The sequence below is a fragment of the Klebsiella sp. TF21-TM genome (genome assembly GCF_019753495.1).
Lineage (GTDB): Bacteria > Pseudomonadota > Gammaproteobacteria > Enterobacterales > Enterobacteriaceae > Klebsiella > Klebsiella quasipneumoniae.
Genome location: NZ_JAIJYL010000026.1, coordinates 1 through 83,420, shown reverse-complemented (window position 1 = coordinate 83,420; position 83,420 = coordinate 1). Strand labels below are relative to the sequence as shown.

79 protein-coding genes, 5 tRNA genes and 3 pseudogenes are annotated in these 83,420 nt (G+C 58.7%); 48 read left to right on the top strand and 39 right to left on the bottom strand.

All coding sequences use genetic code 11. The features are described 5' to 3' along the window. Positions 1–583: 583 nt before the first annotated feature. Together K5R89_RS21305 and K5R89_RS21300 are read right to left on the bottom strand one after the other, a co-directional pair. The gene (locus tag K5R89_RS21305) at positions 584–859 is read right to left on the bottom strand and encodes a hypothetical protein (protein ID WP_087827208.1); all 276 of its coding nucleotides are present in this window, start codon (positions 857–859) and stop codon (positions 584–586) included. Positions 860–996: 137 nt separating this feature from the next. After that, positions 997–1,200: an AlpA family transcriptional regulator gene (locus K5R89_RS21300; RefSeq protein WP_049242244.1), complete on the bottom strand. Its 204-nt coding sequence runs from the start codon at positions 1,198–1,200 to the stop codon at positions 997–999. 696 nt (positions 1,201–1,896) lie between these two features. Between K5R89_RS21300 and K5R89_RS27550 the strand changes: the two are divergent. From K5R89_RS27550 to K5R89_RS21285, 4 genes and pseudogenes are all read left to right on the top strand, one after another. Continuing rightward, positions 1,897–2,058: pseudogene (locus K5R89_RS27550) on the top strand (integrase arm-type DNA-binding domain-containing protein); the annotation flags it as partial. 120 nt (positions 2,059–2,178) lie between these two features. Beyond that, positions 2,179–2,919 carry an SDR family oxidoreductase gene (locus K5R89_RS21295; protein ID WP_064155074.1) on the top strand — a complete coding sequence of 247 codons (741 nt, stop codon included), beginning with the start codon at positions 2,179–2,181 and terminating at the stop codon, positions 2,917–2,919. Positions 2,920–3,320: 401 nt separating this feature from the next. Next, entirely contained in the window at positions 3,321–3,887 is a 567-nt protein-coding gene (locus K5R89_RS21290; RefSeq protein WP_048298702.1) for a helix-turn-helix domain-containing protein, read from the top strand. Positions 3,888–4,335: 448 nt separating this feature from the next. Continuing rightward, a complete protein-coding gene (locus K5R89_RS21285; RefSeq protein WP_060591865.1) occupies positions 4,336–4,698 on the top strand; it encodes a cupin domain-containing protein in 363 nt (120 codons plus the stop codon). A 143-nt stretch (positions 4,699–4,841) separates the two neighbouring features. On the opposite strand, the gene K5R89_RS21280 is transcribed toward K5R89_RS21285, so the two are convergent. Further along, positions 4,842–5,642: a hypothetical protein gene (locus K5R89_RS21280; protein ID WP_087827206.1), complete on the bottom strand. Its 801-nt coding sequence runs from the start codon at positions 5,640–5,642 to the stop codon at positions 4,842–4,844. A 134-nt stretch (positions 5,643–5,776) separates the two neighbouring features. Further along, on the bottom strand, positions 5,777–6,661 hold the full coding sequence (locus tag K5R89_RS21275; protein WP_087827205.1) for a LysR family transcriptional regulator: 885 nt from the start codon (positions 6,659–6,661) through the stop codon (positions 5,777–5,779). A gap of 211 nt (positions 6,662–6,872) precedes the next feature. On the opposite strand from K5R89_RS21275, the gene K5R89_RS21270 reads away from it, so the two are divergent. Continuing rightward, the gene (locus K5R89_RS21270) at positions 6,873–7,445 is read left to right on the top strand and encodes a flavin reductase family protein (protein ID WP_044524415.1); all 573 of its coding nucleotides are present in this window, start codon (positions 6,873–6,875) and stop codon (positions 7,443–7,445) included. 19 nt (positions 7,446–7,464) lie between these two features. On the opposite strand, the gene K5R89_RS21265 is transcribed toward K5R89_RS21270, so the two are convergent. Continuing rightward, positions 7,465–7,818, bottom strand: coding sequence for a helix-turn-helix domain-containing protein (locus tag K5R89_RS21265; protein WP_032429203.1), 354 nt, complete (start codon positions 7,816–7,818; stop codon positions 7,465–7,467). Positions 7,819–8,151: 333 nt separating this feature from the next. Between K5R89_RS21265 and oqxA the strand changes: the two genes are divergently transcribed. Together oqxA and oqxB are read left to right on the top strand one after the other, a co-directional pair. Beyond that, positions 8,152–9,327, top strand: coding sequence for a multidrug efflux RND transporter periplasmic adaptor subunit OqxA (oqxA, locus tag K5R89_RS21260; RefSeq protein ID WP_044524416.1), 1,176 nt, complete (start codon positions 8,152–8,154; stop codon positions 9,325–9,327). 23 nt (positions 9,328–9,350) lie between these two features. Further along, positions 9,351–12,503 (top strand): multidrug efflux RND transporter permease subunit OqxB, encoded by a 3,153-nt coding sequence (gene oqxB / locus K5R89_RS21255; RefSeq protein ID WP_217259564.1) that lies wholly within the window; start codon positions 9,351–9,353, stop codon positions 12,501–12,503. A 64-nt stretch (positions 12,504–12,567) separates the two neighbouring features. On the opposite strand, the gene K5R89_RS21250 is transcribed toward oqxB, so the two are convergent. Together K5R89_RS21250 and K5R89_RS21245 are read right to left on the bottom strand one after the other, a co-directional pair. Continuing rightward, positions 12,568–13,047 carry an Rrf2 family transcriptional regulator gene (locus tag K5R89_RS21250; protein WP_023290703.1) on the bottom strand — a complete coding sequence of 160 codons (480 nt, stop codon included), beginning with the start codon at positions 13,045–13,047 and terminating at the stop codon, positions 12,568–12,570. 411 nt (positions 13,048–13,458) lie between these two features. Continuing rightward, positions 13,459–14,370, bottom strand: coding sequence for a LysR family transcriptional regulator (locus tag K5R89_RS21245; protein WP_002914199.1), 912 nt, complete (start codon positions 14,368–14,370; stop codon positions 13,459–13,461). A gap of 115 nt (positions 14,371–14,485) precedes the next feature. Here K5R89_RS21245 and speB point away from each other — a divergent pair, with 115 nt between their 5' ends. The 9 genes from speB (at position 14,486) to K5R89_RS21200 (ending at position 23,047) form a co-directional block, all read left to right on the top strand. Then, positions 14,486–15,436, top strand: a complete 951-nt coding sequence (gene speB, locus K5R89_RS21240) for an agmatinase (protein WP_004145693.1) — start codon at positions 14,486–14,488, stop codon at positions 15,434–15,436. 10 nt (positions 15,437–15,446) lie between these two features. Further along, on the top strand, positions 15,447–16,310 hold the full coding sequence (locus tag K5R89_RS21235) for a sugar phosphate isomerase/epimerase (RefSeq protein WP_217259565.1): 864 nt from the start codon (positions 15,447–15,449) through the stop codon (positions 16,308–16,310). Then, a complete protein-coding gene (locus K5R89_RS21230) occupies positions 16,307–17,374 on the top strand; it encodes an isopenicillin N synthase family oxygenase (RefSeq protein WP_023290725.1) in 1,068 nt (355 codons plus the stop codon). The genes K5R89_RS21235 and K5R89_RS21230 overlap by 4 nt, the downstream gene beginning before the upstream one ends. A gap of 19 nt (positions 17,375–17,393) precedes the next feature. Further along, positions 17,394–18,197, top strand: coding sequence for an ABC transporter substrate-binding protein (locus K5R89_RS21225; protein WP_032453782.1), 804 nt, complete (start codon positions 17,394–17,396; stop codon positions 18,195–18,197). Between the two features lie 30 nt (positions 18,198–18,227). After that, positions 18,228–19,748, top strand: a complete 1,521-nt coding sequence (locus tag K5R89_RS21220; RefSeq protein WP_217259566.1) for an amino acid ABC transporter permease/ATP-binding protein — start codon at positions 18,228–18,230, stop codon at positions 19,746–19,748. Beyond that, positions 19,749–20,477 (top strand): class II aldolase/adducin family protein, encoded by a 729-nt coding sequence (locus K5R89_RS21215; protein WP_217259567.1) that lies wholly within the window; start codon positions 19,749–19,751, stop codon positions 20,475–20,477. It abuts the gene before it with no gap. A gap of 5 nt (positions 20,478–20,482) precedes the next feature. Next, positions 20,483–21,415: a glyoxylate/hydroxypyruvate reductase A gene (locus K5R89_RS21210; protein WP_044524446.1), complete on the top strand. Its 933-nt coding sequence runs from the start codon at positions 20,483–20,485 to the stop codon at positions 21,413–21,415. 60 nt (positions 21,416–21,475) lie between these two features. Continuing rightward, entirely contained in the window at positions 21,476–22,270 is a 795-nt protein-coding gene (locus tag K5R89_RS21205) for an SDR family NAD(P)-dependent oxidoreductase (RefSeq protein WP_048335058.1), read from the top strand. Positions 22,271–22,426: 156 nt separating this feature from the next. Beyond that, complete coding sequence (locus tag K5R89_RS21200; protein WP_023290731.1) at positions 22,427–23,047, top strand: hypothetical protein; 621 nt, start codon at positions 22,427–22,429, stop codon at positions 23,045–23,047. Between the two features lie 55 nt (positions 23,048–23,102). On the opposite strand, the pseudogene K5R89_RS21195 reads toward K5R89_RS21200, so the two are convergent. Continuing rightward, a pseudogene (locus K5R89_RS21195) lies at positions 23,103–23,955 on the bottom strand (transporter substrate-binding domain-containing protein). A 464-nt stretch (positions 23,956–24,419) separates the two neighbouring features. Here K5R89_RS21195 and K5R89_RS21190 point away from each other — a divergent pair. Together K5R89_RS21190 and K5R89_RS21185 are read left to right on the top strand one after the other, a co-directional pair. Then, entirely contained in the window at positions 24,420–24,971 is a 552-nt protein-coding gene (locus K5R89_RS21190; RefSeq protein ID WP_049013836.1) for a fimbrial protein, read from the top strand. A 36-nt stretch (positions 24,972–25,007) separates the two neighbouring features. Then, positions 25,008–25,697, top strand: a complete 690-nt coding sequence (locus tag K5R89_RS21185) for a molecular chaperone (protein ID WP_112201289.1) — start codon at positions 25,008–25,010, stop codon at positions 25,695–25,697. Here K5R89_RS21185 and K5R89_RS21180 read toward each other — a convergent pair. From K5R89_RS21180 to K5R89_RS21160, 5 genes are all read right to left on the bottom strand, one after another. Next, positions 25,694–26,788 carry a fimbrial protein gene (locus K5R89_RS21180; protein WP_048298080.1) on the bottom strand — a complete coding sequence of 365 codons (1,095 nt, stop codon included), beginning with the start codon at positions 26,786–26,788 and terminating at the stop codon, positions 25,694–25,696. The two genes, K5R89_RS21185 and K5R89_RS21180, sit on opposite strands and share 4 nt — an antisense overlap. 7 nt (positions 26,789–26,795) lie before the next feature. Then, positions 26,796–29,351, bottom strand: a complete 2,556-nt coding sequence (locus tag K5R89_RS21175; RefSeq protein WP_064157709.1) for a fimbria/pilus outer membrane usher protein — start codon at positions 29,349–29,351, stop codon at positions 26,796–26,798. Between the two features lie 36 nt (positions 29,352–29,387). After that, on the bottom strand, positions 29,388–30,050 hold the full coding sequence (locus tag K5R89_RS21170; protein WP_087827200.1) for a molecular chaperone: 663 nt from the start codon (positions 30,048–30,050) through the stop codon (positions 29,388–29,390). A gap of 194 nt (positions 30,051–30,244) precedes the next feature. Then, entirely contained in the window at positions 30,245–30,826 is a 582-nt protein-coding gene (locus K5R89_RS21165) for a fimbrial protein (RefSeq protein WP_087827199.1), read from the bottom strand. Between the two features lie 699 nt (positions 30,827–31,525). Beyond that, positions 31,526–33,046, bottom strand: coding sequence for an aldehyde dehydrogenase family protein (locus K5R89_RS21160; RefSeq protein WP_032453792.1), 1,521 nt, complete (start codon positions 33,044–33,046; stop codon positions 31,526–31,528). 263 nt (positions 33,047–33,309) lie between these two features. Between K5R89_RS21160 and K5R89_RS21155 the strand changes: the two genes are divergently transcribed. Beyond that, complete coding sequence (locus K5R89_RS21155; protein ID WP_217259568.1) at positions 33,310–35,097, top strand: sigma-54-dependent Fis family transcriptional regulator; 1,788 nt, start codon at positions 33,310–33,312, stop codon at positions 35,095–35,097. Between the two features lie 32 nt (positions 35,098–35,129). Here K5R89_RS21155 and K5R89_RS21150 read toward each other — a convergent pair whose 3' ends face one another. After that, positions 35,130–36,026 (bottom strand): LysR family transcriptional regulator, encoded by an 897-nt coding sequence (locus tag K5R89_RS21150; protein WP_048298081.1) that lies wholly within the window; start codon positions 36,024–36,026, stop codon positions 35,130–35,132. A gap of 103 nt (positions 36,027–36,129) precedes the next feature. On the opposite strand from K5R89_RS21150, the gene K5R89_RS21145 reads away from it, so the two are divergent. The 3 genes and pseudogenes from K5R89_RS21145 to K5R89_RS21135 all read left to right on the top strand — a co-directional run bounded on the left by K5R89_RS21145 (position 36,130) and on the right by K5R89_RS21135 (position 37,665). After that, positions 36,130–36,735: an FMN-dependent NADH-azoreductase gene (locus K5R89_RS21145; RefSeq protein ID WP_048298082.1), complete on the top strand. Its 606-nt coding sequence runs from the start codon at positions 36,130–36,132 to the stop codon at positions 36,733–36,735. Between the two features lie 76 nt (positions 36,736–36,811). Continuing rightward, positions 36,812–37,111 (top strand): helix-turn-helix transcriptional regulator, encoded by a 300-nt coding sequence (locus K5R89_RS21140; protein WP_002914277.1) that lies wholly within the window; start codon positions 36,812–36,814, stop codon positions 37,109–37,111. Positions 37,112–37,118: 7 nt separating this feature from the next. Continuing rightward, positions 37,119–37,665 (top strand): annotated as a pseudogene (locus K5R89_RS21135) (rhodanese family protein). Here the strand turns inward: K5R89_RS21135 and lpxO are convergent. Then, positions 37,646–38,548 carry a lipid A hydroxylase LpxO gene (lpxO, locus tag K5R89_RS21130; RefSeq protein ID WP_032453800.1) on the bottom strand — a complete coding sequence of 301 codons (903 nt, stop codon included), beginning with the start codon at positions 38,546–38,548 and terminating at the stop codon, positions 37,646–37,648. The pseudogene K5R89_RS21135 and the gene lpxO sit on opposite strands and share 20 nt — an antisense overlap. Before the next feature lie 204 nt (positions 38,549–38,752). Between lpxO and K5R89_RS21125 the strand changes: the two genes are divergently transcribed. Further along, positions 38,753–38,932, top strand: coding sequence for a hypothetical protein (locus K5R89_RS21125; RefSeq protein WP_023290745.1), 180 nt, complete (start codon positions 38,753–38,755; stop codon positions 38,930–38,932). A gap of 75 nt (positions 38,933–39,007) precedes the next feature. Here the strand turns inward: K5R89_RS21125 and stpA are convergent, their stop codons facing one another. Continuing rightward, positions 39,008–39,409 carry a DNA-binding protein StpA gene (gene stpA / locus K5R89_RS21120; protein ID WP_023290746.1) on the bottom strand — a complete coding sequence of 134 codons (402 nt, stop codon included), beginning with the start codon at positions 39,407–39,409 and terminating at the stop codon, positions 39,008–39,010. Positions 39,410–40,137: 728 nt separating this feature from the next. Here stpA and alaE point away from each other — a divergent pair. Further along, complete coding sequence (alaE, locus tag K5R89_RS21115) at positions 40,138–40,587, top strand: L-alanine exporter AlaE (protein ID WP_004205719.1); 450 nt, start codon at positions 40,138–40,140, stop codon at positions 40,585–40,587. A 78-nt stretch (positions 40,588–40,665) separates the two neighbouring features. On the opposite strand, the gene K5R89_RS21110 is transcribed toward alaE, so the two are convergent. Next, positions 40,666–41,028, bottom strand: a complete 363-nt coding sequence (locus tag K5R89_RS21110; protein WP_002914291.1) for a DUF2002 family protein — start codon at positions 41,026–41,028, stop codon at positions 40,666–40,668. 149 nt (positions 41,029–41,177) lie between these two features. On the opposite strand from K5R89_RS21110, the gene K5R89_RS21105 reads away from it, so the two are divergent. Next, a complete protein-coding gene (locus K5R89_RS21105; protein WP_032432206.1) occupies positions 41,178–41,525 on the top strand; it encodes a DUF883 family protein in 348 nt (115 codons plus the stop codon). Between the two features lie 119 nt (positions 41,526–41,644). Here K5R89_RS21105 and K5R89_RS21100 read toward each other — a convergent pair whose 3' ends face one another. Beyond that, positions 41,645–43,021 carry a PLP-dependent aminotransferase family protein gene (locus tag K5R89_RS21100; RefSeq protein WP_072413484.1) on the bottom strand — a complete coding sequence of 459 codons (1,377 nt, stop codon included), beginning with the start codon at positions 43,019–43,021 and terminating at the stop codon, positions 41,645–41,647. 88 nt (positions 43,022–43,109) lie between these two features. Here K5R89_RS21100 and K5R89_RS21095 point away from each other — a divergent pair, with 88 nt between their 5' ends. The 14 genes from K5R89_RS21095 to leuA all read left to right on the top strand — a co-directional run bounded on the left by K5R89_RS21095 (position 43,110) and on the right by leuA (position 57,703). Beyond that, on the top strand, positions 43,110–43,541 hold the full coding sequence (locus K5R89_RS21095; RefSeq protein ID WP_023290749.1) for a carboxymuconolactone decarboxylase family protein: 432 nt from the start codon (positions 43,110–43,112) through the stop codon (positions 43,539–43,541). Positions 43,542–43,724: 183 nt separating this feature from the next. Continuing rightward, on the top strand, positions 43,725–43,970 hold the full coding sequence (gene nrdH / locus K5R89_RS21090; RefSeq protein ID WP_048298086.1) for a glutaredoxin-like protein NrdH: 246 nt from the start codon (positions 43,725–43,727) through the stop codon (positions 43,968–43,970). Next, positions 43,967–44,377 carry a class Ib ribonucleoside-diphosphate reductase assembly flavoprotein NrdI gene (gene nrdI / locus K5R89_RS21085; RefSeq protein ID WP_023290751.1) on the top strand — a complete coding sequence of 137 codons (411 nt, stop codon included), beginning with the start codon at positions 43,967–43,969 and terminating at the stop codon, positions 44,375–44,377. The genes nrdH and nrdI overlap by 4 nt, the downstream gene beginning before the upstream one ends. Continuing rightward, the gene (nrdE, locus tag K5R89_RS21080; protein WP_217259569.1) at positions 44,350–46,491 is read left to right on the top strand and encodes a class 1b ribonucleoside-diphosphate reductase subunit alpha; all 2,142 of its coding nucleotides are present in this window, start codon (positions 44,350–44,352) and stop codon (positions 46,489–46,491) included. The genes nrdI and nrdE overlap by 28 nt, the downstream gene beginning before the upstream one ends. A 10-nt stretch (positions 46,492–46,501) precedes the next feature. Beyond that, positions 46,502–47,464 carry a class 1b ribonucleoside-diphosphate reductase subunit beta gene (gene nrdF / locus K5R89_RS21075; RefSeq protein ID WP_032453806.1) on the top strand — a complete coding sequence of 321 codons (963 nt, stop codon included), beginning with the start codon at positions 46,502–46,504 and terminating at the stop codon, positions 47,462–47,464. A 356-nt stretch (positions 47,465–47,820) separates the two neighbouring features. Continuing rightward, a complete protein-coding gene (gene proV / locus K5R89_RS21070) occupies positions 47,821–49,023 on the top strand; it encodes a glycine betaine/L-proline ABC transporter ATP-binding protein ProV (protein WP_002914328.1) in 1,203 nt (400 codons plus the stop codon). Further along, a complete protein-coding gene (gene proW / locus K5R89_RS21065) occupies positions 49,016–50,083 on the top strand; it encodes a glycine betaine/L-proline ABC transporter permease ProW (RefSeq protein ID WP_023290754.1) in 1,068 nt (355 codons plus the stop codon). Before proV ends, proW begins: the two co-directional genes overlap by 8 nt. Positions 50,084–50,160: 77 nt before the next feature. Next, positions 50,161–51,159, top strand: a complete 999-nt coding sequence (proX, locus tag K5R89_RS21060) for a glycine betaine/L-proline ABC transporter substrate-binding protein ProX (protein ID WP_023290755.1) — start codon at positions 50,161–50,163, stop codon at positions 51,157–51,159. Between the two features lie 180 nt (positions 51,160–51,339). Further along, on the top strand, positions 51,340–52,086 hold the full coding sequence (locus tag K5R89_RS21055; RefSeq protein ID WP_023290756.1) for an AzlC family ABC transporter permease: 747 nt from the start codon (positions 51,340–51,342) through the stop codon (positions 52,084–52,086). Beyond that, complete coding sequence (gene ygaH / locus K5R89_RS21050; protein ID WP_004205699.1) at positions 52,076–52,411, top strand: L-valine transporter subunit YgaH; 336 nt, start codon at positions 52,076–52,078, stop codon at positions 52,409–52,411. The genes K5R89_RS21055 and ygaH overlap by 11 nt, the downstream gene beginning before the upstream one ends. Positions 52,412–52,501: 90 nt before the next feature. Beyond that, positions 52,502–53,032, top strand: a complete 531-nt coding sequence (mprA, locus tag K5R89_RS21045) for a transcriptional repressor MprA (protein ID WP_002914337.1) — start codon at positions 52,502–52,504, stop codon at positions 53,030–53,032. Positions 53,033–53,157: 125 nt separating this feature from the next. Further along, the gene (emrA, locus tag K5R89_RS21040) at positions 53,158–54,330 is read left to right on the top strand and encodes a multidrug efflux MFS transporter periplasmic adaptor subunit EmrA (RefSeq protein ID WP_004205697.1); all 1,173 of its coding nucleotides are present in this window, start codon (positions 53,158–53,160) and stop codon (positions 54,328–54,330) included. Positions 54,331–54,345: 15 nt separating this feature from the next. Continuing rightward, positions 54,346–55,890, top strand: coding sequence for a multidrug efflux MFS transporter permease subunit EmrB (gene emrB / locus K5R89_RS21035; protein ID WP_048288765.1), 1,545 nt, complete (start codon positions 54,346–54,348; stop codon positions 55,888–55,890). A gap of 136 nt (positions 55,891–56,026) precedes the next feature. Further along, entirely contained in the window at positions 56,027–57,703 is a 1,677-nt protein-coding gene (leuA, locus tag K5R89_RS21030) for a 2-isopropylmalate synthase (RefSeq protein WP_087824398.1), read from the top strand. Here leuA and K5R89_RS21025 read toward each other — a convergent pair. The 20 genes from K5R89_RS21025 to mltB form a co-directional block, all read right to left on the bottom strand. Then, positions 57,682–58,449, bottom strand: coding sequence for a helix-turn-helix transcriptional regulator (locus K5R89_RS21025; RefSeq protein WP_087827190.1), 768 nt, complete (start codon positions 58,447–58,449; stop codon positions 57,682–57,684). The genes leuA and K5R89_RS21025 overlap by 22 nt on opposite strands. Positions 58,450–58,501: 52 nt before the next feature. Beyond that, entirely contained in the window at positions 58,502–59,017 is a 516-nt protein-coding gene (luxS, locus tag K5R89_RS21020) for an S-ribosylhomocysteine lyase (protein ID WP_023290759.1), read from the bottom strand. A gap of 165 nt (positions 59,018–59,182) precedes the next feature. Next, positions 59,183–60,739: a glutamate--cysteine ligase gene (gene gshA / locus K5R89_RS21015; protein ID WP_049013824.1), complete on the bottom strand. Its 1,557-nt coding sequence runs from the start codon at positions 60,737–60,739 to the stop codon at positions 59,183–59,185. Positions 60,740–60,805: 66 nt separating this feature from the next. Beyond that, entirely contained in the window at positions 60,806–61,234 is a 429-nt protein-coding gene (locus K5R89_RS21010; RefSeq protein ID WP_023290761.1) for a YqaA family protein, read from the bottom strand. Next, on the bottom strand, positions 61,231–61,797 hold the full coding sequence (gene yqaB, locus K5R89_RS21005) for a fructose-1-phosphate/6-phosphogluconate phosphatase (RefSeq protein ID WP_004205690.1): 567 nt from the start codon (positions 61,795–61,797) through the stop codon (positions 61,231–61,233). Before yqaB ends, K5R89_RS21010 begins: the two co-directional genes overlap by 4 nt. Before the next feature lie 125 nt (positions 61,798–61,922). After that, positions 61,923–62,237, bottom strand: a complete 315-nt coding sequence (locus K5R89_RS21000; protein ID WP_023290762.1) for a BON domain-containing protein — start codon at positions 62,235–62,237, stop codon at positions 61,923–61,925. Between the two features lie 389 nt (positions 62,238–62,626). After that, positions 62,627–62,703 (bottom strand) — tRNA-Arg (locus tag K5R89_RS20995). A gap of 96 nt (positions 62,704–62,799) precedes the next feature. Then, positions 62,800–62,876: transfer RNA gene (locus K5R89_RS20990), tRNA-Arg, on the bottom strand. Between the two features lie 188 nt (positions 62,877–63,064). Next, positions 63,065–63,141, bottom strand: a tRNA-Arg gene (locus tag K5R89_RS20985). 151 nt (positions 63,142–63,292) lie between these two features. Then, positions 63,293–63,369, bottom strand: a tRNA-Arg gene (locus K5R89_RS20980). 4 nt (positions 63,370–63,373) lie between these two features. Further along, a tRNA-Ser gene (locus tag K5R89_RS20975) sits at positions 63,374–63,466 on the bottom strand. 329 nt (positions 63,467–63,795) lie between these two features. Further along, positions 63,796–63,981 (bottom strand): carbon storage regulator CsrA, encoded by a 186-nt coding sequence (gene csrA / locus K5R89_RS20970; protein WP_000906486.1) that lies wholly within the window; start codon positions 63,979–63,981, stop codon positions 63,796–63,798. Positions 63,982–64,344: 363 nt separating this feature from the next. Continuing rightward, positions 64,345–66,972 carry an alanine--tRNA ligase gene (gene alaS / locus K5R89_RS20965; RefSeq protein WP_032453813.1) on the bottom strand — a complete coding sequence of 876 codons (2,628 nt, stop codon included), beginning with the start codon at positions 66,970–66,972 and terminating at the stop codon, positions 64,345–64,347. Positions 66,973–67,222: 250 nt separating this feature from the next. Next, positions 67,223–67,723: a recombination regulator RecX gene (gene recX / locus K5R89_RS20960; RefSeq protein WP_023290764.1), complete on the bottom strand. Its 501-nt coding sequence runs from the start codon at positions 67,721–67,723 to the stop codon at positions 67,223–67,225. Positions 67,724–67,793: 70 nt separating this feature from the next. Then, a complete protein-coding gene (gene recA / locus K5R89_RS20955; protein WP_004205686.1) occupies positions 67,794–68,852 on the bottom strand; it encodes a recombinase RecA in 1,059 nt (352 codons plus the stop codon). Between the two features lie 90 nt (positions 68,853–68,942). After that, the gene (pncC, locus tag K5R89_RS20950; protein WP_032453814.1) at positions 68,943–69,440 is read right to left on the bottom strand and encodes a nicotinamide-nucleotide amidase; all 498 of its coding nucleotides are present in this window, start codon (positions 69,438–69,440) and stop codon (positions 68,943–68,945) included. Between the two features lie 138 nt (positions 69,441–69,578). After that, positions 69,579–70,457 (bottom strand): metal ABC transporter substrate-binding protein, encoded by an 879-nt coding sequence (locus tag K5R89_RS20945; protein ID WP_032453816.1) that lies wholly within the window; start codon positions 70,455–70,457, stop codon positions 69,579–69,581. 7 nt (positions 70,458–70,464) lie between these two features. Next, positions 70,465–71,328 carry a metal ABC transporter permease gene (locus K5R89_RS20940; protein WP_023290767.1) on the bottom strand — a complete coding sequence of 288 codons (864 nt, stop codon included), beginning with the start codon at positions 71,326–71,328 and terminating at the stop codon, positions 70,465–70,467. Further along, complete coding sequence (locus K5R89_RS20935) at positions 71,325–72,035, bottom strand: metal ABC transporter ATP-binding protein (protein ID WP_072413489.1); 711 nt, start codon at positions 72,033–72,035, stop codon at positions 71,325–71,327. The genes K5R89_RS20940 and K5R89_RS20935 overlap by 4 nt, the downstream gene beginning before the upstream one ends. A 324-nt stretch (positions 72,036–72,359) precedes the next feature. Beyond that, complete coding sequence (gene mltB / locus K5R89_RS20930; RefSeq protein ID WP_023290770.1) at positions 72,360–73,439, bottom strand: lytic murein transglycosylase B; 1,080 nt, start codon at positions 73,437–73,439, stop codon at positions 72,360–72,362. A gap of 277 nt (positions 73,440–73,716) precedes the next feature. Between mltB and K5R89_RS20925 the strand changes: the two genes are divergently transcribed. The 7 genes from K5R89_RS20925 to gutQ all read left to right on the top strand — a co-directional run bounded on the left by K5R89_RS20925 (position 73,717) and on the right by gutQ (position 78,740). Then, positions 73,717–74,280: a PTS glucitol/sorbitol transporter subunit IIC gene (locus tag K5R89_RS20925; RefSeq protein ID WP_004205677.1), complete on the top strand. Its 564-nt coding sequence runs from the start codon at positions 73,717–73,719 to the stop codon at positions 74,278–74,280. Further along, positions 74,277–75,257, top strand: coding sequence for a PTS glucitol/sorbitol transporter subunit IIB (locus K5R89_RS20920; RefSeq protein ID WP_044524467.1), 981 nt, complete (start codon positions 74,277–74,279; stop codon positions 75,255–75,257). The genes K5R89_RS20925 and K5R89_RS20920 overlap by 4 nt, the downstream gene beginning before the upstream one ends. Positions 75,258–75,270: 13 nt before the next feature. Next, positions 75,271–75,633: a PTS glucitol/sorbitol transporter subunit IIA gene (gene srlB, locus K5R89_RS20915; RefSeq protein ID WP_087826518.1), complete on the top strand. Its 363-nt coding sequence runs from the start codon at positions 75,271–75,273 to the stop codon at positions 75,631–75,633. A 12-nt stretch (positions 75,634–75,645) separates the two neighbouring features. Further along, on the top strand, positions 75,646–76,425 hold the full coding sequence (gene srlD / locus K5R89_RS20910; protein ID WP_002914815.1) for a sorbitol-6-phosphate dehydrogenase: 780 nt from the start codon (positions 75,646–75,648) through the stop codon (positions 76,423–76,425). A gap of 157 nt (positions 76,426–76,582) precedes the next feature. Continuing rightward, a complete protein-coding gene (gene gutM, locus K5R89_RS20905; RefSeq protein WP_023290773.1) occupies positions 76,583–76,942 on the top strand; it encodes a transcriptional regulator GutM in 360 nt (119 codons plus the stop codon). A gap of 66 nt (positions 76,943–77,008) precedes the next feature. Then, complete coding sequence (locus K5R89_RS20900; protein ID WP_004205671.1) at positions 77,009–77,782, top strand: DNA-binding transcriptional repressor; 774 nt, start codon at positions 77,009–77,011, stop codon at positions 77,780–77,782. Continuing rightward, positions 77,775–78,740 carry an arabinose-5-phosphate isomerase GutQ gene (gene gutQ / locus K5R89_RS20895; RefSeq protein WP_032453823.1) on the top strand — a complete coding sequence of 322 codons (966 nt, stop codon included), beginning with the start codon at positions 77,775–77,777 and terminating at the stop codon, positions 78,738–78,740. The genes K5R89_RS20900 and gutQ overlap by 8 nt, the downstream gene beginning before the upstream one ends. On the opposite strand, the gene norR is transcribed toward gutQ, so the two are convergent. After that, positions 78,703–80,253, bottom strand: coding sequence for a nitric oxide reductase transcriptional regulator NorR (gene norR / locus K5R89_RS20890; protein ID WP_048335079.1), 1,551 nt, complete (start codon positions 80,251–80,253; stop codon positions 78,703–78,705). The genes gutQ and norR overlap by 38 nt on opposite strands. A gap of 187 nt (positions 80,254–80,440) precedes the next feature. On the opposite strand from norR, the gene norV reads away from it, so the two are divergent. Beyond that, a complete protein-coding gene (gene norV / locus K5R89_RS20885; protein WP_023290776.1) occupies positions 80,441–81,889 on the top strand; it encodes an anaerobic nitric oxide reductase flavorubredoxin in 1,449 nt (482 codons plus the stop codon). Next, a complete protein-coding gene (gene norW, locus K5R89_RS20880; protein WP_217259444.1) occupies positions 81,886–83,022 on the top strand; it encodes an NADH:flavorubredoxin reductase NorW in 1,137 nt (378 codons plus the stop codon). Before norV ends, norW begins: the two co-directional genes overlap by 4 nt. Positions 83,023–83,420: the final 398 nt, after the last annotated feature.

Genomic DNA, 83,420 nt, shown 5'->3' with positions numbered 1-83,420 from the left:
GCCGGAAGAATACCGGCTGATGGCTGAAACCCCGGAAATCTCAAAAAGTGCGTGGAACTAAAACGGGTGCGCTTACAATTCAGGCTGACAACATCGCTCCCGGTTAACCGCTGTCGCAATAACTATAAGATTCACCATCACTTGAGGAACCTTCGTATTCTTATACCTGATACAACAGGTTTTAACGTTATTGCTTTTGAGGATTAAAAAGGATTCTGGAAAGGGTATTTAAAAGACTTGTAAAAAGTTGGGATTTAGATTTGACAAATATAAGTTGATTAGATAATACTTTATTTATATTTGTAATCACGTTCTCGTATAACTGATTACAAGACTTAAAAAAGTCAGCGAAAACTTTTTAAGTCCTTTAAAAGTCAGATTTAATATCTGGCTTTTTTTGTATCTTTTCTTTTTATAGATCTTCTATCTAATTAGTCAATAGTAATATAAAAATATTTTACACAATCATTCTTGATTCTGAAATAAATGAAGGCCAGATATACATCTGACCTTTAGTTTGATATGAACTCATTTTTCATAAATGGCCCTAAACGCCCCACAAATCAAATCGAGCTGCTTTATTTTACATATAGGACATCATAATAACTTGTGTGTGCATGCACATTATATCCATTCTAACTTTTTCAAAATCAATGTACTTATGTTGGCTTTTATCAATACTCTTCTTTGTTTTCTTAATAATGTCATCATAAACTGTTTCCATATAATATTTATCAGTAAATAAATCAAAAACTTCGCTGGAAGGCTTTGTTAGAGTTCTCTTCGTAAAACGAGAATATTCCAGTAATGCAGCTAAATCCGCTGAAGTCTGACTTGCATGTTTATTTTCTTTTTCCATCTTTTTTTCCTTATTTATTTTTTAAGTAAATATCCCCCTACACTTTCATGTATTATTATTAAAGGGATCGTTATTTTTAAACATCGGTCTATATTTTTATTACTTATAACCTCCTAACTTCATTTATAAAAATATTATCATGCTGCTCTATTACGAGATGCGTAAATCATTTGGTCGATCCATTCATCGACTTCGCTTTCTACGAACCTTATTGCTCGATCACCTAGTTTTATAGGTGCAGGGAATTGACCACGACTAATCAACCGATAAATCCAAGCTTTACAAAATCCGGTTCTTTCCAACACTTCAGGCATACGGATAAATCTCTTTCTTTCTGTCATACATTTCTCCATTGTTGTTTTGATGGATGCAGTATCTTCAGATCGCTTATGGCGATCAACTATCAAAAAGCACGAATTGATCAAGGGATGGTGTTTTTTTAGTCAGATTTATGAAGGGTGTTTTGAAAGCAAGCCAGCATAGGCTTAGGAGGGCTTTTACAAAAAGTGCTATTTTTTTGGTCTATGTAAGATTTTTTAATAAATACTTAATTATCAATTAGTTAAGTTATTTGTGATTTAATTCCGCACTATCCCCCTTTATAATTCTTGTTTAGCACTTTGAGAAGTCTAAGTTAGAGGTAAGATCTTGCATATGGGAAATAGCCTCCGGATCAGCAAGGCTATGTTTCGTGAGTTCAACTCCTCAACGTTAGTAGTATCTAAGATTTTGGCTCTGGAATAAGTAAAATCTGTGCTGCCGTTTTTTAGGACCCTTTATTGAACCCTTAATGAATAAAGTAACAAAAATAACAATAAAAATCATATCATTGAGATATAAAACACAGGGAAGCCAGCCCAAAATTCTCCATCGGTGATTACCAGAGTCATCCGATGAAGTCCTAAGAGCCCGCACGGCGCAAGCCCTGCGGGCTTTTTTGTTACCTGTGCGGTCATATTCTCTGTATAAATCTCGAGCATCATCTATGCTTGTTTTGCACCACGATGCCATATCGTAAAAAACCATGGTGCAAAAAGATACCTAACCAATTGAAATACCAAACTAATACCGAGTAGCAACTACGCGATGGCGACGGGCTGGCGTTGTTGATTAAGCCATTCGGCAGAAAGATCTGGTTCTTCAAATACACTCCCCCGGCGCTGAAAAAAAGGGCCACCATCAGCATTGGACCCCACCCCGCTTGGTGCCAAATGCCAACGCTGCAGCCATAATCTCACCATGGCGTGATGTAACAGATGACGACTGATGGTTATCTTCGTCAGGTACGTGATGTTTCTAAAGACAAAGAAAGGCGAATCATGGGCAGATTTCAAGGTAAACGCATCCTTATCACTGGCGGTACCAGCGGTATGGGATTTGCAGGCGCACTGCGCATTGTTAGTGAGGGCGGCAATGTTGCCATTACGGGCCTCAATGATGAAAGGCTGAAGCGCGCCCGTAGTCTACTGCCTGAATCATCTCTCATTCTGAAAAACGATGCAGCCAGCGAAGCAGATATAAGCGTTCTTCAGGCAGCGATAAGCGACTGGGGTTCACTCGACGGACTATGGCTTAATGCTGGCTTCGCAGAAGTAGGTGCTCCGGAATCGGTGACAGCGGATGCTTTTAACCGCATGATGAATGCTAACGTCCGCGGCCCGATGCTGCAGCTTGCCGCTCTTTCTGGATCCCTCAATTCAGGCGCATCTGTTCTTGTCACCTCATCTTCATCTGTATATGAAGGTGCGGCAATGACCAGCCTCTATGCAGCAACGAAAGGCGCAGTTGTCGCAATGGTTAAAAGCTGGGCCTCTGCGCTGGCTGTGCGGGGTATTCGCGCCAATACGCTGGTACCGGGTCCGATCGAAACGAACTTTAGACATTTCATGCCGGAAGAGTCGCGTCAGCAGTTTGAGGATTTTGTTGTCAGCCAGGTCCCCCTCGGCCGGGCAGGAACCCCGGAAGAAGCCTCTGCTGTCGCACTTTTTCTGCTTTCTGATGACGCATCCTATGTCACCGGCAGTCAGTACGCGGTAGATGGCGGGCTGGTGCATTACTAGATATGGCAACAGCGGCATCATTTCCTGATACAGATCCTCAAAGCCCCACTGTAGAAGTGGTGAAAATAACGGCCCCTGCTTTCATCAATAAACAATCCGTTACTCCAGAATCATCCATTTTTCGCTTAAAACAGCCCGACAACATCCGAACGCAACGAACAGATTCAATGTGCAATATCTCCCGTTACCCAGACTATCCATCAAACCGGTAAACACCAAAATGGTTCATTTGAAAGGATAAACGTGGTATTCAGGCATGTCGGGCGCGTGAAGAATCACTGACTGTTGATGCAGCGATGACATATCAGGCCAGCGACAGCAGTGTTATGTCCCTACCGCAATCTCAACTGGGCGGGGCGTTTATTCGGATGAGAAGGACTCACTCGGGGAGGGAGGCAATAATGGCAGATTCAGAACGCGATAAACCAGCTGCGTTGTCATTAAATATCGGCAGTAAAATAAGACGACTACGGCAGTCCCGGGGGATTTCGTTAAACGATCTGTCTAAATTGTCAGGGGTTTCAAAGGGAGCGTTATCCAAGCTGGAATCAGGATCTTCCAGTCCCCGAGTTGATACGCTGGACGCTATCGCCACCGCGTTACGTTTACCGGTCGGCGATTTGCTAAGCGGCAGCAGGATGTATCCCCGCTTTGAAAAATATCGCCCTGTGCCGGGCGATTATTCGCAAATGATGAAATTCCGCATCGGCCCCGGCAATACCTCCGAGATATGGTTGCTGCAAATGGAACCGCGGGTCACCATCCACAGCCCCGGACATTCAGAGGGGGCGCATGAACATATTCTGGTACACAGCGGAACTCTGCGCCTGCGCTTGAGCCAGTATGAAGTCATCACCCTGGAGCCCGGGGATTTTTATGCCTTCTCTGCAGAGATTGCGCACACGTACAGCGCAACGGAAACGGCGGTTAGCGCGACGGTGGTGATGACTCACCTCGAGCCCGGTTAACTCCGCCGCGCCATTATCGGACCTGGAGACCTGAGATATGGCGCCGGCGTTTCGGGCATCTGTTCACTTAAAGAAACAAAAACGGTCCGCTGAATGCCTGAGGGAAAATTATTTTAAAAATAAAATTAATTAAATTCAGTCGATTGATTGCGAACTGATAAATATCTTCCCCCGTCATCGGGAAACCCGTTGTTCAGTTTGCGGGTTAACTGTATTGTTATTTCGAACAGCAGAGCCGGCCTGCTTGCGCTGTATTTTTCCACAAAGCAAAGCAGGCGTAATAGCCGGAAAGCTGGCCATAATACAGTCACTTTCCTGATGATCCTGGCGTCTTTTTATTAGCGATCAATATCGCCTAACCCGGCTGTGCGCCGTGCGGCCCAATGCCTGCTCTTTTTTATGACGAAATCAACCCACCCGCATTAAATATGTGTGACGGAGAAGATGAATGCGTAAAGTTAATTTAAAAGACAGTTTTGCTCTGTTCAGCGATTACTGGAGCCCGAAAATTGTCGGCGAAATGAATAACGAATATGTCAAACTGGCTAAATTATCCGGAAAATTTGACTGGCATCATCATGAACAGGAGGACGAGCTTTTTCTTGTGATCAGCGGCCGCTTGCGAATGGGCTTAAGAACAGGCGATATCATTCTTGATGCCGGTGAGTTTATTATTGTGCCGAAAGGAACTGAGCATTGTCCTGAAGCGTTAACCGAAGAGTGCTGCGTCGTTTTACTGGAGCCAAAATCGACCCTGAATACGGGTAATATCGTCAATGAACGTACGGTGCGTGAACTGGATAAACTCTAATTGTCTGGCGGTGCGGAACAAACCGGGCCAGGGGAAGTTTTAGCGTTACCGGTTACCCGGCCCCCCTCTAAGGATAAAACCACCCATAACATCTCGCGCAACCCTTACACACTCCGGCCGCGTCAGCGGCCGGAGGGATAGATTTACTCCTTGTCAGAATAGGCGTCCAGCATGGCAAAGACCGCCCACCGCGCCGCATCGTCTGCAATATTGTCAGGCAGCGCATCAGCCCGCAGATTGACATAAGCGTCGGCAGCCCTTCGGATGGCAATCCCGACAGAGTGACGATCGTGCGTTGCCAGAGTGGAAGTCAGCAGGCCATCGGGATCAATGCCGAGGGCTTCTATTCGGCGAACCCCGCGTTGCGGTAGATTGGCGCGACGGAACAGCATCGGTCCCAGCACTTGTTCGCGGAAGAAGGACAGCATCCCCAGCGCTTCGAAGAGTTCGCCCCTGCCCAGTTTAACCCCGGCATAATGCAGCCAGATCCAGGCTCGGGACTCAAACCACTCCGGCGTCATGTTCGGCCAGTGCGCGCTAAATTTTGCCAGCTGGCGCTCGAGAGCATCGCTATCACGGGTAAATAGCACGGCAGGCTCCTCAACGCGCTGAGTGAGCATGTCCAGGGTGATAAATTTGAGATCGACATGTAGAAGTTGCGGGCCAAACAGACAGATCAGCAGCCGAGGCTCGCCGACGTGTTCCCCGGTGAAAGCATGTAGCAGATGGCCGAGGGTTCCGGCGAACGCCATACGCTGAGCCATGATTTCGTCATAATAGAGAGGGTCGACCACCACCACGAAATCGAGATCGGAGTATTGATCAAACCCGCCATGGATAAACGATCCGCCGGCGAGAAGGGCGTGGATCCGCGGGTCAGACTGTAATTTAAGCTTCAGTTGCTCTGCAAAACTTCTGTGTAAATCGGGGAGCGTATTAAACATACTTTTTCCTGTTCACAAAAAAGACAAAGCATTACAGAATATCGAGTGATTGATCGGCAGACCAGATATTTCTGCAGGAGCCCTCCCCTCCCTGGCGGGGCTCCCGACGCGCTATATCGGAAGCAATACCTCCCTCAAACCACCTCGCTCATCCACTCAGCAAACGCCCGCACGGCGGGAGAGAGAAAGCGCTGGTGCGGATAGAGCAACGTGACGGGTACCGGGGGCGGCTGCCAGTCCGCCAGCACTTCCACCAGCCTCCCCTCCCGCAGGTGGTCAGCCACGATATTCTCCGCCAGCTGCGCCAGCCCAAATCCTGCCAGGCACATTTTTATATAAAGCCCCGTTTCATTCACCGCGGCGGTGCCGCTGACGGGTACAGAAAAAGTCTCGCCGTGGCGAAGGAAGCGGAACTCATCGGCCCGCCTCGCCTGGCCGGAGAAATAATGCACGGCCCGGTGCTGAGAGAGCGCCTCCGGTGATGGCGGCACGCCATATTCCCTGAGATAGTCCGGTGACCCGCAGGTGACCCAGCGAAAGCGGCCCATAGGCCGGGCCACCAGGCTGGAGTTGTTCAGCTCTCCCGTGCGTATCACGCAGTCGACGCCTTCCTGAATGAGATCGACCTGCCGATCGCTGACCCCAATCATCAGGTAGATATCAGGGTAGCGTCGGTAAAAGTCTTGCAGATGGGGCATGACGATGAAATGCGCGATGCCCGCGGGCATATCAACCCGCAGGCGCCCCTGAGGCCGCGCGACAGACTCGCTCAGGCTGGATTCGCTATGTTCGATGAGGGCGAGAATTTCCCGGCACTGCGCCAGATACTGCATCCCTTCCGGAGTCAGGCTCACCCGCCTTGTGGTCCGGTTCAGCAGCCGCACCTTCAGGTATTTCTCAAGGTTTTTAATGGTACTGGTGACAGTGGAGGCCGGCAGGGAAAGGGTTTCCGCAGCACGCACGAAGCTCCCTGCCTCCGCGACGCGCATAAACATCTGCATAGCCTGGATACGATCCACCTTCTTTCTCCCCTGTAGCAAGCAGCCTACCGACAGGCGGCATGATTATTCGTTGATTATGAATAATGAAAACAATTTACGCATCTTTTTGCGCTTAATCGCCTGGCGTATCGTTGCGCTGTGGATATCGCGTGAGGGGCCAAAAATGACCATGCCCTCAATAAATATCCAGAGAATCACCACGTTAAATAACACGCATAAAGGAAAAATAATGTCCGTTCAGCCTGTCGAATTACGTAAGGCGTATCGTTTATTGCAGGTCGGGTCCACCACCATGATTTCCGCAAAATATGATGGCGTCGAAAATGTCATGTCAGCCGCCTGGGTTGGGCTGGCAGGCGAGCGAAAAGTGGTGGCCTATATCGGCCCCCAGGCCTTCACTCGTCAGCTGGTGGAAAAGAGCGGCTATTTCGTCGTGCAGATCCCCGTAGTCAGCCAGATGGCAACCGTCCTCTACGCTGGCGGGCGCAGCTATGCCGACGCGCCGGATAAAAACGACACCATCCCCTTCTTTTATCAGCCGGGGTTCGATCTCCCCCTTGTCGCCGGCTGCGCGGGCTGGCTGGTGTGCAAAGTGATGCCTTACCCGGACATCCAGCAACAGCACAATCTGTTTATGGGTGACATCGTCGCCGCCTGGAGCGATGACCGGGTATTCCGCAACGGACACTGGATCTTTGATGATGCGCCGGACGAGCTGCGGACCGTTCACTATGTCGCAGGCGGGCAGTTCTATGCCATCGGCAAAGGCAGCAAATTCGATCATGGACCGGGTAAGGACTGACCCTCCCCGGTCATGAGCATCACTGACGAGATGTCTGCGCGGCAGAGCGGCTGATACTCCGGCGCCAGACGCCGGGCGCCTGGCCAAACTGGCGCTTGAAGCTGCGGTTGAAGGACTGCTGGGAGTCAAAGCCGAGGGCGATCGCCACGTTGAGGATCGGCTCGTTGCTGTGGGCTAAGCGTTCGACCGATTTTTGCAGCTTTTGCGCCCGGATATACTCCCCGAGGGGGTGCCCGGTATGTTCTTTGAAGATCCGCTGCAGGTGCCACTTCGAATAGCCGGCTCGCCGGGCAACGGTATCAATATCCAGACGGCTATCAAGATGGTTGTCGATCCAGTCGATCAGATCCTGAATGATGGCGCCAGTGTTCATCATATTTCCCCCTCGCGGCCGGTTAAAAGCATCTTTAGCAGTTGCATTAAAAGGTGGCCTGGTTTTACACAAAATGCAAGTTTTATTGTTGCATTTAAAACCCTGCCAGGATCGCGCCTTTTTTCTCCGGTGAGGATCGCACATAAAGTGCAACAATTATTCTTGCACTTAGTTAAGCGCCTTCCTACAATCGCCGCGATAGTGTATTCGAAATTGTTACAATTTTGTGGCGATGATCGACACAAATGGCCTTAAGCCAGCCCGGACAAAGGAAGTGGCGCAGCCTCTCAGGCTGCGTCTTGCCCGGCGGCTACAATGACTGGAATAAAAATAATGAGCCTGCAAAAAACCTGGGGAAACATTCACCTGACCGCGCTCGGCGCGATGATGCTCTCCTTTCTGCTCGTCGGCTGCGACGACAGCGTCGCGCAAAACGCCGCGCCGCCCGCGCCTGCCGTCAGCGCCGCTAAGGTGTTGGTGAAGTCGATCAGTCAGTGGGATAGTTTCAACGGTCGCATTGAAGCGGTGGAGAGCGTTCAGCTCCGCCCCCGCGTCTCGGGATATATTGATAAAGTGAATTACACCGACGGCCAGGAGGTGAAAAAGGGCCAGGTGCTGTTCACGATAGACGACAGAACCTATCGCGCCGCGCTGGAGCAGGCGCAGGCGACGCTGGCGAGAGCCAAAACGCAGGCCAGCCTGGCGCAAAGCGAGGCGAACCGCACCGATAAATTAGTTCATACCAACCTCGTCTCCCGTGAAGAGTGGGAGCAGCGCCGGTCAGCCGCGGTACAGGCGCAGGCCGATATTCGCGCCGCGCAGGCGGCGGTGGATGCCGCGCAGCTTAACCTCGACTTCACCAAAGTGACCGCCCCTATCGACGGCCGCGCCAGCCGCGCGCTGATCACCAGCGGCAACCTGGTCACGGCGGGCGACACCGCCAGCGTGCTCACTACCCTGGTCTCGCAGAAGACGGTGTACGTCTACTTTGACGTCGACGAGTCAACCTACCTCCACTATCAAAATCTCGCCCGCCGCGGGCAAGGCGCGTCCAGCGATAATCAGGCGCTCCCGGTGGAGATTGGCCTGGTTGGCGAGGAAGGCTATCCCCATCAAGGCAAAGTGGATTTTCTCGATAATCAGTTAACGCCGAGCACCGGCACCATCCGCATGCGCGCCCTGCTGGATAACTCGCAGCGGCTGTTCACGCCGGGTCTGTTTGCCCGCGTGCGTCTGCCGGGCAGCGCGGCGTTCCAGGCTACGCTTATCGACGACAAAGCGGTGCTCACCGATCAGGATCGTAAATATGTCTATATCGTTGATAAAGATGGCAAAGCGCAGCGACGTGATATCACGCCGGGGCGGCTGGCCGACGGTTTACGCGTCGTGAAGCAGGGTCTGAAGCCTGGGGATAGCGTCATCGTCGACGGCTTACAAAAAGTGTTTATGCCGGGTATGCCGGTTAACGCCAAAACCGTTGCCATGACCCCCAGCGCCGCCCTCAACTGATCCCTAATCAGAGAATCCAAGACATGGACTTTTCCCGCTTTTTTATCGACAGGCCAATTTTCGCCGCGGTGCTGTCGATTTTAATTTTTATCACCGGGTTAATCGCCATCCCGCTGCTGCCGGTGAGCGAATATCCTGACGTCGTGCCCCCCAGCGTGCAGGTGCGCGCGGAGTATCCCGGCGCCAACCCGAAAGTGATTGCCGAGACCGTGGCGACGCCGCTGGAGGAAGCGATCAACGGCGTTGAAAACATGATGTACATGAAATCGGTCGCCGGCTCCGACGGCGTGCTGGTGACCACCGTGACCTTCCGCCCGGGTACCGACCCGGATCAGGCGCAGGTTCAGGTGCAGAACCGGGTCGCGCAGGCGGAGGAGCGTCTGCCGGAGGATGTGCGCCGTCTGGGGATCACCACCCAGAAACAGTCCCCGACGCTGACCCTGGTGGTGCATCTGTTTTCGCCAAACGGTAAGTACGACTCGCTGTATATGCGCAACTACGCCACGCTGAAGGTGAAGGATGAGCTGGCGCGCCTGCCCGGCGTCGGCCAGATCCAGATATTTGGTTCCGGCGAATATGCGATGCGCGTCTGGTTGGATCCCAATAAGGTGGCGGCGCGCGGGCTGACCGCCTCGGACGTGGTCACGGCGATGCAGGAGCAAAACGTCCAGGTCTCCGCCGGGCAGCTTGGCGCCGAGCCGCTGCCGCAGGAGAGCGACTTCCTGATCTCCATTAACGCCCAGGGCCGTCTGCATACCGAAGAAGAGTTTGGCAATATCATTCTGAAAACAGCGCAGGACGGCTCGCTGGTCCGCCTGCGCGACGTGGCGCGCATCGAGATGGGTTCCGGTAGCTATGCGCTGCGCTCCCAGCTCAACAACAAGGACGCGGTCGGGATCGGTATCTTCCAGTCCCCGGGGGCTAACGCCATCGATTTGTCGAACGCCGTGCGCGCCAAAATGGCCGAGCTGGCCACCCGCTTCCCGGAAGATATGAAATGGGCGGCGCCGTACGACCCAACGGTGTTCGTGCGCGACTCCATCCGCGCGGTGGTGCAGACGCTGCTGGAGGCGGTGGTGCTGGTGGTGCTGGTGGTGATCCTGTTCCTGCAGACCTGGCGCGCGTCGATTATCCCGCTGATCGCGGTGCCGGTATCGGTGGTCGGTACCTTCAGCATTCTCTATCTGCTGGGCTTCTCGCTGAATACCCTGAGCCTGTTCGGGCTGGTACTGGCGATTGGTATCGTGGTGGATGACGCCATCGTGGTGGTGGAAAACGTCGAGCGCAATATCGAAGAGGGGCTTGCGCCGCTTGCCGCGGCGCATCAGGCGATGCGAGAGGTCTCCGGGCCGATTATCGCTATTGCGCTGGTGCTGTGCGCGGTGTTCGTGCCGATGGCGTTTCTCTCGGGCGTGACCGGTCAGTTCTACAAGCAGTTTGCGGTGACCATCGCCATCTCCACGGTGATCTCGGCCATCAACTCGCTGACGCTCTCCCCGGCGCTGGCGGCCCTGCTGTTAAAGCCGCACGGCGCGAAAAAAGACCTCCCTACCCGGCTGATCGATCGTCTGTTCGGCTGGATTTTCCGTCCGTTTAACCGCTTTTTCCTGCGCAGTTCGAACGGCTATCAGGGGCTGGTGAGTAAAACCCTCGGCCGCCGTGGCGCGGTGTTTGTGGTGTACCTGCTGCTGCTCTGCGCCGCAGGGGTGATGTTTAAAGTCGTCCCCGGCGGGTTTATTCCCACCCAGGACAAACTGTACCTGATTGGCGGCGTGAAGATGCCGGAAGGTTCGTCGCTGGCGCGCACCGATGCAGTGATCCGCAAAATGAGCGAGATCGGGATGAATACCGAAGGGGTCGATTATGCGGTCGCCTTCCCCGGTCTTAACGCGCTGCAGTTCACCAACACGCCGAATACCGGGACGGTCTTTTTTGGCCTAAAACCGTTCGACCAGCGCAAACACTCGGCGGCGGAAATCAACGCGGAGATCAACGCCAAAATTGCGCAAATCCAGCAGGGATTTGGCTTCTCCATCCTGCCGCCGCCGATTTTAGGATTGGGTCAGGGCTCCGGCTACTCCCTTTACATCCAGGATCGCGGTGGGCTGGGCTATGGCGCGCTGCAAAGCGCGGTGAATGCCATGTCCGGGACGATTATGCAGACGCCGGGGATGCACTTCCCGATCTCGACCTACCAGGCTAACGTGCCGCAGCTGGATGTCCAGGTCGATCGCGATAAGGCGAAAGCGCAGGGGGTATCGCTGACCGATCTGTTCGGCACGCTGCAGACCTATCTCGGCTCGTCTTATGTCAATGACTTTAACCAGTTCGGGCGTACCTGGCGCGTGATGGCCCAGGCTGACGGGCCGTACCGCGAGAGCGTGGAAGATATCGCCAATCTGCGCACCCGCAATAATCAGGGCGAAATGGTGCCGATCGGCAGTATGGTGAATATCAGTACCACCTACGGGCCGGATCCAGTGATCCGCTACAACGGTTATCCGGCGGCGGACCTGATTGGCGATGCCGATCCGCGCGTCCTCTCCTCCTCGCAGGCGATGACGCTGCTGGATGCCATGTCTAAACAGGTGTTGCCGAATGGGATGAATATTGAGTGGACGGATCTGAGCTTCCAGCAAGCCACCCAGGGCAATACGGCGCTGATCGTCTTCCCGGTGGCGGTGCTGCTGGCGTTCCTCGTGCTGGCGGCGCTGTATGAAAGCTGGACCCTGCCGCTGGCGGTGATCCTTATCGTGCCGATGACGATGCTCTCCGCGCTGTTTGGCGTCTGGCTGACCGGGGGCGATAACAACGTCTTCGTGCAGGTGGGGCTGGTGGTCCTGATGGGCCTGGCCTGTAAAAACGCCATTCTGATCGTCGAGTTTGCCCGCGAGCTGGAGATTCAGGGCAAAGGCATCATGGAAGCCGCGCTGGAGGCGTGCCGCCTGCGACTGCGCCCGATTGTCATGACCTCCATCGCCTTTATCGCCGGGACCATTCCGCTGATCCTCGGCCACGGCGCAGGGGCGGAAGTCCGCGGCGTCACCGGGATCACGGTGTTCTCCGGGATGCTGGGGGTGACGCTGTTCGGTCTGTTCCTGACGCCGGTGTTTTACGTGACGCTACGGAAACTGGTGACCCGCAGTAAGCCGGTCGAGGAGGATCTGCCCGCCTAGCCTGCGGCAAATAACAAAAAACCGTCTTCAAGCTGAAGGCGGTTTTTTTTCGTCAGGACCAGGATTAATGCGCTTTTTTAAAGCGGGCGATCATTTCCGGTACCGGGTCGCAGCCGCTGGTATCGGCGTTTTTAAGCGCCTCCAGCGCGCTGGCCACGGTATGGCGAGCGAGGACGTTTAGCGAAGCCTGCTCCGCTTCGTCAGCGACCGATTTGAAGTACCAGCAGGCGTTGGCGCTGACCACGCAGCGGGCCGGGACGTCAGGGCGCGACGCCCACAGTTTTTTATCTTCGATAACGGAAAGATAGATATCACGCAGAGTGATTTTGTCCGCCGGGCGGCCAAGATGAATAGAGCCGTTGCGGCCAAGCGTGGAGACAATGATGCCGTCACGGGTGAGCGGAACCATTAATTTGCGGATAAAGCTCGGGTTGGCTTCCAGGCCGTAGGCCAGAATCGCACTCGTCGAACGTTCACCCATCTGCTCCGCCATTGCTACGCTGAGAACCATCTGCAAAGCTGTCGGGAAGCGGTAATCTAACATGGTATTGTCCTGGGTTGCGGTGAATCTTGTTCTTTTTGGCACCGCAGAGGTGAGTAATCAATGAACAACAATATAACAAATACGGGAATTTTTTTGAAGCAATCTGCGGTTAGCCTGCGAAGTAAATTTTCTGATTTCACGGTCAAAAGCGGGGCAAACACAGATTCCCTTTCGTACCGTTTTATTAAACGCAAACGCCATCGTTTATTCCGCTAGCCGCGCCCACCGCCCGGCGACCTGTCCACATCAGCGGTCCCTAACCCTGTGGATAACCTGGAGGCAGTTGCCCGGCAGCCCCAGCACAAGCGGGCTACCGGCCGCCGTTCGTTTTTTGAACGGGAAAACACCCCCGCCGGACCGCGCGCTGAGCGCGAACCCCGCCACCACGGCGGAGGGAAGCGTCCGCCCCGCTTAATAATTCCACTTCGGCCGCGCCACCGTGTTTTTCTTCAGCAGATCGCGGAACGCTTTCAGATAGGGTTCATTACTGCGCCCGCGCTTACAGATGGCCGAGAACGGCGACTGAAAGCCAAACTCGTTGGGCAACAGCACCCGCAGGCGGTTCTCTTTGATCCACGGCCAGGCGTAATGCTCCGGCAGATAGCCAATATATTTCCCCGAGAGGATCAGCAACAGCTGGGCGTCGACGGTCTCAACAGTGGCGCTGCCTTTGCTGAAGCCCCGACGGCGGAGATCGCTGGTGTTCCAGTAGCTGCGGGTCACCAGCGGACACTGGCTGATCTGCTCTTTATCGAGCTGGCGGCTGAAGAACATCGGGTGCAGATCGCTGCAATAGAGCCAGTGCTGCTCGCGGTACAGCGGCTCGCTGATGATGTTATGCACCTGCGAGTTGTAGCTGCCGATGGCCAGGTCGATATGGTTGTTCAGCACCCCGTTCAGTTGCTCCGCCGGGGTGCGAATAATCAGTTTGATATGCACATGGGGAAATTTGTCGCTGAAGCTGCGCAAGACCACCGGCAGCGAGAGCGCCGTTTCGGTCTCGATGGAGTCGAGCGTCGAAATGCACAGGGTGCCGCTGTGCTCCCCTTTGAGCAGGGCCGACTGCCGCTCCAGCTCATTGAGTTCGCTCAGCACGCGGATCGCCTGCTGTAAAAACTGCTGTCCTTTTTCCGTTAAGGAAAAGCCGCCGCGCCCACGCTGACAGAGGGTGAAGCCGAGCTGCCCCTCCAGTTGCGACATCGCATTGCTGATGGCGGAGACCGAAATGCCCAGCTCCTGCTGGGCCCGGCTGTAGCTCTCCAGGCGGGCCACCGCCTCGAAAACCTGCAGCTGACGAATATTGAGGCTGGCGTCGTGATGCATCGTATTTAGTTCACCAATAAATGAACTGAGTATTTACGCCAGACGATGTAAAGTCCAGCGCGGGTTGCGCACTATCTCTCCTGTTACGTTTCATCCGTCAGATTCAGGAGCAGACATGGATAACCTCTTTCACCAACCGCAGGGTGGCAATGAGATGCCACGCTTCGCCGGCCGCGCCACGATGATGCGCCTGCCGTTTATCGAAGATTTACAGGGACTTGATGCGGCATTTGTCGGCATTCCGCTGGATATCGGCACCTCGCAGCGCTCAGGCACGCGCTACGGACCGCGCTATATTCGCGCCGAATCGGTGATGATCCGTCCGTACAATATGGCGACCGGCGCCGCGCCGTTCGACTCGCTGTCGGTAGCCGACATCGGCGATGTGCCGATCAATACCTACAGTTTGCTCAAATCGGTGCAAATTATTGAAGATTACTACACCGGTTTGAATAGTTATCCGCTGATCCCCCTCACCCTCGGCGGGGACCACACCATTACCCTGCCCATCCTGCGGGCGCTGACCAAAAAACATGGGCCGGTGGGGCTCATCCACGTCGACGCCCATACCGACACCAATGATGAGATGTTCGGTGAGAAAATCGCCCACGGCACCACCTTCCGCCGCGCCGTTGAGGAGGGACTACTCGACCTCAAGCGGGTGGTGCAGATTGGCCAGCGCGCCCAGGGCTATGCCGCCGGGGACTTCCAGTGGGGCGTCGACCAGGGCTTTCGCCTGGTGCAGGCGGAGCAGTGCTGGCATACCTCGCTGGCGCCGCTGATGGCCGAAGTCCGCCAGCAGATGGGCGACGGGCCGGTGTATCTCAGCTTTGATATCGACAGCCTCGATCCTATCTGGGCCCCGGGAACCGGGACGCCGGAAGTCGGCGGCCTGACCTCCATTCAGGCGCTGGAGATCGTCCGCGGCTGCCGCGGCCTGAACCTGATTGGCGCCGATCTGGTTGAAGTCTCGCCCCCCTATGACGTGAGCGGTAATACCTCCCAGCTGGCGGCCAACCTGCTGTACGAGATGCTCTGCGTCCTGCCCGGCGTGAAGTACGCCTGAGGAAGCCGCCATGGAGCTGAAATGCTTTCGCACCCTCTGGGGAGTGACGACCCCCTGGCCGCAAACGCTGGATGAACTGCAGCGCGTCGGCTGCTGCGGTATCGAAGCCCGCGTCCCGTTAACGGCGGAGGAGCGGCGGCAGCTCGCCGACCGCCTGCAGGCGTCGGGGCTAGAGTATATCGCCATTCTCTTCAGCGGCGGCGGGGTGCTCCCCGCTCAGCATGAAACGCCGGAGCAGCATCTGGCGCGCCTGCGGATCCGCTTCGCCGAGGCCAGCGGCCTCAACCCGCGCTTTGTCAATCTGCTGGCGGGCAACGATCGCTGGCCGCTGGCGCAGCAGGTCGATTTTCTCGGCAAGGCGCACGAGCTGGCCGCCGGGTTTGGGTTGACCTGCAGCTTTGAAACCCATCGCGCCACCTCGCTGTACAGCCCGTGGCTCACCCTGGAGATCATTCAGCAGCTCCCCCAGCTGCGCTTTACCGCCGACATCAGCCACTGGGTGGTGGTCAGCGAGCGCCTGCTGGATGACCCCTGCGATGACTTCAGCGCCTTTATCGACCGCGTGCATCACGTGCAGGCCCGGGTGGGCTACGACCAGGGGCCGCAGGTGCCGCACCCGGCGGCGCCGGAGTATCAGCCGGCGCTGGCCTTTGCCGAGCGCTTCTGGGAGCAAATCTGGCATTCGCAGCGCCGGCGCGGCTACCCGCAGACCACCCTGACGCCGGAGTTTGGCGCCGACGGCTATCTGCACCATCTGCCGTTCACCAACGTTCCGGTGGCCGACCTCTGGTCGCTCAACGCCTGGATGGCCGCGCGCCAGCAGGCCCACTTTCAGCAGTTTTTAACGCTCACTGAACAGGAACCGCTGCCATGACCGCCGTGAAGCACGCTTTTACTGAACTCCCGACCATCGATATCCGCGATCTGGCCGGCGACGATCTCGCCAGGCGCCAGGCGGTGGCCGACGCCATCGGCCGCGCGGCGCGCGAGGTGGGCTTTTTCTACATCACCGGCCACGGCATCGACCCGGCGCTGATCGCCGGCGTCCGCGAGGCGGCGAAGCAGATCTTCGCTCTGCCGATGGCGGAGAAGATGAACTATTACATCGGCCGCTCCAAAAGCCATAAGGGCTACGTCCCGGAAGGAGAAGAGATCTACGGCGCCGGCAAGCCGGACCATAAAGAGGCCTTCGATATTGGCTTCCAGGCGGCGGACGACCATCCGCTGGTGCTCGCCGGTACGCCGCTGATCGGCGCCAACGAGTGGCCCGACCTGCCGGATTTCCGCGCGCGGGTGCTGGCCTACTACGACGCGGTCTTCGCCCTCGGCCACCGCCTGTTCGACGCTTTCGCCCTCGCGCTCGGTCTGCCGGAAGGGTATTTCAAACCGATGGTGACCTGCCCGCCGGCCAAGCTGCGGCTCATCCATTACCCGTTCGACGCCAGCGTCGAAGATGTTCCCGGAATTGGTGCACACACCGACTATGAGTGCTTCACCCTGCTGCTCGCCGACCAGCCCGGGCTTGAAGTCCTCAATGAAGAAAGCGTGTGGATCGACGCGCCTCCCGTCACGAACGCCGCCGGAGAAGAGGCGTTCGTGATCAATATCGGCGACATGCTGGAAGTGCTCAGCGCTGGCACATTTGTTGCTACAGCCCACCGGGTGCGCAAAGTGCCGCAGGAGCGGTACTCCTTCCCGCTGTTTTTCGCCTGCGATTACCACACGCTGATCCGCCCGCTGCCGACCTTTCTCGCCGCCGGCGAAGCCAGCGAATATCAGGAGCTGAGCATCGGCGAGCATATGTGGAGCCAGGCGCTGCAAACCTATCGCTATCTGCGCGAGAAGGTCAATCGCGGCGAGCTCCAGCTGCCGGCGCGCGCGCGCGGCACCCATACCTTTGGCCATCTGAAAAAACAGGCACAGCAAAAAAAACCCTAACCACCCGTGAGGATCCATGATGACTAGCACCCTGAAAAAAATCTCGCGCCGCGTCGCGCTTACCCTCGCCGTCAGCGCCTGTTTCTCCTCTGTCACCCAGGCGGCGGAACTGCTGACCGAGGGCGTCTTTAAGGTGGGGATGGAGGTCACCTACCCGCCGTTTGAGTCCTATGACAGCAATAACAACATCGTCGGTCTCGACCCGGAGTTCGCGACGCTGATTGCCGAGCATCTGCAGGCCAAACCGCAGCTGATCGACACCAAGTTCACCAGCCTGATCCTCGGCATCGGCAAGAAATATGATGCGGTGATCTCCGGGATGTACGTGACGCCGGAGCGCCAGAAGCAGGCCGACGCCATCCCTTACGCCCTCTCCGGCGCGTCGATCATTGCCCTGAAGGGCGGCGCGGTGCAGCCGAAAACCGAAGATGAGCTGTGCGGCGTGAAGGTCGGCCTGCAGGCAGGCACCACCTGGGTGACCAGCCTGAAAAAACACTCCGATGAGTGGTGCCTGAAAAACGGCAAACCGGCCATCACTATTCAGGAGTTCCCGACGGCGCCGGAAGCCTCCCAGGCGCTGCTGTCGAAGAACATCGACGCCCAGCTTGAGATAGCCCCGGCGGCGCAGATTATCGTCGATAAGAGCCGCGGTCGCCTGGGGATAAGCTCGACGCGCCTCGTCTACCCGCTGCCGCTGGGGATCTATGTCGCCAAAGGCAACACCGAGCTGGCGGAGGCGATCAAGGCCACCCTCGCCACGCTCAAAGCCAACGGCAAATATGCCGCGCTGATCAAAAAATACAACTTAGAAAGCATCGATTAAGACAATAAGCACTGCGCAACAGGAGTCAGTATGGCGTTCGATTGGGGATACTTTTTTTCATTATTTAGCATTGGGGCATTCTGGCAGGCGTGCGTGACGGTTATCGTAATCAGCACCTTGTCCTGGGGGATCGGCCTGGTGGTCGGTTTTCTGCTAGCCTGCGCGAAGCTCTCGGCGCCGCGCTGGATCAAGATCCCCGTCGAACTCTATATCTGGTTTTTCCGCAGCGTGCCGCTGATGGTGCTGCTGGTGTTTGTCTACAACCTGCCGCAGCTGTTTCCGGTGACCCAGCCGCTGCTCGGGGTGCCGTTTATCGCCGGGCTGGTGTCGATGACCGTCACCGAAGCGGCCTATATGGCGGAGATCCACCGCGGCGGGCTGTTGTCGGTGGCCAAAGGGCAAAGCGAGGCGGGCCATGCGCTGAGCTTCAGCTTTATCGGCATCCAGCGGCTGATTGTTATTCCTCAGGCGTTTCGCATCTCGTTGCCGACGCTGATCAATGAATACATCACCATCATTAAGCTGAGCTCGATTTTATCGGTGGTCTCCTTACCCGAGCTGCTGCTCACCGGCCAGCGCTTGTATGCGCAAAATTTCCTCGTGATGGAGACGCTGCTGGCGGTGGCGGTGTACTACGTCATGGTGGTTACCGTCTTCACCTGGCTGTTCCGGGCGCTGGAGAATAGCCTCGATATTCAGCGCAAGCGTCCGCAAACGCTCAGCGAGGCGGAATGCCAGGCGCTGCGCCAGAGCCTGCCGGCGATGACGGAAGCGATCAACACCCCGGCCGTCAACGGCGCGCCGCCGGCGCTGGATCTGCGGGGCATCCGCAAATCCTGGGGCCAGCATGAGGTGCTGAAAGGCATCGACCTGCAGGTAGATAACGGGGAGGTGATCAGCATCATCGGCCCGTCCGGCTCCGGCAAAACAACCCTGATCCGCACCATCAACGCCCTCGAAAGCATTGATGACGGGGAGATCATTCTCTACGGCGAGGACTATCTGAAAGGCGGAGCCATCGTCGATAAGCGCCAGATGCGCGCCGGGGTGCGGCGCATCGGCATGGTCTTCCAGAGCTTCAACCTGTTCCCCCACCGCACGGTGCTCGACAACGTGATGCTGGCCCCGCGCTACCACCAGCTGCTGGATCAGCCGGTCGCCCGCGAGCAGGCCCTGGCGCTGCTCGACCGCGTCGGTCTGCTGGCCCATGCCCACAAGTACCCCGGACAGCTCTCCGGCGGCCAGCAGCAGCGCGTGGCGATCGCCCGGGCGCTGGCGCTGAAGCCGGACATCATGCTGTTTGACGAACCGACCTCGGCGTTGGATCCCGAGCTGGTGGGCGAGGTGCTGAAGGTTATTCAGTCGCTGGCCCGCGAAGGTATGACCATGCTGATTGTCACCCACGAGATGGACTTCGCCCTGTCGATTTCCGACCGCGTGGTGCTGATGGAGAACGGCGTGGTGCAGGCCGACATCGCCCCGCAGGTGATCCGCAGCCCGCTGGAGGCCCCTTCTCTGCAACGAATCCGTGAATTTATGGGAGTGCACTAAATGGCAACTGAGCAACACCTGCGCCAGCAGCTGGCCGCCGCCTACCGTCTGGCGGCGCTGTTCGGCTGGGAGGATACCCTCTACACCCACTTCTCCGTGCGCCTGCCCGGCGACGGCGAGCCGCGCTTTTTAATTAATCCCTTCGGCATGATGTTTGATGAGGTCACCGCCAGCAATCTGATCGTGGTGGATATGCAGGGCAAGGTCGTAGAGGGCGAGGCGCCGGCTAACTCGGCGGGCTTCACCATCCACAGCGCGGTGCATATGGCCCGGGAAGACGCCCACTGCGTGATCCACACCCACACCCTGCCGGGGATGGCGGTGGCCGCCTGCGAGGACGGCCTGCTGCAGCTCAACCAGATCAGCACCGAGTTTTACCAGCGCGTCGGCTACCACCCCTATGAAGGGGTGGCCTTTGACCTCGACGAACGGGCGCGCATTCAGCGCTCGCTGGGGAATAACATCGCCATGATCCTGCAGAGCCACGGCCTGCTGTCGGTGGGCCGTACCGTGGCTGACGCCTTTTACATCATGTTCTACCTCAATCGTGCCTGCGAGATCCAGATGGCCGCCGCCCAGCTGGCGGCCCTCAGCCCGATCCACACCATCGTCCCGCACCTCAGCCAGCACGCCTGCGAGCAGCTGATGGGCGTGGAGCATGAACGTCAACAGGTCTGGCAGGCGTGGTTGCGCCGTCTTGACCGTCTCGATACTTCTTACAAAGACTAACGCCTATGTCCGATATCACTATCGTGGTGGATTGTAACGACGCGGATTTCGCCCGCGATATCTGCGCCGCCCTGCAGCAGTTTCCCGACGTCACCGCGCTCCTGCCCCATCACCAGGCGGCGCGCGACGCGCAGTACGCCAGCTGCTGGTTCCCTAGCCCGCAGCTGTTGACCCGCTCGCCAGGGCTGAAGCTGATCCAGGCCGCGTCCGCCGGGGTCGATCATCTGCCGCCCGCGCTGTTCGCCAGCGATATCCCGCTGTGCCGGGTGATCGATGAGGACTTTCGTCACGGCATGTTCGAATATGCCCTGTGGGGCGTGCTGTGGTTCCAGCGTTATTTTGACCGGGCGCTGGCCCACCAGCGGACCCAAACCTGGAAGCTCTATCCCCAGCGCGCCGCCGCCGACTTCCATATCGGCATTATGGGACTCGGCGAAATTGGCGGCTATATCGCCGACCAGCTGGCCCGCCTTGGCTATCGGGTCTCCGGCTGGTCGCGCAGTGAAAAGCAGCTGGCTGGCGTCACCTGCTACCGCGGCGAGGAGGCGCTCGACAGCTTCCTCGGGTCGCTTGACGGGCTGATTAACCTCCTGCCGCTCACCGCGCAGACCCGGGGTATTCTCGCCGCGCCGCTCTTCAGCCGGCTTCCCGCCGGGGCGGTGTTAATCAACTGCGGGCGTGGAGAACATATGGTCAATGAGGATGTGCTGGCGGCGCTGGAGAGCGGCCAGCTCGCCGGAGCGGTGCTCGACGTCTTCCCGCAGGAGCCATTGCCGGCGGACGATCCGCTGTGGCGCCATCCGCAGGTGGTGATCACCCCGCATATGGCCTCTGCGGCCCCCGCCGAGGTGATCGCCCGTCAGCTGCTGGAGAACATTCAGCGCCAGCGTCGCGGGCTGCCGCTCAAAAACCTGGTCAATAAGCACGCCGGTTACTGATCCTCACCGATACCGCCGCTGCTACGCTTAATGGGAGATCCACAACCAGAAGGCAGGAACATGAAGATTGATTTATCGGGGAAAGTCGCGCTGGTCACCGCCTCCACGGCGGGTATTGGCTTTGCTATCGCCAAAGGCCTGGCGGAGAGCGGCGCAGAGATCATCCTTAACGGGCGCAGCGAGCAGAGTGTGAACGCCGCGATCGCCCGGTTGCAAAATGAGGTGCCGGGGGCGAAAGCGCGCCCCGCCGTCGCCGACCTCAGCGGCGCCGACGGCGCGGCACAGCTGCTGCAGGCCGTGACCGGCGTCGATATTCTGGTCAATAACGCCGGGATCTACGGTCCGCAGGATTTTTACGCCACCGATGACGCGACCTGGGAAAACTACTGGCAGACCAACGTCATGTCCGGCGTGCGCCTGTCGCGGGGGCTGCTGCCGGCGATGGTCAGTAAAGGCTGGGGGCGGGTGGTGTTTATCTCCTCGGAATCGGCGCGCAATATCCCGGCGGATATGATCCACTATGGCGTCACCAAGACCGCCCAGCTGTCGCTGGCCCGCGGCCTGGCGAAATATGTCGCCGGCAGCGGAGTGACCGTTAACAGCGTTCTGCCGGGGCCGACGATTTCCGACGGCTTTGCCGAAATGCTGAAAGACGAAGTGGCGAAAACCGGCCAGTCGCTGGAGGAACTGGCGAAAGCGTTTGTCATGACCCATCGTCCGAGTTCGGTGATCCAGCGGGCGGCCTCGGTGGAAGAGGTCGCCAATATGGTGGTTTACGTCTGCTCGCCGCAGGCGTCGGCCACCTCCGGCGCCGCGCTGCGCGTTGACGGCGGCGTGGTGGATGATATTCTCTGACGTCCTCTCATTCAGGGGAGTCCCCCTCCCCTGTCGTCTTTCCCGGTGCTAAAAAGCGCAAAACGTTAAAAAACCGCCGCAAAGTCGCACAAAGTGAACAGGAACATGTATTCCCAAAACTTATGATATTTGTTTTAAATATAAGTTGTGGTGTTAATGTCTCTGTTACGAAGCTTGCTTTTCTTTCTCGGCGCGGCGGTCGCGGCCGCCATCGCGGTACTCTGCCTGTGGGTGGATATTCGGGTATTTGGCAACGACATCCCGGAGGTGTCGCTCACCGAAGTGGTTCAGGAGAGCGTGCTGGCCGTCATCGTGCTGGTTCATCTTCTGCTGGCGCGCAAATATGCCCACCTGCGCTATAGCAATATCCTCATCGGCGGCTTCTTCCTCGCCATGCTGATCCGCGAACTGGATGGCCTGTTTGATTTACTCTCCCATGGCAGCTGGGTGTGGTTTGCCCTGCTGGCTACCGCAGGGTCCCTGCTGATGCCGCTGCGACATTTGCGCCAGACCCTGTCGCAGCTGGCGGATTATACCCGCACCCCGTATTACGGGATGATGATCAGCGGCCTGCTGGCGATTCTGGTCTTCTCGCGGCTGTTCGGTATGCACGGCCTGTGGTACGCCGTGCTGGATGAGAACTACGCACGGGTGGTGAAAAATACGGTGGAGGAAGGCAGCGAGTCGTTTGGCTATATGCTGTGCCTGACCGCCACCCTCGGCTACGCCTGCTACTTCCGCGACCTGGCGCGACAGACGCTGTCGCCGCAGCGCTGACCGCGGCCGACAACCACCGCCGGACGCGCCCGTCGGCGGTGGGGCGCCTCAGCGCTTAACCGCGAATTTTCCACTTCCGTTTGAGAACCTCTTTATCCTGGCTATCCAGCCACTGGTTCACTTTCTCCAGCAGCGCCGGATTATCTTTACTCATCATGTACACCTTGTCGCTGGCGGTGCCGGCGAACGGCGTCTCGTTGGCGACGCAGAACACGCCGGGCTCTTTGCTCTGGTAATAGTCGCCTTCGATCAGATCGGTCACCATCATATCGGCCGTTTTCTGCCGCAGAGCCTCCAGGTTATCGACGTTGTTCTTCACGCGAATGATCTGCGCCTGCTTAATATGCTCATCGACAAAGCTCTGGTTGGTGCCGCCAGGGTTGACGACAACCTTCACCTCCGGACGGTCTATCTTCGCCAGCGATCCAAGCCGGGGGGCGGCCTGACAGTTGGCTAAGGCGATTTTACCGTTCGCCACCACCGGGTGGCTGAGGGCGAACTCCTTCGCCCGCGCCGGGGTCTGCGTCACGCCGCCCATCGCAATATCAAACTTGTCCGCCTGCAGATCGGCGGCGAGCGCCGGCCAGCTGGTGTAGACGAAGCTCACCTTCAGCCCCAGCGTGCGCCCGAGATCGCGGGCCATGTCCACGTCATAGCCCTGCAGCTCGCCGGCGGCATTGCGAAACGCCAGCGGGGCGTAGTCGCCCGGCACGCCGACCTTCAGTTCACCGCTGCGCTCGATGGTTTGCATATCGCGCGCCTGGGCGCCGCAGGTCATTATCGCCAGCGTCAGCGCCAGCCCCACCGTCAGTTTCATCTCGCCATCCTTATTGTTATCGGGTTTTCGCGCCGGGGTGGCCGGCCGCTTCTCAGTCAACATCATCCGCAGCGCGTAACAGGGAATTCATCCTATTTTTAAACATCGGGACATACAACCCGACGATCGGGTTGCCGATCGCAAATCTGACAACGAAACAGGGCTATCGCCCGGTGAATGATTTCTCATCCGCCGGGCGTAGCTTTACGCCAGCGATCGTATTTTCCAGACTGAAACCGTGCCGAATTAAGCACAAAAAACAGCAGCAAGAGAGAAGCAACCAATTGAATTAATGAATAATTTATTTAAATGCACGATATTTCGCGTTCAGACACCGATAACTACCGTCTTATTTACTCCAGCATTCCTCCACAGTACTATCCCGGAAAACGCAGGTAATAAATAACAAGCATATATTAATTCCAGGCGACAATATATTTGCCAAATAAATGAATTAATAAAAAACATGCCCGATTAAAGTCATTTTGTGCCGTATCTGACCCGCAAAATAATGACCCTGGCGCCAGGTTTACCGGCACGACAGGAGGAATGAACATGAAAATAACCACCCTGGGTCTGGCGATGCTCTTCGTCGGACTGGCCGCCGGCCCGGTTTACGCGGCCGACGGCACGCTAAATTTCATCGGCAGGGTCGTGAACGGCGCCTGCAAACTCGAAGGGGCGGGCAATAACGGGGTCATCGACATCAGCATGGGCGATATTCCGCTGGCGAGACTGAAAAACAGCCAGTCGGGTACCGGGCCAGCGGTCAGCGTCGATATTCGCGTCAAAGATTGCGAGAAAGGCACCTACTACATTGTGGTGGATGGCCCCTCTCCCACCGCCACGCCTGAAAATCATGTGCTGGCCCTCAACGATAGCGGTAAGCCGGCCGGCAGCGTGGGTATTCTGCTCACCGACCGTACGGGGACGCCAATCGGCCTCGATGCACACCTCGATCCACAGCACGATCCCCGCATCGAGATCCCGGTGGACGGCGGCTCCGGCACCTTCAGTCTGAAAGCCTTCTATTACACCTGGGATAAAGCCCACGTACTCCCCGGCGACGGCAACGCAACGGCCCGGTTTACCATTATGCAGGAATAGCTTCCCGGTCAGGGAGGAGACGTAAAGGGAGCGAAGATGAAAATACGGCTGGCTGTGCTGTTGAGCGCCATGACCTTTCAGGCCTGCGCCGGGATCACCATCGATGCCACGCGGGTGGTCTACTCAGGAAAAGACAAAGCCGCCACCCTGAACATTCATAACCGCAGCCGCACACCTTATAAAGTGCAGATCTGGCTGGACGCCGGGCTCAACAGGTCGCGCGTCGGCCTGCCGATGGTGGCGACCCCGCCGCTGGTCTATTTATCCCCCCAGCAAACCGCCCAGCTGCGCTTTATCTATCTCGGCGGCGGGCTCCCCGCCGATCGGGAAAGCCTGTACTGGGTCAATATTCAGGAGAATCCGCCGCCGTCAGACGGTAACCATACGCTGCAGTTTATCGTCCGCACCCGCCTGAAGCTCTTTTATCGTCCTCCCGCCATCGCCACCACCCTCGCCAGAGAGGTGCGAAAGCTGCAGTGGCAGCAGAGCGGCAATAACCTGCGCTTAACTAACTCAGGCCCACTGCATATCACCCTGGTCAACGGGGCGCTGATCGATAATAAAGGCCACATTTCGCCGATGAGAAACGTGATGCTCCGGCCGTACAGCAGCTATACCGTGTCAACGACCGACAGCGCTCGCCTGTACAAGCTGAACTATATCGACGATGACGGCGCGGTGGTGGCGATCCCCCTTCAGGCGGCCTATGCTCCGGCCCCACGCTAGTTATACTCGAGGGCGAAGGTCACCATGCTGTCGGCTGTGCCCGCCGTCACCGTGGCGTCAGTTTGCACATACTGGGCGTTAAAATTAATGGCCTCAGCCGTGCCGGCGTTACTGCCGGTTACCCTTTTCAGGATCGGCAAGTTGCTGGCCTCATTGATTTTAACGCTGGCGCCATCGGACACTGCCGCGCCGGGGTTATTGCCGTAGGTCAGCTTCACGCCGACGCCGCTGGCGCTGTTGCTGGCCTTGCTTAGCGCCAGGGTATCACTCTCCACGCTGACGCCGAAAAAGCCGATGCGCACATCGGTCGGCGACGGACAGAACACCGGGATCGAAAAGCGCTTCGCCTGGCCGCCGGTGCTCCCTTTACCGTGAAACTCCGCCCGGTTTACCGTGCCCAGACTGACCTGGATCGTTGAGGTCGCCACCTGGCAGCTGCCGCTGCTGCCAATGTCCACGTTCAGGGCGGCGATATCAATGCTGACCGGCGCGCTGGCGACAAAGCCGGCGTTCCCGTTGGCCTGCTGTTCAATGGTCACCTCCCCCACCTGCGGCAGCGGCGACGAGTTGGTATGCGTCCCGTCCGCCAACTGTACCGTACCGGTCTTATAGAAGGTTACCGCGATCCTGACCGTCGTCTGCTGCTGCGTCATGAGCGCCGGGAGCATCGTGCTGTCGCAGACCACCACCGACTCGCCGCCAGCGGAGTGGCTGCCGTCGATAGCGCGCATCGGGCCGCCGGCGCACTGGAAGCTAAGCGAGTAGCCGATGCCGTCGATGGCGCTGGGGTAGACGTGCTGTCCGTTAATCACCACCGGCGAGCCGCCGGTTTTCAGCTGTTTGTAGACAATGCGTTTGGCGCTCGCCGTCGGCAGCTGCAGGTCGCAGGAAAAGGGGATCCCGCTGCCGTTATCCGCCATCGCGCTGGTCATCTGGGTATTGACCGGCAGCGTGGGCAAATACTTGATATTGGGAATATTGACGGTGGTCTGGCCGATATTCGCGCGGCAGTTTTCAGCCCGCGCGCCGGGAAGATAGCCGCTCAACGCCAGCAAAAAGAGAAAAGGAAGTAGACGAAAAACAGATTTCATAGCCGCCTCAGCGTGACTGGCACAGCCCGGAGACGGTTTTCACCGTATTCAGACTCTGCTGTGGGTTATCCGCAAGATGAAAATGCATCGTGCAACTCTGCGACTGGTTATTGACGACCCAGCTCACCGCCAGGGTTCCCTCCTGCGGCACGCCGCTGAGGTACACCTGACCGCCGTCGGCTACCATGCCGCCCGGCGCATTGCCGCTCTCCTCCGTCCCGACCAACCGTGCGCTGGCGCCAAAGGGTAACGGCCCCTGCGCGTTGCGCAGGGTAAATAGCACCCGGTTGCCTATGCGGGTCCGGTAGTTGGCCATCACCACCGCGCCGCCGCCGGGGATCACCGTCTGACCCTGCTGGTCGACGTCGGTATCATCCGCCATCGACTCCGTGTCGAGGGTAATGACATTTTTCCGGTAGGTGGTCAGAGACGGCACCACGGCATAGCCGCGCCAGTCGGTGTGCACATTGTTGCCGTTTTGCACCGCCACGCCGGCAGCCCCCGGCGCGCGGACGATGGCGAAGCTCTCGCCCACCGTCTGACCGAAGGTCACGCCGTGCGGATGCGCGACCACCGAGCCGGCGCCTCCCCAGGTCAGCTGATTACTGGCGGCGTCATGGCGATAGCCGAGCTGCGCGTTGCCGAAGCCGCCGTGGTAGTCCAGGGCGACGCTGCTGTTGGTGCCCCGCCCCTGGTTGCCGTAGCCCTGCTGAACCGAGTAGAACAGATTCGGCCGCGTCGGCACCGCGCCATACAGCGACACCTGCTGCGAGGTATAGCCATTGCTGTCCGAGGTGGTGTTGTAGCTCACCGCGCTGTCGGACAGCGGACCGCCCAGCGGAATATTGATATTGAAAGACCAGGAGCGGTCATTTTTTTGCTGGCCGCTGGCGCGGGTGTAGTAATAGCCCACGCCCCAGGAGATCCCTTTCCAGGCGCTGTAGAACCCGAGATGCACCGTCTCATCCCGACTCTGCCGGTGCCAGTATTCCTGCGACCAGGCGGAAACCGCCAGACTGCCCAGACCGCCGAGGCGTTGTGACACCGACACTTCCTCCCGGCGGCGCCGGTTGTCCACCTGCCCCTGCGCGCTTTCGAGGGCGCTGGCTTCGGCAAAATCGTAATAGCCGCTGGAGGAGTAGCGATAGCTGGCGAGGCTGAACGTGGTGCCCGAGCTGACGAAATCTTTCTGATACTGAGCGCGCAGCGAATGGCCCGCATAGCGCTTGCCCGACGGCGTACGGGTGACGGCCTGGGTGACGTCGCCTCCCAGCGAACCGAACTCGCCAAAGCCGCGGCCGAGGCCCAGCGCCCACGACTGATAGTCCTGGGCCAGCTGCGTGCCGCCGTAGAGGGTAAATCCCGCCGACAGACCATAGAACAGGGTGCCCTGCAGGAATTCCGGCGAGCGCACCGAATCCGCCCCGGAGTGGTAGCGACCGGCGCTGAGGCTGAATTTGCCGCGCCCTTCGCGCAGCATATACGGCACGGCGGAATAGGGCTGGGTAAAGGTGCGCACCGAACCATTGCTCTCGGTCACCTTCACCTCCAGATCGCCGCTCTGCGAGGTGGGATAAAGATCGCTGATGGCGAACGCCCCCGGCGACACGAAGGTTTCGTAGATCACATACCCGTGCTGGGAGACGGTCACTTTGGCATTGCTGTGCGCCACGCCGCGGATGGTAGGGGCAAAGCCGCGCTGGCTGTCCGGGAGCATCTCATCGTCAGACATCAGTTGGACGCCGCGAAACGGGATGCTGTCAAACACATCGCCGGTGGTGTAAGTATCGCCGATCCGCAGCAGACTCTTCAGCGAGCGGACGTCGCGCTGCAGCCAGGTGCTCTGTGAATCCCAGTGCCGGCGCTGCTGGTCGTACTGCATTGAGGAGATATTGCGCAGCCGCCAGGCGCCCAGGTTCACGCCGCTGCGTAAATTGAGATAGTTTGAGCGGCTGCTCTCCCCTTCATCGGCATTCTTTATCTGCGCGCCGGAAAAATAGTAATCGACAAACGCGGCCGGCACGCCATCGTCCCAGCGCGAGGGATCGACATAGCCGCGGCTTTGCACGTTCATCGCCGCCTGGGGAATGCTCAGCGTCAGGCGCTGGTTAGCGAAGGTGAAGCGGCTGCTGGCGTCGGGAATAAACTTCTCGATCCGGGTGAAGGTCTCACCTTCATGCAGCGTTTGAAAAGTCGGAAACGCGCTGACGTTGACCCCATAATCCGCCAGCTGCCCGGGCGTCAGCACCGGCTGCAGCTGCCCGCCATCGTCAACAAAGGTGATATTGGCCTGGCCCAGCTCCTGGTCGTTAACCACCACGGTGACAGGATAAGTCCCCGGCTGCTGCCCGCCGGGTTTGGCGAAGTAGTGCAGATCGGAGGTTTGCTGCTGCGGGTCGGCAAACTCCAGCGCCGCCGGATCAAAATAGTCGTCGGCCAGCGCCCGGCTCAGCGGGCTGAGACAGCACATCATCGTCGGCAGCGTCGCCAGCGCCAGCGCCCGTCCGGCGGTGACGGGCAACGCGGCATACTCCCGCACCCTGGCTGTTGTTATTCTTTTCATGCTGGCGCCGTCCGGTAAGCTCATCACAAAGGGGAATTACTGCTGGGCGTAATCGCTGACGCCGCCGTAGTCGTTAATCGCCCGCCATTTGACGGTGCCGTGCCCGCTCACCGGCCACGTTTTCTCGCCAAAGGGGGCCACCATGCCAGGCTCGTCGATTGCCTGCCCGCCCACCTCGACGGCGTAAAAAGAGACAAAATAGGGAGTGGGGTTTGCCACCGTCAGATGACCGCCGGACTGGCTAAACTTCAGCTGCTGCCAGGCTTTAGCCGGGTCGCCCGCCAGGCCGTTGGGGCGATAAAAGATTTTGAATTTCGACTTAATATTGACCTGCAGCTTGTTCACCTCGCCCTTGGGCGTCGGGGCGATACTCTTGACGTTCAGCCAGTAGACCGATTCACGGTCGCTGGGCAGCGAGGCGCCAATAAAGTTAATGCGCAGGACGTTATTTTGCTCCGGATCGAGACGGAATAAGGGCGGCGTAACAATAAAGGGCACCTTGGCCTTATCGTTTTCCGCATAATTTTCCACCCACGACTGCACCAGATAGGGCGTATGGGTATCGGCATTAGTGACTGAAATAGCGGCTTCACGCTTCCCTTCCTGATAAATCACACGGGTTCCACCCATGACAACACCGGCCTGCGCTGCCGTGGAGCACAGCAGAAAGGCCGCAACGGCAATTATTTTCTTCATCATGACTTACCATCAGGTAAAGGTTGAACAAACAGTAAAATAAAGCAGGGAATATCAGAGCCAGTACCCGTCGGGATAATTAGCAAAAACAACTATACCGTCACGAATATATTTCGTGACTTTATGACAATTATCACTTTAGCTATCTGCAATTAATCAGGACGCAGTGGACTGACTCTGAATAGCGCGCAATATGATTAGTTATAAATCATATTGAAATTAGCCGTACCGTTGGCATCGCCAGCCGTCACCGCACCGGTGGAGATATAGTCGGCGAAAAACTCGAGGTCGGCAGTGCCGGTGCCGGCAGTCGCGCCCGCAACGACATTTTTGGCTTTCGACACTTTGCCGAGGCTGACCGCCGTAGACTTGTCATCTTCATACAGCTTGATCGCCACGCCAGCGGCGCCGCCGGTGGTCGCCAACAGCGTGTTATCAGACGGATCGCGCGCGCCGTCAAACAGCACCGCGACATTTGTCACGCTGGCAGGGCAATCTTTTACTTTGATATGGAAAGGGGTTTTGGTGGTTTCAAAACCTGTGCTGGTAAAATAGGTGCTGGCCCATTTGCCCAGATCCACCGTCTGGCTGGTGGATGCGCTGTCGATATTGCAGGAGCTGTCGGTGATTGATCCATTGAAAATAACCTGTCCGCCGGTACCCTGGGTACCCGCGTTGGAGCCTGGGTTAACGTTAATGGTTGGCGTAGTAACAGAAATTGCAGCGCCAGAAACCAGCGCTCCCATGAGAATTGCCATAATACGAAGTTGCGTTTTCATTATTTATCTCATCGTTAACGAATATATTTTCCCGTCATCGACAATAGCCCCATGGCTATCGCGAAACGGCTCGTCCGTTCCTCCCTGTAAATGTTCATTGCGTTCCTTCCGCAGGATAATCGGCACACGTCCTTTAACTCCGCTTTATTTCGCCGAAAGGTGGCCATGAATAACAAGCAGAAGAAAAAGAGTTATTTTGATGTGCGAAATAAATATATTACCCGATGTAAAAAAAGGCAACCTGATGAAATGTTACATACAGGTTAATGACTATAATCGGCATAAAGTTATTTTTTGAAATGGCATTTCAATGTTAATTTACATATCTATACAAAAGAAAATTAAATACCTCTCAACAACAATACGTCCATTTTATTAACAAATTTAAAGGTAATTGCTCAAAAAAACGTCTTGTTTTATTGTGCTCAAACCCGGTGCCACTAAAAAATTAGGAATTTTCCTGGTATTAATCTTCATCATTTCTACACAAATTAAGGCAAAGCGCTCCTGAGCTGCGCTGTAATTTCTTGTTCTGGAAGTATTTTTATTTTCAAATGAAAGCCATTACTTCATTAACCCAAATGTATTGCCGTTATCCGCCACCGTAACCGCTCCCTTTCACAGGGTTATTTTGACGCAAAAAAAATCCGCAACCCGAACGGATTGCGGACTGAGGATCAATCAGTAATGAGATGGGCTTCAGAACAGGCCCAGCGGCGCGGTGCCGTAGCTCACCAGCAGGTTTTTGGTTTGCTGATAGGCATCCAGCGCCATCTTATGCGTTTCCCGCCCGACGCCGGACTGTTTATAGCCGCCGAACGCCGCATGTGCCGGGTAGACATGATAACAGTTGGTCCATACGCGACCGGCCTGAATACCGCGCCCCATGCGATAGGCGAGATTGGTATCGCGCGTCCACACCCCAGCGCCGAGGCCAAACTGGGTCTCATTGGCGATAGCCAGCGCTTCCGCTTCGTCCTTAAAGGTGGTCACTCCGATCACCGGCCCAAAGATCTCCTCCTGGAAGGAGCGCATATCGTTGCGACCTTTAATCAGCGTGGGCTGAATATAAAAACCATTATCCAGCGCCGGCGCGATCGCCGCCCGCTCGCCGCCGGTGAGGATTTGTCCGCCCTCTTCCCGGGCAATCTGAATATAAGAGAGGATCTTGTCGAACTGCTGGCGGGAAGCCTGGGCGCCGATCATGGTGTCGGTATCTAACGGATCGCCGCGACGGATCTGCGCCACCTTCTCCATGACCCGCGCCATAAAGGGCTCATAGATGGATTCATGGATCAGCGCCCGCGACGGGCAAGTACAGACCTCACCCTGGTTGAAGAAACCGAGCACCAGCCCCTCCACCGCCTTCTCAATAAACTCCTCTTCACCCTCCATCACGTCGGCGAAGTAAATATTGGGTGATTTGCCCCCCAGCTCGACGGTGCAGGGGATAATATTCTCCGCCGCGCAGGCGAGAATATGTCGCCCGACCGGCGTGGAGCCGGTAAACGCCAGCTTGGCGATACGCTTGCTGGTGGCCAGCGCCTCGCCCGCCTCTTTGCCGAAGCCCTGCACCACGTTCAGCACCCCCGCCGGGAACAGATCGCCGATCAGCTCCAGCAGCAGGGTAATACTCAGCGGCGTCTGTTCCGCCGGCTTGAGCACCACGCAGTTCCCCGCCGCCAGGGCCGGGGCCAGCTTCCACGCGGCCATCAGCAGCGGGAAGTTCCACGGGATAATCTGACCGACCACCCCCAGCGGTTCATGGAAATGGTAGGCCACCGTGGTTTCGTCAATTTCGGCAGTGCTTCCCTCCTGGGCGCGCAGGCAGCCGGCGAAGTAGCGAAAGTGATCCACCGCCAGCGGCAGGTCGGCATTCAGCGTTTCGCGGATCGGTTTTCCGTTGTCCCAGCTCTCCGCCACCGCCAGATATTCCAGATGCTGTTCAATACGGTCGGCGACCTGCAGCAGCAGCCTGGAGCGCTGTTGCACTGAGGTTTTGCCCCACGCCGGCGCCGCACGGTGGGCGGCGTCGAGGGCGAAGTCAATGTCTCTGGCATCCGACCGGGGAAACTGCGCAATGTTGCTGCCGTCTACCGGGGAGGTATTCATAAAGAATTCACCGCTCAGCGGCTCGACAAATTTACCGTCAATAAAGTTGCCGTAAGCGGATTTCAATGAAACCAGGGCGCCGGGCTGGCCAGGGTGTGCATAACGCATCGCAAATCTCCTTCTGTAGGGTTGAGACGCAGCGGCATATTGATTTTTTAAACTTGCCGCCGAACGCATCTCACTTTGCAGGGGTTATGCCAGTTTTTCATTTTCTCTAAATAGGTTTATTTATTAACAGGTTGCATTTACTAACTGGGCAGATGGTCAGCCACTGTCGCACGGGTTTCCACTTATGTGTTGCAAATCGCAACACCAAATAAACCAAATAGCTACAATATTGCAACACAGCAACATCGACCCAGAGGTGCCCTGTGCCAGGCAATCCCTTTCTTCTCGCCCCAGAGGTTAACGCCAATCCCCTGCTGAGCGATTCATGGTCTCGCTGCCAGCGCTACGGCCTGGATCCCGCCACCGAGGATTTTCCCCGCCTCGACGCCGGCGAGCTGGCGGACCGGCTCGCCAGCCACCGCAGCCTGCAGCAGCTGGCGCAGCCGGTGGTGGAAGCCCTGTCGCGCCAGGTAGCGGACCTGCAGTCGGTGGTGATCCTCTCCGACCCCGGTGGTCTGGTGCTCCATACCGTCGGCGATACCCAGGCGATGCAGAAGGCTCAGCGCGTCGCGCTGGCGCCGGGCAATCTGTGGAGCGAAAGCGGACGCGGGACCAACGCCATCGGCACCGCGCTGGCGATTGACGACGGCTGCGAAATCGATGGGCGTCAGCACTTTCTCACCCGCAACCAGAATTTGTACTGCGCGGCGATGCCGCTCCAGCGGCCGGACGGAAGCATCGCCGGCGTGCTGGATATCTCCGGCCCGGCGGATTTTCCCCACCAGCACACCTTTGGCTGGGTGAAAGCGGCGGCAAAGCAGATTGAGTATCTGTGGGTGAAGCAGAGCCTGCATCCTGAGCAGTGGCTGATGAGCCTCCACCGGCAGGTGGACAAACTCGACAGCGTGGAGGAACTGCTGCTGGTCTTTTCCGACAACGTCCTTACCGCCGGCAACCGGCTGGCGATGCGCGAGTTCGGCCTGAGCGCGGCGCAGTTTGGCCAGCTCACCTTTGCGTCGCTTTTTCCGACGCTGACGCAAACGGCGGTCAGCGTTCCCCTGCCCCTGACCACCCCGCAGGGCCGCTATCACTATCGCCTGCGCGAGCCCACCCGCCGCCGGGTGGCGGTGAGCGCCCCGCCGGCCATGCAGCTCCCCTTCACCAGCCCGCGGGAAGGCGAAAAGCTGCTCCGGCTGCTTAACGCCAGCATCGCGCTCTGTATTGAGGGGGAAACCGGCAGCGGCAAAGAGTATGTCAGCCGCACGCTGCACCAGCACAGCCGCTGGCGCAGCGGTAAATTCGTCGCCATTAACTGCGCCGCCATCCCGGAATCGCTGATCGAGTCCGAGCTTTTCGGCTACCAGCCAGGGGCGTTTACCGGCGCCAGCAAAAACGGCTATATCGGCAAAATCCGCGAGGCCGAGGGCGGGGTGCTGTTTCTTGATGAGATCGGCGATATGCCGCTGGCGCTGCAGACCCGCCTTCTGCGAGTACTGCAGGAGAAAGAGGTCGCCCCGCTCGGCGCCAGCCGCAGCGTGCCGGTGAACTTCGCCCTGATCTGCGCCACGCACCGCAACCTGACCCAGCGGGTCAGCGCCGGCGAATTCCGCGAAGATCTGCTGTGGCGCCTGCGGGAGTACGCCCTGGCGCTGCCTCCGCTACGCGAGTGGCCGGCGCTGGAAACCTTTATCGCCACCCTGTGGCGCGACCTGGGCGGCGCTTCGCGCCGGGTGACGCTGTCCACCGCGCTGCTGACCCACCTCAGCCAACTGCCGTGGCCGGGAAACGTGCGCCAGCTGCAGAGCGTCCTGAAGGTGATGCTGGCTCTGGCCGATGAGGGCGACACGCTGACGCCCGATGCGCTGCCGGACGCATACCGCGCTGCGCCTGCACCGCTGCCGCGCGGGGGGTTACAGGCCCATGACGAGCAGTTGATTGTCGATACCCTCGCCAGGGTCAACGGCAACGTCAGCCGGGCGGCGCAGATGCTGGGTATCGCCCGCAGCACGCTATACCGCCGCGCCGCCCGTGCCGGACGGCCACGCCGCTGAGGCGATGGCGTAAAGCGCGCCGGCCGCGGACGCTACGCCAGACCCAGCCCCGCCCGCAGGGCATCGATCGTCACCCGCGTTTTTTGCGGCAGCCACGGCCCTTCCGGCCACACCGCGTGGATGGCGAAACGCACACGGTCGCTGGGCGCCAGAACCTGCTGCAGCGTCCCGTCGGCGAGCGCCTGCGCCACCAGCCAGTCCGGCAGCCAGGCGATGCCCATTCCCTGCTGCGCCGCCGCGGCGATGGCGGCAAAGTCATCCTGCACCAGCCACGCCTCCGGGGTGAAGCGCACTTCGCCCTGCTGCGGGTCGTAAAGTTGCCATTTTTGCAGCTGACCGTTATGCAGATAGCCGAGGGTGCGGTGCTCGCTCAGCCCGGCGATGGTCTGCGGCGCCGGCTGGCGACGCAGGTACTCCGCCGCCGCGCACAGCACCATGCCATGCTCCCCCAGCGCCCGCGCCCGTAGCGACCCGGTGTCGGCCAGGCTCCCGATACGCACCGCGAGATCAAACCCCTCTTCCAGCAGATTGACCTGCCGGTCGCTGTAGTGGAGCTCGAGCTTCAGCAATGGATAGCGCTGGCTCAGGCGGAACAGCAGCGGCGCCACGCAGCGCTGGCCAAACAGCACCGGCAGCGAAATCCGCAGCCGTCCCTGCACCTCGCCTTTGCCGCGCTGCAGCGCTTCTTCGGCCTCGCGAATGCGTCCCAGCGCCTCCCGACACTGGTGATAAAATTGCTCTCCCTCTTCCGTCAGCAGTTGCCTGCGGGTGGTGCGCTGGAATAACGCCACGCCGAGACGCGCTTCCAGCCGGGCAATGGTTTTTCCCACCGCCGAACGCGTCACGTGGAGGATCGTCGCCGCGCTGGCAAAGTTACCGCTCTCGACCACAGTGACAAACACGGGGATCGCATTCAGATCGTCGCGCACAGATTGGTTCCTTACGGGATACAATAGAGGAAAATAATGTCACTCCAGAGAGAAAAAAGACAGTGTTAGTCTCTGCTTCTATCCTTCACTTGAGGCACTCATCATGGCTAACGTTCTGGTATTAAAGTCCAGTATTAATGGCGAAACTTCCCTGACCAATCAGCTGATTAACGAATTTCTCGCGGCGCGCCAGGCGGCGGGCCGCCACGATCGGATCCGCGAACACGATCTCAGCGCTATGGCGCTGCCGACGCTGGATGGCGCGCTGTTTGCCGCCCTGCGCGGGGCGGCGGATCCGCGGCCGGCCATTCGCGCGGCGGTAGCGCTCTCCGACCAGTTTATCGCCGAGTTAAAAGCCAGCGACCTGCTGGTGATCGGCGCCCCGATGTATAACCTCAACGTCCCGACCGATCTGAAGAAATGGTTCGACCTCGTGGCGCGGGCGCGGGAAACCTTTCGCTACACCGACAGCTGGCCGCAGGGGCTGGTCGAGGGCGTCCGGGCGGTGGTCGTCAGCAGCCGCGGCGGTGTTCACCAGGGAGAAACCACCGACGCCGTCACCCCCTATCTGCGCGCGGTGCTGGGGCTGATGGGGATCCATGAGGTGGAATTTATCTATGCCGAAGGGCTGGATAACCGCCCGCACGGTCGCGACGCCGGGATCGCCAGCGCCCGGGCGCAGATAGCCGATCTCGCCGTTCCGGCCTGAGTCGCGGGGAAAAAGGGGCTGGCGCTGGCGGCTTTTTTATTTTAGAGTTATCTAAATTTAGAAAAAGCTAAAATATATGACCACACCCGAAGACCTGCAGGCCCGCGCCGGCGAAGCCGCCGCGCTGATGAAAGCGATGAGTAATCCTCACCGCTTGCTGATCCTGTGCATGCTATGCGACGCGCCGCGGGCCAGCGCCGGTGAACTGGCCCGCGCTACCGGCCTGAGCCCTTCCGCCACCTCGCAGCACCTCGCGCGGATGCGTGACGAGGGGCTGATCGACAGCGAACGCGACGCTCAGCGCATCCACTATTTCATCACCCATCCTGCGGTACAGCAGGTGATCAACACGCTGAAAACGCTCTATTGCCCGTGAGGATCCTATGACCATCGCCACCTTAACCCCTGTCGAAGCCCGGGTGCAGATTGCCCAGGGCGCCAGACTGATAGATATCCGCGATGCGGATGAATACGCGCGCGAACATATTCCCGATGCCGAGCTGGTGCCGCTCGCCACCCTGAACGGCGGCGCGACCCTAAACGCCCGGGCCGGCGAGCGCGTGATCTTCCACTGCCAGGCCGGCTCCCGGACGCAGAACAACGCCATTCGTCTGGCCGCCGCCGCCGCGCCGGCGCAGGTCAGCCTGCTGGCGGGCGGGATTCAGGCATGGAAAGCCGCGGGGCTCCCGGTTGAGGAAGATAAATCGCAACCGCTGCCGCTGATGCGCCAGGTGCAAATCGCCGCTGGCGTTCTGATCTTACTGGGGGTCCTGCTGGGCTATACCGTGAACGGCGGCTTTTTCCTGCTCAGCGGCGCGGTCGGCGCCGGGCTCACTTTCGCCGGGATAACCGGCTTTTGCGGCATGGCGCGCCTGCTGGCGATCATGCCGTGGAACCGGCGCCAGGGGAGTTAAAACGCACTCCAGATAAGCCAGGCAATGCCGCCGAAAAGCAGCCATTTGACGACGTAATAGACCGTCTTATTCCATTTTTTCAGCCGCTTGCCGACAATGCGGATCTGGTAGATATAGCGAAACGCCCGGTTAATTCCGCCAGTGCGATCGCTGGCGTCGTTGGGCGCCGAGGCGGCGCTCATCAGATTGCGCCCCAGCCAGTGGTTGACCTTCTGCGCCCAGCGGTAGCGCATCGGCCGTTCAATATCACAGAACAGAATCAGCCGATTCTCACCGCTGGTATTTTCCGCATAGTGGATATAGGTCTCGTCAAACAGCACGCCTTCCCCGTCGCGCCAGCTGTAGCGCTGACCATCCACCTCGATAAAGCAGCGGTCATCGTTCGGCGTCGCCAGGCCAAGATGAAAGCGCAGGGAACCGGCGTAGGGGTCGCGATGGCGCGGCAGACGGCTGCCGTCCGGCAGGGTGGCGAACATGGCCGCTTTCACCGACGGAATATCCCGCAGCAGCGCGGTAGTTTGTGGGCAAAGCTGGCTGGCGGAGGGATGGGCATCCTCATACCATTTCAGATAAAAGCGTTTCCAGCCGGTTTTAAAAAATGAGTTAAATCCGGCATCGTTATATTTATCGGCCGCTTTAATCTGCTCCAGCTGCTGGAGGCGGATGCCTTCTTCGCGAATAACCAGCCAGTTTTGTTGCAATATCGCCAGCTCGGGAAACATCTCCGGGCGCAGATAAGGCGTATTCGGCACGCGGGAAAATAAATACATAAATCCATTCAACGGCGCGGTAAATGTGGAATGGTCGGAGAGCTGTCGCCAGAAACGATAGCGCACCCGTCCGCGGTAATGGACATACAGCACAGCAATAACAATGATCAACAGAATGATATACTTCATGGTGTCTTTCCTGACCTGATTGATGGTAACCCTACCCTCGCCGTCCCCCTTGTCAGCAGCGGTATGGCGCCAGCAAAACATTAACAACATTAATACATATACCTCCAAATTGTTTTAACAAAAAAGAGCACACCCGGTGTTCAGTGCGCGGGCGTTGAGCTATGGTTTAGGTTCATCCGTGGTATTAACAGTGAGGAGTGAATGATGTTTTCTGTCGGCGATCTGGTACAACCGCGTGCGGGCGGGCCAAAACTGAAAGTGGTCGAAGTGCAGGGCGAGGATCTGGTGGTGGTTCAGGCCGCGCAGGAGCAGGGAGAACGCTATACGCTGAAGTCAGACGAGGTGACGTCCTATCAGGAAGAGGGGGACTTCGGCGTCTGCTGAAGCCCCTCGCTGCAGATCATAAGGCCAGGCCGGGCGGTGGGTCTTTCCGCCGTCGCGGCGCTGGCCGCATCGGTTTTAAATTAAAAAGCTGTCCAGCGATTTCCCCTCGGCGACCGCCTGGGCAATCGGCTTCGGCATTCTTCCCTGGCCGGTCCAGGTTTTCTCGGCGCCGGTATGATCGGTATAACGATATTTCGCCGGGCGCGGTTTCCGCTTTTTACCTCCCGCCATCGGCGGCTGAATATCGGCCACCAGCTCGTCAGGAGAAATACCGTCGGCGCGCATCAGCTCAAGCCAGGTATTCACTTTTTCCTGATATTCCGCCTGCTGCTGCGCCGCCAGCTGCTGTTGCGTACGTATTTCTTCAGTGACGATCCTGAGCTTTTCCAGCATCTCTTCAAGCACGTCAATGGAGAATTCACGGGACAGCGCGCGCAGTGAACGGATATTATTCAGTTTGTGTAACATTGAAGACATAAAATTAAAAATTTCCAAATAGCAAATTAAAAGACACAACGCGGCAAGTGTAATAGAAACGTTTATTTATTTCCAGCCTTCGGTTATCCAGATAAATATATTATGCAGAGAGTAAACCTTTTCCGCCTACCTTATATCGGGAAATCCCCGGTTCTTTTTCGCCAGCGCAGGCCAATAAGACCCTGAATAAATAAAAACGGCGGATGGTGAGATAGGGAAATATATCAAGAAGGCGATATTACCTTTATGGTCAGCGGGTTATCCTCTTATCATCGGTGAATGCGCAGGTCCTCGCCGCGCGGCCAAATGAATAGTTACTCAGCCATTCAGAATAAAACGCCACATATCGTTTTAGAATTTTTCACCACAAAAACCGGCATAATGGCATAAAAACATCTAAACATGACCCTCATCACAGGCTAACGCGATTTTGCGCCACAGCGGGCGGTCAGATACCGACCCCCTGGTCAGATATCATGGTGCAAAACAACACAACTATTTGAAAGTAAAAGAATTTAATAAAACCAGCAATAAAAGTAGCGTAACGGGCAAAAAACCGACCTTCGCAGAGTATTTTATCGACAAAAAGGCAATAAATAAAAATTTATAGCTAGTTGCCACTTTTAATGCAGAGATATACTCTACGCACATCAAAACAGGCAGCCCAAAAACGCTATACCAACGCGCATTTTTCGGCGTTATTGACTTCATTTTCGAGGAGCACTCCGATGTTCTCTGCGCACTCCCGCTTGCGGCATGCGGTTGCAGACACCTTTGCGATGGTGGTTTACTGCACCGTCGTCAACATGATGATCGAAATTTTTCTCTCTGGTATGACGTTTGAGCAGTCGTTATCGTCGCGCCTGGTGGCGATCCCGGTCAACATTATTATCGCTGTCCCTTACGGGATTTATCGCGACTTTGCGATGCGTCAGGCCCGGCGCATCACTCCGGCCGGCTGGATGAAAAATATGGCCGACGTGCTGGCCTACGTGACCTTTCAGTCGCCGGTTTATGTCGCCATTCTGTGGAGCGTGGGTGCGGACTGGCACCAAATTGTCGCTGCGGTGAGCTCGAACCTGGCGGTTTCAATGATGATGGGCGCCGCTTACGGCTACTTCCTCGACTATTGCCGCCGCCTGTTCCGCGTGGCGCCCTACCAGCAGGCAAAAGCCTGACCGACACGTTAACAGCGACTGGCTCTGCCAGTCGCTTCCTCCCGCCAGCCAGCTTCTCCCGGGTCTTTATCCAGCGAATTAATTCGTCGACATGGCCGGCTGGGCTTCGCCAAACAGACCATTAAGAAAACGCTCAAGCGCCATGCGTGAGCTAAAGCCGTGCGGAATACCATAATGCTGCTGCGCATCCCCGGCTAAATACAGCGGAAACTGTTCATAATGGTCGCAGGTTTTGATATCTGAAGCCGGTTCAGCCAGCATATTGCTGCGCTCTTTTAACGCTGGATGAATAACTAACGCTGTTCGCCCCATGCGCGCTTCGCGGTTCACATAAACATAATTATCGCCGCGGCGATAGCCGTACGCTTTTTGCGTCACAACATCCATGGTGAAGCCGGCTTTTTCAAGAACACGCGCCACCTCATCGGGTCTTAAATACATACTGATTCCTCGTTATCTTTTACCGCACATTGACCTTACCTTATTCATTAAGGACAGTGCTTTCGGAATATTCCAGAAACCACAGCAGTAAGCATAATTCAAAATCTTGTCCTACACTTACTCACTCGATGGAATTAAGGGAGATAACGATGGCTAACCATGTGAACCGCAACAATTTTGACGAGAACGCCGAAGATATTCATAACGATGTCAGCCAATTAGCGGACACGCTGGAAGAGGTGCTGAAATCGTGGGGCAGTGACGCGAAAGAGGAAGCGGAAGCGGCGCGTGCCAAAGCGCAGTCGCTGTTAAAAGAGACCCGCGCCCGCCTTAATGGCCACAACCGGGTGCAGCAGGCGGCGCTGGATGCGCGCCAGGCAGCGTGCGATGCGCTGGGCTGCGCCGACACCTACGTGCGCAATAAACCGTGGCACAGCGTGGGCGCCGCCGCCGCCGTCGGGGTATTTATTGGCGTATTGCTCAATTTACGTCGATAATAGCTATAGCGTTTGCTGCCGCCGCGCGATAAGCGCGCGGAAGCCCGCCTGCTTCACGGAAAGCAATGAAGATAACAAATACGCGTCAGCCCCTGCGCGCCTCTGGCCGCAGGGGTTTTTTATGCGCCAGCGGGCGTGACGCCGCCGACGCCAATCGCCTCCCTCAGCCGCCGGGCCAGCGCGCCAGCCATTGCCGGCGAGCGAATATTGGTAAAACTCATCAGTAATCCCCCCTCGCCGGTATGGCGCATCCGCCAGTCGCTCAACGCCTGTACCGCCAGCCCGGCCGCCACCGCCCGTTGGGCCAGCAGGCGATCGTCGCCGCTGACCGGCATGACCAGCTGAATCCCCCCCTGCTGCGGCGTGACCTGAAAGCCCTGCGCCTGCAGAGCCGACTCCAGCCACTCCCTGCGCTGGCTGTAGCTGGCGCGCATTTTTTTCAGATGACGCCAGAAATGGCCCTGCTGGATAAAATCCGCCAGCGTCTGCTGCCACAGGGTGGGAACGGTGCAGGGCTGGCGCTCCACGGTCTGGTGAAAGCGCGCCGCCAGCGCGGTCGGCACTACCAGCCAGGCGGTGCGCAGCGCCGGAAACATCGACTTACTGAAGGTGCCCGCGTAGATGACCCGCTGTGGCGCATCAAGGCTTTTCAGCGGCGGCAGCGGTTTGCCGCGATAGCGAAACTCGCTATCGTAATCATCCTCAATGATCCAGGCGTCACGCTCCGCGGCCCATGCCAACAGCTGGCGACGCCGGGGCAGCGAGAGCGCCACTCCCAGCGGACTCTGATGCGCCGGGGTGAGCAGGGCAAACCGCGCCTGCGGGTGATGGCGCTGGCCCCAGGCGATATCCATCCCTTCGTCGTCCACCGGGATCGCATCCACCACCAGCTGCCCGGCCTCGACCACCGGGCGGATAAAGGGATATCCCGGATCCTCCATCCACATATGCTGCCCCGGCTGCGCCAGGGTACGCAGGATCAGGTTCATGGCGGTGGCATAGTTGCCGGCGATCAGGACCTGCTCCGGCTGGCAGTCGATACTGCGCGACAGGCGCAGATAGTCGACGATCGCCTGACGCAGAAGCGGGTCGCCGCCGGGATCGCCGGGCGCCAGATCGAACCGCGACTGCGTCCGCAGCCGGCGCCCCATCACCCGCGCCCACAGCCCGCGCGGAAAGAGATCCAGCGCCGGGAGCCCCATCTGAAACGGCAACGGCTCCGCCGGCGCGGCAGGCTGCGCTGGCGGCACAGGCGCCAGCTGGCGCGGACTGAGCCGCTCGCTGACAAAGGTTCCCGCCTGCCCGCGTCGCTCGAGCCAGCCCTGGGCGACCAGTTCGCCCCAGGCGTTTTCGATGGTCGCCCGGGAGACGCCCTGCTCCTGGGCAAACACCCGGCTGGCGGGCAGACGGCTGCCCGGAGCCAGTTCGCCACGTTCAATGGCGGATTTCAGCTGGCGGGCGATGCGTTGATAGAGAGGGAGGTGGCTGGCTTCCATTATGGTCTGCTTTTTTCATCACAATATGGCTATCTTTTGCAGTCCATTATAGTGCTATTTTGGCTGCCGTCTTAGAGAGGAGAACACCATGAGCCAATTACGTCAGCCATTCAGTGAACTGAGCCCGGAAGTCTATAAAGGGCTGGTGCAGGCCAGCCTCGCGCTGGAGAAAAGCGAGCTGGGCAGCGCCCTGGTGGAGCTGGTCTATTTACGCGTGTCGCAGATCAACGGCTGCGCCTTCTGCCTTGAGAAGCACAGCCAGGCGCTGCGCAAAGGCGGCATGGCGCAGAGCAAGCTGGATGCCCTGGCCGGCTGGCGGGTGAGCGACCATTTTACCCCTGGCGAACGCGCGGCGCTTGCCTGGGCCGAGTCGGTCACCGACATCGCCGCCAGCCATGCGGAAGATGAGGTTTACCTGCCGCTGCGCGAACATTTTACCCCACGTCAGATAAGCGATCTCACCTTCGCCATCAGCCTGATGAACGCCTTTAACCGCCTCGCCGTCGCCATGCGTCTGTAGTTTCGCGCAGCCTTCCCCCTCCTCCGCCTGTCCACCCCGGCGGGGGAACGCTTTGCTAAAAACGCTATATATTGAGTGGTTGAAGTTTTAAATAACTACATCTAGTATTTCCTTATCGAATGGCCCACAACGTTCGACGCTACGTTTAGCGCCGTGCTGTTATCTTAAATGGAAATACGAATCATGCGCATTACTATTTACACTCGAAATGACTGCGTGCAGTGCCATGCCACCCGACGAGCCATGGAGAGCCGGGGGCTGGCCTTTGAAATGGTCAACGTCGACCAGCAGCCGGATGCCGCCGACACCCTGCGCGAGCAGGGGTTTCGCCAGCTGCCGGTGGTGATCGCCGGCGACCTGCGCTGGAGCGGCTTCCGCCCGGATATGATCAATCGCCTGCGCCCCTCCGTCGCGGCGGCCAGCGCATGAGCCTCATCGTCTACTTCTCCAGCCGTTCGGAGAACACCCATCGCTTTGTGCAGCGCCTGGGGCTGCCGGCGGTGCGCATCCCGCTGAACGAGCGTGAACCTCTGCAGGTAGACGAGCCCTATATTCTCATCGTTCCCAGCTATGGCGGCGGCGGTACCGCCGGCGCCGTGCCGCGTCAGGCGATCCGCTTTTTAAACGACGTACATAACCGTCGGCTGATCCGCGGGGTGATTGCCGCCGGCAATCGCAACTTTGGCGACGCCTGGGGGCGCGCCGGGGATGTCATCGCGCAGAAATGCGCCGTGCCCTATCTCTACCGCTTCGAGCTGATGGGAACCCCCGACGATATCGATAACGTGCGTAAAGGAGTCAGCGAATTTTGGCAACGACAACCGCAGAACGTATAACCGCCGCCGTGGATTTTCACGCCCTCAATGCGATGCTGAATTTGTACGACAGCGAGGGCCGCATCCCGTTTGAGAAAGATCGCCAGGCGGTTGAGGCTTTTATGGCGACCCAGGTTCAGCCCAACACCCTCGCCTTTGCCAGCCAGGAGGATAAACTCAGCTGGCTCGTCCGCGAGGGCTATTACGATCCCCAGCTGCTGGCCGGCTATGATCGCGGGTTTGTGCTGGCGCTGTTCGCCCATGCCCGGCGCGCCGCGTTTCGCTTCCAGACCTTCCTCGGCGCCTGGAAGTTCTATACCAGCTACGCGCTGAAGAGCTTTGACGGCAAGCACTACCTCGAGGATTTCGCGGAACGCAGCGTAATGGTGGCCCTGACGCTGGCCCGGGGCGATGAACAGCAGGCGCGGCAGCTGACGGAGGAGATACTCAGCGGCCGCTTCCAGCCGGCCACGCCCACCTTCCTTAACGCCGGCAAACAGCAGCGCGGGGAGCTGATCTCCTGCTTCCTGCTGCGCATTGAAGATAATATGGAGTCCATCGGCCGGGCGGTGAACTCGGCGCTGCAGCTGTCGAAGCGCGGCGGCGGCGTGGCCTTTTTACTCTCCAATCTGCGCGAGGCCGGGGCGCCGATCAAGCGCATCGAAAATCAGTCCTCCGGCGTAGTGCCGGTGATGAAGATGCTGGAGGACGCCTTCTCCTATGCCAACCAGCTCGGCGCCCGCCAGGGGGCGGGGGCGGTCTGGCTGCACGCTCACCATCCCGATATTTTGCGCTTCCTTGATACCCGGCGTGAAAATGCCGATGAGAAAATCCGCATCAAAACCCTGTCGCTGGGGGTGGTGATCCCTGACATCACCTTCCAGCTGGCGAAAGAAGACGCGCAGATGGCGCTCTTCTCGCCGTATGATGTCGAACGGCTGTACGGCAAACCCTTCGCCGACTGCGCCATCGGCGACCTCTATCCACAGCTGGTAGCCGACGATCGGGTTCGCAAACGCTGGATCCGCGCCCGCGATCTGTTCCAGCGCCTGGCGGAGATCCAGTTTGAATCCGGCTACCCGTACATCATGTTTGAAGACACGGTGAACCGCGCCAGTCCGGTGGCCGGGCGGGTCACCATGAGCAATCTGTGTTCCGAGATCCTGCAGGTCAGTACGCCGTCCGCCTATAATGAAGACCTTAGCTATGCCCATATCGGGGAAGATATTTCCTGCAACCTCGGCTCGCTGAACATCGCCCACACCATGGACTCGCCGGATTTCGGCCTCACTATCGCCACCGCGGTGCGCGCCCTGACCGCCGTGTCCGACATGAGCCACATTCAGTCGGTCCCCTCCGTAGCGGCCGGCAACGCCGCCTCCCACGCCATCGGCCTGGGGCAGATGAATCTTCACGGCTACCTGGCGCGGGAAGGCATTGCCTACGGCAGCCCGGAGGGGCTGGACTTCACCAATATCTACTTCTACACCGTGACCTGGCACGCGCTGCACACCTCGATGCTGTTGGCCCGCGAGCGCGGCCAGCGCTTCGCCGGCTTCCGGCAGTCGCGCTACGCCAGCGGGGAATACTTCGACAAATATCTGCAGGAGTCGTGGCAGCCGAAAACCGAACGGGTCCGCGCGCTGTTCGCCCGCGCCGGCATCTCCCTGCCCGACCGGGAAAGCTGGCGCCAGCTGCGCGACGACGTCATGCGCTATGGCATTTACAACCGCTATCTGCAGGCGGTGCCGCCCACCGGCTCGATCTCGTACATCAATCATGCCACCTCCAGCATTCACCCGATCGTCTCGAAGATTGAGATCCGCAAAGAGGGGAAAACCGGACGGGTGTACTACCCCGCGCCGTTTATGAATAACGATAATCTGGCCCTCTACCAGGATGCGTACGAGATAGGCCCCCGGAAGATCATCGACACCTACGCCGAGGCGACGCGCCACGTCGATCAGGGCCTGTCGCTGACCCTGTTCTTCCCGGATACCGCCACCACCCGCGATATCAACAAGGCGCAAATCTACGCCTGGAAGAAAGGCATTAAAACGCTGTACTACATCCGACTGCGCCAGCTGGCGCTGGAAGGCACTGAAATTGAAGGCTGCGTGTCCTGCGCGCTGTAAGGAGAACAGGATGACCCATTTAACGCGCGTCAGCGCGATCAACTGGAACCGCATCGATGACGATAAAGATCTGGAGGTGTGGAATCGTCTCACCAGCAACTTCTGGCTGCCGGAGAAAGTGCCGCTGTCGAACGATATTCCCGCCTGGCAAACCCTCAGCGCGGCGGAGCAACAGTTGACCATTCGCGTTTTTACCGGGCTGACCCTGCTCGACACCATTCAGAACACCATCGGCGCGCCGGCGCTGATGGCGGACGCTCTGACCCCGCATGAGGAGGCGGTGCTGTCGAACATCAGCTTTATGGAAGCGGTTCATGCCCGCTCTTACAGCTCCATCTTTTCCACGCTGTGCCACAGCAAAGAGGTGGATGCCGCCTTCGCCTGGAGCGAAAGCTGCGAACCCCTGCAGCGCAAAGCGCAGCTGATGCTGGGCTACTATCAGGCCGACGAGCCGCTGAAGAAAAAAATCGCCAGCGTGTTCCTCGAATCCTTTCTCTTCTATTCCGGCTTCTGGCTGCCGATGCACTTCTCCAGTCGGGGAAAACTGACCAACACCGCGGATCTGATCCGCCTGATCATTCGCGATGAAGCGGTGCATGGCTATTACATCGGCTACAAGTATCAGAAAGGGCTGGAGATCGTCAGCCCCGGTAAGCGCGAAGAATTAAAAAACTTCGCCCTCGATCTGCTGATGGATCTGTACGACAACGAGCTGGCCTACAGCCGGGAACTGTACGGCGAGAGCGGCTGGTTCGACGACGTCAGCGCCTTCCTGTGCTACAACGCCAACAAAGCGCTGATGAACCTCGGCTACGAGGCGCTGTTCCCGGCGGAGATGGCGGCGGTTAACCCGGCGATCCTCGCGGCGCTGTCACCCAACGCCGATGAAAACCACGACTTTTTCTCCGGCTCCGGCTCCTCCTACGTGATAGGAAAAATGGAAGAGACCGCCGACGACGACTGGGACTTTTAACCGTACTTTCACCAGGAATATCGCCCGCATATTCCTGGTGATCAATTTCACAGAATCGCGATTAATCCACCAAATATTCTCTCCATGGTCTAACCGTCATCACTTGGTCATATTTAGCAGAAAACCGGCCCATTTCAGTCTAATTACCCAAAGATAATCAAAAAATATTACCCACAACAAATTACCGCTCAGCCCTTATATCACGGGGGCTGTGCCGCCATGTCCCTCCCTCCATTTTGCCGAGAGTTCGCCATTGAGGGTTGTCACAGAATCTGAGTATGTTAGGGTGTAAAAAGATCATTATCACCATTGGGTACCATATCGCAATAAACAAATAACAGGAACTTCTCTATTGCATGGCAATTAAATTAGAAATTAAAAATCTTTATAAGATATTTGGCGAGCACCCTCACCGTGCTTTCAAATATATTGAGAAAGGACTCAACAAAGCGCAAATACTGGAAAAAACGGGGCTGTCGCTTGGCGTCAAAGACGCCAGTCTGGCCATTGAAGAAGGCGAGATATTCGTCATCATGGGGCTCTCCGGCTCGGGGAAATCCACCATGGTTCGCCTTCTCAATCGCCTGATTGAACCCACCCGCGGCCAGGTGCTGATTGACGGGGTCGATATCGCCAAAATGTCGGACGCCGAGCTGCGCGAGGTGCGTCGTAAAAAAATTGCGATGGTTTTTCAGTCCTTTGCGCTGATGCCGCACATGAGCGTGCTCGACAATACGGCGTTTGGCATGGCGCTTGCCGGCGTCCCGGCCGCTGAGCGAGAGCAAAAAGCTCGGGAAGCGCTGCGTCAGGTGGGGCTGGAGAATTATGCCCACGCCTGGCCGGATGAACTCTCCGGCGGGATGCGTCAGCGCGTCGGTTTAGCCCGCGCCCTGGCGATTAATCCCGATATTCTCTTAATGGATGAAGCCTTCTCCGCGCTCGATCCGCTCATTCGCACCGAAATGCAGGATGAGCTGATCAAATTACAGGCTAAGCATCAGCGTACTATTGTCTTTATTTCCCATGACCTTGATGAAGCCATGCGAATTGGCGATCGTATCGCCATTATGCAAAATGGCGAAGTGGTTCAGGTCGGCACTCCGGATGAAATATTGAATAATCCGGCCAATGATTATGTCCGCACCTTCTTCCGCGGCGTCGATATTAGCCAGGTCTTCAGCGCGAAAGATATTGCCCGTCGTAGCCCGGTCGGCCTGATTCGTAAAACGCCAGGTTTTGGCCCCCGCTCTGCGCTGAAATTATTACAGGATGAAGACCGGGAATATGGCTATGTCATTGAGCGCGGTAATCGCTTTGTCGGGATTGTCTCGATCGATTCTCTGAAAACCGCGCTCAGCGCCGGCCAGGGGATCGAGGCGGCGCTGATTGACGCCCCGCTGGCGGTGGAGGCGCAAACGCCGCTCAGCGATCTGCTCTCCCACGTCGGCCACGCCCCGTGCGCCGTCCCGGTGGTGGATGAAGAACAACAATATATCGGCATCATTTCCAAACGAATGTTGCTCCAGGCTTTAGATCGCGAGGGGGTGAATCATGGCTGATCAAACCAATCCGTGGGACAGCGCCCCGGCAACCGACAGCGCCGCTCAGGCTGCAGACGCCTGGGGTGGCGCCTCAACTGCCGCGCCGACTAATGGCGGCGGCGCCGACTGGCTGCACAGCGCCCCGGCGCCGCAGCCGGAACAGTTCAATATCATGGATCCGTTCCATAAGACCCTGATCCCGCTCGACAGCTGGGTGACCCACGCCATCGACTGGATCGTGCTGCACTTCCGCCCGCTGTTCCAGGGGATCCGCGTGCCGATCGACTACATCCTCAGCGCCTTCCAGCAGCTGCTGTTGGGGATGCCGGCGCCGGTGGCGATTATCGTCTTCGCGCTGATCGCCTGGCAGATCTCCAGCCTCGGCATGGGGGTCGCCACCCTGGTCTCGCTGATTGCCATCGGCGCCATCGGCGCGTGGTCGCAGGCGATGGTCACCCTGGCGCTGGTCCTCACCGCCCTGCTGTTCTGCATGATCATCGGCCTGCCGCTGGGGATCTGGCTGGCGCGCAGTCCGCGAGCGGCGAAAATTATCCGCCCGCTGCTGGATGCCATGCAGACCACGCCGGCCTTCGTCTACCTGGTGCCGATCGTGATGCTGTTCGGCATCGGCAACGTGCCCGGCGTGGTGGTGACGATTATCTTCGCCCTGCCGCCGATCGTCCGTCTGACCATCCTCGGGATAAACCAGGTGCCTGCGGATCTGATCGAAGCGTCGCGCTCGTTTGGCGCCAGCCCGCGCCAGCTGCTGTTTAAAGTTCAGCTGCCGCTGGCGATGCCCACCATTATGGCCGGGGTTAACCAAACGCTGATGCTGGCCCTGTCGATGGTGGTGATCGCCTCGATGATCGCCGTCGGCGGTCTTGGCCAGATGGTGCTGCGCGGCATTGGCCGCCTGGATATGGGCCTGGCCACCGTCGGCGGCGTGGGGATCGTGATCCTGGCGATTATTCTTGACCGCCTCACCCAGGCCGTCGGCCGCGACGCCCGCAGTCGCGGCAACCGCCGCTGGTACACCACCGGCCCGCTGGGGCTTCTCACTCGCCCTTTCTGTCGATAAGTCGATAACAGCGCCGCACCCCGGCACCAGCCGATGCCGGGGAGCCGCCTTCCCGTTAAACAATAAGAGGAACCACCATGCGACATAGCACGATGATGGCCACCGCCGCCTTTGCCACCCTGATCGCCACCAGCGCCTTCGCCGCCGACCTGCCGGGCAAAGGAATTACCGTCAAGCCGGCGCAGAGCACTATCTCCGAAGAGAGCTTCCAGACCCTGCTGGTCAGCCGCGCGCTGGAGAAGCTTGGCTACACCGTCGAAAAACCGAGCGAAGTGGACTATAACGTTGCCTATACCTCGATTGCCGCCGGGGATACTACCTTTATCGCCACCAACTGGCAGCCGCTGCACGATGACATGTACGCCGCGGCGGGCGGTGATAACAAATTTTACCGCAAGGGGGTGTACGTCTCAGGCGCCGCCCAGGGCTATCTGATCGATAAAAAAACCGCCGAGCAGTACCACATCACCTCTATCGATCAGCTCAAAGATCCGCAGATCGCCAAACTGTTTGATACTAACAACGACGGTAAAGCGGACCTCACCGGCTGCACCCCGGGCTGGGGCTGCGAAGCGGTGATTAACCACCAGATTGACGCCTATGGCCTGAGCAAAACCGTTACCCATAACCAGGGCAACTACGCGGCGATGATGGCCGACACCATCGCCCGCTATAAAGAGGGTAAACCGGTGCTCTACTACACCTGGACGCCGTACTGGGTTAGCGACGTGCTGAAGCCTGGCAAAGACGTCGTCTGGCTGCAGGTGCCGTTCTCCTCCCTGCCGGGCGAGCAGAAAAACATCGATACCAAACTGGCCAACGGCGCCAACTATGGCTTCCCGGTCAACACCATGCACATTGTCGCCAACAAAGCCTGGGCGGAGAAAAATCCGGCCGCCGCCACTCTGTTTAGCGTCATGAAGCTGCCGATCGCCGACATCAACGCCGAGAATGCGATGATGCACGAAGGCCATGCTTCCGAAGCCGACATTAACGGTCATGTTGATGGTTGGATCAAAGCCCACCAGCCGCTGTTCGACAGCTGGGTGAAAGCCGCGCTCGCCGCGCAGCAGTAACCCGCCCCCGGATAAGGCCCGGCGCCTTATCCGGGCCCCTTCCCCGCCTTTCATCCCGTCAGGGTCATGGAAAAGCGGATTGCGGGCATTTTCATAGTGTTAAGGCGCGTCGCGCTCTGTTAAGGTGGGGACATCGGTCAATTTGCCACCTTCACATGGATCCAGCGATAAGTTATTCATATGGAAAACCCCGCGCCCTTAACCTGTGCCTTATCTGAACGTGTCGCTACCGTCGGCGAAGGCATTAAAGACAGTCTCCCCATCGTCATCAGCTACCTTCCGGTGGCATTCGCCTTCGGACTGAACGCCACCCGGCTGGGGTTCACCCCGCTGGAAAGCCTGTTTTTCTCCTGCATTATTTACGCCGGCGCCAGCCAGTTTGTGATCACCGCCATGCTGGCCGCCGGCAGTTCGCTGTGGGTCGCCGCCCTGACGGTGATGGCGATGGACGTCCGCCACGTGCTGTATGGCCCCTCGCTGCGCAGCCGCATTCATACCGCGCTGGACAAAAAGAAGACCGCCCTCTGGGCCTTCGGCCTGACCGATGAGGTTTTCGCCGCCGCCACCGCCAGGCTGGTACGCGACAACCGACGCTGGAGCGAAAACTGGATGCTCGGTCTCGCGTTTACCTCGTGGGCATCGTGGGTGTGCGGCACGCTGGCTGGCGCCTGGTCCGGCAACGGCCTGCTGGTGGATTATCCGGCGGTGGAAGCCGCGCTCGGCTTTATGCTGCCGGCGCTATTTATGAGCTTCCTGCTGGCCTCTTTCCAGCGCCAGCAATCGCTGTGCGTCACGGCGGCGCTGGCGGGCGCGCTGGGCGGCATTCTGTTATTTTCCATTCCGGCGGCGATCCTCGCCGGGATTGTCTGCGGGTGTCTGACGGCGCTGGTCCAGGCCATGCTGAAGGGGATGCCGGATGAACAGTGAGGTCCTTCTGCTCGGAGTGATTGTCGGCGGCGTCAACTATCTGTTTCGTTATCTTCCCCTGCGTCTGCGCGCGGGTCATGCCCGGCCTGCCCGTCGTGGCCCGGTCAGCGTGCTGCTGGATACCATCGGCATCGCCTCGATTTGCGCGCTGCTGGTGGTCTCCAGCGTGCCGGAGATCCTCGCCGATGCCCATCGCCTGGCGCCGACGCTGATCGGCTTTCTGGTGCTGGGGGGCGCCTTCTGGAAAACCCGCAGCATTATTATCCCGACCCTGCTGTCGGCGTTGGCCTACGGTCTGGCCTGGAAAATCGCCAGCGGGCTCTAAGCTTTGCGTATCAATTTTGGTCAATAATTCATTTGATTTATTTGTCACAATAGTTATTATATCGGCTGTAATTAATGAGGTCATACCCAAATGGATAGTTCGTTTACTCCCATTGAGCAAATGCTCAAGTTCCGCGCCAGCCGCCATGAAGATTTCCCGTTCCAGGAGATTCTGTTAACTCGTCTTTGCATGCATATGCAAGGTAAGCTGCTGGAAAATCGCAATAAAATGCTCAAAGCGCAGGGAATTAACGAGACATTATTTATGGCGCTGATTACGCTGGAGTCGCAGGAAAACCACAGCATTCAGCCGTCCGAGCTGAGCTGTGCGCTGGGCTCGTCGCGTACCAACGCCACCCGTATCGCTGATGAACTGGAAAAACGCGGCTGGATTGAACGCCGCGAGAGCGATAACGATCGTCGCTGTCTGCATCTGCAGCTGACCGAAAAGGGCCATCAGTTTTTGCGTGAAGTCCTGCCGCCGCAGCATAACTGCCTGCACCAGCTGTGGTCTTCACTCAGCACCAGCGAAAAAGATCAGCTCGAACACATTACCCGCAAACTCCTGAGCCGCCTTGACCAGATGGAAGAAGAAGGCGTGCTGGCGGACTCTCTACGCTAAGGGCGGCGTCGCTCAGCCCATTTTTACGTTGCAAGGAAAACAGCCAGGCCAGCAGATCTCTGCTGGCCTTTCTGATAAACAGGTCGGCTCAGCCGATGTGAAATAATAAGATCGTGGAGAATAACATGAGCGCAAATGCGGAGAGCCAAACCCCGCAGCAACCAGGCAGCAAAAAAGGGAAGCGTAAAGGCGCCCTTCTGTTGCTGACATTGCTCTTCATTATTATTGCCGTGGCATATGGGATTTACTGGTTTCTGGTACTGCGTCACTACGAAGAGACCGACGATGCCTACGTGGCAGGGAACCAGGTACAAATTATGGCCCAGGTCTCGGGCAGCGTGACCAAAGTCTGGGCAGACAACACGGACTATGTGCAGAAAGGCGATCCGCTGGTCACTCTCGATCAGACCGATGCCCAACAGGCGTTTGAGAAAGCCAAAACGCAGCTGGCCGCCAGCGTGCGTCAAACCCGTCAGCAGATGATCAACAGCAAGCAGCTGCAGGCGAATATTGACGTCAAAAAGACCGCCCTCGCCCAGGCGCAGGCTGACCTGAACCGCCGCATCCCGCTGGGCGCCGCGAACCTCATCGGCCGCGAAGAGCTGCAGCACGCCCGCGACACCGTCGCCAGCGCGCAGGCCGAGCTTGACGTGGCTATCCAGCAGTACAACGCCAACCAGGCGATCGTGCTGGGTACCAAACTGGAACAGCAGCCGGCGGTGCTGCAGGCGGCGACCGAAGTGCGTAACGCCTGGCTGGCCCTGCAGCGTACGCAGATCGTCAGCCCGATTAGCGGCTACGTTTCCCGCCGCTCGGTACAGCCTGGGGCGCAGATCGGCACCACCACGCCGCTGATGGCGGTGGTTCCGGCGACCAACCTGTGGATCGACGCTAACTTTAAAGAGACCCAGCTGGCGCATATGCGCATCGGCCAGCCGGCCACCGTAATCAGCGACATCTATGGCGATGACGTGAAATACACCGGCAAGGTGGTTGGTCTGGATATGGGAACCGGGAGCGCCTTCTCCCTGCTGCCGGCGCAGAACGCCACCGGCAACTGGATCAAAGTGGTACAGCGCTTGCCGGTCCGCATCGAGCTGGATGAAAAACAGCTGGCGGAACATCCGCTGCGCATCGGCCTCTCGACGCTGGTGGAAGTTAACACCACCGATCGCGATGGCGAAATGCTGGCAAGCCAGGTGCGGAGCTCCCCGGTCTACGAGAGCAATGCCCGCGAAATCGCTCTCGATCCGGTCAATAAACTGATAGACGAGATCATTCAGGCCAACGCCGGATAATTCGGGGTGAGTGTAATGCAACAGCAAAAACCGCTGGAAGGCGCGCAGCTGGTCATCATGACCATTGCGCTGTCGCTCGCGACGTTCATGCAGGTGCTGGATTCCACTATCGCCAACGTGGCGATCCCGACCATCGCCGGTAACCTTGGCTCATCGCTGAGCCAGGGGACCTGGGTCATCACCTCGTTCGGGGTCGCTAACGCCATCTCCATTCCGATCACCGGGTGGTTGGCCAAGCGCGTGGGCGAGGTGAAGCTGTTCCTGTGGTCCACCACCGCTTTCGCCATCGCCTCCTGGGCCTGCGGCGTCTCCAACAGCCTGACGATGCTGATCTTCTTCCGCGTCATTCAGGGGATTGTTGCCGGGCCGCTGATCCCGCTGTCGCAAAGTCTGTTGCTCAGCAACTATCCGCCGGCGAAACGCTCTATCGCCCTGGCGCTGTGGTCGATGACGGTGATCGTCGCTCCCATCTGCGGCCCGATCCTCGGCGGCTATATCAGCGATAACTACCACTGGGGATGGATCTTCTTTATCAACGTGCCCATTGGCGTGGCGGTGGTGCTGATGACCCTGCAGACCCTGCGCAACCGGGAAACCAAAACCGAACAGCGGCGTATCGACGGCGTCGGCCTGGCGCTGCTGATCATCGGTATCGGTAGCCTGCAGGTGATGCTGGACCGGGGTAAAGAGCTGGACTGGTTCTCCTCCAATGAAATTATCATTCTGACCATCGTGGCGGTGGTGGCGATAAGCTTCCTGATCGTCTGGGAGCTGACCGACGATAACCCGATTGTCGATCTGTCGCTGTTTAAGTCGCGCAACTTCACCATCGGCTGCCTCTGTATCAGCCTGGCCTACATGCTCTACTTCGGGGCCATCGTGCTGCTGCCGCAGCTGTTGCAGGAGGTCTACGGCTACACCGCGACCTGGGCCGGCCTGGCGTCAGCGCCGGTGGGGGTGATCCCGGTCATTCTGTCGCCGATTATCGGCCGCTTTGCGCATAAGCTCGATATGCGACGGCTGGTCACCTTCAGCTTTATCATGTACGCCGTCTGCTTCTACTGGCGCGCCTGGACCTTCGAACCGGGGATGGACTTTGGCGCCTCGGCGTGGCCGCAGTTTATCCAGGGCTTCGCGGTAGCCTGCTTCTTCATGCCGTTGACCACCATCACCCTCTCCGGCCTGCCGCCGGAACGGCTGGCGGCGGCGTCGAGCTTGTCGAACTTCACCCGTACCCTTGCCGGCTCCATCGGGACCTCGATCACCACCACCCTGTGGACCAACCGCGAGGCGCTGCACCATGCGCAGCTCACCGAATCGGTGACGCCGTTCAACCCCAATGCGCAGCAGATCTACGATCAGCTGCAGGGGATGGGAATGACGCAGCAGCAGGCGTCCGGCTGGATAGCGCAGCAGATAACCAACCAGGGGCTGATTATCTCCGCCAACGAAATCTTCTGGATCTCAGCGGCCATTTTCATCCTGCTGTTGGGACTGGTGTGGTTCGCCAGACCCCCGTTCAGCGCCGGCGGCGGCGGCGGCGGCGGCGGCGCGCACTAAGCCTCACATTAAGGGACCTGCGGGTCCCTTTTTTACGGCGTCAGGTTGTCCAGTTCTCGCTAGTTTCTGTCTCGTTTGCGAAAGCCCGCCAGCCGGCGCTCGGGCAGGATAGAGGCTGACTATTAAGGAGAACACTATGCTGAGCCATCCTGCTGAAAAGTACCGTCCCTATCCGCCGATTACCCTGCCCGACCGCCGCTGGCCGGACCGGCAAATCAGCCACGCCCCGCGCTGGCTGTCGACCGACCTGCGCGACGGCAACCAGGCGCTGGCGGAGCCCATGGACAGCGCCCGCAAACTGCAGTTCTGGGATCTGCTGCTGGAGTGCGGCTTTAAAGAGATTGAGGTCGCCTTCCCTTCCGCCTCGCAAACCGATTTCAACTTTGTCCGCCAGCTGATTGACGAACAGCGCATCCCGGAGGAGGTCACCATCCAGGTGCTGACCCAGGCGCGGGACCCGCTGATCCTGCGCACCTTTGAAGCGCTGCGCGGCGCCCGCCGGGCCACCGTCCACCTCTACAACGCCACCGCGCCGCTGTTCCGCGAACTGGTTTTCGGCATGGACAAGGCCGAGGTGATCGCCCTCGCGACCCGCGCCACCCGGCTTATCCGCCAGCAGTGCGAACAACAGCCGGAGACCCGCTGGCAATATGAATATTCGCCTGAAACGTTCTGCTTCACCGAACCGGAGTTTGCGCTCGAGATTTGCGAAGCGGTGGCGGACGTCTGGCAGCCCTGCGCCGAGCGACCGATGATCGTCAATCTGCCGGCGACGGTGGAGGTCAACACCCCCAACGTCTATGCCGATCAGATCGAGTACTTTTGCCGCCATTTCTCCCGCCGCGGCGAGGTCTGCATCAGCGTGCATCCTCACAATGACCGCGGTACCGGCGTCGCCAGCGCCGAGCTGGCGGTGATGGCCGGCGCCGACCGGGTGGAAGGCTGCCTGTTCGGCAACGGCGAACGCACCGGCAACGTCTGCCTGGTGACGCTGGCGATGAACCTCTACAGCCAGGGCGTCGACCCTGAGCTTCGCTTCGAGCAGATGAACCGGGTGGTGGAAGTGGTGGAAAACTGCAATCAGATCCCCGTGCACCCGCGCCACCCGTGGGCGGGAAGTCTGGCCTATACTGCCTTCTCCGGTTCCCATCAGGATGCGATCAAAAAAGGGTTTGATGCCCGTCAGCCTGGCGACCCATGGCGGATGCCCTACCTGCCCATTGACCCGCAGGATATTGGCTGCAGCTATGAGGCGGTGATCCGCGTCAACAGCCAGTCGGGGAAAAGCGGCAGCGCCTGGCTTATCGAACAAAATCATGGTCTGAAGCTGCCCCGCGGGCTGCAGCAGGACTTCAGCCAGCACGTTCAGCAGGCCACCGATAGCGACGGCAAAGAGATGACCCACCATGCGCTGTGGCAGCTGTTCCGCACGCGCTACGGGCTGCAGGCGCAGCCTGCGCTGACGCTGGTCGATTATCAGAGCGCCAGCCAGCAGGATGGCCAGCTGTCCCTGCAGGCGACGCTGCGTCACCACGGCGAAACCCGACGCCTGCAGGGCCAGGGCAACGGCCTGCTCTCCGCCGCCGCCCGCGGCCTCAGCGCGCTGTTTCGGCAGCCGTTTATGATCAAGGACTATCATGAGCATACCCTCGGCGCGCGCAGCGACAGCCGGTCGGTGGCCTATATCCGCTGCGTTTTTCCGCAAGGAGAGAGCTACTGGGGCGTGGGTATCGATAATGACGTGGCGCGCGCCTCGCTGCAGGCGCTGTGCAATGCGCTCAGCGCCGCCGATCAGGCCGGCGGACGAAAATAGTCGCTGGGGGCGACGCCCATCACCCGACGAAACATGGCGCTGAAGGCGCTGTGGCTGCCGTAGCCCAGCTCCAGCGCCACCCGCAGGACGGAGTGGCCCTGCGCCAGGCGAATCAACGCTTCCATTAGCTTCGCCCGGCGCACCCACTCGCGCCACGTCAGGCTAGTCTGCTGCTGAAAATGGCGGTTCAGGGTTCGCTCGCTCATGCTGCACGCCTTCGCCGCCTGGCTGCTGCTCCAGACGTCGCCCGGCGCCTCGCGCACCTGCTGACACAGCCGGCGCAGCGTTTCGCTTTGCGGCTCCGGCAGGCCAAACGGCAGGATCGCCATCCCGCGGATCTCATCGAGGATCAGCTCATAAATCCGTTCGTCGCGGCTGGCGGGGGCATAGCGCTCGGCCAGCGCCAGGGAAGAGACGATCAGTTCCCGCAGCAGGGGCGTGATCTGTACGATCTGGCTGCCCGCCGGAAGATCGGCGCGCGCCAGCGGATCGATAAACAACGTGCGCGCCGCGACGTTGCCGGTCATGCGCAGCGCGTGGGGCGTTCCCGCCGGCAGCCAGACGCCGCGCCCGGGCGGCACCACCCAGTAGCCTGCCGGCGTCGCCACCCGCACCACGCCGCTTAAAATATGCAGCAGCTGGGCGCAGTCATGCTGATGCCAGTCTTCCTGGTCACCGTGAGCATAATCATGGGCAAAGGGCACCAGCGGGCGGTGCTGAAAGGAGAAGGTGGTGGTCGTCGTCATGGCGGCGTCGGGAGAGCGGCCCGGCGACAGGCGTCGGGCCGCGGCGGAAGCACTAGATGTGCAGTTCCTGCAGTTTTTCTTTCGGCAACGCCAGTTCGTCGTTGCTGTTGATGCGCACATCGCGCTCAATGATATGACGAGCGATCTCCTGCGCCTCTTCCAGCGAGTGCATGGTATAGGTCCCGCACTGGTAGACGTTCAGCTCCGGGATCTGGTTCTGATCTTGCACCTTCAGCACGTCGGCCATCGCCGCTTTCCAGGCGTCGGCGACGCGCTGCTCGTCCGGCGTACCAATCAGGCTCATATAGAACCCGGTGCGGCAGCCCATCGGCGAAATGTCGATAATTTCCACGCCATTCCCGTTCAGGTGATCGCGCATAAAGCCGGCGAACAGGTGCTCCAGGGTGTGGATACCGCGCTCCGGCATCACTTCCTGGTTCGGCACGCAGAAGCGCAGATCGAATACGGTGATTTCATCGCCATGCGGCGTGTTCATTTTCTTCGCGACACGCACCGCTGGGGCTTCCATTCGGGTATGGTCGACTGTGAAACTATCTAACAACGGCATTCGTCACCTCCGGGAGTGAATTTTTTTAAAATAAAATGAACTCTTTGTTCAGCCGCGAGTCTCAGTATATGAAAGACGCGCATTTATTATCATCATCATCCCTGAATCAGAGATGAAAGTTTGGCCACAGTGATGTGGCCTTTTTCTTTTCCAGCGCTTCGACCGCTACGCGTGCCGCGCCAACAGCGCCTCAAACGGCTCGCTGTCTTCCGCTTCTACTTTCTTCTGTCGCGCCACCGACGCGTCGCGCTCGGCGATGAAATCTTCTTCGCTCAGGATCTCCAGCGGCTCTTCACGCAGCTGGGTCCGGTAACGATCGGCCAGCGCACGGCCGGTTCCGCCAATCCCTTCTTCAATCATAGAACGCAGAATGCGGGCTGAGAAGGTTAATTCCGGATCGTCAAAACAGGCCAGCAGCTCATCGCAGACCTGTTGATAGGCCTCGCCGCCGTGAATGCTATCCAGCGTCTGCGCCACGCGGCGTAAATCGCGGAACAGATCTTTACCTACCTGCGCCAGCGGGAACTGCGCGCTTTCGCAGCCGATGCCCAACGTTAAGCCCGGCTTACGGCCTTCCAGAATCACCCGATTCCAGTTGGTGCGGGTGCACAGCAGCTCATCGCTGCTCATCTCCGGCGCGTCGGCCAGCGCGCACCAAACCATAAACAGATCGAGGAAACGCACCTGCTGAGCGTCAACGCCGATCGGCGAGAACGGGTTGATATCCAGCGAACGCACTTCAATGTACTCAATGCCGCCGCGCAGCAGCGCATCGGACGGGGTTTCGCCCCGACGGGTGACGCGTTTCGGGCGGATCGGCGCATAGAGTTCGTTTTCAATCTGCAGGATATTGCTGTTGATCTGCAGATACTTACCGTCTTTTTCCAGCCCGATTTTGGCGTACTCTTCCGACGGCGTTTTAATCGCGCGCTTCAATCCTGCCACATACTCGTGCAGATCGTTAAACGTAATTCCGAGATTGCTTTGCGACTTATTGGTATAACCGAGGTCGCTGAGGCGCAGCGAGGTGGCGTACGGCAGGTAGTACATGCCGTTGCCCGTCTCCTCAAAGGGCAGCGTCGTCGGCTTTCCTTGCAGGAATGAAGAGCAAATCGCCGGCGAGGCGCCGAACAGATACGGGATCACCCAGCCAAAGCGATAGTAGTTACGAATCGTGCGGAAATAGCCTGCCGAAATGGCCTCTTTCCCGCTTTCAGCGTCTTCCACACCGCACTTCGCCTGCCAGAACGTCATCGGCAGCGAGAAGTTATAGTGCACGCCGGAGATAGTCTGCATCAGCGCGCCGTAGCGGTTCTTCAGCCCCTCGCGATACAGCGTTTTCAGGCGTCCCACGTTAGAGGTGCCGTACTGCGCCAGCTCAATATCCTGACCGGGGGCGATATAGCAGGGCATGCTCAGCGGCCACATCCGCTCGTCACCAAGCTGACGCGCGGTATAGCGATGGACATCGCGCATAAAGGTCAGCATATGCTCAATATCGCCGTCCACCGGCGTAATAAACTCGAGTAAAGCTTCGGCAAAATCGGTGGTAATCCATTTATGCGTCAGCGCTGAGCCTAACGCCAGAGGGTGACCGGTCGTCGCCAGCGTACCGTCTGCGTTCACGCGCAGCGTCTCCCGCTCCAGACCACGTTGAATACCCTGCAGGGCCTGCGGATGTTTTTCCAGCCAGGCCAGCGCCTGTGATACGTCCGGGATCAATTTGACCTCCCGCCTGTCGAAATCGTTTGAATAAGCATAATTGTAATGGATGAACTATCAGTCCAATTAGTGCCACCACGTCATGCCCTGAAGCGTCGCTGCCGCAATGACGATATAGCGCAGCGCCTTTCCAAGGCATAAGAAAAAGAGTACCGGTCCCCAGGAAATGCGCATCCATCCCGCCAGCAAACACAGTAAATCGCCGACAACCGGCGCCCAGCTTAGCAACAGCGTCACCGCGCCGTAGCGCTTAAGCCAGCCGGCCGCCCGCTCCTGCCAGCGCGAGGTTTTACGCAGCGGAAACAGGCGCCCCAGAATAACGTTAGTTACCCCTCCAAGGCTATTGCCGATTGTTGCTATTAATACTAACCACCACGGATGACTAACCCCCGTAAGAAGCATCGCAACCAGCACAACCTCCGAATTGCCGGGAAGCAGCGTGGCGCTTAAAAAGCTACTGGCAAACAGCGAGAGGAGTGACAGCGCGTCGCTCACAGCAAACGCACGTCTACTGCGTCCATTCCCGCGCGCTTCGCCGCCTGCAGACCAAAGTCGGCATCTTCGAAGACCACGCATTTTTCCGGCGCGACGCCCATGCGCTCGGCGCACAGCAGGAAGGTATCGGGCGCGGGTTTATGGTTGACCACATGATCGGCCGCCACCACCGCGGAGAAGTAATGACGCAGGCCCAGGTGCGCCAGCAGCGCTTCGGCGACGGCGCTTTCACTACCGGTGCCGACCGACATCGGGCGACGGCCGTGCCACGCTTTGACCACCTCGATCAGCGGCAATGGGCGTACGCTATCCAGCAGCATCGCCTTAACGGCCAGGGTTTTTTCCTGCGCCAGGCGATGTGGATCGAGATCCGCCTGGTTGAGTTCAATAATCGCCTGGGCAATCCGCCAGGTCGGTGAGCCATTGAGGGCGACCATCGCCTGTTCGTCGAAACGCATACCGTAGCGGCCCAGCACCTCGTTCCATGCCTGACGGTGGGTCGGCTCGGTATCGAGGATGGTGCCATCCATATCAAAGATCAGTCCTGCGTAACCTTCGTACATCGTCTTCTCACCAACCGGTTAATGAATGGTTACTGTAACGCAAAAGCCGGTCGTTGTCGCGGCCAGCGGCGCAGACGACAAAGGCGCCCACAGGCGCCTTCAGGCATCAGACCGGATAGACGGCCTTATTTAATACGCAGATCGTTTTCGACCATTCGCACACCCTGCACCCGACGGGTGACTTCCACCGCCCGTTTAGCGCTTTCCGCGGAGGAGACAAATCCGCTCAGCTGGACGCGGCCTTTAAAGGTCTGGACGCTGATTTCAGAGGACTTGATGTCTTTATCGTTAAAGAGCGCCGTTTTCACCTTAGTGGTCACCACGGTATCGTCAATGTAACCGCCGGTACTTTCTTTGGTGGACGAACCGGCACAGCCAGCGAGGACCGTCGCCACCAGCAGCGTCGCGCAAAAAGCAGGTATTGCTTTGAACCATTTCATGGATTTCTCTCCTTGCATTTATCTCAGCCTGATAACGCTGATATACAAGGATAAATTATAGTGGAAAGCGCGGCTTGCCAATAAAAAAGTCGGATGAAACTGGGATGAAAAACGCGGTTATCGGGATGGCGAGGGAAGCGTGAAGAGGGTGCCGTTGCTTACGCAACGTTATCCTCCCTGGTGCTGGCGATAATTTCGCAGACCATGAAACAACATTTTCGCTGTTACTAAGGAGAAGGCTGTTGCTAAGGAGAATATGGTGCATCCGGGAGGATGACTCGGCTGCGCCTCGCCCTTCGGGCCGTTGCTTACGCAACGTTATCCTCCCTGGTACTGACGATAAATTCGCAGACCATGAAACAACATTTTCGCTGTTGCTAAGGAGAATATGGTGCATCCGGGAGGATTCGAACCTCCGACCGCTCGGTTCGTAGCCGAGTACTCTATCCAGCTGAGCTACGGATGCATCGGGAAAGCGATTGTACTGCGGGGTTACTCTCCTGGCACTTACGATGGTTTCGCAAACCAGATAACAACAATGTTGCTGTTACTAAGGAGAATATGGTGCATCCGGGAGGATTCGAACCTCCGACCGCTCGGTTCGTAGCCGAGTACTCTATCCAGCTGAGCTACGGATGCATCGGAATAACTAGTTTACTACAGAATTCATCTGAACAATCAGAATCAGGCAAGAATGGTGCATCCGGGAGGATGACTCGTCTACGCCTCGCCCTACGGGCCGTTGCTTACGCAACGTTATCCTCCCTGGTGCTGGCGAAAATTTCGCAGACCATGTAACAACGATATTGCTGTTACTAAGGAGAATATGGTGCATCCGGGAGGATTCGAACCTCCGACCGCTCGGTTCGTAGCCGAGTACTCTATCCAGCTGAGCTACGGATGCATCGGGAAACTTGCTTTACTACGCGTCAGTGTCACAACTAACACATGCCACACTGAGTATGACGGCCTAATCGGTAGAGTGACTCGATTATGCCTCGCACTGCGGGCCGCTGCTTTCACAGCGCTCTTCTCTCTTCATTCAGAAAGAATGATGGTGCATCCGGGAGGATTCGAACCTCCGACCGCTCGGTTCGTAGCCGAGTACTCTATCCAGCTGAGCTACGGATGCAAAATGGCGGTGAGGCGGGGATTCGAACCCCGGATGCAGCTTTTGACCGCATACTCCCTTAGCAGGGGAGCGCCTTCAGCCTCTCGGCCACCTCACCACACACGCCTCTTTCGAGTGCTTCGAAGAACTTGTTTCTGCTCTTCGTCGCTGCGATGGCGCACATATTACTTTCTGGTACTTATAAGTCAAACACTTTTTCGAGACCTTTTTTCGTTTGCACACTTCGCACGCAATTCGCGTGCAAAAACGGCAAAAAGGGCAATTTATCAACAGGAAATCAGCCCTGACGCAGGCATAACGCCAAACGACCAAAGCAGCAAAGGGTGATGAAAAGCGGTATGGCGCAGGGGAAAAAACAGAAAAAGAGAAAAAGAGAAAAAGCGGCGGTAAGTGATGCGCCTCACTGAACAGCGAGGCGCGGAAACCTTAGTAACTGGACTGCTGGGATTTTTCAGCCTGAATACGCTGGTAGATCTCTTCACGGTGAACAGATACTTCTTTAGGGGCGTTTACGCCAATACGAACCTGGTTACCCTTCACCCCTAAAACTGTCACAGTGACCTCATCTCCAATCATGAGGGTCTCACCAACTCGACGAGTCAGAATCAGCATTCTTTGCTCCTTGAAAGATTAAAAGAGTCGGGTCTCTCGTATCCCGGCATTATCCATCATATAACGCCAAAAAGTAAGCGATGACAAATACCTTACGGTATAAGCAGTCATGGCATCACATTCTGTTAAACCTAAGTTTAGCCGATATACACAATTTCAACCCGACTTTATCGTTATCGGTGTTTCTCGCGCAAGGTGCCATTTCCCTGAGGTTACGGCACCTATACCCGTCATACTTCAGGTTGCATGTGTGTTGGCTTTCCTCGCTCCCCCCAGTCACTTACTTGAGTAAGCTCCCGGGGATTCGCTGCGTCGCCGCCTTCCTGCAACTCGAATTATTTAGGGTATATGCGCTTATAGTTATTACAGTTTTGCGCTGACCCAGCCTTTCACACTGGCTAACGCTGCAGGGAGAGCAGACGCATCGGTACCACCGGCCTGCGCCATATCCGGACGACCGCCCCCTTTACCGCCCACCTGCTGAGCGACCATACCAACCAGCTCCCCTGCCTTCACGCGATCTGTCACATCCTTAGACACACCGGCAATCAGGGAAACTTTACCGTCTGCGACCGTAGCCAACACCACAACCGTCGAACCCAGCTGGTTCTTCAGGTCGTCAACCATGGTACGCAGCATCTTCGGCTCCACGCCGGCCAGTTCGCTGACCAGCAGCTTAACGCCGTTAATCTCTTCCGCTTTGCTGGAGAGGTTTGCGCTCTCTTGCGCCGCAGCCTGCTCTTTCAGCTGCTGCAGCTCTTTTTCCAGCTGACGGGTACGCTCCAGCGCGGCGCGAACTTTCTCGCCGAGATTGTGGCTGTCGCCCTTCAGCAGCTGTGCGATATCGCTGAGCTGATCGCTCTGCGCGTGCAGCATGGCTATCGCGCCCTCACCGGTCACCGCTTCGATACGGCGCACGCCAGCGGCGGTACCGGACTCAGACGTGATGCGGAACAGGCCGATATCACCGGTACGCGCCGCGTGAGTCCCGCCGCACAGTTCAGTGGAGAAGTCGCCCATCTGCAGCACGCGGACGCGGTCATCGTATTTCTCGCCGAACAGCGCCATGGCGCCGGATGCGCGCGCGGCATCGATATCCATAATGTTGGTTTCGATAGCCAGGTTACGACGGATCTGCGCGTTGACCAGATCTTCCACTGCACGAATCTCTTCCGGCTTCATCGCTTCGAAATGCGAGAAGTCAAAGCGCAGCGCTTTATCGTTGACCAGCGAGCCTTTCTGCGCCACATGGGTGCCGAGCACCTGGCGCAGCGCCGCGTGCATCAGGTGCGTCGCGGAGTGGTTCAGACGGATACGCTGACGGCGAGCCTCGTCCACATCGGCCTGCACCGCGTCGCCCACTTTCAGGGAGCCGCTGGCGACTTTACCGATATGACCAATGGCCTGGCCGTACTTCTGCGTGTCGCTGACCGCGAAGGAGAAGCCCGCGCCTTTCAGTTCGCCTTTATCGCCCACCTGGCCGCCGGACTCCGCATAGAACGGGGTCTGGTCGAGGATCACCACCGCTTCCTGACCCGCGCTGACGCTATCCACCGCTTTGCCGTCGATAAACAGCGCCGTCACTTTGCCGTTCAGCTCCAGACGATCGTAACCTTTAAATTCAGAGGCGCCGTCAACGCGGATCATCGCGTTGTAGTCCGCGCCGAAACCGCTGGACTCGCGCGCGCGGCGGCGCTGCTCTTCCATGGCGGCCTCAAAGCCGGCTTCGTCAACCTTGATGTTGCGCTCGCGGCAGACGTCCGCGGTCAGGTCGACCGGGAAGCCGTAGGTGTCGTACAGACGGAAGGCGGTTTCGCCATCCAGGGTGTCGCCTTTCAGCTTCGACAGCTCTTCATCCAGCAGCGCCAGTCCGCGCTCCAGAGTACGGGCGAACTGCTCTTCTTCGGTTTTCAGCACCTGCTCAACCTGAGCCTGCTGCTGCTTCAGCTCTTCGCCGGCGGAGCCCATCACGGCAATCAGCGGGGCAACCAGTTTCCAGAAGAAGGTGTCCTTCGCGCCCAGCATGTTGCCGTGACGGATCGCGCGGCGAATGATGCGACGCAGCACGTAGCCGCGGTTTTCATTCGACGGGATAACGCCGTCAGCGATCAGGAAGGCGCAGGAGCGAATGTGGTCGGCGATTACGCGCAGCGACTTGTTCGTCAGATCGGTGGCGCCGGTGACTTTCGCCACGCTGGCGATCAGATCGCGGAACAGGTCGATGTCATAGTTGGAGTTAACGTGCTGCAGCACCGCGGCAATACGCTCCAGGCCCATACCGGTGTCGACGGACGGCTTCGGCAGCGGCTCCATGGTGCCGTCAGCCTGACGGTTGAACTGCATGAAGACGATGTTCCAGATCTCAATGTAGCGGTCGCCGTCTTCTTCCGGGCTTCCCGGAGGGCCGCCCCAGATGTGATCGCCGTGGTCAAAGAAGATTTCGGTGCACGGGCCGCACGGACCGGTGTCGCCCATCTGCCAGAAGTTGTCTGAAGCAAACGGCGCGCCTTTGTTGTCGCCGATGCGGATGATTCGCTCGCGCGGGACGCCTACTTCATTGGCCCAGATGTCGAATGCTTCGTCATCGGTCTCGTAAACGGTGACCCACAGCTTCTCTTTCGGCAGCGCGAACCAGTTCTCACCGGTCAGCAGTTCCCACGCGTATTTGATGGCATCCTGCTTGAAGTAGTCGCCGAAGCTAAAGTTACCCAGCATTTCAAAGAAGGTGTGGTGACGCGCGGTGTAACCGACGTTTTCCAGATCGTTGTGTTTACCACCCGCACGCACGCAACGCTGCGCGGTGGTCGCACGCGAATAATTACGTTTGTCGAGACCAAGGAAGACATCCTTGAACTGGTTCATCCCTGCGTTGGTAAACAGCAGGGTCGGATCGTTGTGCGGCACCAGGGAGCTGCTGGCAACTACCTGATGTCCCTTGCTATGGAAAAAGTCGAGAAACGCCTGACGGATCTCAGCGGTGCTCTTGCTCATAATTATCCTGAAATCAAGCTACACGTCATCCTTCAAGTCGCCTCTGTCCTGGCTGCGCTTGCTCTTCCGGCACCGAACTGACGTGCGCTGCGGAAGATAGTCTCTCTTGCCGCCCTGATGCAGCTTGAATGATTTTGTGTAAAGGAATAATCGCCCAGGACGCTGCCTGCACTGTCACAACCAGCGGCCCGACGGAATAAAGTGGGAATAAGATAAGTTTTCTTTACGGCGAAGTAAAATCCCGGATGGGTCAATCTGCAAAATTTCGCCAGATTTCCTGGATATCTTCCATCAGGTAGCCACGGTACAGCAGGAATCGCTGGATTTTCACTTTTTCAGTAAAGGCGGATGGTAACGGTTCACCGTATTTACGCTGCGCCTGCGCCCTGGCAAGGCTCACCCAGTCGATATCGCATTCGCGCATCGCCTGTTCAACGGCCTGGCGCGCAATGCCTTTCTGGCTGAGCTCCTGACGAATGCGCGCGGGGCCATAGCCTTTGCGGCTCCGGCTGGCGATGAACTGGCCGACAAAACGATTATCGTCGAGATAGCGGTTTTCGATACACCAGGCCACCACCTGCTCCAGCTCTTCAGGGGTGACGTCCAGCGCCTCGGGGCCGTTTTTGCTCATCACCGGAGCGGCCAGTTTGCGCCGTAGTTCCTGTTCGCTGTGGTCGCGCATCGCCAGGATACGGATAGCGCGGTCCAGCAGACGAGCATAGCCGGATCGGCGTGATGAAGGTTCAGTCACAGGCACCTCAATAATCTAAGAAAAGCAAAAGGGCCGCATAAGCAGCCCTTTATCACTCTGTTAGACGATATCAGAAATCTTGTTCCGTTTCTTCTGCGTCGTTGCCGTCAACGGCGAAGTCCGGCGTAGAGTCCTGGTTGTTGAGCAGCAGTTCGCGCACTTTCTTCTCAATCTCTTTCGCCGCCGCCGGGTTCTCTTTCAGCCAGGTGATAGCGTTCGCTTTACCCTGACCAATTTTGTCGCCGTTGTAGCTGTACCAGGCGCCCGCTTTCTCAATCAGCTTCTCTTTCACGCCGAGGTCAACCAGCTCGCCGAAGAAGTTGATGCCTTCGCCGTAGAGGATCTGGAATTCAGCCTGTTTGAACGGCGCCGCAATCTTGTTCTTCACTACTTTGACGCGGGTTTCGCTGCCGACGACGTTATCGCCCTCTTTCACCGCGCCGATGCGACGGATATCCAGACGCACGGAGGCGTAGAACTTCAGCGCGTTACCGCCGGTGGTGGTTTCCGGGTTACCGAACATCACGCCGATTTTCATACGGATCTGGTTGATAAAGATCAGCAGCGTGTTGGACTGCTTCAGGTTACCCGCCAGTTTACGCATCGCCTGGCTCATCATACGCGCCGCGAGGCCCATGTGAGAGTCGCCGATTTCGCCTTCGATTTCCGCTTTCGGCGTCAGCGCCGCGACGGAGTCGACGACGATAACGTCAACCGCGCCAGAGCGCGCCAGCGCGTCACAGATTTCCAGCGCCTGCTCGCCGGTATCCGGCTGAGAACACAGCAGGTTGTCGATATCCACGCCCAGTTTGCGCGCATAAACCGGATCCAGCGCGTGTTCCGCATCGATGAACGCACAGGTTTTACCTTCGCGCTGCGCTGCGGCGATAACCTGCAGCGTCAGGGTGGTTTTACCGGAGGATTCCGGCCCGTAGATCTCGACGATACGGCCCATTGGCAGACCGCCGGCGCCCAGCGCGATATCCAGAGAAAGCGAGCCGGTGGAGATGGTTTCTACGTCCATAGAACGGTCTTCACCCAGGCGCATGATGGAGCCTTTACCGAATTGCTTTTCGATCTGGCCCAGTGCAGCCGCCAACGCTTTCTGTTTGTTTTCGTCGATCGCCATTGTTACTCCTAATCATGCAGGGTGAAGCCTGTTCGCTTCGCCGTTAATATTTGTTCAGTTGAGGCAATTATACTGTATAGTCATACAGTATCAAGTCTTTTGTAGAAATTGTTGCCAGAGCAGATTGAGCGCGTAGGCCGTCGCCTGACGACGCACCGCTTCGCGGTCTCCGGCAAAGCATTCCCGCCGCGTCACCCCTTGCCCGCTGACGCTGGCGACGCCAAACCACACCGTCCCGACCGGCTTTTCGTCGCTGCCGCCATCCGGCCCGGCGACGCCGCTTACCGAGATGGCATAGTCCGCGCGCGCGGCGCGCAACGCGCCGATCGCCATCTCCACCACCACCGGTTCGCTCACCGCGCCGTTGTCCCGCAGCGTCGCTTCGCTGACGCCGATCATTTGCGATTTGGCCTCATTGCTGTAGGTCACAAAACCGCGTTCAAACCACGCTGAGCTGCCGGCAATATCGGTGATGGCTTTCGCTATCCAGCCGCCGGTGCAGGATTCCGCCGTGGTCACCGTCGCGCCCTGCGCCTTCAGCGCCCGGCCGACCTTCTCGCTTAGCTGCATTAATTCTGAATCGGTCATTATCGCCCCGCTTTGCTCCGGATAAAGAGGCCATCAAAGATAGCACTTTCCAAAGAGATATGGGGACGAGGTGTGGAATTTACGAGGGGACATCCAAAATGAATCATCCCGGCGGCGCCGGGATGAGAAATTGCACGATTACTTCATGCTGGCGGCGATCAGCGCCACGTTATGACGCATCATTTTGACATAGCTATCCGCGACGCCACCCGGGGCGGAGAGCGCCTCAGGATAGAGTTCTCCGCCGGGCTGCGCGCCGGTGGCGCTGGCGATCTGCTTCACCAGTCGCGGGTCAAGCTGGTTCTCCATAAACCAGGTATGGACGCCGTCCGCGTTGATTTGCTTAATCAGCGCCGCCACCTGCGCCGCGCTGGCCTCGCTCTCTGAAGAGAGCCCCTGCGGCGCGAGGAAGGTCACGTGATAAGCGCGGCCAAAATAGCCGAAGGCGTCATGGCTGGTGAGAACTTTGCGCTTTGCCTGCGGAATGGCGCTGAACTGCCCTTTCGCCCAGCCGTCGAGGGCCGTCAGTTGCTCGATATAACGCTTGCCGCTGTTCGTCAGCGCCGCTTGATCTTCCGGGTCGGCTTTCACCAGTCCATCGAGGATATTCTGCGCATACAACGCGCCGTTCGCCGCGCTGTTCCAGGCGTGGGGATCGGTCACCGTTTTGCCATCTTCATCGAGGGTATGGGTCTTGACGCCCTTCGACGCCACCACCAGCTCGCCCTTAAAACCAGAGGCCTTAATCAGGCGATCCAGCCACCCTTCCAGTCCCAGACCGTTAACCACCACCACGTCGGCCTTGCTGAGCAGCGCGCTGTCCTTCGGCGACGGCTCGAAGGTGTGCGGATCGCCATCCGGGCCGACCAGGGTGTCCACATGAACATGCTCCCCGCCGACCTGCTGCACCATATCACCCAGCACCGAAAAACTGCTTACCACATTCAGCGTTTTCGCCATCGCCCCCTGCGCCATCAGGCCGAAGGCCAGCGCGACCACTATTGCACTACGTTTCATCATTTCCTTACCCCATCAATTTGCGCCAGCCGACCAGCAGTCGGCTGCGCGTGCCAAAAAACAGCGAAATAAAAAACAGCGCGCTGGCGGTCAGCACGATGGCGGGCCCGGCGGGAAGACTGGCCGCCCAGGAGAGACTCAAACCCAGCCAAGCGCAGAGCGCGCCGGAGAGCGCCGCCAGCAGCAGGATGCCCGGCAGCGTTCGCGCCCAGCAGCGCGCGGCGACCGCCGGCAGCATCATCACCCCTACCGCCATCAGCGTGCCGAGCACCTGAAACCCCGCCACCAGGTTAAGCACCAGCAGCGCCAGAAAAAGCCCATGCAGCAGCGCGGGCAGCCGGCGGTGGTTCACCTGCAGCCAGGCGCTGTCGAACGCCTCGCTGACCAGACCGCGGTAGCACAGCGCGATGCACAGCAGCGTCAGGCTGGCGACGCCGCTGACAAACAGCGCCGCGTCACGGTCCACCGCCAGAATGGAGCCAAACAGCAGATGCAGCAGGTCGACGCTGGAGCCGCGCAGCGACACCAGAGTGACGCCCAGCGCCAGCGATCCCAGATAAAATCCGGCAAAGCTGGCGTCCTCTTTTAACGGCGTCCGCCGGCTCACCCATCCCGCCACCAGCGCGACCGCGATGCCGGCGACAAAGCCGCCCAGGGTCATGGCCAGCAGCGACATGCCGCTCAGCAGATAGCCCACCGCCACGCCGGGGAGAATGGCGTGCGACAGCGCGTCGCCCATCAGGCTCATGCGCCGCAGCAGCAGGAAGACGCCCAGCATGGTGGTGCTTAGCGACAGCGCCAGACAGACCACCAGCGCCCGGCGCATAAAGCCGAATTCAATAAAAGGCTGAAAGAAGGTGTGCCAGATCATGCCGACCTCGCCTGGCTGAAGGCCGGGAGAACCGCCCGGGTGGCGCCCCAGCAGGCGCGCCGGGGGGTCAGCAGCAGCGTCTCCGGGAAAAAGTCGGCTACCCGCTGGTTATCATGCAGCACCGCCAGGATGGTCTGCCCCTGCCGGTGCATGTCGAGGATCAAATCCATCAGCTCGCGACTGGTCGCTTCATCAATGCCGGTGAAGGGCTCGTCGAGCATCACCAGCGGCGCCTGCTGCACCAGCACCCGGGCAAACAGCATGCGCTGAAACTGGCCGCCGGAGAGCGCTTCGATCGGGGTTTTCGCCAGGCTCGCCAGCCCGACCCGCTCCAGCGCCGCGCCGATGCGTCGCCGGGTATCGCCGCCCAGACCGCGCAGCAGCGACACGCCGGGCCATGCGCCCTGGCTCACCACATCCTGCACGTTGAGAGGAAACTGCGACTCGAGGGCATGGCGCTGCGCCAGCCAGCCAATCACCGGCCGCTTTCCCTGCCAGCGCAGACAGCCACTGACCGGCGGAAGAAACCCGGCGAGGGTTTTCAGCAGGGTCGATTTTCCGCAGCCATTGAGGCCAACGATTGCCGTCAGGCTGCCGGGGCATATCATCCCGCTCAGCGGCGGGGTGATCGCCACCCCGCCATAGCCGGTTACCAATTGTTCCAGTTCAATCATGGCAGCATCACCGCCCACCAGGTCGCCAGCCATAGCGCCGCCAGCAGCGTTCCCGCGATGGCCAGGCGCGCCGCGCCGGATGCCATAAAAACCGATGTGAACATATCCCACCCCTATTTAATGTTATAACATAACAATACAGGGGCGAAATAAGATTGTAAATCAGCGTCGGGGAGCGGAAATGTAACAAAGGTCGACAAGCGGCAGGCAAACGGGAAAAAGCAGGAGGATAAACGAGAAGTCCCCCGGTCGCGCTGCGCTTACCGGGGCTGCCAACCGGATAACAGACCATAGCCCGGATAAGGCGCTACGCGCCGCTATCCGGGGAGGCTGGGATCGGTCAGCCGGATGACAGTATTAATAACCGCCGCGGGCCTGAGAAACCGCCAGGCCAAGCTGCCAGACGGCCATGGCGTAGTGGGTGCTGTGGTTGTAGCGGGTGATGGTGTAGAAGTTAGGCAACCCGTACCAGTACTCATAGCCGGTGCCGACGTCGAGGCGCAGCAGGCTGGCCTGCTGATGGTTGCCCAGCGGCTGGGTCGGGGTTAATCCCGCCGCCGACAGCTGCGAAACGCTGTATTTGGTTTTGAAACCATTCTCCAGCCCCGGCGCCTGGCCCAGCGCCTGCACCGCCACCAGATCGCCGCTCACCCAGCCGTGCTGTTTGAAGTAGTTGGCCACGCTGCCGATCGCATCCACCGGGTCCCACAGGTTGATATGGCCGTCGCCGTTAAAGTCCACCGCGTATTGCTTATAGGAGGACGGCATAAACTGGCCGTAACCCATCGCCCCGGCGAAAGAGCCTTTCAGATCCAGCGGGTCGTCGCTTTCGCTGCGCGCCATCAGCAGGAAGGTTTCCAGCTCGGAGGAGAAGTATTCTGCACGGCGCGGATAGTTAAACGACAGGGTCGCCAGCGCGTCGAGGATGCGGGTTTTGCCCATCACCCGGCCCCAACGGGTCTCCACGCCGATAATGCCGACAATGATTTCCGGCGGTACGCCGTAGACCTGATAAGCGCGGTTGAGCGCGTCCTGATACTGATTCCAGAACACCACGCCGTTCTGCACGTTATCCGGGGTAATAAACTGTTTCTTGTAGCGCAGCCAGGCGCCGGTCGGCCCGGTCGGCGGCAGGCCGGTCGGCGCCTGACGATCCATCAGCCGCAGAACGTAGTCCAGACGCTTCGCCTGCGACAGGATCTCCTGCAGCTGCTGCCTGTCGAAGCCGTGCTTCGCCACCATCTTATCGATGAACTGCGCCGCTGCCGGGTTGTTGGCGAAGTCGCCGCCCATCTGCATCACGTTATGCTGCGGTTCCAGCAAAAAGCCGCCGGTTCCACTCGCCATCTCCGTTTCCGCGGGAGTCTTGGGTTTGCTGCTGCAGGCAGCGAGGAGCACACAAAGGGGAAGTACAGCCAGAGAGCGACGCTTCAACATGGGAATTCCGTTTAACAAATTCAGCAAGGGATAATTATGGTAAAGCATGCGACGACCAACAAGAAAGCGACAATCTGTTTGTAGACAAAATAGTCCTTCACCGCCCCCCTTCCTGGATGCTGTCATGCGCCTCGCGATTTCATCCTCTCAGTGCCAATCTTTCGAAATAAAATATTTATCTTTCATTTTGCGATCTATTTAACACTTTAAAACCTTTCAAAGTGATTAAAATCAGCCTGCAGTTAGCAAGAAAAATAACATGCTGAAGGAGAGAACAATGATTGACGTCGTGACCCACGGCGCAGAGTGGTTTATCGGCCTGTTTCAGAAAGGCGGCGAGGTATTTACCGGAATGGTGACCGGGATCCTCCCCTTGCTGATCAGTCTGCTGGTGATCATGAACGCGCTGATCAACTTTATCGGCCAGCAGCGGATCGAAAAACTGGCGCAGCGCTGCGCCGGGAACCCGATCTCCCGCTACCTGCTGTTGCCCTGCATCGGCACCTTTGTGTTTTGTAACCCGATGACCCTGAGCCTGGGCCGCTTTATGCCAGAGAAGTACAAGCCCAGCTATTACGCGGCGGCGTCCTACAGCTGCCACTCGATGAACGGCCTGTTTCCGCATATCAACCCCGGCGAGCTGTTCGTCTATCTCGGCATCGCCAACGGCCTCACCACCCTCGGCCTGCCGCTTGGGCCGCTGGCGGTGAGCTATCTGCTGGTCGGGCTGGTGACCAACTTCTTCCGCGGCTGGGTCACCGACCTGACCACCTCGATTTTCGAACGAAAAATGGCGATTCAGCTGGCTCAGAAAGTGCATCTGTCAGGAGCGACATCATGACCCGGATTCGTATTGAGAAAGGCACCGGCGGCTGGGGCGGCCCCCTTGAGCTCGACGTCGTCGAGGGCAAAAAGATCGTCTATATCACCGCCGGCACCCGCCCGGCGATCGTTGACCGCATCGCCAGCCTGACCGGCTGGCAGGCGGTGGATGGTTTTAAAGAGGGCGAACCGGCGGAAAGCGACATCGGCGTGGCGATTATCGACTGCGGAGGCACCCTGCGCTGCGGGCTCTACCCCAAGCGTCGTATCCCGACGGTGAATATCCATGCCACCGGCAAATCGGGGCCGCTGGCCCAGTACATCACAGAAGATATCTACGTCTCCGGCGTCAAAGAGGAGAACATTCAGCGCATCGCGACCGACAGCGCGGTAGCTCCCGAGCCGCCGGCGGAGAACAACCGCGCGGGTCGCGATTACGACACCAGCAAAAAGATCACTGAACAGAGCGATGGCCTGCTGGCGAAGGTCGGGATGGGGATGGGCTCGGTGGTGGCGGTGCTGTTCCAGGCCGGGCGCGACACCATCGATACGGTGCTGAAGACCATTCTGCCGTTTATGGCCTTCGTCTCGGCGCTGATCGGCATCATCATGGCCTCCGGCATCGGCGACTGGATCGCCCATGGCCTGGCGCCGCTGGCCAGCCATCCGCTGGGTCTGGTGACCCTGGCGCTGATCTGCTCCTTCCCGCTGCTGTCGCCGTTTCTCGGCCCCGGCGCGGTTATCGCCCAGGTGATTGGCGTGTTGATCGGCGTTCAGATCGGCCTCGGCAATATTCCCCCGCACCTCGCCCTGCCGGCGCTGTTCGCCATTAACGCCCAGGCCGCCTGCGATTTTATCCCGGTAGGCCTGTCGCTGGCTGAAGCCCGCCAGGATACCGTGCGCGTCGGCGTGCCGTCGGTGCTGGTCAGCCGCTTTTTGACCGGCGCGCCAACGGTGCTGATCGCGTGGTTCGTTTCCGGATTTATTTACCAGTAAGAGGGGCCAGAAGATGACCGTGATTTACCAGACCACCATTACGCACATCGGCGCCTGCGCGACGATGGCGCTGGAAGAGCAGATGCTGATCACCTTCCGCGAGGGCGCCCCTGCCGATATCGAAGAGTACTGCTTTATTCACAACCACGGCGAGCTTGCCGGCGCGCTGCAGCCGGGCGCAGAGCTGCAGCTTGGCGAGCTGCGCTACCCGGTGACCGCCGTCGGCGAGGTAGCCGAACAAAACCTGCGCGAGCTGGGCCACATCACCCTGCGCTTTGATGGTCACCGCGAAGCGGAATTCCCCGGAACCGTGCACGTCGCGGGCCCGGTGCCGGAAGGCATCGCCACCGGCTGCGTACTGAAATTTGTTGCTTAACAGGAGAGAAAGATGAATCAGGTTGCTGTTGTCATTGGCGGTGGACAAACCTTAGGAGAGTTTCTGTGCCGCGGGCTGGCCGCCGAGGGCTACCGCGTGGCGGTGGTCGATATTCAGAGCGAAAAAGCCAGCCGCGTCGCCCAGGAGATTAACGCTGAATATGGCGAAGGCATGGCGTATGGCTTCGGCGCCGACGCCACCAGCGAGGCCAGCGTCACCGCGCTGGCCCACGGAGTGGATGAGATTTTCTCGCGTGTCGACCTGCTGGTGTACAGCGCCGGCATCGCTAAAGCGGCGTTTATTAGCGACTTTGCGCTGGGGGATTTCGACCGCTCGCTGCAGGTCAATCTGGTGGGCTACTTCCTCTGCGCCCGCGAGTTTTCCCGGCTGATGATCCGCGACGGCATTAAGGGACGCATCATTCAGATCAACTCGAAATCCGGCAAAGTGGGCAGCAAGCACAACTCCGGCTACAGCGCGGCGAAGTTCGGCGGCGTCGGCCTGACCCAGTCGCTGGCGCTGGATCTGGCGGAGTACGGCATTACCGTACACTCACTGATGCTCGGTAATCTGCTGAAGTCGCCGATGTTCCAGTCGCTGCTGCCGCAGTACGCCACCAAGCTCGGTATCGATGAGAGCGAGGTCGAGCAGTACTACATCGACAAGGTGCCCCTGAAGCGCGGTTGCGAATATCAGGATGTGCTGAACGTCCTGATGTTTTACGCCAGCCCGCAGGCGTCGTACTGCACCGGTCAGTCGATCAACGTTACCGGCGGCCAGGTGATGTTTTAAAGGGATCCCGGATGGCGCCGCGCTTATCCGGGCTACAAAACGGTAGGTCGGATAAGGCGTTAGCCGCCACCCGACAAAAATACGGCACCGCGGGTCGCTCGGGTTAGGCGCTCGCGCCGCGACCCGGATTGTTCCCGGCCCCCTTAAGGAGACACCTATGGTTACCGCACTCATCACCGTCGCCGCCATCGCCTGGCTTACCCAACTGGCCTTCGGCGGCTGGCAGATCCGCCGCTTCAATCGCGCCTTCGACAGCCTGTGCCAGCAGGGTCGGGTGGGGGTCGGCCGCTCCGCCGGGCGCTTTCAACCGCGCGCCATCGTCGCTATCGCCGTTGATGATGACAACCGCATTTGCGACACGCTGCTGATGAAAGGCTTCACCATTTTCGCCCGACCGCAAAAAATCCCCGCGCTGGACGGCAAACATATCGGGGAATTGCAGCCTGATGTGATCTTTCCCCATGATCCGCGCTGTCAGAATGCACTATCATTAGCGCTTAATCCGAAACATGGATAATTTCGTTGTAAAAGTAAATATCTTGCGAAATTATCACTTCGAAACTTAAACGCAGGATAGACGCCTATGAAACCACGTCAGCGCCAGGCAGCCATTCTCGAGTTCCTGCAGTCGCAGGGAAAATGCTCGGTCGAAGAGCTGGCGCAACACTTCGATACTACCGGCACCACCATCCGCAAGGATCTGGTCACGCTGGAAAACGCCGGCACCGTCATTCGCACCTACGGTGGCGTGGTACTCAACAAAGATGAAGCCGATCCGCCGATCGATCATAAAACGCTGATCAACACCCATAAGAAAGCGCGCATCGCCGAAGCGGCGGTGCGCTTTATTCATGATGGCGACTCCCTCATCCTTGATGCCGGCAGCACGGTGCTGCAGATGGTCCCACTGCTCAGCCGCTTCAATAACATCACGGTGATGACCAACAGCCTGCATATCGTCAACGCCCTTGCCGAACTGGATAATGAACAGACTATCCTGATGCCCGGCGGCACCTTCCGCAAAAAATCGGCCTCCTTTCACGGCCAGCTGGCGGAAAACGCCTTCGAACAGTTCAGTTTCGACAAGCTGTTTATGGGCACCGACGGCATCGATCTGAACGCCGGCGTCACCACCTTCAATGAGGTGTATACCGTCAGCAAGGCGATGTGCAACGCCGCCCGCGAAGTGATCCTGATGGCCGACTCGTCAAAGTTTGGCCGTAAAAGCCCCAATATCGTCTGCGGCCTGGAGCGCGTGGATAAATTGATTACCGATGCCGATATTGACCCTGCATTCCAGCGGGCGCTGGAAGCCAAAGGCATAGAAGTCATCATTACTGGAGAACATCATGAGTAACTTTTTGTTAGAGGCCGGACGCCAGACCCTGATGCTGGAGCTACAGGAGGCGAGCCGCCTGCCGGAACGCCTGGGCGACGACTTCATCCGCGCGGCGGAAACCATCATCCACTGCGAGGGCAAACTGATTGTCTCCGGTATCGGTAAATCCGGTCATATCGGCAAAAAGCTGGCAGCGACTTTCGCCAGCACCGGCACCCCGGCCTTTTTTGTCCATCCGGCGGAAGCGCTGCACGGCGATCTTGGCATGCTCGACGGCCGCGACGTGATGCTGTTTATCTCCTACTCCGGCAGCGCGAAAGAGCTGGATCTGATCGTGCCGCGGCTGGAGGAAAAAGGTATCCCGCTGCTGGCGATGACCGGCAAATCCACCTCGCCGCTGGCGCTGGCGGCGAAAGCGGTGCTGGATATCGCCGTCGAGCGAGAGGCCTGTCCGATGCACCTGGCGCCGACCTCCAGCACCGTCAACACCCTGATGCTTGGCGATGCGCTGGCGATGGCGGTCATGCAGGCCCGCGGCTTCAATGAAGAGGATTTTGCCCGCTCCCACCCGGCAGGGGCGCTCGGCGCGCGTCTGCTGAACAAAGTGCATCACCTGATGCGCCGCGACGACGAAGTGCCGCGCGTCGGCACGGACGCCAACGTCATGAACGCAATGCTCGAGCTAAGCCGCACCGGGCTCGGCCTGGTAGCGGTCTGCGATGAGGCCAACCGCGTGCAGGGGGTCTTCACCGACGGCGACCTGCGCCGCTGGCTGGTGGGCGGCGGCACCTTAAACGACGGCGTCGCGCAGGCGATGACCCGCAACGGCGTGACGCTACAGGCGGAGAGCCGCGCGGTGGAAGCCAAAGAGCGGCTGATGAAGCACAAAATCAGCGCCGCGCCGGTAGTCGATGAAAACGGCCAACTGGTCGGCGCCATCAACCTGCAGAACTTTTACCAGGCCGGGATCCTTTAAGCCCCAGACGTTTCGCCAGCCGGTGCAGGTTGGCGACGTCGAGTTCCAGCGCGCGGGCGGTCGCCGCCCAGTTGCCCTGATGTGCCGCCAGCGCGCGGGCAATCGCCTCGCGCTGGAAATTATCCGTGGCTTCGCGCAGATTCACGTTGCCCATTGCCGGCGCCGCTGCCGCCGCCTCGGTCGGCAACGTCGGCGCAGTCGCCGTAAACTCGAAATGCTGCGGCTCCAGTACTATGTCATCGCCAGCCTGAGTAGCCCGCGCCAGCACCACCGCGCGGTGAATGGCATGCTCCAGTTCGCGCACGTTGCCCGGCCACGACCACTGCTGCAGCCTGTTTCGCGTTGCCTCACTTAAAATTACCCGCGCCAGCCCCATCCGCAGGCGGCACTGCTCGCAAAAATAGCCAGCCAGCAGCACCACGTCATTTTCCCGCTCGCGCAGCGCCGGAACCGACAGCGGGAAGACGCTCAGCCGGTGATAGAGGTCGGCGCGAAAGCGCCCTTCCACCACCTCCTGGCGCAGGTCGCGGTTGGTGGCCGCCAGCACCCGCACATCGACCCGCAGGCTGCGGTCATCGCCGACACGCTGAATATCGCCATACTGCAGGACGCGCAGCAGCTTCGCCTGCAGCGCCAGCGACAGCTCGCCGATTTCGTCGAGGAACAGCGTGCCGTTATCGGCCATCTCAAATTTGCCGCTGCGATTGCTGATAGCCCCGGTAAACGCCCCTTTCACGTGACCGAACAGCTCGCTCTCCGCCACGCTCTCCGGCAGCGCCGCGCAGTTGAGGTACACCAGCGGGTTAGCCGCACGCGGCGATCCCTGATGCACCGCCTTCGCCACCAGCTCCTTACCGGTCCCCGTTTCGCCGCTGATCAGCACGTTCAAATCCGAGGCGGCGACAATCTCGATCTCTTTTTTCAGCTGCAGCATCGGCGCCGACAGGCCGATGATCTCCTGACGCTCCGGCTGCGGGTAATTCACCACCTGCGCGGGCAGGACGTTTTGCGCTTCAAGGCGGGCGATAAGCAGCGCGTTATTCAGCGCCCCGGCCACCAGCGCGGCAATCAGTCGCAGCTCTTCATCGCTGAAGCTGTCGAAGCGGTCGGCATCCATGCCGTCAAGAGTTAGCGCGCCGATCAGCGTTTGCCCGGCAAACAGCGGCAACCCCACGCAGGCGTGAACCTTGAGGCTCTCCTGGCCGGGGATCAGGCCGTCATAGGGGTCCGGCAGGTCGCTGTCCGCCGGGAAGCGCACCACATCGCCGGCGCGGGCGATCGCCTCCAGCCGCGGATGCCCATCCAGTGCAAAGCGCCGGCCAAGCACATCCTGCGCCAGACCATCGATCGCCAGCGGCACAAACTGATGGGCCTCATAGCGCAGCAGCGCTGAGGCGTCGCAGCCAAGGATCTGCCGCAGGGTGGCGATCAGGCGCGAAAAGCGGTCGACGTGGCCGATATCGCTTTGTAAATCAATGGCGATTCTCGCCAGCGCCTCGACGGAAAAACTCATCATCGCTCCATTGTCATTTTGACAGCCAATATAGTCATATCGACTATTTTAATCATTGTCATTTTGACAGCAACTAAAATCATGAAAATTTAAAAAATGATTTTATTCAATAAGTTAAAAAACTGGCACGCAACTTGTAATACATCAATCAACTGACTTTGAACACACTGTATTAATTGAGGTTGCTATGTCTATTGTGGTGAAAAATAACATTCTTTGGGTTGGCCAACGTGACTGGGAAGTGCGTGATTTCCACGGCACCGAATATAAAACGCTGCGCGGCAGCAGCTATAACAGCTATCTCATCCGCGAAGAGAAAAACGTGTTGATCGATACCGTCGATCATAAATTCAGCCGCGAGTTCGTGCAGAATCTGCGCCGCGAAATCGACCTCGCCGACCTCGACTACATCGTTATTAACCACGCCGAAGAGGACCACGCCGGCGCGTTGACTGAGCTGATGATGCAGATCCCGGATACGCCGATCTACTGCACCGCCAACGCCATCGACTCCATCAACGGCCATCACCACCATCCGGAGTGGAACTTCCACGTGGTGAAAACGGGCGACACCCTCGATATCGGCAACGGTAAGCAGTTGATCTTCGTGGAAACGCCAATGCTGCACTGGCCGGACAGCATGATGACTTACCTGACCGGCGACGCGGTGCTGTTCAGCAATGACGCCTTCGGCCAGCACTACTGCGACGAACATCTGTTCAACGATGAAGTGGACCAGACTGAACTGTACGAACAGTGCCAGCGCTACTACGCCAACATCCTGACGCCCTTCAGCCGCCTGGTGACGCCGAAAATTAACGAAATTCTCGGCTTCAACCTGCCGGTAGCGATGATTGCCACCTCCCACGGCGTGGTCTGGCGCGATAACCCGACGCAAATCGTCGAGAAATACCTCGAATGGGCGGCGGATTATCAGGAAGATCGCATCACGATTTTCTACGACACCATGTCCAACAACACCCGCATGATGGCGGACGCCATTGCCCAGGGGATCACCGAGGTCGACCCACGGGTGGCGGTGAAAATCTTCAACGTCGCCCGCAGCGACAAAAACGACATTCTGACCAACGTTTTCCGCTCAAAAGGCGTTCTGGTGGGCACCTCCACCATGAACAACGTCATGATGCCGAAAATTGCCGGGCTGGTGGAAGAGATGACCGGGCTGCGTTTTCGCAACAAACGCGCCAGCGCCTTTGGCTCCCACGGCTGGAGCGGCGGCGCGGTAGACCGTCTGTCCACCCGCCTGCAGGATGCCGGGTTTGAAATGTCCCTGAGTCTGAAGGCCAAATGGCGCCCGGATATCGACGCGCTCGAACTGTGCCGCCAACACGGGCGCGACATCGCCCGCCAGTGGGCGCTCGCTCCACTGCCGGTCGCTGAAGCGACAGTCACGCCGGAACAACAGGAGTGCGCCTGTGCCGCCGCCGCGGCCGCCGATCTCGGTCCCATGATGCAGTGCAGCGTCTGCCAGTGGGTGTATGACCCGGCAAAGGGCGAACCTAACCAGGATGTGCAGCCGGGTACGCCGTGGAGCGACGTGCCGGATAACTTCCTCTGCCCTGAATGTTCGCTGGGTAAAGATGTGTTTGATGTTCTGGCGACGGAGGCAAAATGAGTGATGGCATCGTCATCATCGGCTCGGGCTTTGCGGCCCGCCAGCTGGTGAAAAATATTCGTAAGCAGGATGCCGAGATCCCGCTGACCCTCATCGCCGCCGACAGCATGGATGAGTATAACAAGCCCGATCTCAGCCACGTCATCAGCCGCGGACAGCACGCCGACGATCTGACTCTGCAAAGCGCCGGCGAGTTCGCCGAACAGTACCACCTGCGCTTGTTTCCCCATACCTGGGTGAGCGATATCGACGCTGAAAACCATCGGGTGAAAAGCCTGGATAAGCAGTGGCGCTACGACAAACTGGTGCTGGCCACCGGCGCCACGCCGTTTATCCCCCCGGTGCCGGGCCGCGAGCTGATACTAACGCTGAACAGCCAGCGCGAATATGGCGCGGCGCAGAGCCAGCTCCGCGACGCCAGGCGGGTGCTGATCGTCGGCGGCGGCCTGATTGGCTGCGAGCTGGCGATGGATTTCTGTCGCGCCGGTAAAGCGGTAACGGTGGTCGATAATGCCGCCAGCGTGCTGGCGGCGCTGATGCCGCCGGAGGTCAGCAGCCGTCTGCAGCATCGCCTCACCGGGATGGGCGTCCATCTGATGTTAAAAACGCAGCTGGAAGGGCTTGAACACACCGCCGACGGCATCCGCGTCAGTCTCGACCGCCAGCGCGCGATAACCGTCGATGCGGTGGTGGCCGCCGCCGGCCTGCGCCCGGAAACCTCGCTGGCGCGCCATGCCGGACTGCAGATTAACCGCGGCGTGGTGGTCAATAGCCAGCTGCAAACCAGCGACCCGGCGATTTACGCCCTCGGCGACTGTGCGGAAATCAACGGTACGGTACTGCCGTTCCTGCAGCCGATTTTGCTCAGCGCCATGTGCCTGAGTAAAAACCTGCTGGCGCAGGCAGGCGAACTCAAGCTGCCGCCAATGCTGGTGAAGGTGAAGACCCCGGATCTGCCGCTGCATCTGGCCGGCGACACCCGCCGCGAGGATCTGACGTGGAACATCGTAGCCGCCAAAGAGGGGCTGGTGGCGAAAGGGCTTGATGCGGCGAATCAACTGCGCGCCTTTGTGGTCAGCGAAGACAAGATGAAAGACGCCTTCGCGCTGCTCAAACAGCTGGTGAGTGAATGACCTTCCAGGCAGCCCTGTTTTGCCGTTAGTTTGCCGGGTGGCGGCTGCGCCTTACCCGGCCTACAGGGTCCTCTCCCAGGCTCATACCTCGTAGGCCCGGTAAGCGCAGCGCCACCGGGCGATGACAGCAGGCACAGAGCCGATTTTGTGCCGGGTGGCGGCTGCGCCTTACCCGGCCTACAGGATCCTTTCCCAGGCCAACACCTCGCAGACCCGGCAAGCGCCGCGCCGCTGGGAAAGTATTGATTACCTTCCAGGCAACCCTGTTGCATGGTTATTTTGCCGGGTGGCGGCTGCGCCTTACCCGGCCTGGAGTTCGTGCGACCTGTCGTTAATTTATTCACCATTGTTGCTGAAACTGCCGGTGCTGGCGGCCTCAAAATCGCTGAGACGTTCCC

Excerpts from the sequence above, each read along its gene's own strand:
- K5R89_RS21250 (WP_023290703.1), bottom strand. The coding sequence starts at position 13,047 with ATGTTAGATTACCGCTTCCCGACAGCTTTGCAGATGGTTCTCAGCGTA.
- stpA (WP_023290746.1), bottom strand. The coding sequence starts at position 39,409 with ATGTCTTCAATGTTACACAAACTGAATAATATCCGTTCACTGCGCGCG.
- K5R89_RS21285 (WP_060591865.1), top strand. The coding sequence starts at position 4,336 with ATGCGTAAAGTTAATTTAAAAGACAGTTTTGCTCTGTTCAGCGATTAC.
- K5R89_RS20940 (WP_023290767.1), bottom strand. The coding sequence starts at position 71,328 with ATGATCTGGCACACCTTCTTTCAGCCTTTTATTGAATTCGGCTTTATG.
- K5R89_RS21025 (WP_087827190.1), bottom strand. The coding sequence starts at position 58,449 with ATGACGACGACCACCACCTTCTCCTTTCAGCACCGCCCGCTGGTGCCC.
- ygaH (WP_004205699.1), top strand. The coding sequence starts at position 52,076 with ATGAACAGTGAGGTCCTTCTGCTCGGAGTGATTGTCGGCGGCGTCAAC.
- K5R89_RS20935 (WP_072413489.1), bottom strand. The coding sequence starts at position 72,035 with ATGGCTGGCGACCTGGTGGGCGGTGATGCTGCCATGATTGAACTGGAA.
- K5R89_RS21180 (WP_048298080.1), bottom strand. The coding sequence starts at position 26,788 with ATGAAATCTGTTTTTCGTCTACTTCCTTTTCTCTTTTTGCTGGCGTTG.
- leuA (WP_087824398.1), top strand. The coding sequence starts at position 56,027 with ATGCTGAGCCATCCTGCTGAAAAGTACCGTCCCTATCCGCCGATTACC.
- gutM (WP_023290773.1), top strand. The coding sequence starts at position 76,583 with ATGGTTACCGCACTCATCACCGTCGCCGCCATCGCCTGGCTTACCCAA.
- oqxB (WP_217259564.1), top strand. The coding sequence starts at position 9,351 with ATGGACTTTTCCCGCTTTTTTATCGACAGGCCAATTTTCGCCGCGGTG.
- nrdI (WP_023290751.1), top strand. The coding sequence starts at position 43,967 with ATGAGCCTCATCGTCTACTTCTCCAGCCGTTCGGAGAACACCCATCGC.
- K5R89_RS21225 (WP_032453782.1), top strand. The coding sequence starts at position 17,394 with ATGACTAGCACCCTGAAAAAAATCTCGCGCCGCGTCGCGCTTACCCTC.
- K5R89_RS21185 (WP_112201289.1), top strand. The coding sequence starts at position 25,008 with ATGAAAATACGGCTGGCTGTGCTGTTGAGCGCCATGACCTTTCAGGCC.
- K5R89_RS21160 (WP_032453792.1), bottom strand. The coding sequence starts at position 33,046 with ATGCGTTATGCACACCCTGGCCAGCCCGGCGCCCTGGTTTCATTGAAA.
- K5R89_RS21205 (WP_048335058.1), top strand. The coding sequence starts at position 21,476 with ATGAAGATTGATTTATCGGGGAAAGTCGCGCTGGTCACCGCCTCCACG.
- K5R89_RS21215 (WP_217259567.1), top strand. The coding sequence starts at position 19,749 with ATGGCAACTGAGCAACACCTGCGCCAGCAGCTGGCCGCCGCCTACCGT.
- alaE (WP_004205719.1), top strand. The coding sequence starts at position 40,138 with ATGTTCTCTGCGCACTCCCGCTTGCGGCATGCGGTTGCAGACACCTTT.
- emrA (WP_004205697.1), top strand. The coding sequence starts at position 53,158 with ATGAGCGCAAATGCGGAGAGCCAAACCCCGCAGCAACCAGGCAGCAAA.
- K5R89_RS21210 (WP_044524446.1), top strand. The coding sequence starts at position 20,483 with ATGTCCGATATCACTATCGTGGTGGATTGTAACGACGCGGATTTCGCC.
- luxS (WP_023290759.1), bottom strand. The coding sequence starts at position 59,017 with ATGCCGTTGTTAGATAGTTTCACAGTCGACCATACCCGAATGGAAGCC.
- K5R89_RS21110 (WP_002914291.1), bottom strand. The coding sequence starts at position 41,028 with ATGTATTTAAGACCCGATGAGGTGGCGCGTGTTCTTGAAAAAGCCGGC.
- alaS (WP_032453813.1), bottom strand. The coding sequence starts at position 66,972 with ATGAGCAAGAGCACCGCTGAGATCCGTCAGGCGTTTCTCGACTTTTTC.
- K5R89_RS21300 (WP_049242244.1), bottom strand. The coding sequence starts at position 1,200 with ATGACAGAAAGAAAGAGATTTATCCGTATGCCTGAAGTGTTGGAAAGA.
- oqxA (WP_044524416.1), top strand. The coding sequence starts at position 8,152 with ATGAGCCTGCAAAAAACCTGGGGAAACATTCACCTGACCGCGCTCGGC.
- K5R89_RS21220 (WP_217259566.1), top strand. The coding sequence starts at position 18,228 with ATGGCGTTCGATTGGGGATACTTTTTTTCATTATTTAGCATTGGGGCA.
- K5R89_RS21095 (WP_023290749.1), top strand. The coding sequence starts at position 43,110 with ATGAGCCAATTACGTCAGCCATTCAGTGAACTGAGCCCGGAAGTCTAT.
- gutQ (WP_032453823.1), top strand. The coding sequence starts at position 77,775 with ATGAGTAACTTTTTGTTAGAGGCCGGACGCCAGACCCTGATGCTGGAG.
- K5R89_RS21190 (WP_049013836.1), top strand. The coding sequence starts at position 24,420 with ATGAAAATAACCACCCTGGGTCTGGCGATGCTCTTCGTCGGACTGGCC.
- K5R89_RS20945 (WP_032453816.1), bottom strand. The coding sequence starts at position 70,457 with ATGAAACGTAGTGCAATAGTGGTCGCGCTGGCCTTCGGCCTGATGGCG.
- proW (WP_023290754.1), top strand. The coding sequence starts at position 49,016 with ATGGCTGATCAAACCAATCCGTGGGACAGCGCCCCGGCAACCGACAGC.
- K5R89_RS20900 (WP_004205671.1), top strand. The coding sequence starts at position 77,009 with ATGAAACCACGTCAGCGCCAGGCAGCCATTCTCGAGTTCCTGCAGTCG.
- nrdH (WP_048298086.1), top strand. The coding sequence starts at position 43,725 with ATGCGCATTACTATTTACACTCGAAATGACTGCGTGCAGTGCCATGCC.
- K5R89_RS21280 (WP_087827206.1), bottom strand. The coding sequence starts at position 5,642 with ATGTTTAATACGCTCCCCGATTTACACAGAAGTTTTGCAGAGCAACTG.
- norW (WP_217259444.1), top strand. The coding sequence starts at position 81,886 with ATGAGTGATGGCATCGTCATCATCGGCTCGGGCTTTGCGGCCCGCCAG.
- srlD (WP_002914815.1), top strand. The coding sequence starts at position 75,646 with ATGAATCAGGTTGCTGTTGTCATTGGCGGTGGACAAACCTTAGGAGAG.
- K5R89_RS21055 (WP_023290756.1), top strand. The coding sequence starts at position 51,340 with ATGGAAAACCCCGCGCCCTTAACCTGTGCCTTATCTGAACGTGTCGCT.
- K5R89_RS21175 (WP_064157709.1), bottom strand. The coding sequence starts at position 29,351 with ATGAAAAGAATAACAACAGCCAGGGTGCGGGAGTATGCCGCGTTGCCC.
- K5R89_RS21140 (WP_002914277.1), top strand. The coding sequence starts at position 36,812 with ATGACCACACCCGAAGACCTGCAGGCCCGCGCCGGCGAAGCCGCCGCG.
- norR (WP_048335079.1), bottom strand. The coding sequence starts at position 80,253 with ATGAGTTTTTCCGTCGAGGCGCTGGCGAGAATCGCCATTGATTTACAA.
- K5R89_RS21200 (WP_023290731.1), top strand. The coding sequence starts at position 22,427 with ATGTCTCTGTTACGAAGCTTGCTTTTCTTTCTCGGCGCGGCGGTCGCG.
- recA (WP_004205686.1), bottom strand. The coding sequence starts at position 68,852 with ATGGCGATCGACGAAAACAAACAGAAAGCGTTGGCGGCTGCACTGGGC.
- K5R89_RS21270 (WP_044524415.1), top strand. The coding sequence starts at position 6,873 with ATGTCCGTTCAGCCTGTCGAATTACGTAAGGCGTATCGTTTATTGCAG.
- K5R89_RS21265 (WP_032429203.1), bottom strand. The coding sequence starts at position 7,818 with ATGAACACTGGCGCCATCATTCAGGATCTGATCGACTGGATCGACAAC.
- K5R89_RS21105 (WP_032432206.1), top strand. The coding sequence starts at position 41,178 with ATGGCTAACCATGTGAACCGCAACAATTTTGACGAGAACGCCGAAGAT.
- K5R89_RS21290 (WP_048298702.1), top strand. The coding sequence starts at position 3,321 with ATGGCAGATTCAGAACGCGATAAACCAGCTGCGTTGTCATTAAATATC.
- lpxO (WP_032453800.1), bottom strand. The coding sequence starts at position 38,548 with ATGAAGTATATCATTCTGTTGATCATTGTTATTGCTGTGCTGTATGTC.
- K5R89_RS21245 (WP_002914199.1), bottom strand. The coding sequence starts at position 14,370 with ATGCATCACGACGCCAGCCTCAATATTCGTCAGCTGCAGGTTTTCGAG.
- K5R89_RS21170 (WP_087827200.1), bottom strand. The coding sequence starts at position 30,050 with ATGATGAAGAAAATAATTGCCGTTGCGGCCTTTCTGCTGTGCTCCACG.
- pncC (WP_032453814.1), bottom strand. The coding sequence starts at position 69,440 with ATGACCGATTCAGAATTAATGCAGCTAAGCGAGAAGGTCGGCCGGGCG.
- K5R89_RS21125 (WP_023290745.1), top strand. The coding sequence starts at position 38,753 with ATGTTTTCTGTCGGCGATCTGGTACAACCGCGTGCGGGCGGGCCAAAA.
- nrdF (WP_032453806.1), top strand. The coding sequence starts at position 46,502 with ATGACCCATTTAACGCGCGTCAGCGCGATCAACTGGAACCGCATCGAT.
- mltB (WP_023290770.1), bottom strand. The coding sequence starts at position 73,439 with ATGTTGAAGCGTCGCTCTCTGGCTGTACTTCCCCTTTGTGTGCTCCTC.
- K5R89_RS21165 (WP_087827199.1), bottom strand. The coding sequence starts at position 30,826 with ATGAAAACGCAACTTCGTATTATGGCAATTCTCATGGGAGCGCTGGTT.
- emrB (WP_048288765.1), top strand. The coding sequence starts at position 54,346 with ATGCAACAGCAAAAACCGCTGGAAGGCGCGCAGCTGGTCATCATGACC.
- K5R89_RS21230 (WP_023290725.1), top strand. The coding sequence starts at position 16,307 with ATGACCGCCGTGAAGCACGCTTTTACTGAACTCCCGACCATCGATATC.
- K5R89_RS21305 (WP_087827208.1), bottom strand. The coding sequence starts at position 859 with ATGGAAAAAGAAAATAAACATGCAAGTCAGACTTCAGCGGATTTAGCT.
- K5R89_RS20925 (WP_004205677.1), top strand. The coding sequence starts at position 73,717 with ATGATTGACGTCGTGACCCACGGCGCAGAGTGGTTTATCGGCCTGTTT.
- srlB (WP_087826518.1), top strand. The coding sequence starts at position 75,271 with ATGACCGTGATTTACCAGACCACCATTACGCACATCGGCGCCTGCGCG.
- csrA (WP_000906486.1), bottom strand. The coding sequence starts at position 63,981 with ATGCTGATTCTGACTCGTCGAGTTGGTGAGACCCTCATGATTGGAGAT.
- speB (WP_004145693.1), top strand. The coding sequence starts at position 14,486 with ATGGATAACCTCTTTCACCAACCGCAGGGTGGCAATGAGATGCCACGC.
- yqaB (WP_004205690.1), bottom strand. The coding sequence starts at position 61,797 with ATGTACGAAGGTTACGCAGGACTGATCTTTGATATGGATGGCACCATC.
- K5R89_RS21100 (WP_072413484.1), bottom strand. The coding sequence starts at position 43,021 with ATGGAAGCCAGCCACCTCCCTCTCTATCAACGCATCGCCCGCCAGCTG.
- K5R89_RS21145 (WP_048298082.1), top strand. The coding sequence starts at position 36,130 with ATGGCTAACGTTCTGGTATTAAAGTCCAGTATTAATGGCGAAACTTCC.
- mprA (WP_002914337.1), top strand. The coding sequence starts at position 52,502 with ATGGATAGTTCGTTTACTCCCATTGAGCAAATGCTCAAGTTCCGCGCC.
- K5R89_RS21235 (WP_217259565.1), top strand. The coding sequence starts at position 15,447 with ATGGAGCTGAAATGCTTTCGCACCCTCTGGGGAGTGACGACCCCCTGG.
- K5R89_RS21295 (WP_064155074.1), top strand. The coding sequence starts at position 2,179 with ATGGGCAGATTTCAAGGTAAACGCATCCTTATCACTGGCGGTACCAGC.
- K5R89_RS20920 (WP_044524467.1), top strand. The coding sequence starts at position 74,277 with ATGACCCGGATTCGTATTGAGAAAGGCACCGGCGGCTGGGGCGGCCCC.
- K5R89_RS21000 (WP_023290762.1), bottom strand. The coding sequence starts at position 62,237 with ATGAAATGGTTCAAAGCAATACCTGCTTTTTGCGCGACGCTGCTGGTG.
- proX (WP_023290755.1), top strand. The coding sequence starts at position 50,161 with ATGCGACATAGCACGATGATGGCCACCGCCGCCTTTGCCACCCTGATC.
- proV (WP_002914328.1), top strand. The coding sequence starts at position 47,821 with ATGGCAATTAAATTAGAAATTAAAAATCTTTATAAGATATTTGGCGAG.
- norV (WP_023290776.1), top strand. The coding sequence starts at position 80,441 with ATGTCTATTGTGGTGAAAAATAACATTCTTTGGGTTGGCCAACGTGAC.